Below are 115,343 nucleotides of genomic sequence, written 5' to 3' on the forward strand. Positions count from 1 at the left end.
CATCCCGGTGCCCGTACCGTGGACAACCAGCCAGGAGTTCACCGCGATGTGGTAGATGATGCAGTCGTCGATGAACAATCCGCGGCTGTCCAGAATGGACGCATATGTGGAACGGCCCGGGGCAATTTTCTCGACGTTCCGGGTTGTGACCCGGTCGATCACATAGGCGGCGTCTTCGCCAACCACGTGCACTTTTTTCAGGCCTGAGACATCCATGAGACCGGACTTGGTGCGGATCGCCTCGTAGTCGGCTTTGGCGCGCTCTGGCGTGTGGTCATAGAACCAGGCCGTTCCCATGCCGTTCCAGTCTTCCAGCTCTCCGCCGATTTCGGCGTGACGCTGCGCGAGCGCGGATGTTCTCCACAATATGGCCATGTCTAAGTACCCTGTCATTCTGGTGTGTCTGGAAGGCATTCAGGCCCAATTGGGTCCAAAAATCAACACTGCAATGCAGATTTTTTTCCTGTCAGGCAAAAATACGGCCCTAAAGCGGAAATGCCGTTCAAAAACTGACTAAAAAAAGGGCGGTCCGCCTGGACCGCCCTTCGGCTTTAGATCAACGATTCGCTTACTTGTATTTGGCGTATTTCGCGGATTCTTTTGCCTGACCGAAGGCCAGCGCGCCAATGCAGATCAAGAGGCCGATGACGGCATAGATGCTTGGTGCCGACGTTCCTGCGCCCATGAAGATCGGGCCTGACACATCGGTCCAGCTTGATGTTTCATATGGAAATCCCATGATGTTTCTCCTTCTTATTCTGCTGGGGGTGCCGAGGCGGGAATGCCTTCGGGGTAGGCTTGGGCCGGAACTTTCACGGCATCCAGACCGGCGATTTCCGCCGCTTCGGGGACGCGCAGCATTCCGACCATCTTGAGCACCAGGGATGAGACGTACCCCGTGATCAGACCGATCGCGATGAACACCACAGCGCCCACAAGCTGGCCCATGAGGGAAACCGTGGGTGCGTCGTCGCCCAGAAGCGCCGGGTAGCCGGAGCCGAAGATGCCAAGCATCAACATGCCGTAGATACCGATGGTGCCGTGAACGGTGACCGCGCCAACAGCATCGTCGATGCCGAAGCCCTCAAGGATTTTCGCACAGGGCTTCAGCAGAACACCCGCGCCAAACGCGATGATGAAGCTCATTGCCGGGTAGTAGATATCCAAGCCGGAAGCCGCGGAGATGATCCCCGCCAGCGCGCCGGACATCATCCAGAACGGGTCTTTGGTGAACACCCAGGACCCGATGATCCCGCCAGCCACAGCCATGAGGATGTTGAAGGTCAGAGCACCCAGGTTGGTCGGTGTCCCGTAGATCGTGCTGTAGTTGCTGCCCCAGGACCACGCTTCGCCGCCAACGACGAGGCAGGCCATCAGGAAGCCCCAGAAGCCGACGATGATCAGCATCAGGCCAGTTGCGGTGAAGGGCATGTTGTGGCCCGGAATGTCATTGGCCGACCCATCCGCATTGAACTTGCCGACGCGCGGACCAAGGTTGATCAGAACGCCCAGCGCAAAGAAGGCTGCAACCGCGTGAACAAGACCAGCGGCACCAAAGTCATGCACACCCCAGTTGTTTACCAACCAGCCGTCCGCGTGCCAGCCCCAGGCCGCCGCAAGCGTCCAGGAAAAACCGCCGAGGATAATGGCGAGAATGACAAAGCCCACGGTCTGGATCCGTTCGATCACAGCACCGGACATGATCGAAGCAGTTGTTGCGGCGAAGAGCGTGAACGCCCCCCAGAACACACCATCGATCTGGTCTTCGGTGTTCGGCCCCATGAAGTTGGAACTTTCACCCCAGGCCAGAGCAATCGAGCCAGCGTAACCCGCGCCGGAAATCTCGTTTGGCCCCGCAGAGAGCGAGAACCCTGTCGGGAACGCCCAATATACCCACCATCCGAAGTAGTAGAACGCCGGGATGACGAAGGCGAAGGCGAGAATGTTCTTCACACCCGATGACAGCGCGTTCTTGGCGCGCGAAGCCCCCATCTCATAGGCGAGAAAGCCTGCATGGATGATCACCATGAGCGGGATCGTTAGATAATAATAGGCCTCGGCGAACATTGTATTTGTCATGTTCCCCTTAGCCTCAATTGCCGCCACCTGAGCGGCAAGTTCAGCGAGTTGTTCTTCCACGATATCCTCCGTGATGTCTGTTGCTTTGCGTCTCATCTGTCCTGTCGTGCACGCAGACGCTGGTCCGGAAGGAAGCACGTTATGCCCGGCCCGGCTAGAATTTTTTGCATGTAAAGAAAAAAAGTTTCCTCGCAGTTGAGCCGCCCAAACTTTGGTGCTAGCGTCCGGAAAGGCGCCATTGGTGCGAAACAAAATGGAGAGATCGCTTATGTGCGGGATCGTCGGATTATTTCTGAAGGACAAAGCGTTGGAGCCACAGCTCGGCGCACTGCTGACGGACATGCTGATCACAATGACTGATCGGGGCCCAGACAGCGCGGGAATTGCAATTTATAACGATGAATCAACATCTTATAGCAAGATCACGGTTCAGTCGGACACCCCGGAAACAAGCTTTGCCGGGCTCGCGGAAACCCTGTCCGAAGCACTGGGTGCAGAGGTGGGAATCACCGTCAAGGACACCCATGCGGTTCTGGTTGGACCAGCTGACAAATTGGCTCAAATGCGGTCTGCAATCGAAGCCATGGAAACGCCCATTCGGGTGATGAGCACAGGCGACAGCCTCGAAATCTACAAAGAAGTGGGTTTGCCTAAAAATGTGGCAGAACGCTTCAATGTAAGTGCCATGAACGGGTCCCACGGCATCGGCCATACCCGCATGGCAACCGAATCAGCCGTCACAACCATGGGCGCCCACCCGTTCAACACTGGTCTGGACCAATGCCTCGTTCACAACGGCTCGCTGTCGAATCACAACTCCCTGCGCCGCAGGCTGCGCCGTCAGGGTGTTCACATCGAAACCCAGAACGACAGTGAAGTTGCCGCCGCCTATCTGACCTGGAAAATGCAGAACGGTGCGACACTTGGCGAAGCGCTGGAAAGCTCGCTGGATGATCTCGACGGGTTCTTCACCTTCGTTGTCGGCACCAAGGATGGCTTTGGCGTCGTGCGCGATCCCATCGCATGCAAGCCCGCGGTTATGGCGGAGACCGACCAGTATGTTGCCTTTGGCAGCGAGTACCGCGCGCTCGTGAATCTCCCCGGCATCGAGGACGCCCGCGTCTGGGAGCCGGAACCCGCAACAGTTTACTTCTGGAACCACTAAAATGCAGACATTCGACTTGGCAGCGGAAGGGCTGCGTGAATTGAACTCGACCCTGCATGCGCAGTCCGAGGAGACGAACCAAACCAAATGGGAAGTCGTCAATCCAAGGGGCAGCCATGCCATTGCCGTTGGGCTTGATGCGCCGATCGAGGTGAACATCAAAGGCTCGACCGGCTACTACTGCGGCGGCATGAACAAACAGGCCACCGTGCATGTGCATGGCTCTGCAGGTCCCGGCGTTGCGGAAAACATGATGAGCGGCACGGTCGTCGTTGAAGGCGACGCCAGCCAATACGCCGGAGCCACCGGCAACGGCGGCCTGCTTGTCGTCAAGGGCAACGCCTCTTCGCGCTGCGGCATCTCCATGAAGGGCATCGACATTGTTGTTCATGGCAACATTGGCCACATGTCCGCCTTCATGGCGCAGTCCGGCAACCTCGTGGTTTGCGGTGATGCCGGGGATGCTCTTGGCGATTCGATCTATGAAGCGCGGCTGTTCGTGCGTGGCTCCGTCAAATCCCTGGGAGCGGATTGCATCGAGAAAGAGATGCGCCCGGAACACATCGAGATCCTGACGGATCTTCTGGCGCGCGCCGGCAGCGATGCCAAACCGGAAGAGTTCAAACGCTACGGCTCGGCGCGTCAGCTCTACAACTTCAAAATCGACAATGCTTATTAAGGGGCGGTGACATGAATAACTCCCAAAATGACGGTCCTCCACAGACCCTGCCCGTTCAGTCGGCGACCTTTTCGCAGAATGTGAACTCCGAAATCCGTCGTGCGGCGGCCACGGGGATCTATGACATCAGAGGCGGCGGCGCGAAGCGCAAGGTGCCGCATTTTGATGATCTGCTGTTCCTGGGCGCCTCGATTTCGCGCTACCCGCTGGAAGGCTATCGCGAGAAATGTGAGACCAAGGTGACGCTCGGCACACGGTTCGCCAAGAAGCCGATCGTGATCGACACGCCGATCACCATTGCAGGCATGTCCTTTGGCGCCCTTTCCGGCCCGGCCAAGGAAGCACTGGGGCGCGGCGCCAGCATGGCAGGCACCTCCACCACCACCGGCGACGGCGGCATGACCCCGGAAGAGCGCGGGCACTCCACCAAACTGGTGTACCAGTATCTGCCGTCTCGCTACGGCATGAACCCCGATGACCTGCGCAAGGCGGACGCAATCGAAGTTGTGGTCGGCCAAGGCGCGAAGCCGGGCGGCGGCGGCATGTTGCTGGGTCAGAAGATCAGCGACCGCGTTGCGGAAATGCGCAACCTGCCCAAAGGCATCGACCAGCGCTCCGCCTGTCGTCACCCGGACTGGACCGGCCCGGATGATCTCGAGATCAAGATTCTTGAACTTCGCGAAATCACCAACTGGGAAAAGCCGATCTACATCAAGGTTGGCGGCGCCCGCCCCTACTTTGACACGACGCTCGCGGTGAAAGCTGGTGCAGACGTTGTTGTTCTGGACGGCATGCAAGGCGGCACCGCGGCCACGCAGGATGTGTTCATCGAGCACGTCGGCCAGCCGATCCTTGCCTGTATCCGTGAAGCGGTTCGCGCGTTGCAGGATCAGGGCATGCACCGCGAAGTGCAGCTGATCGTGTCCGGCGGTGTGCGCACCGGCGCGGACGTTGCCAAATGCATGGCGCTTGGCGCGGATGCGGTTGCCATCGGGACCGCGGCCCTGATTGCTCTGGGCGACAACGATCCCCGCTGGGAAGACGAGTATCAGAAGCTCGGCACCACCAACGGCGCGTATGATGACTGGCATGAAGGCCAGGACCCGGCGGGCATCACCACGCAGGATCCTGATCTGATGGCGCGGTTTGATCCGGTAGACGGCGGCCGCCGCCTGCGCAACTACCTCAACGTCATGACTCTTGAGGCGCAAACCATCGCCCGTGCCTGTGGCAAGAACCATCTGCACAATCTTGAGCCGGAAGACCTCTGTGCCATCACGCTGGAAGCCGCAGCCATGGCCAAAGTGCCGCTTGCGGGCACCGATTGGTACCCCGGCAAACCCGGAACCAGCTACTGAGTAAAAGGGCGCAACTTCCTCTCGTTGCGCCCTAAATACTTATAAAAATTCAAAAAACAGGAAGTTCGAAATGACAACTGATCTGGCTGCCTTTGCCAAGGAAAACGACGTAAAGTACTTCATGATCTCGTTCACTGACCTCTTCGGAGGTCAACGCGCAAAACTGGTTCCCGCCCAGGCGATTGCCGACATGCAAGAAGACGGCGCGGGTTTTGCAGGGTTTGCGACCTGGCTTGACCTCACCCCCGCTCACCCGGACATGCTGGCGGTGCCTGACCCGTCCTCGGTCATCCAACTGCCGTGGCAGCGTGATGTCGCATGGGTTGCGGCAGACTGCGTGATGGAAGGTGAAGACGTGGCGCAGGCCCCGCGCAACGTGCTGCGCCGCCTGATTGCGGAAGCCGCCGAAGAAGGCCTGCACGTCAAGACCGGCATCGAAGCCGAGTTCTTTTTGCTGACACCGCAGGGGGATCAGATCAGCGATCCGTTCGATACGGCGGAAAAGCCCTGCTACGATCAGCAGGCGGTCATGCGCCGCTATGACGTGGTGCGCGAAATCTGTGACTACATGCTCGAACTGGGCTGGGGCCCGTATCAGAACGACCACGAAGACGCCAACGGCCAGTTCGAGATGAACTGGGAGTTTGACGACGTTCTCCAGACCGCCGACAAGCACAGCTTCTTCAAGTTCATGACCAAATCGGTGGCGGAAAAGCACGGCTACCGCGCGACCTTCATGCCAAAGCCGATCGAAGGCCTGACGGGCAATGGCTGCCACGCGCACATCTCGGTCTGGGACGCGCCGGGCGCGGAGTCCAAGACAAATGTCTTTGCCGGAGAAGGCGAAGGGCAAACCGGTGAAGTTGGCCTGTCCGAGCGCGGCAAACACTTCCTTGGCGGGATCATGAAGCACGCCTCTGCATTGGCGGCGATCACCAACCCGACCGTGAACAGCTACAAGCGGATCAACGCGCCGCGCACCACCTCCGGCGCCACCTGGGCTCCGAACACGGTGACATGGACCGGCAACAACCGCACCCACATGGTGCGTGTTCCGGGCCCGGGCCGGTTTGAGCTGCGTCTGCCGGACGGGGCCGCAAACCCCTACCTGCTGCAGGCGGTCATCATTGCGGCGGGCCTGTCCGGCATCCGCTCCAAGGCCGACCCCGGCAAACGCCATGACATCGACATGTATGCCGAAGGCTTCAAGATCAAGGGCGCGCCCAAGCTGCCGCTCAACATGCTGGACGCGCTGCGGGCTTATGACCGCGACAAAGGTCTGAAAGAGGCGATGGGCAAGGAGTTCTCCGACGCCTACCTGAAAATGAAGCTGCAGGAATGGAACTCTTTTGTGTCCCATTTCTCGGCCTGGGAGCGCGAGAACACGCTCGATATCTGAGGCAATCCAGCTGCTTCGACGAAGGCCGCGCCGTTTGTTCGGCGCGGTCTTTTGTTTTGTAACTCGCGGTTGTCTTGATTAAGCTGAAGGCGTTGACAGCCGGAGTTTTTCACATGCTCAACCCAGTTCCCGACGGCCGCTTGTCTGCGTCTCACAATGTCAGTGCGACGGTTCAGAAGGTGGTCGATGTGCTGTTCCAGCGCATCCAGTCGGGCGAATACGGGGTGGATCAACGTCTTCCTTCGGAGCGCATGCTTGCATCGGATCTGAGCGTCGCCCGAAACACGGTGCGGGAAGCTCTGGATGTCTTGGAGAAACAAGGGCTTATTCGCCGCAGTCCGGGATCCGGCAGCTTCGTCAATCCCAAGTCCGACCAGGGGCCGCTCACCCATTCCAAGGTTGGCGCGGAAACGTCTCCGCTGAATTTGCAGGTCACCCGAGGGGTACTGGAACCTGAAATCGTGCGTCTGGCGGTGATGAACATGTCGCCCCGGCAGATCGAAGCGCTGGAAGAAACCCTGACAAAAATCGAAGCTGTGCGGACCGATGCAGAGGCCTTTGTACAGCTGGAAGAAGACTTCTACCGCAAGCTGGCCGAAGGCACAGGAAACCCGTTGCTGGCCAGCTGTTACGACATGGTCATCGACTGTTGCCGCCAGAGCTTTCGCGTGGCGCACCTGCGCCGGCACCTGACACCGGCGCGGATCGAAGATTACCAGCGCCGTTACAACAGCCTGTTCAACGCGGTGGCGTCACGGGACATTGAACGGGCCGTGGAGTTCATCCGCCTGCATTTGATCGAAGAACAACGGCTGCTGCTTCAGGATTTCTGACCGCAGCGTGTCTTGCTCAAACACCGCCAGAAGAACCCGATAGGTCAGGCCCCCAGCGTTCGGGGCATCATGGGCCCGGGATCGGCGGAGCGCTGTTGCCACATCTGACCCAAGGACTGCATTTCCGCCTTGAGTTCGGATTCATGTGCCTCGAGCCAGTCGATCACGGAATCGAACCGCATGATGCGGGCCTTGCCGTCCCGGATCTGGACCACCGGCCAGTCTCCGACCAAAGCGTTGTCGATGCCGAAGAACTCGCGCCCCCACCATTTGGCCGCCCCGAAGGCGTGGGTCGCGCGCCCGCCCACCTTCATGGCCGCCAGAACTGACATCGGGGAGACCGTGCTGGCGCGTTGCACCGCAGCGCGCCACAGATCGAGGATCGCCGCGTATTCCCAACTCACCGCGCTCCACTGGTCCGGGAAGCGCTGGTTGTAGTCGTGATAGAAATGACCCGGTTTTTCAAAGAAGGCCCGATCGGCCAGCGCAGGATCATCAAAGTCGGGGAACTGGAAGGTGAATCCTTCCATGAACTCCGGCGATGTGCGCTCTATCAGACGCTTATAGCCATCCGCGGTACAGGAGAGGATGGACCCTTTGAACCCCGCCCTGTAGGCGGCTTCGGTCAGGGCGTGCACCATGCTCGGGTAGCTCGTGCACCAGCACAGCACGTCCGGCTCCAAGGCCATCATCTCGGCGACGATGGAGTCCGCCCGATTCTCGGCATCGCGCGGCTGGTACGTTACCTCGGTACAGAGCGAGACCCCTTCTGCCTTGAAGGCCGCGCGGTAGGCGGCAAGGCTGGGCAGCCCCATGGCGTCGATCTGCGCGCAGAGCGCCACCTTCCTGGGCTTTACCGTGCGGCAGATGTACTGGACGCCAGTGACCACATAAACAGGGTGCGTTTCGCTGGGCGCGATCAAATACGGCGTGTCCGGGGACAGGTCCGATGGCAACAGCGTTGTTGTCAGCACTTTGCGCGCGTTCAGGTAGGGCTGCACCGCACGCAAAGTCGTTCCGCCCAGTGTCATCAGCAGGCAGACCCGGTCCTGATCCACCAGCTTCTGCGCGCCGCGCGCTGTGCGTTCCGGATCATCCTGCGTGTCATAGCTTATGATTTCGACCCGGTGGCGTTGCGTCCCGACCAGCAAGCCGCCTTCGTCATTCAACCGTTCCGCCCAAAGCGTCGTGCCATAGAGTCCCGGCAAGCCCCAGCTTTCGACCGGACCGCTGAGCGGCGCCAGAAACCCAACCTTTACGGCACGCGCAGCGAGCTGGTCCTGCTTGGGCAGTGTTCCCGTGACGGCCAAAAATTGTGCAAGGCTTGGGTCATTCATGGATCAATCCAGTGCCTCAAGGCTCTGACGACCGCAAATGGAAAAATAAAACTTTTCCCTACAGTGAATCTTATTGACAGGTAGTGAATTCTGGTACCCTAATTGGTCCAAACCAAATGAACCAAAAAGTACCAATTGCAACCACCAGGGAGCTTCCCCATGACCAAACGTGTCGCCATTCTCGGAGCCGGACCGTCCGGCCTCGCACAGCTGCGCGCCTTTCAATCCGCAAAAGCCAAAGGCGAGGACATCCCGGAAATCGTCTGCTTCGAGAAGCAGGAAAACTGGGGTGGCCTGTGGAACTACACCTGGCGCACCGGGCTGGATGACAATGGCGAGCCCTGCCACGGTTCGATGTACCGGTACCTGTGGTCCAACGGCCCGAAAGAGGGTCTGGAGTTTGCCGACTATTCTTTCGAGGAGCATTTCGGCAAGCAGATCGCCTCTTATCCGCCGCGCGCCGTCCTGTTCGACTATATCGAAGGCCGCGTGAAAAAGGCCAATGTGCGCGACTGGATCCGCTTCAACTCGGTGATCCGCTGGGTGAACTACAACGAGGACAAAGGCAACTTTACCGTCACCGTCCACGATCACACCAAGGACACCACCTACAGCGAAGATTTCGACCATGTGATCTGCGCAACCGGTCACTTCTCGACGCCAAACGTGCCTTTCTATGAAGGGTTTGACTCGTTTAACGGCCGCATCCTGCACGCCCATGACTTCCGCGACGCGCGCGAGTTCGCAGGTCAGGACATCCTTGTGGTCGGGGCCTCCTACTCCGCCGAGGACATTGGTTCCCAGTGCTGGAAATACGGCGCAAAATCCATCACCTCTTCCTACCGCTCTGCCCCCATGGGCTTTGACTGGCCGGAGAACTGGGAAGAGAAAGTCGGCGTCGAACGGGTTGAGGGCAACACGGTCTACTTCGTCGATGGCTCGGAGAAGAAGATCGACGCGATCATCCTGTGCACCGGGTACAAGCACTTCTTCAACTTCCTGCCCGACGATCTGCGCCTGAAGACCGCGAACCGTTTGGCGGCGGCGGATCTCTACAAGGGCGTCGTTTATGCGCATAACCCGAAGATGTTCTATCTGGGCATGCAGGACCAATGGTTCACCTTCAACATGTTCGACGCGCAGGCCTGGTGGGTCCGGGACGCGATCATGGGCAAGCTCGAGATCCCGGCGGACAAGGAGACCCTGCTGGCCGACGTCAAGGAGCGCGAGGAACGCGAAGAGGCCAGCGATGACGTGAAATACGCCATCAAGTATCAGGCCGCCTATGTCAAAGAACTGGTCGCGGAAACCGACTATCCGAGCTTTGATATCGACGGTGCCTGCCAGGCCTTCTTTGAATGGAAAGGCCACAAGGCCGAGGACATCATGGCGTTCCGCAACAACAGCTATAAATCGGTCATCACCGGCACCATGGCGCCTGTTCACCACACACCGTGGAAAGACGCGCTGGACGATACCCTCGAAGTGTATCTGCAAAACTGATGTGTGCGTGCCCGCCGGGTTTCACCCCGGCGGGCACGCATAACCTTTGAAACCGCCCAACGGCGGTTTTCGCTTTTCTTCAAGTCATGAGATGAAAACGTCGGTGCGCGCGCGTCAGCCGGATGCCACACGCCAATCCGGCACGTCATTGGCCAGCATGTTGGCCGCCCGCGTCAACGTCGCCCTGAGCTTGTCCACCGCAGCGCCCCGAAGAGCGCAGTCTTCGAGAGCCTTGTCAAAAGTATCCAGCCACATCTCGACATCATTCTGACGAATGGGAACATGCGCGTGGATCTCGCGCAGGTTCATGTGGCCAAAGCGTTCGCGGTAATATTGACGCCCCCCGAGAAACCCGCAGAGGAACTCGAACTGCGCTTGACGCGTGTGGTTCAGCCCGTGCCCCCGAAAGTGCAGGCGGTGCAGTTCATGCACCTCCGGATCACTTTCCATGCGGTCATAAAACCGGTTCACGAGCTGATGCAGCACCTCTTCGCCGCCGAGTTCATCTATGAAGGCGCGCATGCCTCAAGACCTCGGCTTGGTCTTTTGCGGATCGTAATGGGCGAAGGGTACGATTGTGGCCGGCAGGCGTTTCTGATGGCCGTCCAGCTTGCCGACTTCCACTTCCGTGCCCACTCCGTGATGGGCAACATCCACCCGCGCCAGCGCGATATTCTTGCCCAGCAAAGGCGAGCGCATGGACGAGGTGATTTCTCCGATCTGCGCACGGCCAATGCGCACGCAATCGCCATGGGCCACCTCGACGTTGCTGTCGATGTCCAGGCCAACCAGTTTGCGCTGCGGGTTCTCCTTGCGCCGGATCAAGGCATCCCGCCCGATGAAGTCGTCGGGCTTGGACTTTAGCGGAACCGTAAAGCCGATCCCGGCCTCAAACGGATCGGTCTGATCGCTGAAATCATAGTCCGCAAAGATCAGGCCCGCTTCGATGCGCACCATGTCCAGCGCCTCCAGCCCCATGGGTTTGATGCCAAACTCCTGACCGGCCTCCCAGATCGCGTCAAAGATTTCTTTGCAGTCTTTCGGGTGACACATGACTTCATAGCCAAGCTCCCCCGTATACCCGGTGCGCGACACGACAAACGGCGTGCCAAGTTCATTGTTGAGGCGTGCCGGTGTGTGGCGGAACCAGGCCAGCTGGTCAAACTCGGGATTGTGCGGCGCGGTCCAGCAGATTTTCCTCAGCAGATCCCGGCTCTTCGGACCCTGAACAGCGACGTTGTGCAGCTGATCCGTGGAAGAGCGGACCAGAACTTTCAGGCCCAGCTTTTCGGCCTGCTCGCGGATCCATTCCCCGCCATAATCGCTGCCACCGATCCAGCGGAAGTTATCCTTGCCCAGACGGAACACTGTGCCGTCATCAATCATGCCGCCGTGCTCGTAACACATGGCCGTGTAGACAACGCCCCCAACGGCAAGCGTTTTCATGTTGCGGGTGAACACGTATTGGCACAGCGCTTCGGCATCGGGGCCGGTGATCTCGAACTTGCGCAATGCCGACAGGTCCATCACCACCACATCGTTGCGGCAGGCGTGGTATTCTTGGATCGGCCCGGCGTCGCCAAAGCAGTTGGCCAGCCAATAGCCGTTGTATTCCACAAAATTTCGCGTGTGCTCTGCAAAACACGCATGGAAACCGGTTTGCTTGGTCATTTTTGGCTCCGAGTCGGGCGTCGCGCGCATTGCAATGGCGCGGCTGAATTTCTCTTCTCCGCTGTAGGTGCGGACGTGGATGTCTGTGGGGTTCCAGCCGTTGGCAGCGGTGGTATCGTCCGGGCAAGCCGAACTGACACAGACAAGATCAGTCAAGGCGCGCAGCAAAACGTAATCACCCGGACGGGACCAAGGTTCATCCGCATACATCACGCCATGATCATCAATGCCGGTGTTGAAGAAGAAGTTGATCGCCATCCAACCCGGACGGCCGGTGATGTCATACTCGGACAAGGCGCGGTTGAAATTGTCCGAACAGTTGACATGGCCCGGATAGCCGATGTCGTCGTAGTATTTCGCGGTGCACGCCAAGGCGAAAGCGTCATGGCGCCCACAGGTGTCCTGCACCACCTCCACCAGCGGCACCATCTCCTGATCATAGTATTTCGCGTGCAGGCCGGGCATTGGATAGGCGTGGCCCATCAAGGTCCGGGTTGTGGTCACATCGAGCGCATGCTCGATCCCCTTGTCCAGTTTACGGGCCGAGAAACACTCGAAATCCGTACATTGGCGGCCGTCCACGTCGATGATCTGGATATAATCCCCGGCTTTGACGAAATAAGCCTCTGCGGTGGCGGAATGCACCCGCACTTCCTGGACCGGCTCCGCCAGCGGATCAGGCAGTTCGAACTTCGCGACCTGTTTGATCACGGCGCGTTTGACCATCACGGTCAAAGGGGTGGCCGTGTCCTGCAATTCGTAATCCATGGCGCCCGAGGCGTTGGGATGGGGCGCTGCAATGATCACCACGCCGTCGCGGCTTGCGGTGAACGTGGCCTCCGTCCCGGCTGGCGTGGTGCTTTCGAACAGATGGATCGCCGACACCGTCGCCAGATCAATGCCGCGCGCGTCCAACCCCATCCGCATGGACCGCAGGGACGCATCGTTTGACACCATGAGGCGCTGCAGACCTGCCGCAGGACCATGGCCGGTTTCGCCCAGCATGCCCGGATCAGACTTGCCACCATCGGTGGTGCAGACCACTTCACACACCTGCCCGCCTTCGGTGTTTTGAACGCTGAGCGTGTCGCCTGTTTCCAGCCGCAGCAAAATCGCGCCGCAGCCTTCGACAACATAGCGTTCCATGCCCGGCGGCATCGAGAACACACGCGGCTCATGAATGCCGCTTGGCCTTGGCGGTCCTTTCACGACCTTCGGATAGAGATCATCCAACACGCACGCCCTCCTTCATGCCTTTCGTCTGACATGGATTTGCATTAGTGGAATAAATATTTAATAAGAAGAATATCACACCTTATCCACACCGCAAGCATAAGGGCGCGCGTGATGATAAAAATTCATACGCTTTCTCAGAAGCTTAATATATGAGCGCGATCCTTTTTGGTTTGGTCGCGGCGCTGTGCTGGGGACTGCATGATTTCTCGATTCGGTATCTGAGCCGCACGGTGCCCATGCTGGCGGCCCTGTTCGTTGCATTGACGGTTGGAGCGCTGTTGCAAGCCGGCATCCTGATGGGTCGCGACGCTCCAATTCAATTGTCGGAGGAGGCCATCTATGCCTGCGCGGTGGCGGGCGTGGCCTTCCTGACGGCCAATCTGGGGCTGTATTTCTCGCTGAAACGCGGGCCTGTGGGACTGGTTGCGCCTCTGGTCGCCACCTTTCCGGTTCTGACCTTGCTGTTCGCCTTCTTCGGCGGAGCCCGTCTGGAACCCGGCCAGATCCTCGGGATCGCCGTGGTGGTGGTGGGCGTCGGGCTTGTGGTGTCTCTGACCAAGGGGGACACCGAAGAGACCCCGGCCAAACTGCCGACCATCCTGCTGGCCCTGCTGTCGTCCTGCGGCTTTGCGCTGACTTTTCACTTTGGCCAGGTCGCGGCGGTCCTGTCGGACGAGTTGCTCTCATCGCTGATGACCCGGTTCACCACGCTTGCCCTGCTGACCGGGGTCATGGCGGTGATCAAGGCGGAATGGCGGTTCGACCCAAAGGCGCTATGGCTGCTCTGCGCAATGGGTTTTCTGGACAGTATCGCCTTGCTGAGCATCATTTCTGCCGCAGAGCTTCCCAATCCTGCGTTCGCCTCGGTTTCTGCGGCAACATTCGGAATTTTCACGATTTTCCTGGCATGGCTCTTTCTGGGGGAGCGGCTGAACAAACTGCAGATCGCGGGCTGCCTGCTCGCCTTCTCGGGCATTGGCTACCTGTCCCTATGAACAAAAAGAGCCCGGGGAGACCCCGGGCTTCAGTCTGTGCCGCCGAAGGGGAACGACGACGAGGAAACTCAGGCCGTCAAACCTTCCGGTTCTGCCAAGCCATTGGCACGGCAGCAGGCCGTTACGGTGTTGGCCAGGAGGCAGGCGATGGTCATGGGACCAACCCCGCCGGGCACCGGTGTAATGGCCCCTGCCCTCTCGGACGCGCTTGCGAAGTCGACGTCGCCGACCAGCTTGTTTTTGCCGTCGCGCTCGATGCGGTTGATACCCACGTCGATCACCGTCGCGCCTTCCTTGATCCAATCTCCCAGCACCATTTCCGGGCGGCCCACGGCGGCCACGACAATGTCAGCGCGGCGCACGACCTCGGGCAGGTCCTTGGTGCGGGAATGGGCGATGGTCACGGTGCAGCTATCCCCCAGCAGAAGCTGGGCCATGGGTTTGCCGACGATGTTGGACCGGCCGATCACAACCGCATCCATCCCCGACAAGGACCCATGGTGGTCACGCAGCATCATGAGACACCCCAGCGGGGTACAGGGCACCATGGATTTCTGACCGGTGCCCAAGAGGCCCACGTTGGAGATGTGAAACCCGTCCACATCCTTGGCCGGATCAATGGAGTTGATGATGAGGTCTTCGTTCAGATGGTCCGGCAGCGGCAGTTGCACGAGAATACCATGCACGTCCGGGTCATTGTTCAACTTGTTTACGACCGCCAGCAGATCCTCTTCGGACGTATCGGCGTCCAGCTTGTGCTCGTAGCTGTTCATGCCGACTTCGACCGTTTGCTTGCCTTTGGAGCGGACATAAACCTGGCTTGCCGGGTCTTCACCGACCAGCACAACCGCAAGCCCCGGCGTCACGTTGTTCTCTTCCTTCAGCCGCGCGACATGGCCTGCGACTTTTTCACGGACGGTTGCGGCAAAGGCTTTGCCGTCGATAATCTGAGCGGTCATCACGTCAGTCCTTATCTTCGAGTATTCACTGTTTGAGGCTGAATTGCGCGGCCCCTGAAGCAAGGACCGCGCATCACTTTCAAAGACTTAGAACAGACCTTCGATCTGACCGTCATCGTTCAGGCAGATCGATTCCGAGGCCGGTTTGCGCGGCAGACCCGGCATGGTCATGATCTCGCCGCAGACAACAACGATGAAGCCCGCACCTGCCGAAAGGCGCACCTCGCGCACCGGCACGGAGTGACCTGTCGGCGCGCCGCGCAGGTTCGGATCGGTGGAGAAGCTGTACTGGGTCTTCGCCATGCAGACCGGCAGGTTGCCGTAACCGGCCTCTTCCCACTCGCGCAGCTGGTTGCGGATTTTCTTGTCTGCCAGAACCTCGTCCGCGCGGTAGATGCGCTTTGCGATGGTCTCGATCTTTTCGAAAAGCGGCATCTCGTCCGGGTAGATCGGCGCAAAGGCCCCGACGCCGGAATCTGCCAGTTCCACAACTTTCTCAGCCAGCGGGGCGGAGCCTTCGGACCCCAGTTCCCAGTGACGGGACAGGATTGCTTCACAGCCGTGGCCAGCCACGTAATCCTTGACCGCCTGCACCTCCTCGTCCGTGTCGGTGACGAAGTGGTTGATCGCAACCACAACAGGCACGCCGAAGGACTTCACGTTCTCGATGTGACGTCCGAGGTTTGCACAGCCGTTCTCAACCGCTTCAACATTCGGCGTCCCAAGGTCCGCTTTTGCAACGCCGCCGTTCATCTTCATGGCGCGCACCGTTGCCACAACCACCACAACGTCGGGTGCGAGGCCGGCCTTGCGGCATTTGATGTTCATGAACTTCTCGGCGCCAAGGTCCGCACCAAAGCCGGCTTCGGTGACAACGTAATCCGCCACCTTCAACGCGGTTTTGGTTGCGATGACGGAGTTACAGCCATGCGCGATGTTGGCGAACGGGCCGCCGTGAACAAACGCCGGGTTGTTTTCCAGTGTTTGCACAAGGTTCGGCTGCATCGCGTCTTTCAGCAGAACGGTCATTGCGCCCTCTGCCTTGATGTCACGGCAGTACACCGGGGATTTATCACGGCGGTAGGCCACGATGATATCGCCCAGACGCTTTTCCAGATCCTTCAGGTCATTCGCCAGGCACAGGATCGCCATGACCTCGGAGGCCACGGTGATGTCAAAGCCGGTTTCACGCGGGAAGCCGTTTGCCACGCCGCCCAAAGACGCCGTGATCTGACGCAGAGCGCGGTCGTTCATGTCAACGACCCGCCGCCAGGCGACACGGCGGATATCGATGTTCTGCTCGTTGCCCCAGTAGATGTGGTTGTCGATCATCGCAGAGAGCAAGGAGTGCGCGGAGGTGATCGCGTGGAAGTCGCCCGTGAAGTGCAGGTTCATTTCTTCCATGGGCACAACCTGCGCCATCCCGCCGCCAGCGGCCCCACCCTTCATGCCGAAGTTCGGGCCGAGGGAGGCTTCGCGGATGCAGATCGTCGCGTTTTTACCAATGCGGTTCAGACCATCGCCCAGACCGACGGTGGTTGTGGTCTTGCCTTCACCCGCCGGGGTTGGGTTGATCGCTGTGACGAGGATCAGCTTGCCGTCTTCCTTGTCCTTGACGGAGTTGATGAACTCCTGGCTGATCTTCGCCTTGTCATGGCCATAGGGCAGCAGGTCGTCATTGGACATGCCAATCTTCGCACCAATCTCCTGGATCGGCTTCTTGTTCGCTTCGCGTGCAATTTCGATGTCGGTTTTAAACGCCATTTCTGGTGGTCCTTGTTGGTATGGATAGAAGGTTATTCAGCCGCTATATCTTGTTGAATTTTTTCGACTTTAACGGCAGAGAACTTGAATTCCGGGATCTTCCCGTAAGGATCAATTGCCGGGTTGGTGAGGATATTTGCCGCCGCCTCGACATAGGCGAAGGGAACAAAGACCATGTCCTCGGCAATGGCGCGATCAGCGCGGGCCATGATGTCGATGCTGCCGCGCCGCGTGGTCAGACGCAGCATCTCGCCCGGCTCAATGCCCAGACGACGCAGGGTTTTGGGGTTCAGCGAACAGTTTGCCTCAGGCTCCACATGGTCCAGCACCAGCGAGCGGCGGGTCATTGACCCGGTGTGCCAATGCTCAAGCTGCCGCCCCGTTGTCATGATCATCGGATAGTCCGCGTCCGGGGCCTCGTCCGGGGCAATCACGCTGGCCGGTGTGAATCGGGCCCGGCCGTCCTCACGCGGGAAGCCATCGCCGAACACAATCGCCTGTCCCGGATCGGTTTCGTGCAAAGACGGATAGGTGATGGTTTCCGTTTCCAGACGCTCCCAGGTGATATTGTCGAGCGACTTCATGTTCAGCTTCATCTCGGCAAAGACCTCGGACACGTCCTTGTAATCCCACGGCAAGCCGATGCGCTGACCCAACTCCACGGTGATTTTCCAGTCTTCCCGCGCCGCGCCCGGAGGCGCCACAGCCGGACGAACCCGCTGCACCTGACGGTTCGTGTTGGAGACGGTTCCGTTCTTTTCGTAAAGCGCAGACGCGGGCAGGATGATGTCGGCGTAATTCGCGGTTTCCGTAAGGAAAATGTCCTGCACGATCAGCAGGTCGAGTTTGGCGAAAGCGTCCCGCGCATGTTCGACATCGGGATCCGACATGGCCGGGTTTTCACCCTGAATGTACATGCCCTTGATGTTGCCCGCATAAACCTCGTCGACGATCTCTGTGACCGTCAGGCCTTTTTCGTCGGAAAAATCATCGCCACCCCAAACATCGGTGAAGGACTTGCGCACCTCATCCGACGTAACCGTCTGGTAATCCGGCAGGAACATCGGGATCAAACCGGCGTCAGAGGCCCCCTGAACGTTGTTCTGCCCTCGGAGCGGGTGCAGGCCCGCCCCCGGTTTGCCAACGTTTCCTGTCATCAGGGCAAGGCTGATCAGGCAGCGGGAGTTGTCTGTTCCGTGGATATGCTGCGAAACCCCCATGCCCCAGAAGATCAGACCGGCCTTGGCCTGCGCAAAGGTCCGCGCGACGCGGCGGATCTGGTCCGGGCTGATGCCGGAAATCTCCTTCATCGCTTCCGGCGAGAAGTCTTTCAGGTGCTCTTTCTCCGCCGCCCAGTTTTCCGTCCAGCGGTGGATATACTGGCTGTCGTACAGCTCTTCCTCGACAATCACATTCATGATCGAGTTCAGCATCGCAACATCCGCGCCGGGTCGGAATTGCAGCATCTCATCGGCAAAACGGCGCAGGCCAACGCCGCGCGGGTCCATCACGATCAGCTTGCCACCGCGCTTGGTGAACTGTTTGAAATAGGTCGCCGCCACCGGGTGATTTTCGATCGGGTTTGCCCCGATCACAATCGCCACATCGGCATTTTCGATCTCGTTGAAGGTCGCCGTGACGGCCCCGGACCCCACGTTTTCAATCAGGGCCGAAACAGACGATGCGTGGCACAGCCGCGTGCAGTGATCGACGTTATTGTGCCGGAACCCCTGCCGGATGAACTTCTGGAAAAGGTAGGCCTCTTCGTTGGTGCATTTGGCAGAGCCGAAACCGGCAACAGTCTTCGGGTTCTCATCGCGCAGACGGATCAAGCCCTGCGCCGCCAGATCCATCGCCTCTTCCCAGCTGGCTTCGCGGAAGTGGGTGCCCAGATTGCCCGGATCCACGTTAAGCCCCTTGGCCGGGGCATCGTCGCGGCGGATCAACGGTTTGGTTAGCCGATGCGGGTGGTGAATGTAGTCAAACCCAAAGCGTCCTTTGACGCAGAGGCGCCCTTCGTTCGCCGGACCGTTGATGCCTTCAACGTATTTGACCTTGCCGTCTTTGACTTTCAGGCTGACCTTGCAGCCCACACCGCAGAACGGGCAGACGCTTTCGGTCTCGGAATCGTAGTCCTTGCTGTCCCCCACCTGCGCGTCATTCATCACGGTTGACGGCATCAGGGCCCCTGTTGGGCAGGCCTGCACACATTCGCCGCACGCCACGCAGGTCGATGCGCCCATGGGGTCGGAAATATCAAAGGTCGGATAGGCGTCATGGCCGCGGCCCGCCATGCCGATCACATCATTGACCTGCACTTCGCGGCAGGCGCGCACGCACAGACCACAGGAAATGCAGGCATCCAGGTTGACCTTCATCGCCACATGGCTGTCGTCCAGAAGCGGGATGCGGCCTTCTTCGAGCTTGGGAAAGCGGCTTTCGGAAACCCCGGCCAGATCCGCCATGTCCCAAAGATGGCTGGACTTGTCACGGCTTTCTTCGCGGGGCGGCTGATCCGCGACCAGCATTTCGACGACCATTTTCCGCGCATTCTCCGCGCGGGCCGAACTGGTGTGCACCACCATGCCTTCACTGGGTTCGCGAATGCAGGACGCGGCCAGCGTGCGCTCGCCTTCGATCTCGACCATACAGGCGCGGCAGTTGCCGTCCGGGCGATAGCCGGGCGCTGGTTTGTGACACAGGTGTGGGATCACCAAACCCCGGCCATTGGCGACTTCCCAGATCGTCTCACCCGCAGCGGCTTCGACGTCCTGCCCATCCATTGTGAATTTGATACGCTCGGACATTAGTTAATCTCCTCGGCAAAATGCTTGATGGTCAGTCGGATCGGGTTCGGCGCGGCCTGTCCGAGACCGCAGATCGAGGCATCCACCATGGTTTGGCTGAGGTCTTCCAGAAGGCCTGTGTCCCACGTGTCCTGGCTCATCAGTTTCACGGCTTTCTCACAGCCCACGCGGCAGGGCGAACACTGGCCGCAGCTCTCATCCTCGAAGAAACGCAGCATGTTCAGCGCCGCTTGCCTGGCGCTGTCCTGGTCAGACAAAACCACCACCGCCGCAGAGCCGATAAACGTGCCATGCGGTTGCAGCGTGTCAAAATCCAGCGAGATGTCATTCATGGAAGCAGGCAACAGACCGGACGAAGGGCCTCCGGGCTGATAGGCCTTGAAGCTGTGACCATCGAGCATGCCACCTGCTGCGTCGATGATGTCGGTGATCGTAGACCCTGCGGGCAACAGGTAGACGCCGGGGGCCTTCACCCGGCCGGACACCGAGTAGGACCGCAGTCCGATGCGGCCGTTTTTCTCAACCGCGTTAAGGCACTCCGGCCCCTCGCGGGAGATCTTGCAGACCCAATAGAGCGTCTCGACGTTGTGCACCAAGGTCGGTCGACCGAAGATGCCGACCTGCGCCACAAACGGCGGACGGTGGCGTGGCTCGCCGCGTTTGCCTTCGATGCTCTCGATCATCGCGCTTTCTTCGCCGCAGATGTAGGCCCCCGCCCCGCGACGCAGGTCGATATAGCCTGCCTCGACAAGACCCGCGTCTTCCAGAGCGGCGATTTCGCGCCGGAGAATGTCCAGCACGGCGGGGTATTCGTCGCGCATGTAGATAAAGGCTTTTTCAGCCTCCACGGCCCAGGCCGCGATCAACATGCCTTCCAGAAAGACATGGGGCGTGCGTTCCAGATAGTAGCGGTCCTTGAAAGTTCCCGGTTCCCCTTCATCGCCGTTCACCGCCAGATAGCGCGGACCTTCGTTGGCGCGGACAAAACCCCATTTGGTGCCCGACGGAAATCCCGCGCCGCCAAGACCGCGCAGCCCCGCCTCTTTCACCTTGGCCTGCACCGCTTCCCAATCACCCCGGGCGCGCAGTTCTTTCAGAACCTCATAGCCGCCCTTGGCGGTGTAATCGGCGTATGTTTCATAGTCAGGCACATGCGCATGGGTGTCGTCTGCGGCAATCGCGCCCTGCACTTTTTCCAAGGTCGCATGGTCGATGTGATTGTGCCCCAGTTCCAGCACAGGAGCCGTATCGCAACGCCCCATGCACGGCGCGCGGACAACACGAACCGCAGACGGGTCCAACCCGTCTTCCAGGGCCTTCTGCAACTGCTGCGATCCAGCCAGTTCGCAGGACAGGCTATCACACACCCGGATGGTCAGCGCCGGGGGCGGGATTTCCCCTTCGCGCACCACGTCAAAATGCGCATAAAACGAAGCAACTTCATAGACTTCCGCCTGACCCGTGCGCATTTCTTCGGCCAAGGCCCGGATATGGGCGGCAGAGAGGTGGCCATAGGTATCCTGAATCTTGTGCAGGTATTCGATCAGCATGTCGCGCGGATGCGGACCCTCGCCAATCAAGGCGCGGACCTGATCAAGCGCGGTATCATCCAGCTGGCGCCCTTTGGGCGTGTGCCGCCCTTTGCCCTTTCCGGACTTCCACACACCTTCGCGAACAGGTTGAGTCATTCGTTTCCCCTATGGCTGACTTTCCTTTTGTTCAACTTTTTTTCCCATCAGTCAACCCGACCGCCCGCGGAAATTTTCATCAAACGGCCCGTTCCATTCGCCCGCTGTTCAGAACGTTGCGCATCGGAAACATGCGTATCTGCGCCCTCCGAGCGGTGGCCCGCGTGCGCGACGTGGAATCATGGATCAATCGGTTGGACGTGGCCGCGCAGACGCCAGCAGGCGGACATCCGTTGGACGGATCCGCCTGCCAATTGATGAAGCAGCGTTGTGTCATGCCGCGCGTTTTGGCGATGAAGCGCCCTGTTTTTTGGTTTTCCGGACGCGCAGCGCGCAGCCCGTGGCCGCGAAATCAGTCCGCGAAGTGCGGCAGAATTTGATCGGCAATCACCCTCAGGGTCTGCTCCAGATCCAGCTGATTGAACCGGAGATTCAGCGCGACATGGTTGATGCCCGCCTCTTCCATGGATTTCAGATGCGTTCTCAGAGCCTGCACCCCGAGGCGATACCCAAGGTGAATGGGGCGCGGCGGGCTCGCATCATCCGGCAGCAGGTCAATATACAACGGCTGCAAGACCGGCTTTGGCGGCTGACCCGCCCGCGTGGCCGCTCCGCGCATCTCTGCGATGGCGATTTGCTGTTCCTCGACGGGGCGCGGATAGACCATCCAGCCGTCGCCATGCCGGGCAAGCCAATCCGGTGATTGCTGACAGGCACCGGTGATCAACAGGGGCAGCTTGCCACCAACCGGCTTGGGCAACATGTCCAGCCCGTTCAGGCTGTCATACAGTCCTTCAAAAGCCGGGCGCTGCTCTCCCATCCGGCGGATATACGCATAGCTTTCGCGGAACTTTTCGCCACGCTCCTGATACGGCAGGTCCATGGCGGGGTATTCTTCCGGACGATCCCCCGATGCGACGCCGAGGATCAGCCGACCATCGGACAGGTCGTCAACGCTGGCGGCAGACTTGGCAACATGCGCGGGATGCCGCAAAGGCAGAACAATACTCCCCACGCCAAGCGCGATGCGGCTGGTCTGCCCGGCCAGAAGTCCAAGATAAACGAAGGGATCATAGATCTGGCCTGCGTCCCCGAAGGAGGGCACGTTGAAAGGCACATCGCGGAGCCAGACAGCCGAAAACCCCAACGCTTCCGCCAGCCGGATGCGCTTGAGCTGGTCCTGCATCATCGGCACCGGCCCCGTTGCATAGGTTTCAAGCGGGACCACAAGCCCGATGCTCAACCGGCCTGCGCGGAAAATCGAGTTGTATCCGCGATTGATGCGCTGGAACGCTTCGATGGGACCTGTCTGGATCATGGTATCGCTTCCCTTTGAGTACCGCACCGATCGCAAAAAACGCTTCAAGCGTGGCCGGTGGATGTCCCTCCGGCCACGGCACGAAGGCATTTGCGCGCCCTGTTGTGCGTATCGTCGCGCTTAGCGCGCAAACCCGTTGAAGGGCTTGTATTCCTTGGTCGAAATCGCAGCGTGGCGGTCTTTGATGTCCTGCGGAATATCGCCAAGGTAGACCATTCGCGTGGCCGGGGCGGCGGCGAGCCAACGCTCTGCGAAATTGTCCCAGTTGCTGATATGCGTATGGGCGGAGTCCGCATTGGCGAACCGCTCGTAGACCAGAACCGCGCCGTCATCCGTGACGTAATACTGATAGTTCAAAGTGCCGCCTTCCGCGCGGGTGGCCGCGACAATCTCTTCGACGATCCCCTTGAATTCGGAGTGCTTTCCGTCCGCGATCTGTGCTTCGACAATCCAACCGATGTTTTCAAACATGTGCCGTTTCCCTTTGGTGTCCTTGTGGTTGCAGCCGCCGCGGGTGCGACAGCCGCACTCTGTTCAAGCCAGGTCGTCCTTGCCTTCGATCAGGAAGTGAAAGCTGTCGGAGCCGGCGGTCCGGGCTTTCAGGTGCGGCGCGTATTCGGCGTCTTTCATGAAATCGAGCGCGGCCTCGCGGCTCGGCCACTCGATAACGATCCGCAGCGCGGCGGGGGCGTCTGCGCCTTCGACCTGCTCGTGGCTCGAGGTGCGGGCAAGGTATTTGCCGCCGTATTGCGCAACCAGTTTGTTGGCCGGGCCGATGTAGTCGGGGATCCAATCCTCGGAAGTGGGCGTGACGGCAAGAACCGAATAGTAGCTCATTTGGTGTTTCCTCATGTGATGTCCTAGGCCCCGCTCCCGGGGTCTGACCGCAACATACCCCTTGCAGATACGATAAAAATGGCAGAATTTTTTCTTCAGAATTCAATTTTGCGATATAATCTGGAAGGAGTGCGCGGATGGATACGCTCAGCCTGCGGCTTTTTGTGTTGGCGGCGGAGCGCCTGAATATCAGCGCCGCCGGGCGCGAGCTGGGCTTTGCACCGGCAGCGTCGAGCGCGCGCTTGGCCAAGCTGGAACATGAGTTTGGGGCGGACCTGCTGCACCGCTCGACCCGCAAAGTGTCTCTGTCCGTTGAGGGCGAAGAATTCCTGCCCTTCGCGCGCGAAATCCTTGCCCAGGAAGACGCGGCCAAGGCGGCGATGGGGCGCGGCAGCGCGCGGCCTCGGGGCACCTTGCGGTTCGCGGCGTCCAGCACCTTTGCCCAGCTCTACATCGCGCCGATCCTGCCCAAGTTTCTGAAACAGTATCCCGATGTTGATCTGGATCTGCGCCTGTCGGATTCGCGCTTTGACCTGATCGAAGGCAGCTTTGATCTTGCGCTGCGCAACACGCCGCTGGATGACACAAGCTTCAAAGGGCGCAAGCTGGCGGATGACACGCGGATCTTATGTGCCGCGCCGGAGTACCTTGAGGCTTTCGGCGTGCCGGAGCAGCCAGAAGACCTGAGCCGCCATCAATTGATCGCCTTTCGGGATCATGGCGCCCGGCCCCTGATGGGCCCCAACGGCGCGCAGGCCAGCTTTGACCCAAAGGCCGGGCGATGCCGCTTGACCGTGGACGATGGCATCAGCCAGAAACTGGCCACGCTGGCCGGAGCGGGGATTTCCTACAATTCGCTTTGGAGCGTGCATCAGGAGTTGCGCGCCGGGACGTTGTGCCGGGTTTTACCGGACTACCGCATCGAAGACGGCTCCATCCTGTGGCTGATCTATCCGAAAACCAACGTGCTTTCGATCAAGGTGCGGGTGTTTCTCGACTTCCTCCTGAGCGAAATCGGGCGCAACCCGCCATGGATACCAAAGGCCCCACAAGGCTGATCCCTTCGCCCCCTGGCACACCTCAGCACGCAAACTCATATTGACGAAACAATATGAACCCCCTTAGGTTGCCGGCAATGTTCGCCCAAATGGCGGCAGGACATGACATAAGGAGGAGGAAAAATGTCTGCCTATTTCGTTTTCAATCACAAGGTTCTCGACTCGGAGACCCTGAATAATGACTACCTGCCCAAGGCTGTTGAATGCCTGAAGGAATTCAATCCGGAGATCCTGGTGGTGCATCAGGGGGTGGACGTCGTGGAGGGCGACACTCCCTACGACCGCCTTGTGATTCTGCGCTTCGAGAGCCGCGAACAGGCACTGAAGTGGTACAACTCGGATGCCTATCAGGCGATCATCAAGCTGCGTACCGATTCCGTCGATGGCGTCGCGATGCTCGCGGATTCCTGGGATCCCAGTGCCGCCTGAGCCACCGGGCCGAACCTTTTGCCAGTGGGTTCGGCCACCACCGGCACAGCAACGGTTGCCGGAGAAATCTCCATAACTATTGACCTTTTGCGAAAATGGGGGTCGGTAATTGCCTATGGAAAAAAGTGACAAAACCACCCCTCCAACCGCGACCCCGAAGCGTCGCCTTGACATGGAGACCTCTGTCCTGACGCAGGTTCACTTCGTCGGAAACAGAATTAACTCCACCGGTTCAGCGGGTTACAGAAAATGGTTCGGAATTGGCATTTCCGAGTTTCGCCTTCTTGTCGTTATCGGGAACGAGCCTGGCTCAACAGGCGCACGCATCAACGAAATCATGGGGCTGGACCTGGGCGCCATCAGCCGAACGTTGCGGCGAATGGAGACCAATGGCCTTGTGCTAAGCGAACCGCACCCCCGACACCCCTCGTATCGTTGCTGGCACCTGACACAGGACGGCGCCGATCTACATGATCGGATCAGCGAAATGACCGACGCGCGCGAGGCGGCCATTCTTGCCGGGTTCAGCAAGGCCGAAGTGTTCCAGCTGCTGTCGCTGCTGCACCGGCTGTCAGAAAACTCCGAAAAGCTTGAAAAGATCGCCAGCGAAGGCTTGAGCGAAGACGGCTAACTGGCTACCGCGTGCGGCAGCCTAAACGCGCGCGGGTTAGTTCGCCTCGGCTCTCCACATTGCCATAGCAATATTCCATATTGACTTAGCAATGTGAATGCTATTTTCTCCCCCCATCACCCCGAACGGGGCGACACGGAAACGCGCACAACCATCATCTCTTGGGAGGAGATACAAATGTCTGAAAAAGAATACGCAGACGACTTCCGCTCCGGCGAACTTGCAACCGAAGGCTTCGACGGCTGGTCCGACGAGATCAAGCAGGAGTTCAAAGACAACGAAATGTCCGGCCGCATCGGCACCAACCTGGTTTTCGAGAATGACAGCGTGCGCGTCTGGCACATGTCGCTGGAGCCGGGTGAGCGTATGCCGGTGCACCGCCATATCCTGACCTACTTCTGGACCGCCCTCACGCCCGGCCGCTTCCTGCAGCGCACCTATGACGGCACGACTTACGAGAGCAATTACGAGGCCGGGCTGACGCATTTTTATGACGTCAAGGAAGGCGAGTTTGCTCTGCACAATCTCGAGAACGTCGGCACCACAACCATGGTTTTCTGCGCCGTCGAGCTCAAGAAGGAAAGCGCGAACGCGCCGCTGCCGGTCGAACTGGGCGTTCAGTTCGGTGGCAAAACCTTCCACACCTGATACAATGACACACGAGGGCGCCGGGAAATCGGCGCCCTTTTTCCGTCCAGCGGACGGGGCCCTTGCAGCGCAGGAAACCGGCGTGCTCGGCCTCCCGGAAGCCTTAGCCTGCTATATGCCGAAGGGTAAGACGACGTTGGCAAAGCGCAACGAGGCCGAGACCGTATCCGCGTTGGGCAAATCGTTACCCTGCGCGCGGTTGACCGCCTGCTCTTGTGTCAGCCCATAAGATAACCACCGGGCAATCAATCGTTTGCGCAAAACTTCTGGGGGAACCTCCAGCGCGATGGTGAAGTCCCAGTACGCCGCCAGATCGCGCCAACCCGGCGCGTCGTGCAGCAGGTAGTTGCCTTCGATGACCACGGTATCGCAAGCGGGGCCGACCAGACCGGCCCCGGCGATGGCCAAATCGCGTGCCCTGTCAAACAGCGGGAAGAAGACCTGCTCTTCCTGCGCGAGCGCGCCGACCAGCCGGGTGAGGCCGGAGACGTCAAACGTCTCGGGCGCGCCTTTTCGCTCCAACATGCCGCGCGCGCTCAGGATGCGGTTGTCGAGATGAAAGCCGTCCATCGGCACCACCTGCGCCTGACAGCCTGCGCGGGTCAGACGCAACGCCAGTTCTTCGGCGAGGGTGGATTTGCCGGAGGCCGGGGGCCCGGCAAGAGCCACCAGCCGCCGTCTGCCCTTGCGAGGCGCTGCCAGGATCTGGTCCTGCAGCGCCGCCGCTTCGGCAATGCCTGCGCCGGTCACGCGGCGTCCTGCGCGGGCGGTTCCTTGGCACCGGTCATGAAAGCGACCGCGTCGGACATGGTGTAATCCTTGGGATCAATGGTGCACAGGCGTTTGCCCAGCCGATGGATGTGGATCCGGTCCGCGACTTCGAAAACATGCGGCATGTTGTGGCTGATCAGGATGATCGGGATGCCACGGGCGCGCACGTCCTGGATCAGCTCCAGCACCTTGCGGCTTTCCTTGACCCCAAGCGCCGCCGTCGGCTCGTCCATGATGATGAACTTTGTGGCAAAGGCGGCGGCACGGGCCACGGCAACGCCCTGACGCTGCCCCCCTGACAACGTTTCAACTGGCTGCTTGATCGACTGCACGGTCATCAGCCCCAGTTCGGTCAGTTTGTCACGGGCGAACTTCTCCATCGCCGGTTTGTCGAGCAGACGCAGGTACTTGCCCATCCAACCGGGTTTGCGCAGCTCGCGTCCGGTGAACATGTTGTCGGCAATCGAAAGCGCGGGGGACAGAGCGAGATTCTGATAGACGATCTCGATCCCCATTTCCCGGGCTTCGATGGGCGAAGTGAAATTCACCGGCTTGCCTTCGATCAGGATCTCGCCCTCGTCCGGGATGGTCGCGCCACAGATCGCCTTGACGATAGAGCTTTTGCCCGCGCCGTTGTCGCCGATCACGGCAAGGATTTCTCCGGGACGCAATTCGAAATCGGACTGGTCGATGGCGGTGACATGGCCATAGCGTTTCACGATGCCTCGGGCCTGTACGACCGGTGTCATGTCGGAACTCATGCGGAAACCCTCCGGATCCATTGGTCAATTGCGACAGCGATGATGATGAGCCAGCCGATGGCAAAGACCTGCCACAGCACGTCAACGCCAGAGAGACGCAGGCCGGAGCGGAACACGCCCACGATCAGAGCGCCAAACAGCGCCCCCATGATCGAGCCGCGTCCGCCGAAAAGCGAGATGCCCCCGATCACCACGGCGGTGATGCTGTCGAGATTGCCTTCGTAAAAACTTTGCGGCGAAATTGAGCCAACCCGGCCAATCGACGCCCAGCCGGCCAGCGCACAGACAAGACCCGACAGACCATAGACCGACATCAGAGTGCGATCCGTGCGGATGCCGGACATTTCGGCGGCGTCCTTGTCATCGCCGATGGCATAGACATGACGGCCCCAGGCGGTTTTGTTCAGCATGTACCACAACACGACAAACACCACGATCATGAGGATGGCGCTGAGCGTGATCCGCGCGCCGCCGATGTTGAAGGCAAAGCCGAAGAATTTCAGAAACGGCGCGTTGGCGTCGATATCCTGACCACGGATCGACTGGGCGCCGGACAGCCAGAGCAGCAGCGCATAGAAAATCGACCAGGTCCCAAGCGTGGTGATGAACGGCGGTAGCTTGATCCGGGTGATCAGCCAGCCATTCATCATGCCGGCGCCGACACCGCCCCCCAATCCGATCAGGATGGCCAGAGGGCTGGGCACCCCGGCAAACACCGCAAGGTTGCCCATGATCACCGACATCAGAACCATGATCGCGGCGACCGAGAGATCAATGCCTGCGGTGATGATGATCAGCGACTGCGCCGCAGCCAGAATGCCGATGATCGACACCTGCTGAAGGATCAAAGACAGGTTGAAGGCCGAGAAGAACCGCCCGCCTGCGATGAGGCCAAAGGCGATCACGCTGATGGCCAGCACGATCACGGGGACAAGGGTCGGGTTGTTGTGAAGCACGTGCTGGATGCGCTCCAGCGGGCTGTGGCGGTCGCGTTTGAAACGGGCGACCTCTTTTGCGCTCTGGTCCAGAGTTCGTTCGAACTCCTGTCCCTTGGCGGATGGCGTATCAGACATGGCGTCCTCCCTGCCGCAACTCTAGGTCGCGGCACCGGTGCAGGTCAAAGGTTTGAGATGGGACGGAAAATGGCCGGGGCGGGTGCCGCCCCGGCCGCAGAAGGCATCAGCCCCAGCACTTCTCCAGCCCTTCGGCGGAGGTGATCGACGGAACCCCGTCCACCGGCGCATCGGTGATCAGCTGCACCCCGGTGTTGTAGAAATCGAGACCGTCGGAATTGACCGGCTTCTCCCCGGTTTCCGCGAAGGTCTTGATCGCTTCGATGCCTTTGGAGGCCATCAGCAGCGGGAACTGCATGGAGGTGGCTCCGATCACACCGGCCCCGATGTCCTTTACCCCCGGGCAGCCGCCATCGACGGAGACGATCAGCACGCCCTCCTCCTTGCCAAAGCTCTTGAGCGCCTCATAAGCCCCGGCGGCGGCAGGTTCGTTGATGGTGTAGACGAGGTTGATGTCCGGATCGATCTGCAACAGGTTCTCCATTGCGCGGCGACCGCCGTCCGGCGAGCCATCCGTCACGTCATGGCCGACGATGCGCGGGTCATCCTCGTCCCCGATGTCTGTCGGATCCTTGATGTCGATTCCAAAGCCATGCAGGAAGCCGCCGTCACGCTGGTAATCGACGGAAACCTCGGAGGCGTTCAGGTCCAGCAGGGCGATCTTGGCATTGGCCGCTTCCGAACCCAGCTTGGCCTTGGCCCATTGGCCGATCAGCACACCCGCCTTGAAGTTGTCGGTGGCAAAGGTTGCGTCTGCCGCGTCTGCCGGTTCGAATTGTGTGTCCAAGGCAATGACCAGCGCCCCGGCCTCGCGGGCCTGGCTGACAACCGGCACCAGCGCGCGGCTGTCGGTTGGGGTAATCAGGATGCCCTTGGCCCCAGAAGCGATGCAGGTTTCGACCGCCGCAACCTGGGTCTCGACGTCGCCGTCATATTTGCCCGCGAAGGTCGCCAGCTCGATGCCGTTGGCTTCGGCCGCAGCCGTCGCGCCTTCCTTCATCTTCACGAAAAACGGGTTCGTGTCCGTCTTGGTGATCAGGCAGGCGTTGGTTTCGGCAAAGGCGGCCCCCGCCATGGCAACCGAGGCCAGAACCGTTGTGGTGAAAAGGGTCTTCATGATGTCCTCCCATGGAAATCGTTTGATTGTCCCGTGGCGGGCTCCTTTCCCGCCGCTCGCCTGCCCGGACAGCCCCGAAACAGGTGATGACGCTTAAAAAGCCTGATTCCATTGGCCCTGTCAATATGTTTGTAAACTTTACTAACTAATAGTTTGACGCTATCTTCCCTTTGACAGGAGGGCGTTTTATGCTTGGCCATATGGATGGGGCAGAGATTACAGAGCGCGGCGCCGGGGTGAACCAGCGCGGGGTGCGCGATCACAACGCGCGGCTGATCCTGTCGCTTCTGGCGCGCAGCCCCGCTGCCGGTGCCGATCTCGCGCGCCTGACCGGGCTTTCGCGCCCCACGGTGTCCACCATCCTCAAACGGCTCGAAGAAGACCGGCTGATCCGCAAGGGTGCGCCCGTGCGTGGCAAGGTGGGCAAGCCGTCTGTCCCGATGGAGCTGAACCCTGACGGGGCGTTTTCCGTCGGGCTGAAAATTGGGCGGCGCAGCGCCGATCTGCTGCTGCTGGATTTCACCGGGACGGTTCGGGAACAGATTCAGACAACCTATGAATATCCCATGCCGGATGCGGTCTTTGGCTTTCTGCGCGACGGGTTGGAAAATCTCGCAGATGGTCTGGATGCGGAGGCACAAAAGCGCGTGTGTGGGATCGGGATCGGGACTCCATTCGAGCTTTGGAAATGGCATGATCTGACAGGGCGCGCAGCAGAACGCTTCCGATCCTGGAAAGACGTGAACTTCGCCGCTGAAGTCGCCCGGTTCAGCACGCTGCCCGTATCCGTGGTCAATGACGCCACCGCCGCGTGCCATGCCGAACAATTGTACGGGCGCGGGAAGGAGTTTCGCGACTACGCTTACTTCTTCATCGGCTCCTTTGTCGGCGGTGGCGTGGCCTTGAACGGCACCGTGTTCGAGGGCAACCAGGGCAATGCCGGGGCGCTTGGTTCCATGCGCACAACCGGCCCATTGGGCGAGAGCCAGCAGCTCATCGACACCGCTTCGCTGCACCTGCTAGAGGCGCGGCTGGTTGACGCCGGGATGGATCCCGAGATCATGTGGCGCAAGCCCCAGGACTGGAGTTCGTTTGCGCGCCATGTGGAGCCGTGGATCGGGACCACCGCACAGGAACTGGCCAAGGCGTCCCTGTCGATCTGCTCGGTGATCGATTTCGAGGCGGTGTTGATCGATGGCGCGTTCCCCGAGGCGGTTCGCAACCAACTGGTCGAACGCATCCGCCGTTACCTCGTCAATCAAGACAAACGCGGGTTGATCGAACCGAAGGTCGAGGCCGGTGCGGTGGGCGAAAACGCCCGGGCCATTGGCGCCGCAAGCAGCCCGATCTTTTCGCAGTTTTTCCTCGATACGAACGCTGGCCTGTCCGGTATTTGATCCATGTAGTTGGCTTGCGCACCACCGGCGGCTCGTTCTCGATCAGATGTGGGCAATGTACTTCGCACGTTCAAAGCCGCTTGGCTAATCGGCGCGTTTACCAAGAGCAATCGCGGAATTCTCCGGAACCGGTGCTCCTTTATTCCTTAGAGCCGTCCGACCACTTGACCGCCTTGCCCGGGCTGATAGCGATGGCCGCGAGATTCGCACTTGGGACGAACGCATTTGACGACAAACCTCCAGGGAAGTTCATTCTTCGATTTCAAGCAAGTGGTTCGCGGCCAGGCTCACCTGTTCTCTCTGTCCCGCCCGTGGATGAGACAAGTCACGCGCCAGACGGTGCGCGCGGATGCCATGGCCGCCCTGACCAATGCTGCAATCGTCATGCCACAAGGCGTCGCCTTTGCCTTGGTGGCTGGCCTTCCGCCGGAGTACGGGCTCTTCACCGCGATGATCACGGCCATCGTCGCCGGGTTCTGGGGATCTTCGATGGTCATGGTGTCCGGGCCGACCACCGCAATTTCCGCGCTGATGTTTGCAACCCTCAGCCCGATTGCACCGCCGGAAAGCCAGCTCTATATCGTGCTCGCTTTAACGCTGACCATCATGATCGGCATGCTACAGGTTGCGGCTGGTGTGGCCCGACTTGGCGGTTTGATTTCATTCATTTCGCACTCGGTCATCGTCGGCTTTACCGCCGCTGCGGCGCTCCTGATCGCCTGCTCACAGCTTGGCCCGGCCCTCGGAGTGGAGGTTGAACGCGGTGGCAGCGTGATCCAACGCCTTCTGCGGATCGGCGAACAGATCGACCACATCAATCCGACCGCTTGCATCATCGCCTTTGTCACTCTTTTCAGCATTGTCCTCTGCCAACGCCTGTCACGACACCTGCCGGCGTATCTCGTGGCACTGGCGGTTGGCGCGGGAGCCGGACACTTGCTGCAGGCCGAAGAGAACGGCATTGCGATGTTCTCCGCCTTGTCGTCTGTTCTGCCATCCTTCCATGTGCCTGCGCCGACCATTGGGCAAATCGTCGAACTCATACCTGGGGCCATCGCCATTGCAGTGGTCGGCTTGCTGGAAGCGATTTCCATTGGTCGCGCCTTCGCAACGCGGCGAGAGGAAAAATACGATTCAAACCAGGAGATCGTTGGCCAGGGCCTTTCGAACACCTTTGGCGGTTTTCTGAGTTGTTATGCGGGGTCGGGCTCTTTCACGCGCTCTGGTCTGAACGCGGAATCCGGGGCGCAAACCCCCATGTCCGCCATTTTTGCCGCAGCATGGTTGTTCCTTCTGCTCCTGCTCCTTGCGCCTCTGGTGGTCTATATTCCGGTTCCCGCGATGGCGGGGATCATCCTCTACGTGGCCTGGCGGCTGATCAAGATTTCCGAGATTGGCCATATCCTGCAAAGCAGCAGCGAAACCGCGATCCTTGTGGCGACCTTCCTCGTCGGCGTCATTGTTGATCTGGAATACGCTATTGTTGTTGGCGTGGTCCTGTCGCTTGTCTTCTTCCTCTACGCCAGCTCTCACCCTTTTGTCGGGGTGACGGCCCCGATGATGGTCAACGGGGTGCAGCGACTGCGCAATGCCGAGCACAACGATCTCCCGCAATGCCCCAGGATTTCGATACGCCGGATTCAAGGGCAGATCTTTTTCGGCTCTGTGGACGAGCTGGAAAGAGACTTCGCCAAAATCAGTCAAGATCGCCCAAGCCGGAATATCTCTGTACTGATCTTACAAGGCATCCAGACCGTGGATCTGGCCGGTGCGGACTTTCTGAACCAACACATTCGGCGCACAAGGCGGCATGGCGGACAGGTTTTCATCGTTGCCTTGTACCCGAGTTTGATTACAGCGCTGGAGCGGTTCGGAACGATGGCGCTTCTTGGAGAAGAAAACCTCTTCCATTCCAAACGGGAAGCGATCTCACATGCGATCGCATCGGTCCCGAACGCGGACTGCGCGGGTTGTTTGAAACGGGTATTCACGGAATGCGCCGACAAACCCGGCGCCGCCTGCGCTGAGCGTCAAACCCCGGCACAAGCGTAGCAAGTGAGGCGCAAAGTCTGCGCCTCACCCAAGGTTTACTTGTTGGAAAAGTGAAACCAGACGCCGACCGCGGCGGCCGCCGCGAGCACAAGAAACGCTTCGGCCCCGTGACTGTGGAAACTGCCATCCGCATGGGCCAACGCAGGTGTGGCTGAGGCGAGTCCAGCAAGAGCAAGAAGGGTGGTTTTCATGTTTCGATCTCCTGTTTGCGGTGTTGAAGAAAGTCGCGGATGTCGAGCATGGATTTCTCGGTCATCGACACGTAGACCAGCGACATGTTGGTACGCTCCTGAACCATCTGGCCGGGAAACGGCAGGTAGCTGAGTTCGGGCGAGCCGAAGGACGGCGAGGCGGTCCCCACCTGCCAGTCCGTTTTCAGCTCCACATCAATCAGCTTCAAAGCCTTTGCGCCGTCCTTGGACGGGCGCTCAAACGGCACACCGGCAAGTTTGAGGTAGCTCGTCTTGTCCGCTGCCTGCAAAAAACCATCGATGAACTGCGTGGCAAGAACCTGCAGATCCGCCGCCTCGTCTTCGTGATGCATGTGGCTGTGCAGATGCTCGCCGTGGGCGTGGTTATGGCCATGCCCGTGGTGGGCATGGTCGTGGTCATGATCGTGGTGGTGATGGTGGGAATGATCGTGCGGCATCAGACGCCCACCTTGTGCGGGCCGTCATTGGACCAGCGTTTGCCTTCGAATGCGCCATGCGGCGTCGCCACCGGTTTGTCGATGAACTTCTTGTGTGCGCCGAGCTTGCCATTGGACACCAGCGCCCCGAGTACATCCACAATCACGCGAGTGCCCATCAGGGCGGTGATATCAGAGGTGTCATAAGGCGGCGAGACCTCGACCAGCTCCATGCCGCAAATCCCTTCGGCGGCAATGCCCGAGGCCAGCGCCAACGCCTCACGCGGCAGGAAGCCACCCGGTTCTGGCCAGCCGGTGCCGGGGACAAACCCGCAGTCGATGCTGTCGATGTCAAAGGACATGTAAACCATGTCCACCCCATCCCAGGCCATCTCCAGCGCCATCTCGATGGTCTTGTCGACGCCCATCTTTTCCATGTCGCCCATGGTGATGATGTTGGTCTCGCGTTCGCGCGCGACCTTCACCGCCTCGCGCGGGACCTGCCAGCCGCCGATGCCGATCTGGACAAGGTTCCTGGCCGGGACATTGGGCAGGTTGGTTGAGTGGAACCACGGCGTGGTGTGCATCCGCTCGTCCAGATCCTTTTCCTGGATGTCTGCGTGGCGGTCAAAATGCACAATGCCGATCTTCTTCGACGTGCATTCAGCAATGCCGCGCACGCAGGGAAAGCCTATGGAGTGATCCCCACCAATCATGATCGGCAGCGAGCCGCTTGAGAAAACGTGAGACACCGCCCGGCTGATCTGATCGAATGACTTTTCGATATTGGCTGGAATGGTGAACACGTCACCTGCATCACACAGCGTCATCTGCTCGCGCAGATCAACACCGATTTCATAGTTATAGGGCGTATAAAGCGCCGAGATCTTGCGCACCCCCTGCGGGCCAAAGCGTGTGCCGGGCCGGTACGTGGTGCCGCCGTCAAAGGGGATGCCCAGCACGGTGGCGTCGTAGTTGGCGACCTCCAGAACATCCTCCGTGTAGGGGGCCTTCAGGAAGGTGTTGATCCCAGCGAAATGCGGCAGCTCCCCACGCGCGAAGGTCGGGATGGACTTGTCCTCGATGCTGTCCGCCCCGGTCAGCCCCATGCGCAGGGCCCAGCGACGTTCTTCGTCCCAGCGACCTTCAGGCAGATCGGCCTCCTTCTGCATGGCTTTCCAGCCAGCCAGTTTGCTCAGATCCGGGTGGTGATTGCGCTTCTCGCGCTGCGCCAGCCGGTCCCGCAGATCCGCAGGATTGTGCGACTGTCTCCGTTTCGGTTCCGTGAACACGGTATTCTCTCCCAATTCAGTATCCCGCTGATTGCGGGGGTCTTCCGAGCTTTGATGACCCTCACCTGCGGAGCCCGGGGGCGCAGGCGAGGTTGGGGTCAGTCCCGCGCAAGCGACGGGTATTGATCGAGGATGTCCTGAAACGGCATGCCCTTGTTTCGCGCATCGAAATCATAGGTGATCGTCGCGCCGTGCAGCCCCGGGTCGTCCGGGTCCCAACGGGGTTTGTCGAAAACCAGAACCCGATCCCCGAGCTTGAAGGCCTCGTCCAGATCATGGGTGACCATGAAAACGGTCATGTTGGTCTCGTCCCGAAGTTCGAGAAGGAAATCATGCATTTGCAGCCGGGTACCTGGGTCCAGAGCGCCGAACGGCTCATCCAGCAGCAAGATGCGCGGCTTGGCCGTCATCGCTTGCCCGATGGCAAGGCGCTGCTGCATGCCGCCCGATAGTGAGGCCGGATACTGGCCGGAGACGTGGTTCAACCCGATCCGCTCCAACGTGGCATCGGCCCGGCTCTCGGCCGCTTTGCGGGCCGCGCCGCGCAGGCGGCCAAACGGCTTTTCAAAGCTTTCCGCCGCGATCAGGTTCTCACGCACGGTGAGGTGCGGGAAGACAGAGTATTTCTGGAACACCACACCGCGCTCCCGGTTCGGCTCCACCGCCGTTTCGCCACCGTCGATGCTGATCGCGCCTTTGTAGGGGCGCTCCTCGGCCAGCAACATCCGCAGGAAGGTGGATTTGCCGCAGCCCGAAGCCCCCACGATCGAGATGAACTCGCCTTCGGCGACGGTGGTGTTCACACGCTCAAGGATTGAACGGTTTCCGTAACGCTGCCAGACGTTTGTGACGCTTACAAAACTCATAGCCCGGCCTCCATCCACGGGAAGGCGCGGCGCGAAAGGCTCTTGAGCAGCCAGTCGATCACAAAGGCCAGAAGCGTGATCCAGATGACGTAGGTCAGGATCACATCCATGGCCAGATACCGGCGCACAAGGAAGATCCGATAACCCAGCCCCACGTCCGAAGCCACCGCCTCCGCAGCGATCAGGAACAGCCAGGCAGAGCCGAGCGACAGGCGAACGTTGGAGATCAGGCGCGGCAGAACCTGCGGCAGCGCAACCCGCTGCGCGATCACCCAGCTGGACGCACCGAGTGTCTGCGCCTTGACGATCTGTTCTTTCGGGATTTCCATGACCCGCTGCGCCAGATCCCGTGTCATGAAGGGCGTGATGCCGATGACGATCAGCACCACCTTGGACACTTCGCCAAGGCCAAACACGATGAACAGGATCGGCAAAAGAGCGAGGGGCGGCACCATGGAGAGGACCGCGATAAAGCCGGAAAACAGCGAGCGCGCGTAGGGCAACAAGCCAATCGCAAGCCCCAGCACAAGCGACAGCGCCGCCGATATGGCCACGCCCCCGCTCAGCCGCGCAAGGCTGGCAAGCGTATCATTCCAAAGCAGAATTTCCTTGGACCGTTTGTCCGGGGTCGTGAACAGCCGCTCGGCCGTCTCCGCTATCGTTGACGGTGCGGGCAGCAACTTGTCCTGCGGGTTCGCAGTCAGCCGGAAGTCGGAAGCCACCGAATAGGCCACGAAAATCAGGACAAAGGGCAGGGCCGCCAGGATGATGGCACCGGGCCGGGCCGGAATGTGGTTGATCAGTCGCATGGCAGAAGCGTCCTCAAACCAAAAGGCGTTTGGCGGCGATGGAACCGCCACCAAACCAATGACTTACAGCGCGCCGTCGGCGGCCATTTGCATGTAGGTGGTGTCAAAGCGGAACTTCACGTTCGCCTCCGAACCGCTGATGGATCCGTCCGGATAGGCAACGCCGACAAAATCCGCGCTGGGCGCGCCTTCGCCAAGGATACCCTTGTCAAAGAGGAACTCGGCCACGCTGGTCATGGTGCCCGGCAGGGCTTCGGAGCTGGCCTGCGCCACCGCGTCGGCGGGGTCAAAGAACATCTCGGTCGCGGCCATCTGGGCCTTGTAGCCAGCCAGATCCGTGCCAGAGGCTTCGGCCATCGCGGTCAGGGCGGCTTCGTCACCGGCGGCCATCAGCCCCATGACCTCGTACCACGCGCCGGCCACCGCCTTGCCAAAGTTCGGGTTGGCCTCCAGCGTTTCGGTGTTCACCACCATCAAATCGAGGATTTCGCCGGGGATTTTCGAGCTGTCAAAGAGGTTCACCGCGTCCGGGTTGGAGCCGAGAATTTCAGACACCAGCGGGTTCCATGTCACCACCGCTTGCACATCATCCGTGGCATAAGCCGCGATCATGTCCGCGTCGGAAGTGTTGATGACGGATTCCAGATCCGCCTCTTCAAGCCCAACCGTATCCAACCCGCGCGCCAGCAGGTAATGCGAGACGGAAAGCTCCACCAGATTGACCGGCTTGCCTTTCAGGTCTTCGAGGCTGCTTGCGCCCTTGGCGATCACCGCATCGTTGCCGTTGGAATAGTCTCCGATGATCAAGGCCGTCGTATCCACGCCGCCTCCAGAGGGGATGGAGAGCGTGTCCATATTGGTGGCCGACACCCCGTCAAAAGCTCCCGCGGTGTATTGGTTGATCGATTCCACGTAGTCATTGAACTGAACAATCTCGACATCGATGCCGTACTTTTCGGCCCATTTGTCCATGATGCCGCTGTCTTCGAGATAGCCCCAGGGCATCCAGCCCACGTAAATGGACCAAGCCAGTTTGAATTCGGTTTTTTCCTGCGCAGCAATAGGTGCGGCAGCCATGGTGAGAACGCCCGCGGCCAGCGCGGTTGCGGACATCAGAGTTTTGAGTTTCATGTCGTTCCCCGTTTTCACGTCCCGCCGAAGTCATGGTCGGTTTTCGGTCCGCTGGCGGAACAATGAGATCGGGCGCGGACAAAACCTGCGCAGTAACCTCCCGGGATTTTGCCCCGCCGTGTGCCTTCCCGGAATTTGCCGGGCCGGTGGCGCTTCTCGGACCAGACCTGCCTTGAAAAGACAACGGAACCCTAAGCACCCTGCCCTTCCAGCAGAGGGGCGAGCCGGTGCATTCAGCAAGGTTTCGATAACCATTTGCCGTCGTGCGGCCGAGCGTGATGGAAAAATGGGCAGAATTTTCGGCAATCGCCCATTTTTCAGCCAGCGCTCAGGTGGCTGACGGCCAAAATCGCCGTCTCGTCGTCGCGACCGAGGTCACAACTCGTGTCCTTACCCAAGGCACCCGGACAGCTGACCCGGCCCAATTTCCAATAGATCGACGCCCAACCGGCCGCACCGCAATCGTTGACAGTCGACGGAGGGCAAGACACAATTGTTGCATGACTGCATCCCAGACAACAAACTCCGCCGCTCAGCAAATCAACCAGCGACGCGCCAAGACCATCACTTCGATTGCCGTGGACGCCATCGAAGACATGATCGTGACTGGAGAGCTGCTCGCAGGTGACCGGATCAACGAAAGCACGCTGGCCGAGAGCCTCGGGATCAGTCGCGGGCCGATCCGCGAGGCATGCCGGAGTCTGGAACAGGCCGGTTTGCTCACCAGCAAGACCAACCGGGGCATGTATGTGCGCGAAGTAACGCTGGACGAAGCGCGTGAACTGTATGAGTTGCGCGGCGCGATTGCCGGACTCGCTGCGGAGTTGATCGTTCGACGCGCAGGAGATGATGAAATTGTTTCTTTGGAACGACTTGTGGATCAGATGCAGGTTGCCGCCGAAGAAAGCTCAACGGCCCAATACTACAAGTTGAACCTTCAGTTCCACGACGATTTGGTACGCGCCGCGCGCAACAATGCGCTGGAAGACACATACCACAAGATCGTCAATCAACTGCACCTGCTGCGGCGGCGCGGGCTTGTTCAGGAGGGCAACCTGCTGATCTCGAATGCCGAACATCGCAGGGTCGTAACAGCGCTTGCGAACCGCGATGCCGCCGCTGCATCGGCTGCCCTGCGCGAGCATGTCGCCAACGGCCTGACCCGGCTCATCGCCTCTCTTTAAAAACATCGAAATCGTCTTCGCCAATTTTTCATTTCTGCAAACTGTTGACAGTTTACAATTAGAATTGCTACCACTCCTTCCCATCGACGAACGGATTCGACCGATTGCTCATGAATGGGAGGACACCATGAAGACTTTTTCGCGTATCGCCGCCGGGGCGATGATTTTGGCCACCGTGGCCACGACATCGATGGCAGAGGACTATCCTTCACAACCCATCGAGGTTGTGACCCACGCTTCTGCCGGAGGGGGCACCGATACCACCGCCCGAACCATGTTGATCCGCGCCCGCCGAGAGCTTGGCGTGGATGCATTCGTGCAGATCAAGAAAGGTGGTGGCGGGGCCGTAGCCATGAGCTACGCATCCGGCAAAGCAGCCGACGGCCACACTCTGATGGCCATCACCCCAACGCATCTGATCACCATGGCCCGGGGCCGTGCGCCCATCGGCATTGATGAAATCAAGGGGATCGCCCGTTCAACCGACGACCCGATCATCATCGTGGTCAACAAAGACACTGGTATCGAAAGCCTCGAACAGCTGATCGAAAGCTCGAAATCGTCGCCCGTCAAATGGGGTGGCACGCAGGCCGGAGGGATCGACCACATCGCCGCTATGACCTTTGCCAACAAGTCCGGTGCCAAGGTGGCCTATGTGCCGTTTGACGGCGGCGGCGCGATCATCACCAACCTGATGGGCGGCAACCTGCAGGCGGCGGGCCTGAACTACGGTGAAGCGGTGGACGGCATCGAGTCAGGGGACTTCGTTCCGCTGGCGATCATGGCTCAGGAACGCCTTGCGATCTTGCCGGACACGCCGACGGTTGGCGAACTTGGCATCGACGGCGTCAATTTCTCGACCGTGCGCGGTGTCATCGTGATGAAGGACGTACCCGCAGACCGCGCTGCCCTGCTCGAAGAAAAGCTGATCAAGGGCATGAGCCACGGCACCTATCAGGCCTACCTGTCGGGCATTGGTCTGGATGCCAGCTCTGTTGCCGGCTCCGAGGTCTGGGACGCCCAGATCCGCGAGATGTACGACAACATCTACACCACGCTCGGAGAGCTCGGCCTGCGCAAGTAAGCCGCCCTGCAAGGGCCGCCCCATATCGTAGGGCGGCCCGTTTTTCTCTTGAAAGGGAATTCCATGAGACTCTCTCGCGACCTTGTCGCCGGTGGGCTGATCCTGCTTTTGTCAGCCTTTCTCTGGTGGGTTACCACCACCTTCGACAGCGACCCGCTCGGCATGGCCCAAGGCATGCCCGCCACGCACATGCCCCGCCTGATCCTTGGCGTCATCGCCGCTCTGACGGTCCTGATGATCCTGCAAAGCCTCTCGAAGGGAGGCGAAGCCCTCGGCGGACTGCCGCCCTGGCAAATGCCCGCAACCGCGGCCGTTCTTGGCCTTGCAGCGCTCCTCTTCACGTCGCTCGGTGTGCCGCTGGTGTTCTTCGGCGTTTGCCTGACGCTGCCCATCATGTGGGGCACCCGCAAATACGCGGCTGTCGCGGCTTTCGCCGTGGGTGTGCCGGTGGCCATCTACATCGTCTTCAAACTGCTCCTCGGCCTGCGCTTGCCGATGGGCCCGCTCGCGGCCCTCGGGCTCTGAAAGGAGAGAACAATGGACGTTCTTGGCGGACTTCTTGAAATTCTGCAGCCGACGACGCTGCTGCTGATCATGGCTGGCACGATTGTTGGCGTTCTGGTCGGCGCGCTTCCCGGGCTGTCCAGTTCCATGGCCGTGGCCCTGCTGCTACCGTTTACCATCTATCTTGAGCCGATCCCGGCGATTGCCATGCTGGCCGCGCTTTATTGCGCCGGGACGTTTGGCGGCTCCATCACCGCAATCCTGATCAACGCACCGGGCGCGCCACCTGCGGCAGCGACGGCCTTTGACGGCTATCCGCTCGCCAAACGCGGCGAAGCGGGCAAAGCGCTTGGCATGGCGGCGGTTTCCAGCGTGGCGGGCGGGATCTTCTCGCTGGTCGTTCTGATCCTCGCCGCCCCGGCACTGGCGACCATCGCCTACCGTTTTGGTCCGCCGGAATACTTTGCCCTGACCGTTTTCGGCCTGTCGATGCTGGCCTCGATCAGCGGCAAGTCGGCGGTCAAGAACCTGATCGGCGGCGCCTTTGGCGTGCTGCTGGCCACCGTTGGCGTAGACCTGACCACCGGCGTCGAACGCTTCACCTTCGGGGTGCCGCAACTCTACGAAGGCATCAGTTTCATTCCGGTTCTGATCGGCCTTTTCGCCATGGCAGAGCTGCTGGACCAGGCGGGACAAAAGGACTCGCCTCTCGAGCGCTTCAACATGTCCGCTCTGAAACTGCCTGGGCTCAACGATTTCAAACGGGTCTGGAAAACCATTCTGCGCAGCTCCGGTATCGGCACGTTCGTGGGCATCCTGCCCGCCGAAGGCTCCACTGTTGCCGCGATGATGGGCTATAACGAAGCCAAGCGCTGGTCGAAGAACAAAGAGAACTTCGGCAAGGGTGAGATTGAAGGCGTGGCAGGCCCGGAAGCGGCCAACAACGCCGCCACAGGCGGGGCCATGGTGCCGACACTGGCGCTCGGCATTCCCGGATCGGCCACCGCTGCGGTGATCCTCGGCGGCCTGCAGATCCACGGATTGCGCCCCGGCCCGTACCTCTTCGAGAACCAGCCGAACCTGCTCTACGCGATCTTCTTCGCCATGCTGATTGCGAACTTCGTGTTCCTCGGCTTTGGCCTGATCGGGGCGAAGCATTTCTCGCGCATCTCGCTGATCCCGCGCCAGTTCCTCTGGCCCACGGTTTTCTGCCTGTGCGTTGTCGGGGCTTACGGCGTGGGCCAGTCGATGAGCGATGTTTACATCATGCTGGTCGCCGGACTGATCGGGTACTTCCTGAACCGCGCCGGTTTCTCACCCGCGCCGATCATCATGGGGCTCGTCCTAGGCCATCTGGTGGAGAACTCGCTGGCACAATCCATGATCCTCTTTGATCAGGATCTGGGTCAGTTCCTCTCGCGCCCGATTGCCCTGTTCTTCTTTGCGCTGGCAATCTTGTCCATCGCGTCCTCGCCTCTCAGCGCATGGCTGAAAGGCCGACGCCGCGCGGATGCACCGGCTTACAAGGATCTGAACGAGTGATCTCTCGGGACCGCGGCATACCCAAGGGCTTTCTGCCGATCCTTCTGCCTGCCTCGCTTGGCGGCGGCCTGTGGGAGGCCCTTGGCCTCCCGCTCGGCTGGCTGATGGGCGCGGCGGTGGTGGCAGGCGGATTTGCCATGGCCAATGTCGCGGTCTCGGTCCCCAAACCGCTCTATTCCGTCTCGCTTTGCGCACTCGGGGCCAGCGTTGGGCTGGCGATTACCCCGGATGTCGCGGCGACGATGGTGCTCTGGGCCCCGGTCATGGGCATCGCTGCCTTTCTTGGCATTGCAGCTGCCGCGCTGATGGCACCGGTTCTGGCCCACTTTGGCCATATGGAACGCAGTACGGCGTTTTTCTCGCTCCTGCCCGGAGGCGTGATCGAGATGGCAAATGTCGGCGAAGCCTACGGCGCAGAACGAACCATTGTCTCCGCGTTGCACGCCATGCGCGTGGCGCTGGTGGTCGGGCTTCTGCCTTTGGCCCTGTTCTCGGTTTTACCTGCTCACGATGCCTCTCCCACCGACGGGCCGCTGCTGGGTTGGTCGGGCCTTGCCATCGCGCTGCTGGTCGGCTTCGCAGGCGGTTGGGCCGCTGACAAAGCCGGTCTGCCCGCTGCATGGTTGCTCGGCGCTCTGATTTCCGTCGGGGCCGTGTCATCCACCGGCGTTTTGTCCGGACGCATCCCGGAAGCACTTCTGGCGATTGTGCAAATCTTCGTCGGCATATCGCTCGGGGCGCGCTTCCAACGTGCCCGTCTCGCGTCAATCCCGCGCGCTCTGACCGTTGGATTGCCTGTGCTGCTCTTCATCATGGGGCTGATGGCCGCCGCGTCGGCGCTTACAAGTCTCGTCACCCCCTTCCCCTTCGCCACGCTTGTCCTGTGCTTCTCGATCGGCGGCATGGCGGAGATGGTTCTCACGTCCAAGGCCCTCGCCCAGAACGTTGCGCTCGTCGCCGCGTTTCAGGCGGTGCGGGCCGTGATCGTCAATGCCTGCGCCGGTGCCGTCTGGCGGCACTGGGCATCACAAACTCACCCGAACAACCCACCGAAAGGATAACCTTCATGTCCGCTGCTCAGAACGCATTCGCAGAAATGCCGCAAGACACCACCATCACCGCCGAGGCCGCCGCCTTTGTCGAAACCGTCACCTACGACGATATTCCCGAAGAGGCGATCCGCATCGGCACCCGTTGCATCGTCGACGGGGTCGGCCTCTACGTGGCTGGCTCGGAAGAGCACACCATCGACATTCTGGTGGACGAGGCGCTGGACTACGGCGGGCGCGAAGACGCGCTGCTGGTGGGACGCCGCGAGAAAGTCCCAGCACCGATGGCGGCGCGCGTTTTGGGCACCGCCGGGCACGCGCATGACTGGGACGACAGCCAGGTCAGCATTGATCCGGCCCATATCTATGGCCTGTTGACCCATCCAACGATCCCGCCGCTGACCGCAGCCATCGTAATGGCCCAAAAGCTGGGCAACATCTCTGGCAAGGATTTCATGCTCGCTTTCCTGACTGGCTTTGAAGTTGAGTCTAAAATTTCCGAATGGATGCTGCCGCGCCACTACATGCAAGGCATGCACTCCAGCGGCACCGTGGGGCATTTCGGCGCTTTTGCAACGGCGGCCAAGCTGCTTGGACTGAAAGGTGAAGCACTGCGCCATGGCTTCGGGATTGCCGCCAGTTTCGCCGCTGGCATCCGCTGCAACTTCGGCACCATGACAAAACCGCTGCACGTGGGCCGGGCGGCCGAGAATGGCATCACGGCAGCGCTTCTCGCCGCCCGAGGCTACACCGCAGATCCGCAAGCGCTTGACGGTCCGTGGGGATTCATGGCGGTTCAGGGCGGCGGTGCCAGCCCGGAGAAACTCGCCCAGGGCTTCGGCAAGACATGGACCATCGCCGAGCCGGGCGTGTCGATCAAACCCTACCCGTGTGGCGTGCTGACCCATCCGACCATTGACCTGATGCTGCGTCTGGTCACGGAAGGTGATGTTCAGCCGGATGACATCGACACCGTGACGGTCCATGCGGGCAGCAACATCCTCAAACCGATCCGCTACCCGATCGCCGCCAACCACCTGCAGGCCAAGTTTTCCCTGCCCGCGGCCCTGTCGATGATCGCGCTGGCGCGGCAGGCGGGCAAGGTCGAGTTTTCCGATGCCTATGTCGGCTCTGATGCGATGCAGGCGATGCAACGCCGCATGCGCACCGAACTGGACCCCGAGATCGAAGCGCAGGGGTTCGACAAGATGCGCTCGCGCATCACGATCCGCCTCAAGGACGGCCGGGACATTGCGGGCTGGGCAGATGAGCGGTATCGCGGCGGCCCGGAAAACCCGCTCACCGATGCCGAGGTTGAGGCCAAGGCGCGCTCCTGCTGCGCCGGTGTTCTGAGCGACGCCGAGCAGGATGCCTTGCTGAAGAAGGCCTGGGGCGTTTTGAGTCTCAAGGACGCAGGCACCGAACTGGCGCAGGCCATGACCGCTCGCGGTTGATCAGGCCCCTGGGACCCGCAGGGCCTCGAAAGAAACCATCGCGTGCTCGGCATAGGCCGGGCGCGCGCACAGCCGATCATAGTAGGCCCGCAAGGCAGGCAGATCGGCGCGGTCGAACGGAACGGTGAAATAGCGGAAAAGATGCGTGCCGAACGCGATATCCGCAAGCGTCATCTCAGCCCCGGCAAGCCAGCCATGCCGGGCAATCTGCGCGTCCGCAATTGTCATCAACTGGTCAAGTTCCGCCGCGCCCTCGGCAAGCAGATCATGGTCACGCTCCGCGGCACTGGTGCGCACAAGTTGCCAGAACACCTTGTAGGTCAGGGACGGATAGAGGTTGACCTTGGCCCACTCCATCCATTGATCCACCGGTGCTCGGACAACCGGATCAGAGGGCCACAGCACTTCGGAGCCGTGCCGCGCTGCGAGATATCGCAAGATCGCCTGGCTTTCGAACAGCGTAACGTCCTCGTCCTCGATCACCGGCACCCTTCCCATCGGGTTCATTGCCAGGAACTCTGCGGTCTGATTGCCGCCGAAGGCACCGCCCACGTCCAGACGTTCATTGGGCAGGCCCAGCTCGCCGACGAGCCACATCACTGCCTGAACATTGCTTGAGGTCGCGCGACCATGGATCCTGAGCATCGCTCAATGCCTCCTACCTGCCCTTCTTTGCCCGAATAGCATCACACCGCGCGCCCTGCGCGCAAGCCCTCAAGAACCGCTTCTTCGGCGGTGCGTGGGGCAATACAGTCCCCGACCAGATGGTGCTCCAACCCCATCCGCCGGACAAGATCTTCGACCGCAGTCGATGGCGTATGCCCCTGACAGAGAACCAGCGTATCGACCTCTTCGCAGATCACCGCCTCGTTGCTCATGAGGTGTTGCAGATAGACGCTGTCCCCGTCAGCTCCGAACAGGCGGACGTAAGGCAGCATCTCCACTCCAAGCTCGTGCAAACGCCCGATGCTCGCATCGCGCACATACATCTGGATGGTCTGGCCGGGCATGTAACCGTTCACCGCCAGACGCACCCGGTGTCCGTTCAGCGCCAGTCGCTCGGCCAGTCCGATCCCGATCCAGTCTGCCCGCCAATCCGCCACAACAACCGATTTACCGGGATTGGCCTGCCCCTGCAGCACCTGCCAGGCATCAACGACATGCGCCTCGTCACGGCCTTCAAAATCCGGCCAACGCGGAGTTGCGCCCGTGGCCACGATCACCGCGTCAGGCGCGATAGTCCTGATGGCATTCTCGGTCACGTCGATCCCCTTGTGAACCTCCACCCCGGCCAGTTCCATCTCACGCGTCAGGTTCGTGATGATCCCGCCAAACTCGGCGCGGTGTGGCAAAAGCTGTGCAAGCCGCGCCTGCCCGCCAAGCTGCGCATCCCGTTCGAACAGGGCCACCTCATGGCCGCGTTCCGCCGCGGCAGCGGCTGCTTTCATACCGCCGGGCCCGCCTCCAACGACCATGATCCTGCGTTTGTCCGAAACCAAAGCGGGCGCACCGAACTGAAGCTCGCGGCCACTGACCGGGTTCTGGATGCAGGAAATCGGATAGCCATCATGAAAATGGCCGATGCAGGCCTGATTGCATCCAATGCAGGCGCGAATATCCTCCGCCCGGCCTGACCGTGCCTTATCGGCCATGTCGGGATCGCAGATCATTGCGCGGGTCATACCGCACAGATCTGCCTGCCCCGAAGCGATCACCTGCTCGGCGTCCTGCGGCTGGTTCAACCGCCCCGTCACGATGGTTGTCACCCCGGTACGGTCCCGAATGGCCTGCCCCAGCGGCGCAGTATAGCCCACCTCTTCGAACATCGGCGGCGCGATATGCACCGACCCTGCCAAGGTCGCCGAAGACCCGGCCGCAACGCTGAAATAGTCTATTACCGCATCCGAAGCGATCCTGTCGCAGGCGCACAGCATCTCCTCCAGATCTACGCCGTCATGGCTCAGCTCATTGCCCGATAGCCGCAGACCGATCACAAAATCCGCCCCGGTCTTGGCCCGGATATCGACGGCGATGTCGCGGATGAAGCGGGTGCGATTGTCGAGCGAGCCGCCGTAGTCATCCTCCCGGTGATTGACCTGAGGATTGAGAAACTGGGCAGGCAAATAACCATGCGAGGCAACAATCTCCACCCCGTCAAGACCCGCTTTTTGCATGCGCACCGCCGCGTCGCCGTAGGCGGCGATGACCTCGGCAATCATCTCGGGCGTCATCGGGCGCGGCATAACATGGAACCGCTCATTCGGGGTTGCCGACGCGCTGTAGGAAACCGGCGCAGTGCCGTCTTCCGAAGCGAGCATCTCGCGCCCTGGATGGAAAAGCTGGGCGATCAGGCCGGTACCATGGCCATGAACCACCTCCGCGAGCCGGGCATAGCCGGGAATGCAGGCGTCCGTGTCCACCCGGATCGGATCGGCCACAAAAACCGCGCTAGAATGCACCAGCGCCACCTCGGTCATGATCAACCCCGCCCCGCCACGGGCGCGCGCCTCGTGATAGGCGATCATCCGGTCCCCAATCTGGCCCTTGTCGTTCAGATGGGTTTCATGTCCGGTCGACACGATCCGGTTGCGCAGGGTCAGCGGGCCGATGGTGATTGGCGAAAACAGGTGCGGGAAGGCGGCTTGGCTCATGCAAAGATGTCCTGGCAGATGGAGGGGTCAGAAACTTGGTGGCGTGATCGCCCAGATCACCACGGTCTCGTCCTGTGTCGGGTTCCGGTAACGGTGGGGGGTGGCGCTGTCGAAGGAGAAACTGTCGCCCTCCCTGAGCTGATAGAGCGTCTCGCCAATCCAGAGATCCAGAGCGCCACGGATGACCACACCCGCCTCTTCCCCTTCGTGGGCGTAGACCTTTTCGACGCCGCTTCCCGGCGGAAAGCGGCAAGACAAAAGCTCAAGCCCGCCGGCAAGGCCCGGCGTCAGAAGCTCGTCCCGAATACCATCATCGTAGTCGATGGAGCGCCGCGCGGCGCGGCGGACGATATGGCTGGCCTCGCCGCTGGCTTCGCGATCCCCTGCGGGAAAAAACCACCCGACGGACACGCCCAGCGCCCGGCTGATTTTGAACAGCGCCGTGACAGACGGCCGGTTCTGGCCGCGTTCAATCTGGCTGATGAACCCGTTTGACAGGCCGGTCATTTGCCCCAGCTGGCCCAGCGTCATCCGCTTGGCCTTGCGCAGCGCCCTGATTTCCTGCCCCAGGTTGGGATCAAAGCGGGAGCTTTCCACACTGTCGATATCCAGCGGCGCTGCGAGCACCTGACCGTCGTAATGATTGGGCATCGATTCTGCTTTGTAAATTTTGACTACTATATTTTTACTTTACTGAATTTTTCAACCTATTCTAACACTCCCCGCCAAACCACCAAAGCCAGACGAGTTTTTCATGCAAAAAGGACCCGGACCGAAGTCGGCCGGGTCCCATGGATTTCCGCGGATCCAGGCGTGCGAAAGCCTGCGGCACAGCGCCGAATGGCCCCGCAGGACTTGTCAGATATGCAAGGCCCGCCCCAGTGCCTTGAGCGCAGTTTCCTGAACGGTCTCGGTCAGTGTCGGATGGGCGTGCACCGTATCTGCGATGTCGGTCAGGGTGGCCGCCATCTCGATGGCGAGGGCAAACTCCCCGGCCATTTCCGAAACCCCGGCCCCAACCGCCTGAATGCCCAGCACGCGCTCGTTCTCCTTCGAAAACACGATCCGGACAAATCCGTCGCTGCGTTCCATCGTCATGGCGCGGCCATTGGCTGCAAAAGGGAACAGAGCTGTATCAGAGCTTTCGACCTCGCCCGGCAGAGCGCCAACCGTCACGATTTCAGGGTCCGTGAAGCAGACCGCCGGAATCGCCTGCTTGTCCCAAATCGCCGGGCGCCCTGCCACGTGTTCCGCCACAACAACGCCCTGCGCCATGGCGCGATGGGCCAGCATGGGATCGCCGGTCACATCCCCGATGGCATAGACGCCTCGCATGGAGGTGGCGCAATAGGCGTCCACCGCAACAAACGCGCCATTCATCGTCAGGCCCAGATCTTCGAGCCCGAAACCGCGGACCGTCGGGGTGCGGCCTACCGTGACCAAAACCTTGTCCGAAGGGATTTCCAGAGAACCGCCTTCGCGATCCACCAGCAAGGCAGCCCCATCGTCAGACAGACCTTTCGCCTTGGCAGAAAGGTGAACCGTGATACCCAAGGCCTTCAGGCGCGCCATGACAGGCTTGGTCAGCTCCGCATCGTATTGCGGCAGAATGCGATCAGCGGCTTCGACAACCGTCACCTTAGCGCCAAGCTTTGCCATGGCCGTGCCGATCTCGAGCCCGATGTAACCGCCTCCAACAACGGTCAACTTTCCGGGCACCTCCGTCAGATCCAGCGCCTCGGTCGAAGAAATGACGGATCCGCCAAACGGCAGAAAGGGCAGCTCAAACGGCTTTGATCCTGTCGCGAGGACAAGATTTTTGCAGCTGATCCGCAAGGGTCCGTCCTGCGTTGCAACCTCGACGGTCTTGCCGTCGACTATTCGCGCCTGCCCGGAAACAAAGCGCGTCTTGGCTTTCTTCAACAGGGTCGAAACGCCGCCTGTCAGCCGTTTGACCACGCCATCTTTCCACGCAATCGTTTTGGCCAGATCGATCTGCGGTGCCGCCGCGGATATGCCCAGATCGTTTGCGCCGGAAAAAGCCTTGGCCCTGGCAAACTCGTCTGCGGCATGGATCAGCGCCTTGGACGGGATACAGCCCACGTTCAGGCAGGTGCCTCCGGGCCGGTCCGCCTCGACAACAATCGTATCGTGCCCCAACTGCCCGGCGCGGATGCCGCAGACGTAACCGCCCGGCCCCGCGCCGATGATCAACAAATCGCAGCTTTCGGTTTTCATCGCTCACACCTCCATAAAGATCAGGGCCGGGGTTTCGAGCAGGGCCTTTATACGCTGCACAAACACCGCCGCGTCCCAGCCGTCGATCACCCGGTGGTCGAAGCTGGCCGAGATGTTCATCATCTTGCGCGGGACAAATTGCGTGCCATCCCACATTGGGCGGGTGGCCATCTTGTTGATGCCCAGAATGGCAACTTCCGGATGATTGATAATCGGTGTTGTGGCCAGCGCCCCCAACGGCCCCAGCGAGGTGATCGTGATGGTCGAGCCGGTCAGTTCCTCGCGTTTCGCCTTGCCGTCTCTGGCCGCTTCGGACAGGCGGGCAATTTCGGCTGCGGTTTCAAACAGGCCGAGCGCTTCGACGTTTCGCAACACGGGCACGACCAGCCCGGCATCGGTCATCGTGGCCATGCCAACATTGACCGCCGCATGGCGCTGGATGATCCCGTCATCATCGAGGTAATGCGCGTTCATTTCCGGGTGATCTGTCACAGCCTTGGCCAGCGCTGCCGCCACGAAAGGCAAGACGGTCAGTTTGGGCTTGTCCCCGCGCCCGGCGTTGAGCTTGGCGCGCAACTCTTCCAGCGCAGTGACGTCGATCTCCTCGACAACGGTGATATGCGGGATGCGCGCGTTGGCCAGCGCCATACGCTCCGCGATCTTGCGGCGCATGCCGATCACCTTGATCTCTTCCGTCCCGCTCCGCGCAGTCTTGCCAGAGGCGCGCGCCCTTCCCGGCTGCTGCAATGGCATTTCAAACACCGCATCCAGATCGTCATGCGTGATGCGCCCTGCCGGGCCGGAACCGGGCACTTGCCGCAGATCAATGCCCGACTCTCGCGCACGGGCACGCACCGAAGGGGACGCCAGAGGCGGCTGGCCTTCCGCGCGAGGAGCGCCCGCAGATGCGGTCACGGGCCTTTGCGCCCTCGGCTGTTCAACCGCCACCTCCGGGCGCGGCGCCGGGTCTTCCAAAGGAGCACCCTCGGGCTCCACATCCGCCACAACGTCCGCCGCCGATCCCTCCGCTTCGGTTTCGATCCGGACAAGATCGGACCCGACAGGAAGAATGTCGCCAATCTCGCCGCCGATCCATGTGACCGTGCCTTCGTAGAGCGACGGGATTTCAACCGTGGCCTTGTCGGTCATAACGGAGGCGACCACGTCATCTTCCTTGATGACATCGCCCACTTTGACGAACCATTCCGCCAGTTCCGCTTCGGTGACGCCCTCACCCACATCGGGCAATTTGACGGGAAGAATGTTCATTCAGTCCTCCATGGCTTTGTGAAGAGCGCGGATCACCCGATCCGGTCCCGGGAAATAGTCCCATTCGGTGGCGTGTGGATAAGGGGCATCCCAGCCTGTCACCCGTTGCAGCGGGGACTTGAGATGCCAGAAGCAGGCTTCCTGCACTTCCGCGATCAGCTCGCCACCAAAGCCGCTGGTCCTTGTGGCTTCGTGAACCACCACACAGCGCCCGGTTTTCTCGACCGAGGCCTTGATCGTCTCAAGATCAAGCGGCAGCAGGCTGCGCAGGTCGATGATCTCAGCGTCGATGCCCGATTGTTCCACCGCAGCCTCGGCTATGTAGACCATGGTTCCATAGGCCAGGATCGTGACGTCTGATCCGGGGCGACGAACATCAGCCTTGCCGATCTCGATAGCGTAATGCCCTTCGGGAACCTCACCGGCCGGATGTTTCGCCCAGCCAACGGACTTGCCGGAGTGATCCCCGTAGAACGGCCCGTTATAGAGCCTTTTCGGCTCGAGGAAAATCACCGGATCGGGATCTTCGATCGCGGCAATCAAAAGGCCCTTCGCATCATAAGGCGTTGACGGGATAACAACTTTCAGCCCCGCCACATGGGTGAAGAGCGCTTCGGGGCTCTGGCTGTGGGTTTGGCCTCCGAAAATGCCGCCCCCGGTGGGCATGCGGACAACCAGCGGACAGGTGAACATCTCATTGGACCGGTGACGCAGCCGTGCGGCCTCCTGCGTGATCTGGTCATAGGCCGGGAAGACATAATCCGCGAACTGAACTTCCACGCAGGGCCGCATCCCCTGCGCCGCCATGCCGACAGCCATCCCGACGATGGCGCTTTCGTTGATGGGCGTGTCGAACACGCGCTCTTCGCCGTGTTTGGCCTGAAGACCGGCGGTGCAGCGGAACACGCCGCCGAAATAGCCGACGTCCTCGCCAAACACCAACACGCTGGGGTCCTGCGCCAGCTTGACGTCCATCGCGTCGCGCAGCGCTTCAATCATGGTCATTCGCGGCATGTCAGAACCCCATTTCCTGGCGCTGGCGGCGCAAGTGCTCCGGCAACTCGGCATATACGCCTTTGAAGATCGTCGAAGGGGAGGTCGGTTTGGGGTTCACAAAGGTGCCGAAGGACTCGACCTCCTTTTGAACTGCCGTAACCTCGTCCAGTATCTCAGCTTCGGCCTGAACATGGCGCGCGTCCGACCACGCGCCCCGCCGGATCAGGTGCGCCTTCAACCGCTCAACAGGATCCCCCAAGGGCCAGGCCCGCGCTTCATCCTTGGGACGATAGGCGGACGGATCGTCTGAGGTGGAATGAGCGGCAACGCGGTAAGTGAACCACTCGATGGCCACCGGGCCATGACCCGCACGCACGCGCGCCACCGCCCATTTCGATACCGCGGCCACGGCCAGATAATCGTTTCCATCAACCCGAAGCGCCGGAATCCCGTACCCCCGTGCCCGCGCGGCATAGGTCCGTGAACCGCCTGTCGCGACACCCGTATAGGTCGAGATGGCCCATTGATTGTTGACGATATTCAGGACCACCGGAGGCCCGTAGACAGACGCGCTGAGCAATGCCGCATGAAAATCGTTCGACGCGGTCGCGCCGTCGCCGATCCAGCCCGCCGCGATCTGGCCGTTGCCGCTCAGTGCATTGGCCATCGCCCAACCCACCGCCTGAACGTACTGCGTGCCGAGATTGCCCGAAATGCTGAAGAACCCGTACTCGCGCGAGGAATGCATGATCGGCAGTTGCCGCCCTTCCAGAGGATCGCATGCGTTGGAATAGATCTGCCCCATCAGATCGCGCAGCGGATAGTCCGCCGCGATCAGCAGGCTTTGCTGCCGATAGGTCGGGAAGTTCATGTCACCCTTGGCCAACTGGCGCTGGAAGCCACAGCCGATGGCCTCTTCGCCAGTGCACTGCAGGTAGAACGAGGTCTTGCCTTGCCGTTGCGCGTTGAGCAGGCGTTTGTCGACCGCGCGAATTTTCAGCATGTCGCGCAAGCCTTGCAGCAGGGCATCGGCGTCCAGATCCGCGATGTACTCCGCCCAGGGACCGACGGCCTGGCCGTCATCATTGAGAACCCGGATCAAGCCATTGGCATAATCGCGTGAATCGGATGCCTCAACGTCCAGCGGCGGAACGTCCAGGGATCCCGCAGGCGGAATGTCGATCGCCGAGAAGTCCGGCGTGTCCTCGGGGCGCGCCGGGGGCTGGGGAAAGGTGAGCTTGACGGTATTGGTCATCTGGCCTGCATCCTTGTTCCGGCATCCAAACGGATGACCTCCCCGTTCAGCATGCTGTTTCCGGCGATGTGGAGCGCGAGATCGGCGAACTCCTCGACCCGGCCAAGCCGTTGCGGGAACTCCGAGGTTTGCGCCAAGGCATCCTGCACCTCCTGCGGGAAACCCGTGACCATGGGCGTGGCAAAAATGCCGGGCGCAATCGCCATGACGCGCACGCCGCTGCGGGCAAGATCGCGTGCCATCGGCAACGTCAAACCGACCACCCCGGCCTTGGACGACGCATAGGCCAGTTGCCCCATCTGCCCCTCAAAAGCGGCGATGGAAGCGGTGTTGATGATCACGCCGCGCTCGCCATCCTCGTTCAACGCGGCCGCTTCGGACATGCCAAGCGCGGATTGAGTGGCGACGTTGAAGGTGCCAATCAGGTTGACGCTGACCACCTTGGCATAGAGCGCGGCATCATGCGAAGCGCCCCGCGAAACGGTCTTGGCCGCCGGGGCGATCCCCGCGCAGTTGACGCAAATCCGCTCCTGCCCTTGCTCGCCTCGCAAGACCGCCAGCGCAGCGGCGACCGCCTCGGCATCGGAGATATCGCATTGCGCGAAACGCGCACCGACGTCCAGGGCGAAAGCCTCTCCCGTCTCCGCGTTCATATCAAGAATGCCAACGGGCACGCCTTGCGCCCGCAACGCTTTGGTCACCGCCGCGCCCAGCCCCGACGCGCCGCCGGTCACGACAGCCGGTGTTGTTTCCCCGATGATCACTGCTGATACCTCCGTTTGAGATCGCGTGAGATGTTGATGCGCTGAACGTCGGATGTGCCCTCGTAGATCTGGCACACGCGCACATCGCGATAGATCCGCTCCAGCGGGAACTCGGACAGGTAGCCGTATCCTCCAAGTGTCTGGATCGCGTCCGAGACAACCCGTTCAGCCATCTGGCTGGCCATCAGTTTTGCGATGGAGGCCTCGCGCAGGCAGGGCTGGCCACAGTCCTTGAGCCGTGCCGCGTTGAGAACCAGCTGGCGCGCACTTTCGATCTGCGCGTCCATGTCGGCCAGCCGGAAGGCCACCGCCTGATGTTCGAAAATCGGCTTTCCAAAAGCCTTGCGATCCAGAGCGTAAGCCACCGCGTATTCCAGCGCCGCCTGCGCCATGCCCACCGATTGGGACGCAATGCCGATGCGACCGGCCTCCAGCGAAGACAGCGCGATCGAAAGGCCCTGCCCTTCTTCCCCGATCAGCGCATCCGCGCCCAGCGCCATGTCGTCAAAGGTCAACGCGCAGGTGTCAGACGCTCTTTGACCCAGTTTCTTTTCCGGTTCCGAGACGACAAACCCCGGTGTGCCTTGCTCAAAGCAAAAAGCCGAAATGCCTTTCTTGCCAGCGTCAGGGTCGGTCACCGCAAACCCGATGGTCGCGCCGCCGATCTTGGCCGAGCTGATGAACTGTTTCGCCCCGTTCAGGACATAACCGTTCCCGCTGCGGGTGGCCTTGGTCGTGATCGCCGCGGCATCCGTGCCGGTGCTGGGTTCGGTCAGCGCAAAACAGCCGATGAATGCCCCCTGCGCCGCCGGTTTCAACCACGCCTCCTGCTGCTCTGGCGAAGCAAACCGCTGCAGGATCGCGCAGAACGGGGCGTTGTGGACCGACATCATGGTTGAGACTGCGCCATCCCCGGCAGCGATCTCCATTAGCGCCAGCGCATAGGACACATAATCCGCCCCAACGCCGCCCATCTCCTGTGGCACCGTCATCCCCAGAAAACCAAGCTGGCCCATTTCCTCGACAATATCGGTTTCGATGATCCCGGCCGCTTCACGGGCAGAGGCACCCGGCGCCAGCCTGTCTTGCGAAAACTGCCGCGCCATATCGCGGATCATGATCTGTTCTTCGGTCAGCGTTTGGGCCATGTCTCCCCCTTCCCTTCGGCAAAGCACAGCAACCGTACGACAAGCCTCGCGCAAAGCGGGCCTTTCTATTGCTGAATTTCGAAATTTTTTGCATACTTCAGCCAGAATTTTTCAATTCTTGGATGAGCCATGCTGGATATTGACGAAACCGATCTGAGAATACTGCGCGCTATGCAGCGAGACGGTTCCATGACGGTCACACAAATCGCCGAACAGGCCGGAATTTCGCAATCACCTTGTTCGCGGCGGATCAGTCAGATGCAAGAGCAAGGGGTGATCGCCGGAAAACATGTGAAGCTGGACCGGCGCAAGCTGGGGTTTCACGCGGTGGTCGACGCGCGCGTCAAGCTGAAGATGCATGACAAGGAGTCGTTGGAGCAGTTCAAGAAAGAGATCCGGAACATCCCCGAGGTGCAATCCGCCGTTCTTCTGCTCGGCGAATATGATTTCCACCTGCGGATCGTTTTACGGGACATCGACCACTACCAGGCCTTGCTTCAGGACAAACTGGTCAGCTTGCCCGGTGTGCAGGAGATGAAAAGCTCGGTCATTCTGGAAGTCGTCAAGAACTCCACCGCCCTGCCTCTGTAGCGGCCTGCTACGCGCGCCCTTCGGACTGTTGGGCGATGTTGGGAGGCAGGGCCCGGACGCAGCCGGACCCTGACCATGATCAGGCCCCTTGGGCGCTCAGAGCCGTTTTCTCGCGGGCGTCTGCCCGCGCGAAGAACAGATAGTAAAGCACGGGCGCCGCCACGAGCGTCAGGATCGACGCAAACGCAAGACCGCCCATGATGGTCACGGCCATCGACTGGAAGAATGCATCCGTCAGCAAGGGTGCCATCCCTAGAATGGTTGTGACCGCCGCAAGGATCACAGGCCGCAGACGCGAGCTGGACGCCTGGGTGATGGCATCGGCAAGCGGCAATGCCGGATCGGCCTTGCGGACCAGATCGATCTCCTCGACCAGAACAATCCCGTTCTTGATGAGCATCCCCGACAAGGACAGCAGCCCCAAAAGCGCTGTGAAGGTAAACGGCAAACCCGATCCCAAAAGCCCAAGGCTCACGCCGTTGACCGACATCGGCACCAAGAGCCAGATGATCAACGGCTGCTTGAGACCGTTGAAGAGCAGAATGGAGATCAGCACCATCACGATCACGCTCAGCGGCAATTGCCCGGCAAGCGACGCCTGCGCATCGGCGGAGCTTTCATACTCCCCGCCCCATTCCAGCGTGTAACCTTCGGGGATTTCCATCGCTTCAACAGCCGCCAGCACCTCCGCCTGAACCGAAGCTGCGGTCATGCCGCGCGGAATGTCTGCGCCGACGGTGATGACGTTTTGACGGTCAATCCGGCGCACGATGGTGTTCTGCGTCTCGAACTTGAACCCGTCGATCACCTGTTCCATCGGAACAAAGCCGCCGCCACTGGCCGAATAGACCAGCGCATCCGTCAGGTTCACCCTGCCTTCCGGATCGTTGTGCGGATTGCGCAGGAGGATCGGAATTTGCCGGTCGCCTTCGCGGTAGACTCCGGCCGTTTGCCCTTCATTCGCATATTGGATCGCGCGGGTGATGTCCGACCGGGAGATGCCAGCCACCTGCGCGCGGTCCTCGGAATAGATCGGCTTGAGAACAAGCTCCTGCTCTGCCCAGTCAAGACGCGGGGCGATGATGTTGGGCGAGGCATCCAGAAGGGTGCGCATGGCCTGTTCGCCAAGCGCCCGCAACACCGCCGGATCCGAGCCGGCAAAGCGCACCTCGATGGGAGAGCCGCCCCCCGGACCAAAGGCCAGCCGCTGGACTCGGGTCCGGCCTTCCGGCGCGTTTTCCTGCGCAAATGCGCTCATGGCGGCCATTTCATCCTCGATCACATCAAGCGATGAGACACGTACGATCAGATGCCCGTATCCGGGATTGGGATCTTCGGACTGGTAGGTCAGCATGAAGCGCGCGGCCCCGCTGCCGGAAAAGGCGGTCACGGAAACCACATCTTCGCGCGTCGCCAGCCAGTCTTCCATGACCCGAAGCGACTGCGAGGTTTGCTGGATCGAAGCGCCCTGCTGCAATTGGTAGTGCACGAAGTAGAGCGGCGTGTTGCTGTCCGGGAAGAACTGCTGCTTGATGCTTCCGAACAGCATGTAGCAGGCCACCGTCGTACCGATCAGAGCCGCCACGACAAGCCAGCGCAGCGTAATCGCCATCCGCAAAAGCGCACGATACCCCCGGAACAAAAGGCCCGAGTAGCTCTCGGTGCCGCCGTTGGGTTCGACCTTGAAGAAATAGTGCCCCAAGAGCGGCGTCACGACGATGGCCAGTACCCACGAGAGCAGAAGCGAAATCCCGATCACCGCGAACAGCGAGAACAGGAATTCGCCTGTCGCATCCGGACTGAGCCCGATCCCGGCAAAAGCCATGATCCCGATCACGGTTGCACCGAGCAAGGGCACCTGCGTCTTGCTGGCCGCTTCCGTGGCCGCATCGCGCGAGGATTTGCCCTGCTTCATCGCGATCTGCATGCCCTCAGCCACAACGATTGCGTTGTCCACCAGCATGCCCATCGCGATGATCAGGGCCCCGAGCGAAATACGTTCCATTTCAATCGAGAAGAAGGCCATGAACAAAAGCGTGCCGACAACCGTCAGCAGCAGCGTTGCCCCCACGACAATCGCGGCCCGCCAACCCATGGCCAGCGCCAGCACGATCACCACGATGCCCACCGACATCGCAAGGTTTACCAAAAAGGCGTTGGAGGCTTCTTCGACGATGGTGTGTTGCTGGTACACCGGATGCAGTTCGACCCCGACCGGCAGCGCGGCTTTCAGCTCTGCCAGCTTGGCATCCACCCGCTTGCCAACTTCGACGATGTTCTCACTGCTCAGGCCAGCGACACCAAGGGTAAAGGACGCCTCGCCATTGTGGCGCACGATCAGATTGGGCGTCTCGCTTTCCCCTCTGGTCACCGTGGCAAAGTCCGACAGTTTGACCACCCGCCCCCCGGCGCCGAGCGTCAGGTTCTTGATGGCGTCCACCGTATCGGAGCCGTCCGGACGCTGCGCCAGCAAGCGACCATCGGAATCCAGGATGGTGCCGCCGTCGACAACCTCGTTGGCCTTGGCAATGGCAGCTTCGATGGATGAGGGCGGAATGCCAAGCGTCGACGTCAGGGCCGGATCCGGCTCGACAAAAATCTGCTCATCTATCAGCCCGGAGACCTGCACATCCGCAACACCGGACACGGTGAGCAGTTCTCGCCGCAGATAAGACGACAGGTCATAGACTTCGGAGTTGTCAAAGCCCGGTGCGGTCACCGCATAATAAATCCCGAACACGTCCCCGAAGGCGTCATTGACGTAAGGGGCCGTCGCGCCGCTGGGCATCTGCGCATCAGCAACGCGGTTGCGCAGCTTGGTCCAGATCGCAGGCAGCTCTGTGCCGTCGTAGTGATCCTGCATGTCCACGGAAATCCACGACAGGCCGGGCTGGTTCATCGTCGAGATTTTCTTGACCTCACCCATTTTCTGAATCTCGGATTCAATGGGTTCGCTCACCTCGCGCGCCACTTCCTGCGCCGTCGCGCCGGGATACTGCGTGACCACAACGGCGGTCTTGATGGTAAACGCCGGATCTTCCAGGCGGCCAAGCGAGGCAAATCCCCAGATCCCGCCAAGCAGGCACCCGAGGATCACGATCCAGGTATAGATCGGGCGATTGATCGAAAAACGTGCGATATCCATGGCGCGTTATTCCCCGAAGCCCTTGAACCGCGTGACGGTTTGACCGTCCAGAAGCTTCGAAGCCCCCGCCGCGATATACTCCTGACCTGCCTCCAGACCGGACAGGACAATGACTTCGCCGGTCTCATTGGGGACGATTTCCACGTTCGTGGCCTTCACCGTACCGGTTGTTTCCGTCTGAGGCTGAAAGCGCATAATCTGCGGTGCACCGTCAGGCGCAAAGACCAGCGCCGAGCGCGGGATGGAGATCTGCTGATCCGGGCTATTGAGCCGCGTTTCGACCACCACGGACGAGCCGGGCAAAATGATGAAGTCCTCCGGCGCGTTCATGCCGAGCGTGATCGTGTAGGTCTGGCCAACGGCGGCGGTCTCTGCATTGAACTCGCGCACTTCGAGCGGAAAGCGCTGTTCCGATGCGGGGAACTTGGCGGACAAGGTCACGTCCGGATCCCGCCCGGCGCGCTGGAAAAGCACCTCCGGGACACTGATTTCAATCCGGATCTCCGACATGTTGTGGAGCCGGACCACCGGGGTTCCGGCCGCCACCGTGGATTGATTGGCCACAAGCCGGGACGAGACGAGCGCGTCAAACGGGGCGGACAGGCGCGCCTGATCCAATGACCGCTGCGCCTGATCCACCTGAACTTTCGCCAAATCGAAACTGGTGCGCGCGTCGTCAACCGAAGCCTGGCTGACCGAACTGCCCTGCAGCTTTTCCATCCGGGCCAGCGTGCGTGACGCCTGATCGAATTGCGCCGTTGCCTGTGCGAGCGCCAGTTCGAAGGGGACAGGATCCAGCCCTGCGATCAAGGTCCCCTTAGGGATCGAAGCCCCTTCCACAATCGGCAGTTCGATGATCTGCCCGCCAACCTGAAAAGCCAGATCCACGGTTTCCAGAGCCACAACACGCCCATAGAATTCCCGGTCCTGACCGGACGCCCGGCTCTCGACCTGCCCGATCTTGGCGACCACGCTTTCCTGTGCTGCAACCGGCGCCGCCAAGACGGAAACGGCTAGGGCGACCACCGCGAAAACGTGCGTGCTGGCGCGGGCGAACGCGGAACGCCATGTGCTGGCATTCGTGCGGTGGAGCGCGCGGGACAGAGCGGCACCTTGAGGAGTTTTGGGAAGCAAGGTCGTCACCTCGGATTATGTTTGCAAATTATAATTATTATTTGTAGTTATAATTCGCAAATGTCAATGAGAGAACCATATGGATTTTGACGACGACATTCCTCCGGCGCTCATGCTGCTTGCCTATTTCAAGCACATGACAGACAGCGTTTTGGCGGATACGGCGCAAGCCAATGAAATGACGACGATAAACCAGATCAAGCTGATCGTTTTCCTGGGCAGTCATCGGGCGATGAAAGAGGTCTCGGACGTGCTTTTGATGCACCCGTCCAATGTCACCGGCCTTGTGAACGTCTGCGAAGAGGCGGGCTGGATCGAACGAATCCCTTCTCAGACGGACAAGCGCGCCAAGCTGCTGGCGCTGACAGAGGCTGGGGTCGCGGTGCGGCAGCACGTCATCAAGGATCTGGTGCGCCAAATGGACATAGATTTCGGCATCAACGACGAGGTCGCGTCCAAGATCATGTCTTTGATCAACCTGCCCGAAACCACCTGCTGATCCCGCCCTGTGACAAGCTCTTGAACTTGGTCACCCTGCCTATACCTTGCGCCGCATGACGGTTCTGAAAAACATGCACGGGCTTGGGCGGCGGATTGTGGCGCTTGGCGCTTTCGTAGCGGCCCTATGGGCCATTCAGGGGATCAACTGGCTGACCGGCTACAGTCTCAATCCGGCCTTTGGACTGATCCCCCGGCATGCCAGCGGGCTGGACGGAATTCTGGCCATGCCGCTGCTGCATGGCAGTTTCGAACACCTGATGGCCAACACCCCGCCGCTTCTCTTGATGGGGGCGTTGCTGGTCACAACCGCGACCCGCGCGCTGTTATCAGTGAACGCGGTTGTGATCGGCCTTGGCGGCGTCCTGCTCTGGCTTTTCGGAGGCACTGCGATCCACATCGGGGCGTCCGGGCTTGTGTTTGGCTGGTTTGGCTTCCTCGTCGCCCGCGGCTTTGTGGACCGGTCGCTGGTCACGCTTGGTGCTGCCGTTCTGGTCGGGTTGATTTACGGGTCGATCATCTGGGGCGTTTTGCCCGGGCAACCCGGCGTATCCTGGGAGGCGCATCTGTTCGGGGCCATCGCCGGGATCGCGGCGGCCCTGCTGATCCGCACCCATGTTCACGCCCCCCGCCTGCGCGCGGTTGATCGCCGTTAAACCTCTCTGTCTGGCACTTGCGCAGACACAAAGGCCCTTAAAATGCAGTCAGCCTTGGAAGCGCGCCTGCGGCACGCCTTTGACGCCGAGACCGGTGATCGCGAACAGGCTGCCCGCTTCGGGTTGGGCCTCGCGCTCCGTCACCGTCAACCCCAGCGACGTGACATAAAGCACATCGAGGTTCCTGCCGCCGAACATCGGTTTCGTGGGTTTTTCCACCGGAAGATCGACAGTCTGGAGCACCTCCCCTTCGGGCGACAGGCGATAGAGACACCATCCATCCATGCCCGCCTGCCAATAGCAGCCATCCGCATCCACCGTGCCGCCATCGGGCCGACCGGCGACCTGCCGGGTGTCAAAGAACGTCTCAAGCGCGCCCGGCGTGCCGGACTTTGCGTCATAGGCGCAAGACCAGATCCGGCGCACCTGCGGATTGCTGTCAGAGACATACATGCGCCCGCCATCAGGGGAAAACGCCAGCCCGTTTGTGGTCCAGATCCCGCCCATCCCTTCGGTGACGGTCAGGTCAGGATCAAGCCGGTAGAAACGGCTGCACGGCTCGGGGTTGCCCATATCCTTCATCGTCCCCGCCCAGAAGCGCCCCTGCGGGTCCGTCCCGCCATCGTTGAACCGGCTTTCAGGCAGATGCGCTTCGGGATCGGCAATATGCTGGCGCTCGCCCGTATCGGGATCAAAGAACCAGAACCCGGATTTCGCCGCTACGACAAGCCCGCCCTTCTCCCGGCGTGCGATGCAACCCACTGGCTCTCCGAATTCGAAGGTTTCGTTGGTGCCGCGCTCCGGGTCATACCGGTGGATCAGGCCGTTCGGGATATCCACCCACCAGAGCCTTTGATCTCCGACATCCCAAACCGCACCTTCGCCTATGCCGGAGCGGGTTGGTGCGACGCATGTGATTTCGATGGGCATGTTCTTGGCTCTTTCGTCTGTTTCGCAATAGGGCATGTTGCCCGGAACTCTAGGCAAACTGCTCCAGCAGATTCAGGCGGATCGGGACAAGCGCGCCCCGGCTTTGCACAACCTGCCCGGCAAGGCGACACCCCTGTTCAATGGCCTCACCCAAAGGCATGTCAGTTGCAAGCCCCGCCAACACTGCGGCATTGAAGCTGTCCCCGGCAGCCGTGGTATCGACGACGGAGGCCAAGGCCTGAACCGGGACAGCCCCGTTCCGCCCGTTTTGACGGTAGTGCACCGAAGCCGCGCCGTTCTTGACGATGACAGTGTCAGCACCAGCCCCCACATAGCGGTCCAGCGTGGCCTCGGCATCCTTGTCCGCAAACCAGCGCGCCTCGTCTTCGAACGACGGCAAAGCGATATTGCAGCACGCGGCGGCCTGCATAATCACCTCCGTCATCTGCCCGGCGCCGTCCCACAGGTGAAGGCGCAGGTTAGGGTCAAAGGCCACGCGCTTGCCCGCACGCCGCGCGCTGCGCATGGCCTCAAGCAGCGTGTTCCTGCCGGGGCCATCGAGAATGGCAAGCGTGATCCCCGAAACATAGACGAGATCAGACTCTGCAATCGCCGCATTGAGCGCCTCGGTGTCCTCAGCCAAAAGCCGGGCCGCCGATTGTTCGCGCCAATAGGAAAAACTCCGTTCGCCCTTGTCCAGCGAGATCATGTAGAGGCCAAGCGCGCGTCCTTTGACCTTGCGGATATGCCGGGTTCCGATCCCGGCCTCGGACATCGCCCGAAGCATGCGCTCCGACAGCGCCTCATCCCCCACAGCCGTGAAGTAGGACACATCTATGTCCGGCGACAGCATGGCGAGATACCAAGCGGTGTTGAACGTATCCCCTGCAAATCCCAGGTGAAAATCGCCAGGTTGCGCCTTTGGGGACAGCTCGGCCATGCATTCTCCAATTGCGAGAACACGCATTGTCAGATCTCCAGTCAGACAGGCAGCCCTTACGAGAAGAGCATCCCGCCATTGATGTCCACATTCGCCCCGGTGATGTAGGCGGCCTCCTCGCTGGCGAGGAACAGCACCAGATTGGCCGTGTCCTCGGGTACGCCCTGCCGCCGCAAGGGCGCGTTCGCCTCCAACCCGCGCCGCCCGGCGTCCGGCGTGTGGATGTTGTGAAAATCCGTGTCGATCATGCCCGGACACAGCGCGTTGACGCGGATCTGAGGGCCAAGCTCCTTGGCCAGCCCGCGCGTCATCGTCATGACTGCGCCCTTCGCCGTGGCATAGGCCACCGCACCCGGCCCGCCGCCATCGCGGCCCGCCTGGCTGGCAAGGTTGATGATCGCGCCGCGGGTCATGTGCGGCAGACAGGCTTTGACCATCAGGAACATGCTGGTCACGTTCAGATCCATCACCGCATGCCAGTGCGCCAGATCCATCTCGGCAATGGTCTTGCGCGCAATCAACCCGCCCGCGTTGTTGACAAGAATGTCCACGGACCCGAAACGCGCAACCGTTTCAGAGACCAGCGCCTCGACGGCGCCTGCGTTGTTCAGATCACCCTGCACCGCGAAAGCCTTGCCGCCGCGTTTTTCGATTTCAGCGACCGTGGCGTCGGCACCGGTGCTGCTGGCAAAGTAGTTGACCGCCACATTGGCCCCTTCGGACGCCAGCCTGATCGCACAGGCCCGCCCGATATCGCGCCCACCGCCGGTAACAATGGCTGTTTTTCCCGCAAGTTTCATCAGTTCACCATCATGTCCTGCGGTGCATCTTCACCGCTGTTCTCAAGTTTCAGAAAGTAGTCAAAAATCTCCGGCACGTTGCCCTCGCCCATGCCAGCGGCCACCGCTGCGGACAGGTTGTGCGCCGTGCCTTCGGCGATTTCCGCGCGCGTCCCAAGCTCTTCGGCCATCTTCAGAAAGTAGCCCAGATCCTTGTTCGCATTGTTGATGGAGAACCCGAGGTCGCTGACCCCGTCCACCGCGTAGTTCTTGCAAAAGCTCATGAATGGCGAGTTCGACGGACCCGTGGACATGATCTCGTAAAGCTGTGCGCGGTCGACACCGGCACGCTCCGCCACGGCAAAGGCCTGGCTCATGGTGCAGACCGTGGTCATGCCCATGAAGTTGTTGATCAGCTTGGTCACATGGCCCGCGCCCAGCGCGCCAAGGTAGAAGATGTTTTCGCCCTGTTCGTCGAGTACCGGCTTGACCTTGTCAAAGATGTCCCGGTCACCCGCAGCCATGATGTTGAGCAAACCGTCCCGCGCGTGCGCGGGCGTTCGGCCCAGCGGGGCGTCAACCATACCGGCCCCTTTCGCCGCCAGATCAGCCCCGATCCGGCGTGTCGAGGCCGGGATCGACGTGCCAAAATCAATCAGAACCGCCCCTTCCCGGATCCCCGCGAGGATGCCGTCTTGGCCATAGACGACCTTTTCGACAACCTCGGATGTGGTCAAACAGAGCATGACGATATCGCAGGCTTCGGCCAAGGCGCGGGGCGATGCCGCTTCGCTGGCCTGACCGCGATCCAGAACCCTTTGCACTGCGTCCTTGTCGAGGTCCATGACAACCAGTTCGAACCCCCTTTTCTGCAGGTTCTCCACCATGTTGCCGCCCATAAGGCCGAGGCCGATGAAACCGATGACGGGTTTGGACATGCTGTGCACTCCCTTCTTGTGTCTTTGCTCGCCTCAGAGGAAATCTTCGCGATGCGGGGTAAACATATCGAGCAGCGTGCCCGCTTCGAGGCAGGTCGCGCCGTGTACGATATTCGGTTGCTTGTAGAGCGAGTCGCCCGCGGCAACGGTGTAGGTCTCTTCGCCGACCTGGAACTCGAACCGGCCGGAAATCACATAGGTGATCTGCTCATGCGGATGACTGTGCAGGGCGGCTACGGTGCCGGTTTCGAACTGCACTTCGACGCACATCAGATTATCGTTATAGGCCCCGACCCGACGGGTCAGACCGCCGCCTGCTTCATGCACGTCGCTACCCTGCGCCGGGAAAAAGTTCTTTATGGTCATGTGCTGTCCTTGGTCTTGCCCGTCTCAGGTCTTTGCAAATTTCTTCATCACAACCCGGAAGGTGTTCTCCTCCGGATCGGTGAAATACAGGTCCGCATCGTAGCCCTGATCGTCCAGGAAATGGAAAAAGCGCTTTGGCGCATCGAGCCTGTAGGGAACCAGCAAGGTCGCAATGCGGTGGCGCGTGGCTTCGGGATAGCGGGCATGCAGGCATGTGCTGACCGGCAGCCCCTCGTAGTCTGCCGGATCGACATCCGGGAAACCCGTTTCCTGCGAGAGGACCGGTTTGCCCGCCTCGGACCAGATGACCTGCCCGTAGAACCCGGCGCGCTCCCCTTCGTAGCGGAACGACGTCTTGCCAAGATCGTATCTGCCATTGGCATGCAGCAGGAAGTCCAGCGAAACCGGAGCTTCGGCATCCACACTGTCCACAATCACGAAGTAGCTGTTGCGGACAAAGTAGATCTCGCGCTCGGCCAGCGTCACCTCGGGCGAAAGCGTGCGATACGCCGCCGTGGCATCCCCCTTGATATAGACGTGATCGTCATGTTCGCTCGCCTCGATGATCCGGCCGGTGGCCGCCATGGCCCTTGCCTTGTCCTTGTCGGCGTATTGGCCCTTGCCGTTGATCAGAATGGCATTCTTGGATCGGGTCTGTCGCCGCCACTGCCGGTGCATGCTCGAATTGAAGGCGACGTAATGGCCTGACTGGATCGCCAGATCCTCTCCAAAGGCCGCCATGCAAAAGGCGTTCTGATCGCCGTGGCTGTGGCTGATCGAACCGAACTTGGAGGACTTGAACACGAACTGGATATGCGCGTCCGGATCGTCCATGGCGTGTTGAACACCAACCCAGCCAATCCCCCGGAAGTGCCGCATCCCTCCCTTCGGCGGCGTGGCCTCAATCGTCGGGAAATCGGTGCGGAAGGCCAGCTCGTCAAACCGCGTATCCCACCAGCCCCAGTTGTAGAACGCCGTTTCCGTGCCGGGGTTCAGTTCCAGGTTCTTGTCGCAATACCACTGATACGCGCCATTCCCAGTGACACCGGCAAACTGGCGCATGTTCAGGCCGGTCTTGATGGCAGGCAGATCGCCCTGGGTGCTGTCATCGCCAAAGGTGGCCCGGCGGGTGTTCGGCGCTTTGCAAAACAGCGGGAAGTCCCCGGTTTTCTGAAAGAACGGGCGTTTGTAGATGTCGATGCCTGCAAAACTTTTCAGACGGTTGGCCGCGTCGATCAGATAGGCAATGCCCATCATCCAGTAATTCGTACCTTCCGCCCAACCGCCATCGCTGTCGCCCCACGGCGTGTAGACGGTGAACAGAAACTCGGTGCAGTAATTCAGCCAATCGCGGGCCTCGTCGTCCTCATCGTCGCCAAGCAGCGCGATACAGGCAGGCACCAGCGTCAGGGAAACAGAGCGCACCGCGTGACTGTCGTAGGGAAAGAGGTGGATCTTGGCGTTGTGGATCGCGTGGTCTGCGATGTCCCGGGTGCGTGTCAGCAAAGCCGCACGCACCATCGCGCGCTCGTCCTCATCCATGTGATCAAAGAGCCAGTCATAACCCCAGGCCAGCGCATTGGTTACGCGGTAGGCCCATTCATCGGTATAGGCGCGAGAGGTGACGCCCATCGGGTCCCAGCTTGCCGCTTCCAGAAGCCACGCCTTGGCGCGCGCCAGCATCGCGTCATCGCCCGTCACCACCCCGCCAATCGCAAGATGCCGGACCGCGTACCAGAACTCCTGAAGGTCAATGTACGTTTGCCGCCAGATTGGCGCCGTGCGGGTGTGATTGGGGTAGCCTGCGGGCTCATTCATCACCTCCCGGTCCATCCACGGCAGGACGGACCCTTCGTAGAAGTTGAACCACGTGCAGTGATCGGGATCCGCTTCGACTGCCTTGCGGAACCCTTCGAGACGGTCCGGCGTCATCCAAAGCCGCGGATGCGCCTGCGTTGCCTTTGCAAACCGATCTTTCCGGGACAGCAGCGGCGTCTCGGGAAGCCCTTCGGCCAGCGTGAAGGCGCGCGGCGTGCTCCAGTTGGTCACAGGCTTTCCCGCCGCGTCACACACGGCATAGCACCAATGGTAAGTGCCCGGTTCAAAGACAGTGTCAGGCGTGAAGAAATTCAGGGGGATATTGGCAAAGACCTGCGTGTCCGACGCCGGAAAATCCGCCTTGCGGGACACGCGCAAAACGTATTGCGCCTCGTCCTCTATCACCGGCAGCCATGTGAACCGGGGCGGGTTTTCCGCCACTTCGGATGTCTCATCCGGCGCGTATTGGATCGTCAGACGGCCCGCCTTGGGTTCGTCGAGCTTCATGAGGGGTGTGGCGAGCATGTCGGGTTCCTGCAAATAGGTCGTGCGTTTCGGATGCGCATGGCCGGAACACCGGCCATGCGCCTTTGGTCAGAAGATCAGCCGTATTGGCGCTTGTAGGCGGCGTTCATCACCTCGAGCACGTCCTGAAGACCCATGTCGTTCAGGGTCTCGACGTAATCGTCCCAATCGGCCTTGATGTCGCCGGAGCCCAGAACCCAGGCCTGCTGGCGCTCCAGCATGTAGGTGCGGATAGAGGGCCAGTGACGGTCATAGATCGCCTGTTCGTCCTTGGTGAAGGCGACGCCAAGGAACTGGTCGACCAGAAGATCGTACTGATCATAAAGCTCGATACCCCGACGCGCGCTGTCACGGGTCCACTGCCACTCATAGCGGTAGTCCTGCGGATAGCCGCGCTGAATTTGCGAGCCTACCGCCCACATCTGCGCATTCACCGGATCGCCGCTCGCCAGAACGCTGTCCTTGTAGACAGGCTCACCATCGACGATTTCGTACTGCTCCCCTTCGATGCCGAAGTTGGCCAACAAGGAACCCTGCTCAGAGAACCAGAAATCCATGTATTTGATCGTCTCAACCGGGTTCTCGTTGGTGTGGCTGATCGCCCAGCCATCCGGCTTGATCGGAATCCGCCGGTGCTCTTCGAGACGGCGGCCGCTGGGGCTTGCCGGGGGCAGGAACGGAATGAAGTTGAAGCCTTCGACCTTGCCTTCGAGCGCCACATTGTAACCGGAGGTAGAGGCGAACCAGTCATGGGTCATGCCGCCAAGGTTTTCCGACAACAGGTATTCGCGCGCCGAAGACCCCCGTGTAAAGACTTCCGGGTCGATCAGCCCCTCTTCGTACCACTGCGCGACGTTGGCCAGCGCATCCCGATAGGCGTCTTCTGCATAGGGGTGCACCACCGCGCCGTCCTTGACATAGAAGTCATGGAACGTATCGGAGCCGGACGAGCGCGCATCCCACAGCGTGACAAGGCGGATCGCCTCTTCCCAGTTTCGGGCAAAGAAGGGCACTTCGTCCTTCATGCCGTTGCCGTTCGGATCATTGTTGCGGAATGCGGTGAGCACCTCGTAGAGCTCATCCACGGTGTCCGGCTGCTCAAGGCCCAGCGCATCCAGCCAATCCTGGCGGATGAAATAGGCGCGGCCGTATTTGCCGTCCGGCAGATAGGGGATGTAGTAATAATTGCCGTCGTAGGCGGCGATGGCTTCTTTCAGACCCGGGTTGTCTTCCCAGAACTTCTTGATGTTCGGGGCGTGTTCATCAACCAGATCGTTCAGCGGCTGGAACGCGCCCTGCGGGCCGAATTCGTTGACCGGCTGCTTGATCAGGTGGCCGCCGACGATGTCCGGCATGTTGCCCGAGGCGATCAGCAGGTTCATCGCTTCGCCCGAGTCCTTGGTGTTCTTGCCAAAGGTCTCGTCGATCAGGTGGATGTTGGTGGCCGCGCGGGCGGCTTCCTCGACCGGGTAGATCTTCGACGTATCCCCGCCGACCCCATAGCCCTGCGCGCGCGGCCAGTGCATGTGGATGCTCAGCTCGAGCGGGGCATCCACGATGGGATAGTCCTGAGCCTGAACCGGTGCGGTCATGGCCGTTGTGGCCAGCATCGCAATGGATAGTGACAGTCTTCGCATGGTTTCCTCCCTTGAATGCGATAAGTGCGTCATTCCTTCACCCCACCCAGCAGGATGCCCTTGCTGAAGTACTTCTGAAGGAACGGGTAGATCAGCAGGATCGGGATGATCGAGCAGACGATGATCGCGGCGCTGACGGTCTCGACCGAATAGGGCGCGTTGATCAGTTCGGCACCGAAGGACTCATCGTCCGTCAGTTCGGTGATGACATGGCGCAGGTAGACCTGCAGCGGGATCTTGTCCTCGTCCTGGAGCAGCACCATGGCCCAGAAGAACCCGTTCCAGCGCGACACGATGCAAAACAGCGCGACGGTGGCGATGGCCGGTTTCGACAGCGGGACATAGACTTTCCACAGGACCTGGAACTCGTTCGCCCCGTCCATCCGCGCCGCCTCTTCAAAGCTCTGCGGGATGCCTTCAAAGAAATTGCGCAGCAGGATGATGTTGAAGCCGTTGACCGCAAATCCGATGATGATGCCGAAGTAACTGTCCAGCAGCCCCAGATCGCGCATGTTCAGGAAGAACGGGATCAGGCCGGCGTTGAACCACATGGTAAAAGCCACCACGAGGTTCCAGAACCGCCGCCCGTAGAGTTGCGGGCGCGACAGCGCGTAGGCACCGGGGATGATGAAGGCGAGACTCATCAGCGTCCCGCCGATCGTGTAGATGAACGTATTGCGGTAGCTGATCCAGAACTGCGGCTCGATCAGAACGCGCTTGTAAGCCTCCAGCGTGAACTCGACCGGCGTCAGCATCACATTGCCGGCCCGCGCCTCAAAGCCTGTGCTCAGGGACAGCGACGTGATGTAGATGAACGGGTAGAGCGTGGAGATCGCGAAAAGCCCGATCAGGATCATGTTGACGATCACGAAGAGCTTGTCGCCACGGGAGTAGAGGTTCATGTTTGCCATCGGTCAGCCCCTCACCAAAGCGATGTGCGCGAGTAGCGCTTGGAGATCGTGTTCGCGGTCATCACGAGGACAAATGCGACCACGGCGTTGAACAGACCGGCGGCGGCGGCAAAGTCGTACTGCCCGCCCTGAAGGCCCTGGCGATAGATGAAGGTGTTCACCACGTCCGCGGTCTCGTAGGTCGCCGGCTGGTAGAGCAGGATGACCATCTCGAAACTGATTTCGAGGATGTTGCCGATACGGATGATCAACATGATGATGATCGTCGGCAGGATTGACGGAATGGTGATCTTCCACATCATCTGCCAGCGGCTGGCCCCATCCACGACCGCTGATTCATAGAGCGTCGGAGACACCCCTGCGATGGCCGCCAGATAGACGATCGACTGGAAACCCGCCTCCTGCCAGATACCCGTTCCGATAAAGATCGGGCGGAACCATTCCGGTTTCGTGAGGAAGTAGACCGGCTCCAGACCGAACCAGCCTAGCGCCGTGTTCACGATCCCCGCCGAGGGCGAGAAGGCCGTCATCACGATCCCCGCAATGATCACCGAAGAGATAAAATGCGGCAGGTAGACAATGGTTTGCGCGGATTTCTTGAACGTCTGGCTCAGTACTTCGTTGAACATCAGCGCCAGAAGGATCGGCACAGGAAAGCCGAACAGCAGACCGTAGGCGCTCATGATGATCGTGTTCTTGAGCGCGCGCAGGAACTGATCGTTGTTGAACAGCGTCTCGAAATGCTCCAGCCCGATCCACGGACTGTTCGCGATGCCCCGGAAAACCGAGTAATCCTTGAAGGCGATCTGCAACCCGTACATCGGCTTGTAGAGAAAGATGACCATCCACAGCACCGTCGGCAGCAGCATCGCGTAGATCTGCCACTCCCGGCGCAGGTGCTCGGTGATACGCTGCAGGCGGCCGGGTTTGCGAACCTCACGCGCCTTTCTGCCGGATCCGGCGGCGCTGGGTGTGTCGGGAAGCCCGGTCATTGGTTCAGCACCTGACCGGGCAAGGCCAAACCGGTCTCACCGTCGAAAACCTTGACCAGATGCGCATCCACCGTGAAGCCGCCAATCCGGCCAAGCGCCTCCATCTGCCCCACCGTATCGGTGCGGATTACGAAAGGAGCGCCTTGCAACGTTGCATGAACCAGCGCTTCGGATCCCAGCGTCTCGATCAGGTCGACCTCGATGGAAACGCGGTCCGGTTGACTGTCATCAACCGCTTTGGCGAACTCCGGACGGATGCCAACGGTGACCGTCTTGCCCACAGCGTTCTGCAGCGATGGCAAGGGTTGCAGCACAATGCGCTGCCCGCCGAACTCCGCAACCGGCCCCTGATCCCCGGCAACAATCTGCGCTGTGATCATGTTCATCGGCGGCGCCCCGAGGAAGCCCGCCACAAAGGTGTTGGCAGGGTTCAGGAACAATTCCATCGGCGTGCCGATCTGCTCGATCCGGCCGTCATGCATGACCACGATGCGATCCGCGAGCGTCATCGCTTCGACCTGATCGTGGGTGACGTAGATCGAGGTCACGCCCAGACGCTTGTGCAGCCGCTTGATCTCGGCGCGCATCTGGGTGCGCAGCTTGGCGTCAAGGTTCGACAAGGGCTCATCGAACAGGAAAACCTTGGGTCGGCGCACAATCGCCCGCCCCATGGCCACGCGCTGACGCTGCCCTCCGGACAGGTCTGCGGGGCGGCGTTCGAGATAGTCGGTCAGGCCAAGAATGCCGCCAACCTCTTGCACCTGCTGCGCAATATCGTCTTTCGGCGTTTTGCGGATGCGCAGGCCAAACGCGATATTCTCCGCCACGTTCAGATGCGGGTAGAGCGCGTAGTTCTGGAACACCATCGCCACATCGCGATCCTTGGGGGCCACACGGTTCACGTGCCGCCCGTCGATGGTCAGATCCCCATCTGAAATCTCTTCCAGTCCGGCAATCATGCGCAGCGTCGTGGACTTGCCGCAGCCGGATGGCCCAACCAGCACGACAAACTCTTTTTCCTGCACGTCGAGGTCAATCCCGTGGACGACCTGAACCGCGCCATACGCCTTGACGAGCCCCTGTAGATTAACGCCGGACATGTCCCCTCCCGTTTTGGCGAACCCCGCCATTCGTTGCGCTCCACTTCGCAACCGATTCGCGATTTCCCGATCTGGTATACTAGTAACTAAACTGGTATACTAGTCTGAAAATGGGTAGGCAAACCCCCGGACCGCGTGTTAAGACAGCTCAAGGGCTCACTCCGAGTTGCCGCATCACGCGCGATGCGGCCCGAGAACAGCCAAAGCAGGAGAGCCAAAAAATGGTGCAGTCAGCGCAGCTTGGGGATCGGCGGACCAGCGTCGATGACGTGTTTGATTTCCTCTTTCAGGAGATCAGTGACCTGCGCCTGCGCCCCGGCGACAAAATCTCCGAAGCGGACATCGCCTCGCGCTTTGGGGTCTCGCGCCAGCCTGTGCGGGACGCCTTCAGCCGTCTGGCAAACCTCGATCTGCTGCTGATCCGCCCGCAACGCGCGACAGAGGTGAAACGCTTCTCCATGCGCGAGATCGAGAAGTCCCGCTTTGTGCGGGCCTCGGTCGAAATGGAAGTCCTGCGCCGCGCGGCGCGGCTCTGCGACGGGGTCAACGCCGCGCAGTTGGACGCTTCCCTGATGCAGCAAAGGGCGGTCATGGAAGCCGGTGATTTCGACGCCTTCGGAGCGCTCGACTATGAGTTTCACAAAACGCTTTGCGCCATTGCGCAGGTCGATTTTGCCTTTGACGTCATCATGGCCGAGAAATCAAAGGTGGACCGTCTTTGCGTTCTCGGGCTGGCCAAGGAATCCCGGATGCCGGAACTGATCGACGATCACCAAGCGATTGCCGAAGCGGTCAAGGCGCACGATCCCGACACCGCCGTCAAAGCCGGGAGCCTGCACCTGTCACGGCTGGATGAGACCATCGAACGCATCTCCCGCGACAACGCCAATTACTTCGAACCAGAAGGCCGCTGAGACGCCGCGTAACGCGGCCTGCGCCTTGAACTGAACGGACAGACTTGTGACACGCGATACACCGTCGGCCATGCAGACCGGCGACCAATGGCCTACGGCGCGAACCGTCCTGTCGCTGGCCTGGCCGATGGCCCTGAAAGCGATCATCCTGCACGGCACCGTGGTGATTGATGCCTATCTTGTGGCCGGGCTGGGCGAGGTCGCGCTCGCTGCAATGGGGCTTGCCGCCGCCATCGCGGGCTTTTGCCTCGGGGCGATCCTCGCGTTTTCGAACGCCATGCAGATCCGCACGGCCCAGGCCGCCGGAACCGGGGATCCTGTGTTCCTGAAATCCGCCTTGGGCTGCGGGTTGGCGATCAACCTCGTGGTTGGCGGCGTCGGCCTTGCCCTTGTCCTGCTTTTCGGCGGGCAAATCACCGCAGCCATGGCCCCGAACGCCGAGGTCGCCACGCTTGCGGCGTCCTATCTCGCGATCTTCTCGCTGGTCTTTCTCGGGGAAGCCCTCGGCCAGTGCCTGTCCAGCTACTTCAACGGATGCGGCCGCACGCGGTTGCCGCTCTACAGTTTCTGCCTGTCACTGCCAGTGAATGTCGGCACAAGCATCGTGCTGATCCACGGATACCTTGGCCTGCCCGCCTGTGGCGTGGCCGGGGCGGCCATGGGCAGCGTCATTGCCGTCATGGTGCAGGTCGGCTTCCTGATTGTCTGCCTGTCTCGGACCGAGCGATCAGTTGTGCGCACCTCAGGCTGGCGACAAGGCCGGTTTGCCCCGACACTCAGGCGGCACCTCGCCTTTGCCCTGCCCATCGCCGCAACCTTCTTCAGCGCGACGTTTGCCATGCAGGTCTGCACGTTGATCTATGCAAGCCTCAGCCTGAACGCCTTTGCCGCCATGACCCTGATCGGACCTTGGATCATGGTCACCGGAACAATCGGGATGCAGTGGGCCCAGGCGACCGGCATCCTCGTCGCCCAACTTCTGGGTCAGCGACAGCCCGAACCCGTGCTGGACGCTTTCCTGTCCAGCGCGTGGCGCGGGGCCTTTGCCGCCGCCGCGCTGGCCTCGCTGCTGCTGGGGTCCGTGTGCCTGTCCGCCAATCTGCTGTATCCGGATCTCAATGCGGAGACCCGCGCCACTCTGCAAAGCTTCCTGCCGATCCTGTTGCTTTTGTCCTTTCCCAAAGGCTCAAACGCGATCTGCGGCAACACCCTGCGCGCCAGCGGCGATACGCTTTACGTGATGCATATCTTCATCTGGTCACAATGGCTGTTCCGGGTTCCGGCAACGGCGCTCGCTGTACTCTACCTGCAGGTTCCGGCGGTTTGGGTCCTGTCTGTGCTGTTGATCGAAGAACTGGTGAAGTTCCCGGCCTTCCACCGGCGGCTTTACAAGGGAGACTGGAAGCGCGCCACGCTGGCCGACTGACGCAAGCCCCTGTGCGCGCGATCAGTAATTCCACATCGTCCCGTCTTCGAGCCTGACCACAGGATGCGAGCCCGGCTCATAGCTGTAGCGCGCAGCTTCGCTCTCGTCGAAGTCCACGCCGAGGCCCGGCGCGTCCGACACATGGACCATCCCCTGCTCCATCCGATGGTCGGAAGGGAACAGCGCATCGCAAGCCGCGGTGCCAAGCACGAGGTATTCCTGAACCCCGAAATTCGGCGCCCAGGCATTCAAATGGTGCTGCGCCGCCATGGAAATCGGCGAATGGCTGGGCGCGCCGTGAAAACCGGTGCGCACATGATGCAGCCCGGCCAGATCGACAATTCGGCGGGCATGGGTAATCCCGCCGCAATAAGCCACGGCGATGCGGATGAAATCGAGCAATTCCTGCTCGATCATCCTGTTGCAATCCCAGATCGTGTTGAACACCTCGCCAATGGCAATCGGGGTCGTGGTGTGTTGGCGGATCAGGCGCAGGGCATCCTGATCTTCGGCGGGCGTCGGGTCTTCCATCCAATATAGGCGGACCGGCTCGACGGCCTTGCCAAACTCGGCGGCCTCGCGCGGGAGCAGACGGTGATGCACATCGTGCAGAATGTGCAGCTCCGGCCCGAACCGATCCCGGATCTCGGCCAAAGCGCCGGGCATGTAGCGGATGTAGCGATCCGAATCCCAGACTTCCTGTTTGGGCCGGATGCCGGTGTAGTCGGTGATGTAGTTTTTCACATCACCCTTCTTTTCGGGCACCGCGTAGCTGGCGGTGGGCATGCCCGGAATGCCGCATTGCACCCGCACGGCCTTGTACCCTTGCTCGACGTAGTAGGCGATGGAGTCCATCAGATCCTCAAGATCGGCCCCGGTCGCGTGGGCATAGACCATTGCGCCGTCCCGGCTCTTGCCGCCCAGCAATTGATAGACCGGCATGTTCGCCAGCTTTCCCTTGATGTCCCAAAGCGCCATGTCGATGGCCCCATAGGCCGCCATGGCAATGGGCCCGCGCCGGAAATAGGCGCCCCGATAGAAGAACTGCCAGATGTCTTCGATATTGCGCGGGTCTTTCCCGATCAGGTTCGGGATCAGGTAGCGTTCCAGATAATGGGCGGGCAGGGTTTCGCGATTGTTCAGTGTCGCGTCACCCAGGCCGTAAATCCCCTGATCGGTCATGATCTTGAGCGTGACGTAGTTCTTCTTCGGCCCGCCAACAAAGACCTTGGCATCAGTGATTTTCATCGCGTGTCTCCCTCGTCCAGTCCCGGAGCATCCGTCCAGCTCGCGCCTGCCCGGATCAGGTCAATGATCCTCTGGTACTGCGCGCCTTCTCGAAACGTCGGATAAGGCGGAACAGGTTCGCCCCGGATATCGCGGACAAAGGCGCGGGCAAGGATGTGCCAGCATTGCTCCGTCTCGCCCGTCACATCGGGCTGCGCTTCGACGATATCTTCCGGAAGCGGCAAGGCGGTCCAGCCGGACGCAGGGCTGTACTGGCTGAGCGGCCCACTGCCGTAGTGACCCTTGAGATGGATCGCACCTTTGGTGCCATAGAACACGATGTGATCATCCTCGAAGCGCGGCACCAATCCGCCATGTTTGAACAGAACAGAGACCGGTTGATCCGCCAGATCACTGCCAATCCGTGCCATCACGGTGTAGGACCATTCAACATTGCTCTCGCCCCATTCCAGCGACGGATCGTCTAGGTCCTTGGGAATATGCTGCCGCCGGGTTGCGAAGTTGTGCACGCCTTCGACAATCGGCGCGCGGCCCAGATCGTCGCGAATGTCGCCTGCGATCCGCAGGATCCTGTCGCCAATCACATCGGTGACGATGGACAGCGTATGCGTGAAATTATTGTTGAGCCGTCCGCCCCCCGCCTCAGCCCGATGTGACCAGCCAAACGGGATGTCGCGCTCAAGGTTGAAGTGCGACATGCACTCCACTTCGGTCGGCGCACCGATACCCCCTTCCGCGACAAGCCGCTTGGCGTGTTGCACGCTGGGCGTATAGCGAAAGCTCGCGGCAAAGGCCGTCTTGACCCCGCGCACCTGCGCCAGATCGCGCAGGGTCAGAGCCGTGGCCCCGGAGGCCGTCATCGGCTTGTCGCAAAAGACATGGCAGCCGCGGTGTATGGCCTGCGTGATCGGCTCGACATGGGCGCCGCCCGGCGTCGCGATGGAGACGATATCCGGCGCGCAGATCTCCAGGGCCTCGGCCCAGTTGGTGCCTGCAAAGGGAATCCCCAGCCGCGCCGCAACCTCCCGCACAACCGGATCTGTCCGTCCGACAAGGCCGACAACCTCTGCCCCTGCCGCGCGAAACGCGGCTGCGTGCCCTTCCCCGGCAAAGCCCGTGCCGTGCACGAGCACTTTCAATACGTCACTCATGAGCCTCTCCCCGCTTCATATTACTAGTATACCAATTATGCCTTGACAATACTAGTATACCAGATGTTAATCAGCGCCGTGACGCGTCAGGAGGAGGCGTCGCGCCAAAATCGCGGGGTGCAAAGGCACCCGCCCGTGGCATCTGCGCGGGTCAGACTTTTCTGGGAGGATCTTATGGATCAGACACTTACCGCATCGTTTGCCGGGGCTCTGGCCGCCGCAACCCTGCTTGGAACCGCCGCCATGGCGGACAACTGGCGTGGCTGGAACATCCACGTCGAAGGCTATCCGAACACCGTCGCCATGGACAAATTTGCCGAGCTGGTCTCGGAAAAGACGGACGGCGAGATCACGCTTCAGATGTTCCACGGCGGCACGCTCGGCAGCCAGCCGGACGCCATCGAACAGGTGCGTCTCGGCGGTCTTGCCATCGGCAATTTCAACCTCGGCCCCATTGGACCGATCGCGGCAGAAGCCAACGTTGTGTCGCTGCCTTTCATCTTCAAGGACGTGCCGCACATGTTCCGCGTTCTGAACGGCGAAGGCGGCGCTCAGATTGCCGCCGGGATGGAAGCCAAAGGGCTGATCCCGCTTGCCTGGTATGACGCCGGGGCACGGTCTTTCTACAACGGCACCAAGCCGATCAACGCGCCGGGCGACGTGGCCGGCATGAAGGTGCGGGTCATGAACAATGATCTTTATTCCGGGATGATCTCGGAACTGGGCGGCAACCCCTCGCCCATGGCCTTTGCCGAGGTTTACCAGTCTCTCAAGACCGGCGTCGTCGACGGGGCCGAAAACAACTGGCCGTCCTACGAATCCACCGGCCACTTCGAGGTCGCGGGGTATTATTCGCTGAGCCAGCACCTGATCATCCCCGAATGCCTGTGCATCAACGCGGATGTCTACAATGGCCTGTCCGAGGACATGCAGTCCGCCGTCAAGGAAGCCGCCATGGAATCGGCCAGCCTGCAGCAGCAGCTCTGGGCCGAGCGTGAAGCTTCGAGCCGCGCGATGGTCGAAAAAGCGGGTGTCGTGACCAACGAGATCGCCGACAAGGACCCGTTCCAGCAAGCCATGGTGCCGGTCTATGAGGCCTACCTGACGGCCAACCCGGACCTGCGTCCGCTGGTTGAACTGATCCAGGCCACCGACTGATCCCGTGTAAAACGCAGCGGCCCTGCCCACTCGGGCGGGGCCGTTTTCATCTTTGGGAGAGGACGCATGACAGGCCCGAACCGCACACGCCCCGCACCGGATTTCATGACACCGATCGACAAGACTCTGGACGCCATCGCTTTGGCCTGCCGTGTCATCACCGGCTGTGCGCTTGTGGTGCTGACAGTGATCTTCGGCTGGCTGGTCTTTGGCCGCTACGTGCTGAACGCCACGCCGACATGGGTCGAACAGGCGGCGCTTCTGCTTGTCATGGTCATCGCCTTTCTCGGCGCAGCCGTTGGCGTGCATGAGAACACACATCTCTCTGTTGCCGCCTTTCGCGGCTTTGCCCCGACCTGGCTGCGCACGCTTTTCGTGATCGTGACGGATGTTTTCATGGCCGGGTTTGGCCTGTTGATGCTGATCTACGGGGCGCAGCTTACGGCGTTCAAATGGGGCTCGAAAATTCCCCTGCTGCAACTGCCCGAGGGCCTGCGCTCTCTGCCGTTGACCATCGGCGGCGCGCTTATCCTCGTCTTTGCACTGGCCCATCTCCTGCGCCTGGCCCTGGGCCGGGATCTGCGCAGCGACATCATTCAATAAGGCACCACCATGGGACTACTCCTTCTGCTCGGCCTCTTCGCGTTCTGCGTTGTTATCGGCGTTCCGGTCGCCTTCGCCCTTGGCATTTCGGCGCTCGCCGGTTTTGCCTTCGAAGGGCTGCCGCTGATGATCGGCTTTCAGCGGATCATCTCAGGCATCAACGTCTTCTCGCTCATGGCGATCCCCTTCTTCATCTTTGCCGGAGAGCTGATGTTCCATGGCGGCATCGCCATGCGCCTCGTCCGGTTTGCCTCTGCCGCAGTTGGCGCGGTGCGCGGCGGGCTGGGGATCGTGAACGTGTTTTCCTCGATGCTGTTCGGCGGGATTTCCGGCTCTGCGGTTGCCGATATTTCGGCTCTCGGGTCCATCCTTGTGCCGGTGATGAAGGAAAAGGGCTATGACGCCGACTATGCGGTCAACGTCACCGTCACCTCCTCCATCGCGGGCATCATCATTCCGCCAAGCCACAACATGATCATCTTTGCCATCGCGGCAGGCGGCGGCATTTCGATCTCGAAACTGTTTCTCGCGGGGGTGGTGCCCGGCATCCTGATGTGCACTTGCCTTGCCATCGCCGCCTATATCGTCGCGGTCAAACGCGGCTATCAGGCCGAGCAGTTCCCCGGCTGGACCGCGCTGATGATCGCCTTCTTTGGCGCGATCCCCGGCCTTCTGACGGCGGTCATCATTGTCGGCGGTGTGCTGTCCGGGGTCTTCACGGTGACGGAATCCGGGGCTTTCGGCGCAATCTACGCCTTCCTTGTGACCCTGCTGGTCTACCGCAGCATCACATGGGAGAACTTCAAGACGGCCGTCGTGCAATCGGTGCGCACCACCTCCATGGTGATGATCCTGATCGCCTGTGCCGGGGCTTTTGCCTATATGCTGACTTTCTACCGGGTGCCGGACAAAACGGTCGATCTGTTGACCGCCATGACCGACAATCCGATCCTGATCCTGCTGATGATCAACCTTGCCCTGCTGGTGCTGGGGATGATCATGGACATGGCAGCCCTGATCCTCATCTGCACCCCGATCTTCCTGCCGGTTGCCAACAGCCTTGGGGTCGATCCGTATCAGTTCGGCATGATCCTTCTGGTCAACCTCGGGCTTGGGCTGTGCACCCCACCGGTGGGATCCTGTCTCTTTGTCGGCTGCGCGGTGGGCAAGCTGCCGATGGAAAAAGCGGTCCGCACCATCTGGCCTTTCTACATCGCCATTCTCATCGCGCTGTTGCTGATCACTTTCGTGCCCGCTGTCTCCCTGACCTTGCCCGGCCTGATCGGCCTGTAAGGTCAGGCCCCGGGATCAGGCCCGGTAGGCGGGCAGCGGCGCGCGGTCCTGCAGCGCAATCATCCTGCGCAGCATGATGTCGGTCAGGTCCCGCCGCGCTGCCTGCCCTTCGGGGTGATCAAAGAGATTGACCGTCTCGCCCGGATCGGCGGCGAGATCGTAAAGCTCATCCCAATCTTCCCCTTCCCGAAGCGACATGCGGTAGCGCTCCGTCACGACGGTGCGCACCCGCTGCGGCCGGTCAAAGCCGGTCATCTGGCGCTGGCTGTCTTCCTCGATGATCACCGCGTCCGGCGGCGCAGAGCCGTGCAGGTCCCTGCCCTGAATACCGTTGTAAGCCTGTATCCCCGCCCGGGCGAGGATTGTCGGAGCGATATCAATCGAAGAGGCGAGGCCGGAGTTCTTCAGGCCCGCCGCCTCCGCCTGCGGGTCATGCCAGAGGAACGGAACGCGGATGATGCTTTGATAATGCAGCAGGAGTTTCAGCATCAATCCGTGATCGCCCATGTAATCGCCATGATCGGAAGTGAAGATCACCACCGTGTCTTCCGCAAGGCCAAGCTCCTCAAGCTGTTTCAGAACCCGCCCGACGGCATCGTCGATCATAGTGATCATGCCGTAGGTCAGGGCGATGATCGCGCGGGCCTCATCCTCGGTCACGGCAAAGGGGCTTTGGTTGTCGCGCGGATCGGAGCCGTCTTCCATCGCCGCTTTCATGGCCCGGATCGGGGGCAGATCCCCCTTGCCGAAGCTATCCGGCAGGTCAATGTCCGCCGGATCGTACATGTCCCAATAGCGGCCCGGCGGGGTGAAGGGATGGTGCGGATCAGGGAAAGACATCTGCAGGAAAAACGGCGCATCTTCCCCGGCCCGTTCGCGCAACCACGCCGCGCTGCGGTCCGCGATCCACGACGTCGAATAAAGCTCTTCCGGCACCGCCGTGCGCCAAGCCTGAGGGGCGTCGATGCGGTTGTCCGGCAAGGCATTCTCCGGCCCTACCAGCTGATCGAAATCAGCCCGTTGCTGCCGCGCCCACAAAAGGTAATCCCCCGAGGCCTTGTCCGCATGATCCGCCGCCACTTCCACGTGCTCAAAGCCGTAGAAATCCCCGTCGATCCGCTCCGCCAGCGGCTGGTCCCATTTCGGCACAACCTCCAGATCGTACTCCGGGGAATGACGGTTGTTCTTGATCGCATCGCGCAGCAGTGGGCTCGGGGTATGCATACCCTCCGCAGGCTCGTAGCGGTTCGTGGCGGGCAGGCCCGTGAAGCTCTGCAAATGCGACTTGCCGATCAGCCCGGTGCGGTATCCCGCATCCCGCAAAAGTTCCACAAAGGTCGTGTGATCCTTGGACAGCGGGATCCCGTTGTGCCGCGCCCCATGGGCCGAACACATGCGCCCGGTCATGATCGACGCGCGGTTCGGCATGCAGATCGGGTTGGCCACATAGAAGCGATCCCACTGCGTCCCCTTCGCCGCGATGCCGTCGATGTTCGGCGTTCGGACAACCGGATTGCCACCGCATCCCAGATGATCGGCGCGGTGCTGATCGGTGATGATGAACAGAAAGTTCGGTCGCTTGGTCATGAGGTTTCCTTCGCAGTCTGCGGCATGTTCCGCGCCGCGCGGATGTCCCAGGCGATCAGAGCCGCGCCGATGGCCACGGCGGGCAGATGGATGGCCAAAGACGGGGCCAGCATGGTGAAGGCAATGGCAAACCGCGCCAGGATCTCCGGTACCGTCAGCTTGCGCCGGTCATAGCCCGACAGGGCCGAGGAGAAGAGCCAGATGCAAAAACAGGTCCGCGCCACGATCCAGAGGAACGGCAGCAGGCTGAATTCCTCGATGATCAGGATTGTCGGGTAGAAGGCAAAGACAAAGGGAATGATGAACTTCGCCATGCCAAGCCGGAACGACATGAAGGCGGTCATCAGAGGGTTTGCCCCGGCGATTGGCGCCGCCGCATAAGCCGCGATGGCCACTGGCGGCGTCAGGGATGAGGCCACGCCATAGTAGAAGACAAACATATGCGCGGTCAGCATCGACACGCCCAGTTGCTGGATCGCGGGGCCCATCACGAGGATGATGATCAGATAGGCCGGGAGCGTCGGCATCCCCATACCCAGCACCAGCGCTCCGATCATCGCCACCAGCAGCGCGGAAAACAGGCTCTCGCCACGGACCGTCGCGATGACATTGGCCAGCTTCAGTCCAAGCCCTGTGGAATCCAGCGCGCCGACCAGAATGCCAATGGCGGCAATTGCGATCAGAAGCGTTGCGCCCGATTGCGATCCTTTGAGGAACGAGCGCCACAGGCGCAAGGGATCAGCCCGCACATCCGGGTTGATCACTGACAGAACCAGCAGCACGATCACCGCGTAAAAGCCCGCCGCAGAGGTCGAGAACCCGGCCACAAGCGATCCGATGATCGTCAGGATAGGCCCGAGGAAGAGCACCGAGTTGACCAGATCAGTCCGGGTGATCCGATCATCAACCGACATCGGCTGCACCTCGATCCCCTGGCGGCGCGCTTCGACCGTCACGGCGGCAAACAGGCTGAAGTAGTAGAACAGCGCCGGGAACAGGGCCGCGACGATGATGTTGAGATAGCCGACCCCGGTCAGGTCCGCCATGACAAGCGCCGCGGCGCCCATGATCGGCGGCATGATCTGCCCGCCCGAGGAGGCTGTGGCCTCGATCCCGGCGGCAAAGGTCGGGGAGAAGCCGCGTTTCTTGATCATCGGGATGGTGAAAGTGCCGGTGCCGACGATATTGGCAACGGTTGAGCCGGACATGGTGCCGAACATGGAGGAGGCCAGAATGGCCGCGTGTGCAGGCCCGCCCCGCGTGCGACGCGTCGCCAGAAAGGCGAATTTCAACAGCGTGTCGCCCGCGCCGGTGCCTTCCAGAAGCACGCCGAAGACGATGAAGATAAACACGGTGGACAGAACGATATTGGTGATCGAGCCAAACACGCCCTTGTTCGTGTTGTACCAGAGCGATTCCGCAACCTCTTTCAACGAAAAGCCGGAATGCGCCATGATCCCCGGCAGGTCCTGACCATAGAGCAGGTAGAGCACGCCAAAGGCCCCGACCCCGAACAGCCCCCAGCCCCAGAGCCTGCGGCACAGTTCGAGAAAGACCACGAGACCGGCCAGTGCGGGCCATGCGTCCGCCTGCGTGACATCGTAGAGCGCCGTCTCCATCTGCGTCTGGACAAAGAAGAATGACCAGATTGCCCAAAGCCCGGCCACCAGCATCACGCCGTCCAGCGCAAGATGCAGGCTTGCCTTTGTGCCGAGGACCGCACCGGACGCCTCGCGCCGGGCGCGCGATGCGGCAATGCCCGCCACCAGCGCCAGCGCAAAGCCCGCCGCGCGGTGGAACTTCGGTTCAACCAGCCCGATGCCGGAGCTGTAGAGGGCGATTATGCCCAGCATGAAACATGCAAGTGCCGAGAACAGCAGGTACAGCCTGCCAATCCCGCCAGACGGGTTTGCCTCTGCGGTCATCACGGTAGCCTTGTTTGACGGTCAGCATGAGGGAGGACAACCGGGGCAGCCCTCCCGCAGGATCGGTTACGGGCGCAGCGCATCGGGGATCGCGATCCCCGCTTCGTCATAATAGCGCACAGCGCCGGGATGGAGCGGCACATTCACCGATGTAAAGGCGCTCTCAGCCGTGACATCCTTGAGGAAAAATGCGGTGGCATGCACCTCGTCGAGATTGTCCCAAAACGCCTTGGTCGCCGCATAGACAACATCCTCATCCACCCCGGTATGGGTGCCGACAAACTGCGTGAAGCCCAGCGCGGTGATCTCTCCCCCGGTCAGCTGCCCCTTGTAGACGCCGCCGTCAAACTGCAGCATGCCGCGCCCCGGACGCCCGAACAGCGCCTGCATCTCTTCCGAGCTGACAACCGCTTCAGGAATGGACAGGATGCGGAACTCGCCCGACAGTCCGAATTGCTCGATCTTGGACGAGCCGATCTCGGCCGGGCGCACCATCATGTCGATTTTCTTGTCCGCAAGCGCGGCGTACCCCTCGCCCCAGCTCAGACGCACGGCCTCGTAATCCTTGCCCGCCTCATAGCCAGTGATGATCTTGATCAGCGCCTCGGAGGTGGCCGAGGCGGACCCGGCAGGAGGGCCGGTGAAGATGGTCTTACCCTTCAGGTCTTCCCAGTTTTCGATGCCGGAACCGGCAAGCGTCACCGGATGATAGGCCCCCGCCTTGAACCCGAGGATCGCGCGCAGCTGACCGGCGGCCTCCGCCGCGTCGCCAACCTTTTCATACATGCGCTTCTGGCCCTTCATCAGGTTGACCAGCGACGGCACCGTCGAGAAAAAGTCAATCTCCTGTCGCCCGCCTTTCAGCATGGATTTCGTCAGCGTCTGACCGGCATTCACCTGGATCTCCACATCCGCCTTGCCGGCCTGATTGGCGAAGGTCACAAACATCGTGTGGACCGGATCGCCCACACCGGCGGTCTCCCCCTTGAAGATTTGCGCCGTTGCCGCAGCCGGGACCAAGGCCGCAGACGCCACCACCGCCGCCGCAGCCGTGATTTTCCTGAAGTTGTACATGGTGTCCTCCCTGACATTTGCAGAGAACATTAGCAGCGGAGTTATATTTATAGTAATCAAACATGCAGGCCATTACATAACGAATTGCTATGAAACTTGACCCAAAGCACCTCGCGCAACTCTCGGTCATCGTGGAGGCCGGATCGTTTCAGACGGCGGCGGATCGCATCGGCCTGACCCAGCCTGCCCTGAGCCGCAACATGAAGGCGCTGGAGGCGCGGCTCGGGGCTACGCTGTTCAACCGCGATGGCCGCAAATCCGTGCCCAACGCGCTCGGCCTGCGCCTTGCCCGCAATGGGCAGGCCATTCGCCTCGCCGAAGAACAGGCCAGCATTCTGGCCGATCAGTCTTCGCAAGGCGCAGTGGGAGAGTTGCGCATCGGCGCGCCGCCCATCGTGGCGGGCCGCTTTCTCAGCACCGCCCTTGCCGGGTTCATCCGCGAGAACCCCAATTGCGTTGTCGAAATGCGCACCGGGCTGGTGCACGAGTTGCGCAGCATGTTGGAGCGCGGGCAGGTCGATGTGGTCCTCGGTCCGCAAAGCCTCGCTGACCCATCCGATGGTCTGGATTTCGAGCCGCTCATTGATGACCGCGTCGGCATCCTGTGCCGCACCGGACACCCGTTGACCACGCGCAAACAGATCATGCCCTCGGACCTTGAGGCGCAGGTCTGGCTGGTGCATTCGCGCGGCAGCCTGCTGCGCCAGCAAACCGAAGCGGCCATGACCGCCTCCGGGATCAAATCCATGCATATCGTCTGCGAGACCGACTCCATTCGCTCCGTGCTGGAAATCGTGGGCGAGACCGATCTGATCACGACCATGCCGCGCGCCACCACCGGCTCATACCTTGAGGACCGGCTGGTCTTTCTCGACTTCGATCACCCGCAGTTCCATCGCCCGCTCGGCGCAATCCGTCCGACAAAATCACCGGCCAATCCGATGGTGAACAGGTTCCTGTCCACGCTGTCGCAGGACCTCTGAGAGCCCGCGCCCCGTCACACGGTCGACTTGGCCACGTCCAGGATCAGCATGGTGGAGGTTTCCGCCACGCTCGGGATCGCCTTCAACTCCTTGAGCACGAAGTCCCGCAGCGCCTCCACATCCCGCGTCTGCACCTTCAGCACGTAGTCGAGATCACCGGTGACCAGCAGGCATTCCGTGATCTGGGGCAGGCGCTGCACGGCGGACATGAAGGCGTCTATGTCTGCGGGTGCCTGCTGGGAAAGGCGGACCTGCACCATGACACTGATGCTCTGCCCCATGGCCGCCGGGTTGATCCGGGCGCCGTAACCCATGATCACCCCCTCTTCCTCCAGCCGTTTCACCCTCCGGCTGCAAGGTGTCGGCGACAAACCGATGCGATCCGCCAGTTCAAGGTTCGATATCCGACCTTCCCTGGCGAGAACCGCGACGATCTTCCTGTCGGTACCATCCAGAACGACGTTAGTCATTTTCCCCACCTTAACTCGAAAAATTAGAGACTCTCATTCAACATTGATCCCCAAACGGATCAGAAAGCAATGTTTCACCCGCAAAAAGACCGTACCCTGCCTCAAGGTCAAACAGGAGGTAGACCATGCTTTTCGATCACCCCGATTTCGACGACCACGAACAGGTCATTTTCTGCAGCGACCCGTCGGTCGGCCTGAAAGCCATCATCGCCGTGCATTCCACCGCGCTCGGGCCAGCGGCGGGTGGTTGCCGGATGCACCCCTATGCCTCCGATGCCGAGGCCCTGACGGATGTGCTGCGCCTGTCGAGAGGCATGACCTACAAAAGCGCGGTCGCGGGCCTGCCTCTGGGCGGCGGGAAATGCGTGATCATTGCCGATCCGACCAATCCCCAAAAGCCGGAGATTCTGCGCGCCTTTGCCGCCCATGTGCAATCATTGGCCGGGCGCTACTGGACGGCGATTGACATCGGTGTTGGCCCCGAAGACGCGGACATTATGGCAGAGCGCTGCGACTACATCTTTTGCCGCGCCTCGCAGTATAAGCCGGGGTTCAACCCCTCCAACTTCACCGCGCTTGGCGGGTTTGTCGGCATCAAGGCCGTGGCCGAAGCCTCGCTTGGCCGGGCTGATCTGCAAGGTCTGCGCGTGGCCGTTCAGGGGCTTGGCGCGACCGGGTTCGCCCTGTCCCGCCACCTGCACGAGGCCGGAGCCAAGCTGGTGGTGGCAGATGTGCGCAGCGATGTTGTGGACCGCGCCGTGGCGGAGTTCGGGGCAACCGCAATGGCACCGGACCGCATCCATTCGGCGGACGTGGATGTGTTTGCCCCCTGCGCGCTCGGGGCCGGGATGAACGATCAGACCATTCCGGAGATCAAGGCCAAGGCCATCTGCGGCTTGGCCAACAACCAACTGGCCGAGAATCGTCACGGCGAGATGCTGCGGCAGGCTGGCATCGCCTATGTGCCAGACTACGTGGTGAACGCAGGCGGGATCATCGGTGCGGCCACGGTGATCTTCTCCGAGCCGTCGCGCGCGGCGTCCGTCAAACAGATCGAAGGTCTCAAGGAGACCATCAAGGACATCCTCAACCGCGCGGCGTTTGAGCAAAAGCCAAGCTCCGAGATCGCCGACGCCATGGCGCTTGAGCGGGTCACGTCATAAGGGAGCAAACCCATGCCGGCCTATGTTGTCTCGATGATGACCATTCACGATGCGGAAACTTACCGGCAATACACGGACCGGACGCCGCCCATCGTCAAAAAATACGGCGGCCGGTTCCTGACCCGGGGCGAGCCCTTCACCTGCGTGGAAGGGCAGCCCTTTGACGGACGTCTGGTGATCCTTGAATTTCCGTCGAAGGCGGATGTCGAGGCCTGGTTCAGGGATCCGGAGTATCAGGAGGCCATGGCCTTTCGCCATGCGGCCTCGACAATGACCCACCTGCTGCTGCAGGAAGGGGGTGACAACACCGAAAACCCGGACCCGAAACTCTGATGGCACAGGCAATTGTACTCCGCACATACGGCAGCTCGGAGGTTCTGACCTGCGAGTCCATCGACGTCGGCACGCCCGAACCCGGCGCGCTGCGCATCCGGCAAACCGGCATTGGCGTCAATTTCCACGACGTCTACGTCCGCTCCGGCCTGTACAAAACGCTTGCCCTGCCCGGCATTCCCGGATGCGAGGCGGTTGGCGTGGTCGAAGCGGTTGGGGATGGCGTCGAGGGGATCGCTGTCGGGGACCGCGTGGCCTATGTCACCGGGCAATACGGCGCCTATGCTTCGCACAGGGTGCTGCCTGCCGCATTGGCCGTACCCCTGCCCGACGCCGTTTCGGACGAGACCGCCGCGTCGAACCTGCTGCGCGCCATGACGGTGGAAATGCTCACCGGGCCGGTTTGCACCATCTCCTCGGGCATGACCGTCCTTGTCCACGCGGCAGCGGGCGGCGTGGGGCGGATGCTGTGTCAGGCTCTGGCAGGTCTCGGCGCGACGGTGATCGGCACCGTCGGCTCGCAGAAAAAGGCCGAAATCGCCAAGGCCAGCGGCTGCGCCCATACGATCCTCTACCGCGAGGTCGATTTCACCAAGGCCGTGTCCAAGATCACCGGCGGGCAAGGCGTGGATGTGGTCTACGATTCCGTGGGCGCGGACACCTTTGCCGGGTCCATCGAGGCGCTGGCGTTTTGCGGACATCTGGTGAACTTCGGCCAGTCCTCCGGCCCGATTGATCCGATCCTGATGAGCACGCTTGCCACCAAGTCCCTGACCATCTCCCGGCCGATCCTCTTCCATTACCTGCGCGATCCCGCTCAGTATCAGGCCATGGCAGGCAAAGCCCTTGCGAAATTCGCCTCCGGTCAGCTTCAGGCCCCCGCCCCTACGCCAATTCCGCTTGAAGAGGCGGCCCGGGCGCATGACATTCTGGAAAGCATGACAGGCGGCGGCTCGCTCATCCTGATCCCCTGATCCTTATGGCTGGGCGGGCCTTTTGAATGGAAAGGAAAAAAGCCCATGTCCGTTGTCCCCCTCGTGACCGATGCCGAAGCCGAGGCAAACCCGGCGATCAAGGCGGTGTTTGACGACATCCGCGAAACCCGCGGCTCCGATTTCGTCAACAACATCTGGCGCGCGCTGGCAGCGGATCCCGCCGGGCTGAAACGCACCTGGGAGAGCGTGAAGTCCCTGATGGCGACCCCCGGCGCGCTCGACCCAAAGACCCGCGAGATGATCTATATCGCTGTCTCCGTCGCCAACAATTGCGAATACTGCGTGCATTCTCACACCGCCGCCGCCCAGGCCAAAGGCATGACGCCCGAGGAACATGGCGAGCTTTTGCAGATCATCGCGCTGGCCGCCAGCACCAACCATCTGGCCACCGCTTTGCAAGTGCCAACAGATCCCGAGTTTCAGGCCGAATAGGCGCGTGCCGCCCATCCCCGGTTTTGCAAATCCCGAAAGGCGTTTTCGAAAAACAGAAATAGCGCTGGAAGCGGTTGCCAACACGGGGATATTTTTCCCCAGTGGAGCGCAGTTGATCCGGAGGCACGCATGAAATCGCGCACAAAAGTCGTTGTCATTGGGGGCGGCATTGCCGGCTGCTCGACGCTCTACCACCTGACCCAGGAAGGCTGGAGCGACGTGGTGCTGATCGAGCGCGATGAGCTTACCTCCGGCACCACGTGGCACTCCGCCGCGCAGGTGACGAACTTTGGCATGAACCAGACCATGGTCGGCCTGAAATCCCACTCCGTGGCGCTCTACAAGAAGCTGCGCGATGACGCGGACTACCCGGTGGGCTATCACCACGGCGACGGCGGCATTCGCCTCGCCAACACCGAAGCACAGATGCAAGGGTACAGGCATTTTGCCTCCATGGCGCGGGGCATGGGGGTGGAGTTCGAGGTGATCGACGCCGAAGAATGCGCCCGCCGCCATCCGCTGATTTCCACCGAGAACCTCGTCGGCGGGCTCTGGGATGGCGAGGATGGCGACATTGACCCGGCGCAGCTTTGCCAGGCCCTCGCCTTCCACGCCCGCAAAGCCGGAGCCGAGGTCTACCGCCACACCCCCGTGACCGCCCTCACACAGCACGCCGATGACACATGGACGGTTGAGACCGCCAAAGGCAGCATCGACGCCGACATTGTGGTCAACGCCTGCGGCTACCGCGTGAACGAGGTGGCGGCGATGATGGGGGTGCACCATCCGGTCGCTTCCATGGAGCACCAGTATTTCGTCACCGAAGACATCCCCGCCATTGCCGACGCTGGCCACCGCATGCCGCTCCTGCGCTGCCCGATCTCGGATTATTACTCGCGGCAGGAAAAGAACGGCCTTCTGGTCGGCTTCTACGAGCAGGGCTGCAAGACATGGGGCATGGACGGGATCAGCCCGAGCTTTGCCAATGACCTGTGCCCGGATGATCTCGACCGGGTCATGGATGTGCTTGAAGGGGCCTTTGAGCGTATGCCCGTGCTGACAGAGGTCGGCATCAAACGAGTGGTCAACGGGCCGATCACCTACACCATCGACGGCGCGCCGCTGGTGGGGCCAATCCCGGGCAAGCGCAACGCCTTTTGCATCATTGGCCTGCGCGCGGGTGTGGGCGAAGGTGGCGGGCATGGCTGGCTTCTGGCGCAACAGATCGTGCACGGCGAGGCCTGCTATGACACATGGTGCCTCGATCCCCGCCGCTTCACCGGCCACGCCAATGTGGAACTGACCGCGCTCAAGGCGATCGAGGATTACCAGAACGAATTCCGCTTCCATTTCCCGCATGAACACCGCCCCGCAGGCCGCTCCGCCAAGACCACGCCGCTGACCCCGGTCATGGCTGCCGAAGGCGCGGAGTTCACCGTGGTGAACGGCTGGGAGCGGGTCGATTACATCAAGCCTGCCGCTGATTTTCACCCCAGCCTGACCTTCGATTTTGACGAGACCTTCGATCTTGTCGGTGCCGAGGTAAGCACCGTGCAAACCCGCGTTGGCCTCGCCGAAGTCAACGGCTTCAACCGCATCGAAATCACCGGCGCGGATCGTCACGCGTTCCTTGACCGGATGATCTGTGGATTTGTGCCAAAACGCGACGGGCGTGTGGGTCTCGGTTATCTCCTGAACCATCACGGCATGATCAAGGCGGAAGCCACCGTTGCCAATCTCCCCGCCTCGGACAAAGGCCCCGCGCGGGTCTGGTTCGGCTCGGCGGCGGCGGCGGAATGGCATGATTTCGACTGGCTGAGCGCCCATCTGCGAGACGGTGAAGACGTTCAGCTTAAAAGCCTGACCAATGATTACACGATCCTGGTTCTGGCAGGCCCCAAGGCGCGCGCGGTCATGCAATCGGTCAGCCGCGAAGACTGGTCCGCGTCCGCCTTCCCGTGGCTGTCGGTGCGCGAGTGTTTCATCGGCTTTGCCCCGGCCACGGTCATGGGGGTCAGCTTCTCCGGCGAACTGGCCTACGAGATCCACGTCCCCAACGCCTCGCTCTACGCCGCCTACCTTGCCCTGCGCGAAGCAGGCAAAGAGCATGGGCTGGGCCTCTTTGGCGCGCGGGCGGTGGAGTCCATGCGGATGGAGAAGGGCTTTTTGCACTGGAAAGCCGATCTGATCACCGAGTTTGACCCCTATGAGACCGGGCTCGACCGCTTCGTGCGCATGGACAAGGGCGATTTCATCGGCAAGGCGGCGCTGTCCCGCCGTCGCGGTGAAGGCGCACGCAAACAGCTTGTCACCCTGGAGTTCGACAGCACCACCGCGCCCGCCCACGGCGGTGCCTCACTGATGGCAGATGGCAAAGTGGTTGGCACCGTGACGTCCGGCGGCTGGGGGTACCGCGTGGGCAAGAACCTTGCTTATGCCTTTGTCGATCCTTCCTTTGCGCCCATTGGCTCCACGGCGGATCTGGACCTCTGCGGCGTGATGATCCCGGCCACGGTGATCGCGCCGTCGCCCTACGATCCGGACCACCAGCTCATGCAGAGCTAGCCTCAGAACATCCCGTTGTCGTTTTCGCTGTGATCCGGCAGCACCTGCAACACGTCCCAATGCTCGACAACCTTGCCCGCCTCATCGAGACGAAAGATGTCCATGCCCGCATATTCCAGCCCCTCGGGCCAGATCTGGTGGCAGTGCAGGATCACGTGATCCCCTTCGGCAAAGGCACGCTTTATTTCCACGCGCTTGCCCGGATACTCCGCCGCCATGCGCTCGAAATAGGCGACAAACGCCGCCTTGCCGTCGCCCACATGCGGGTTGTGCTGGCGATAGCTGTCCCCGGCATAGGTCTCGATGGCCTCCGCCGGTTTGCACGCGTTGAACATCATCTCGTAGAAGGCGATGACATTGCGTTTGTTCTCTTCTAGGCTTGGCATTCATACCTCCAGGGGCCGTTTTCAGGGCAATGCCGCCAGCTTCGCCCCAAGAGCGGGCCTCTGGCAAGGCAGCAAAGCAAGACATTCGGCCGGGCCCGCCCACACCCGCACGCATCTGCCGTCAGGTCAGACGCCGCGCCAGTTCCGCGATATGCGCCGGGCCAACCTCGCAGCATCCGCCGATGATCGTGGCCCCTTTGTGCGCCCAGTCTTCGGCGAAGGCCGCATACGCCTGAGGCGTCAGATCCTTGCGCGCCGAGAGTTCCTTGACCGTCGCGCCCGCCTGCACAAAGCGCGGATTGATCCCGGTAAAGCCGTTTGCATAGGCCCCAAACGGCAGATCCACCCCTTTGATCATGTCCACAGCCGTGCTGACCGCTTCGGGTGTGGCGCAGTTGATCAGCAGCGCATCCGCCCCGTCACAACAGCCCATCACCGCCTCCAGCGGCTCGCCGGAACGGAGCTTTGTCCCGTCCTGGTCATCCACGGAAACCGCCAGCCAGACCGGCTTGCCCTGCCCCTTGGCACCGGCCAGCGTGGCACGGACCTGTTCAAGCGTCGAGGCCGTCTCGATCAGGAACAGATCGACAAGCGGTGCCTGCACCCCGCACACTTCGGCAAACCGTTCGACCGCGTCCTCCGGCAATGGATCAGACCGATAAGAGCCGACCAATGGCCCGATGGCCCCGGCAACCTGACCACCACCCGCCGCATCGCGTGCCGCGCAGGCAATCTCGCAGGCGGCGCGGTGCAGGCTTTCGAACTGATCGTCGATCCCGGCGCGGATCAGCCGGTCATGGTGAATGGCATAGCTGTTGGTTGTCGCCACCGTGGCCCCGGCGGCGAAGAAATCGTCATGCACCGCGCGCACCAGATGCGGCTCATCCAGCAGCACCTTGGTGGACCACAGCGCCGTCGGCTCTGCCGCGCTCCGCGCGATCAGCTCCTGCCCCATGCCGCCATCGAGAATCGTGATCATCGGATATCTCCCATCCCTGTCGCTCGCACATGGCGCGCGCGCAGGCACAGGTCAAATGATTTCCGATGAGCCCGGATCAGGCCCCTTTCGGCAGCGCCTCCAGGAAACGGATCGGCTGGCCTATGCCCGGCGTCACCAATTCGCCCTGCCACATCACGGTCTGGCCCCTCACCACGGTGCCCACGGGCCAACCCGTCACCTTGACCCCATTATAGGGCGTCCATCCGGCGCGGCTTTCGATCCAGTCGTTGGTGATGGTTTCCTGCCGCTTGAGATCGACAATCGTCAGGTCCGCGTCATAGCCCACGGCGATGCGGCCCTTGTTGGCAATACCAAACAGGCGGTTGGGGCCATGGCTCGTCATGTCGACAAAACGCTCAAGGCTCAGCTTGCCCGCGTTCACATGGTCGAGCATCGTCGGCACCAGAGTCTGCACGCCGGTCATGCCGGAATGGCTCTTGGGATAGGGCACATCCTTTTCCTCGCGCACGTGCGGCGCGTGGTCGGAGCCGAGAATATCGGCAACACCGCTCGACACCCCGGCCCAGATCCCGGCGCGATGCGCCTTGTCCCGCACCGGCGGGTTCATCTGCACATAGGTGCCAAGCCGGTCATAGGCCGTCTCGTCCAGCGTCAGGTGATGCGGCGTGACCTCAACACTTGCGACGTCCTTGTGCTCCGCGAGATAGACAATCTCTTCGGCGGTCGAGATATGCAGCACGTGGATGCGCTTGCCGGTCTTGCGCGCCAGTCCAACAAGACGCTTGGTGCAGTTCAAAGCGACCTCGGGCGAACGCCACACGGGGTGGCTCGACGGATCGCCTTCGACGCGCAGGTCCTTGCGCTCTTCAAGCATGTATTCGTCTTCGCTGTGGAAGGCCGCGCGGCGGCTGATCGCGCTCAGGATGGCCTCCACACCGCTGTCGTCCTGCACCAGCAGAGAGCCGGTGGAGGACCCCATGAACACCTTCACCCCGGCACAGCCCGGCAGGCGCTCCAGCTCCGGCAGGTCCGCAACATTCTCATGGGTGCCGCCGATGTAGAAGGCAAAGTCGCAGTGCATCCGGTTGGTCCCGGCGGCAATCTTCGCCTCGAACGTCTCGCGGGTAGTGGTCAGCGGGTTGGTGTTCGGCATCTCGAAAACGCCGGTCACACCGCCCATCACGGCCCCGCGCGAGCCGGATTCAAGGTCTTCCTTGTGGGTCAGCCCCGGCTCGCGGAAATGCACCTGGCTGTCGATCACGCCGGGCAGGATGTGCAGGCCTTTGCAGTCCACCACCTTCTCTGCGCTGGCATCCCCAAGATCGCCAATCGCCACGATGCGCCCGCCTTGCACGGCGACATCGGCCTCCCCGGTGCCATCTTGGTTAACCACGGTGCCATTGCGGAAGATCGTGTCGAACTGTGTCATGTCTCTCGGTCGCTTGTCGTTGTATCAGGGCCCATCTGCGCCAAGCCCTGCGGGCCAGCGCACTCCCTGCACGTCAATCACATGACGCTTCGGTTTGAAACCCGTTTCTTGAATCTCGCCAGTCAGGACACCCCGGTTTCCCTTTACATCAGGGCGCGACTCGGCCAAGAGCGAAACGTTATGATATAACATCTCGAAAGGGAGAGCCCATGAGCACAGTCCAATTCCTTGAACGGACATCCGTGGAACAGGTCGAAGAAGGGACAGACTTCGCGCCGAAATTCGGGCCCGATGGGCTGCTGCCCTGCATCACCACCGATGCGGCCTCCGGCGACGTGCTGATGCTTGGCTGGATGAACGAAGAGGCCCTGCGTCTGACCATCGAGACAGGCGAAGCCCATTACTTCAGCCGCGCGCGGCAAGTGCTGTGGCACAAGGGGGCGACTTCCGGCCTCGTTCAAAAGGTGGTCGAAGCACGGATTGACGACGATCAGGACGCCATCTGGCTGCGGGTTGCGGTCACGGGCTCCGGCGCCTCCTGCCACGTCGGCTACCGGTCCTGTTTCTACCGTGCCGTCCCAACGGCGGAAGACGCGGGCAGCCCGCTGACCTTTCTCGAGGACGACAAGACCTTCGATCCGGTGGCTGTCTATGGCGACGTCCCAAACCCCACCCAGCTCTGATCCTTCGGATCCCGATCAGCACTGGATGCAGCGCGCGCTGACGCTGGCCGAAGGCGCGCGCGGGCTTGTCTGGCCAAACCCTCCGGTGGGCTGCGTGGTGGTCAAGCATGGCACGGTTCTGGCCGAGGCGGCGACCCATCCCGGCGGCCGTCCTCACGCGGAGCGCAAGGCTCTGGAAACGGCGGGCACTTCAGCCAAAGGCGCAACGCTCTACGTCACGCTGGAGCCTTGCTGTCACTGGGGCAAGACCCCGCCCTGCACGGACATCATCATCGAGACCGGGGTCGCGCGGGTCGTCTGCTGCCTTCAGGATCCCGATCCGCGCGTGAACGGCGGCGGGTTTGCGGCGTTGAAACAGGCCGGTATCGCGGTGTCACTCGGCCTCTGCGCGGATCAGGCGAAACGCATCATGTCCGGCTTCCTCCACCGCGTCCGCACTGGCCTGCCGGAGCTTGTGGCCCTGAGCAAGGCGGTCACGGAGATCCCGACCGGCTTGGATGCGCTGCTGACCAGCACGGATCAGGGCGCACGGCTGGCCATGCGTTCGGGCAAGATTGACCTGCCGCCACAACCCATGCCGCAGCTACTGCGCCGCATGGGCGACATTGGCCTCACCTCCGTGGCAATCCCGAAAAGCGATCCGCTGTGGCGGCAGATGCCAGCCTTGCGTGAAACCCGGAAACGCGTTTCGAAACCAAGCACACCCAACCCATTTGTGCCATTGAGTCCGCCGCTGCTCGGTCAGTCACCGGGTCAGCAGGCGCAAACCCTTTTCCACATTCAGCGGATCAAAGGGCTGGTTCGCGAGCAGCTCGGCGCGGGGCCAAAAGGGCTTGTCTCCCTGCGCGAGACGCTCTGCACGGACCCCGCCTGCCCCGGCATCGCGACGGAGATCAGGATTATCTCCCCCGGCTTCGAGGAACGGCGCGGGCTTGTGCACAAACCTTTGTCCGAGGTGGAACCCTCGGACATCGCGCTGGTCATCTGACCCCGGTCACGGGACTACCCCGCCGCCGCCACAGGTTTGGCCATCATGAGCGCTGCCATGTCGTCGATGTCCGCCGCGCTCACCGGGCAGGCCGCGTTTTGTGCCATGCCGAGGTTCGCCGCGTTCTTCATCTCCGCTGCCAGCGCCTGCGCCGTCACACCTGCGCATTCCGCAGGCAGCGCCTCGGAAATCTGGCAGGCGCGCATCAGCGCAGACAAGGCACCGGGCAGCGCCTCCGCCCTCTCCGCGCCGCCCAGCGCCTTGGCCGCGCTGGCATAGTTGGCCGCCCCGTCGGGCCGCTGCACGAGCCACGGCAGACTGGCCTCTAGGCCCAGCCCCGTCGCCAGACCGTGATGCACCCGCACCAGCGAGCCCAGCGCATGGCTGATGTTATGGCCCATATGCGTGTTGCAATTGTGCAGGGCGAGACCCGCAACGGTGCTTGCCCAAAGCACACGGCCCCGCGCTTCGATGTCCGCGCCGTCAGCCACCGCTTTCGGCAAAGCCTCTGTGAGAATGCGCAGCGCCTCCAATCCATAGAGTTGCCCCGCCGGGCTGGTGTTGCGCGCGGTTGCGCCTTCCAGCGCATGGGCAACCGCGTCGATCCCGGTCCAGGCCGTCAGATGCGGCGGCAGGCTGACGGTCAGCTCCGGGTCCAGCACGGCCTGATCGAACATCAGCTCCTCCCCCCAGAACCAGATCTTCCAGCCATCCGCTTTCGAGATCACGGAGGTCCGCGTGACCTCCGATCCGGTCCCCGCCGTGGTCGGGATCGCGATGGCCGGAAGGCCGTTGTCCGGCAAGGGATTGGCCGCAAGCGCGAAGTCTTCCGAAGGCCGCCCTGAAGGCGCGATGGCCGCAACCAGCTTCGCCGCATCCATGGCCGCGCCGCCGCCGATGCCGATCACCAACCGCGCGCTTGCGGCGCGGGCGCGGGCGCAGAGCGCATCCACCAAGGCCTGCTTCGGCTCGCCGGACACCTCTGCTGCCAGTTCGGACGCAATGCCTTCCGCGGCAAGGCCCGCAATCAGCCGATCGGTGACACCCAGCTCGGCCAGGATGGCGTCGGAGACGATCAACACCGGGCCGCCCCCCATGGCACTCACGATCTGCGGCACTTTCGCCATCCGCCCCGCACCAAATGTAACTGGCGGCACACGGCCCATGTTGAATGGCTGCATTCGCGCCTCCTCCCGTTTGTTCATTCCGCAACATTCACCGGAACCCGCTGGTCTGAACAGAGAAAAACGACACGGCCCGGTCTGAATCGAACTTTTTCTTTCGATACCCGGATCTTGCCGCGCCAAGGGCAAACCGGCGGCCCGGCTGCGGCTGCCGGTTTCAATGCTGTCTCAAGGGGAAGCGACGCGCCCGCCGCCGATCAATCCACCGGCAAGCCGCTCGGCACCGTGTCGGGACGCCCCATGGGGCGCTGCAGCGCCGTCTCGCCGGTCAGCCCGTGCAGGAATGCCACGATATCCGCAACCTCCGCATCACTCAAAACCGGCAGATCAATGTCGATCTTTGCCCGTATCCGCCCGGTTTCCGCGGCGTTCGCCAGCAGCATGAAATCCTCTTCCTCAAGCCAGGACACCGGCGGCAGGCTGGCCATCTCTTCGCGCCAGGCGGCATTGCTCTGCTCCGGATCAAGGTGATGGCGCACCATCGCCTCCAGCGTCGGCATCGCGCCATTGTGCCCGTAGGGCGCGGTCAGCGCGACATTGCGCAGGAACGGCACGCGGAAGCGGTAGGCGTCCTCGGGATCGTCCGAAACTGTCATCCGCCCCACATCGCGGGCAATCGGATCATTCAACGTGGTGATCCCCGGCCCAAAGGGCGGCAGGCCCAGCGCCTGAAAGCTTTGGTTCGACATCAGCGGGCCGGAATGGCAGGTGGCGCAGCCAACCTCGCCATAAAACAGCGCCATGCCGCGCTTTTGCGCGTCGCTCAGCGCATCCTCTTCCCCGTTCAGATATTGGTCAAACGGGCTGTCGAAGTTGCGGAACTCCGTCCCTTCAAAGGCCGCGATGGCGTTGACTATCTCAACGATGGTGATGTCTTCCGCCGTCTCCACATGGTCAAAAGCGTCCATGAACAAAGGCAGATAGCCGTCAATCGCCCGCACGCGCTCCTCGACCAGAGGCCAGACATAATGCGGCGCGTCATAGGCGGCCCCGCCGATCGGGTTTTCTTCGGGTTGTCCCGCCATTTCGATCTCGGACGTCATAGGAAACAGCGCCTGCGCCGCGAGCAGCGAGTTCAGCCCCTGCGGCAGGAAAATCCACGCCGGAGAGCGAAACCCATTGCCGAAATCGTCGGACACCGACACGCGCCCGTCATGGAACAGAACCTCTACATCCTTATGGCCGAGGTTCCACAGGCCCGGCGCATTGCGCGGCACCCGCTCGATGATCTGATCCGCGCCCGCCCCGGCGCTGCGCCGCATCCCAAGCCCGGCACCACCTTCGCCAATGCCGAGACTGACACCATCGGCGCTGTTCAGATCGTGGTGGTGACAGGTCGCGCAGGCGATATTCTGGTTGCCAGACAACACTTTGTCATAAAACAAGAGCTGCCCGAGCTCTACCTGCGCCTGATCGAACTGGATGAAATCCTCCAGCTTCAAAGGCTCCGGCAGGTCCATCGCCAAAGCTGGCGCGGCAAAAATGGCCGCAAGGCAGGACGTTACAATCGGTTTGGTCATCAATGTCATTGGGCTTGTCCTTTTGCGAATGCCCCGGTCTCAAAAACAACACATAGCGTTACTCACGCACAATACGATAGCGCGCGCCAGCCGCCAAGGGACCGGCAATCTCGGTACGCCCGCCATCGGCCCAGACCACGGTCAATGCGGTGATCTCCTGCGCCGCGCCAAGCCCGAAATGGGCGACGGGCGCGTCAAAAGACATGAACCCGCCCCCGGACTGAATCTCACGCATCATCTTCGTGCCATCCGGCAAGATCACTTCGATCCGCGCGCCAATGCCAAAACGGTTGCCATGCGCATCATTGAGATCCACCGCCAGTGCGTTGCCCGTCTGCGCGCCATTGCGATAGAGCATCACCGGCCCGTTCACCGGCTGCGTGATGATGTCCAGATCGCCGTCATTGTCCATGTCGAACCGCACCGCGGCAGAGGTCATCAGGTAATCGGTCAGGCCAAAATCAATCGCCGACTCTTCAAACGAGCCGTCCCCCATGTTGCGGTAAAACAGGTTCGACGGGCTGACTTCGTTCGGCACCCATGTGCCATTGACGATGAACACATCCTGCCAGCCGTCATTGTCGAAATCCGCGATCTTCGTGTCCCAGGACCAGCCGCCTATCTCAAGCCCAGCGTCAATCGCCGTATCGACATAGCGATCCTCTTCCCATGTCAGCAGCACGTTGGTGCGCATGATCTGGCGCAGCGTGGTGTCAAAAACCTCCATCAGCGGCGAGGTGAACGGCTTGAAATGCACCTCACAGAAGTCCCTGGCCAGCTTCTGATCGTCCGCGATCAGCGCGCAGAGCGAAGGGTCTTTCTTCTGGATTGCCAAGTCCTTGACCGACATCGCAAGGCATTCGGACTTCAACGGATCGTCCAGCGCCTGACACCGATCCGCATAGCGCGGATCAAAACGATTGCCGGACTTGTACCAGGTCTTGATCTCCATGTTCCGCGCGCAGAGCGCCTTGGTCTCGGCGTGCGCAATGCTCTCGCAATACTGTGTCAAAGGCTGCATCCTGAGCCTGTCCGACACGCGCGACGAGCGCCCGGCAATCTGCGCGTAGTAAATCTCCGGCGAGCCGTCGTTATAAAGATCCGCCGTCTTGATCGCCATCGTGGTGTTGGTGGTGTGCGGGATCAGCCCCTCTTCGCGGGTGACGGCCGTGAACCCGCCCTGCCCGTCGCCGTGATAGACGTAATCGGGCAGTTCGAAGTCATTGCCAAAGAGCAGATCGGTGTTTCCATCCAGATCAATATCGCTGAACAGCGTGACAAGCGTCTCGCCCGGCAGCCCCGGCAGTTCCTTGTACGCGCTGCCATCCATCACGCCATTTTCATTGAAAACCAACCGGTTGCGCGACTCTTCACCCGGAATGCGCCGATACCATCCGGCGGCCCAATTGCCCAAGGCCACGTCCAGATCACCATCCCGATCCGCATCGGCAAAGCTGAGCGAGATCGTCAGCATCGCGTCATCCCGGTTGCTCACCGATTGCGGGCTGGCCATGTCAAACCGGCCCCCCTCATTGCGAATGACAAAGTTGCCATCCACGTAAGTCGCCGCAAAAATGTCCAGCCAGCCATCGTTGTCGATATCCACCAGGGCGGCGTTGAAGATATCAAGGCCCGCCACCGGCCCCAGATCCCCGTCCATGCGAGAAAACTGGCCGGAGCCGTCATTGAGATAGATGTAAAGCCCGGCATCCGTGGAGGCGATCACCAGATCAAGATCGTCGTCGTTGTCGATGTCCCCGGTGGTCAGGCTCCGCCCTTCCCAGAACGGCGGCCACATGTCCTTCATCGAGAATTCCAGCGGCTTGTCGATGCCGTGCTCGCGCGCCTCGACGCCCTGAAACACCGTCTCATAACCCGGCGAGCGCGGCGCAAACGGATGTGCGCTGATCGTCACGGGCCGGTCCGAGGACACGACCTCTGCGGCCTGCGCGGGGGTCAGGCTCAGCGGCAGGGCCATGGCAGCCACAAAAGAGAGGCTCAAAGAGCGCAGAGAAGGCACGGTCATCGGGTCTGGTCCTGCTGAAACGATTTGGCTGGTAACGCCGCAATCATTGGCCAAAAGCGCTGGAAACTCAACAGGCTCGCCGATCACAAAAAACCGCGCCCGAGTTGCCCCGGGCGCGGTTGTCATCTGCCTTGCGAATTTGGCTTACGCCAGATCGAAGCGATCCGCGTCCATCACCTTGACCCAGGCCGCCACGAAGTCGCGCGCGAACTTCTCGCCCGCATCGTCCTGCGCATAGACCTCGGAAATCGCCCGCAGCTGCGAGTTCGAGCCGAAGACCAGATCGCTGCGCGTGCCGGTGCAGGTCACCTCGCCACTGGCGCGGTCATGGCCGTTGTAAAGGCCACCGCCCGCCGGTTTCCACTCTGTCTTCATGTCCATCAGGTTCACGAAGAAGTCGTTGGAAAGCGTGCCCTTGCGGTCCGTCAGAACCCCGTGCGCGGCATCACCGTGGTTCGCGCCCAGCACCCGCAGGCCACCAACCAGAACGGTCATTTCCGGCGCGGTGAGCGTCAGAAGCTGCGCCCGGTCGAGCAGCAGCTCTTCGGCGGCCACGGAGTATTCCCCGGCGAGGAAGTTGCGGAACCCGTCTGCCTTCGGTTCCAGCGGCTCGAAGCTCTCGGCATCGGTCTGCTCGGCGCTGGCATCCATACGGCCCGGCGTGAACGGCACTTCGATGTCATGCCCACCGGCTTTGGCCGCCTGTTCCACGGCAGCAGAGCCACCCAGAACAATCAGGTCCGCGAGAGAGACTTTCTTGCCGCCTGAGGCCGCGCCGTTGAACGCTGCCTGTACGCCTTCCAGAGCCGCAAGCACCCCGGCCAGCATCTCCGGCTCGTTGACCTCCCAGTCCTTTTGCGGTGCCAGACGAATGCGTGCGCCATTCGCACCACCCCGGCGGTCAGAGCCGCGGAAGGTGGAGGCAGAGGCCCAGGCTGTCTTGATCAGATCCGCGCTCGAAACACCGGACGCAAGGATTTTCGCTTTGAGATCAGCCACATCCGCAGCGTCAACCAGAGCGTGGTCCACTGCCGGGATCGGATCCTGCCAGATCAGCTCCTCCGCCGGAACCTCCTTGCCCAGATAACAGGCTTTCGGCCCCATGTCGCGGTGGGTCAGCTTGAACCACGCACGGGCAAAGGCCTCGGCGAACTCCTCGGGGTTCTCGTGGAAGCGCTTGGAAATCTTGCCGTATTCCGGGTCCATGCGCATCGCCATATCGGCGGTGGTCATCATCGGCGTGACCTTCTCACCCGAACCATCCACCTGCGGTGCATGGTCTTCAGCTTTCAGGTCCTTCGGATGCCACTGCCACGCGCCCGCCGGGGATTTGACCAACTCCCACTCATAGCCGAACAGCAGGTCGAAATAGCCGTTGTCCCACTGGATCGGGTTCGCGGTCCACGGCCCTTCGATGCCGGAGGTGATGGCGTGCACGCCCTTGCCGGACTGGTAATCGCTGGTCCAGCCAAAGCCCATCGCTTCCATGGCCCCGGCTTCCGGCTCCGCGCCAACATGGCCCGCGTCACCGGCACCATGCGCCTTTCCAAAGGTATGACCCCCGGCGGTCAGTGCGACGGTTTCCTCGTCGTTCATCGCCATCCGGGCAAAGGTTTCGCGAATGTCCCTAGCCGAGAGCAGCGGATCAGGGTTCGCATCCGGCCCTTCAGGGTTCACATAGATCAGGCCCATCTGCACGGCGGCCAGCGGGTTTTCCAGCTCGCGCTCACCGCTGTAGCGGCTATTCTCCGCATCAGAGCCTGCCAGCCATTCGGCCTCGGACCCCCAGTAGACGTCCTCTTCCGGCTCGAAGATATCGGCACGGCCGCCGCCAAAGCCAAAGGTGCGGCCACCCATGCTCTCGATCGCGCAGTTGCCCGCGAGAATATAGAGGTCGGCCCAGCTCAGCGCATTGCCGTACTTCTGCTTGACCGGCCACAAGAGGCGACGCGCCTTGTCGAGGTTGCCGTTGTCCGGCCAGGAATTCAGCGGCGCAAACCGCTGGTTGCCGGTGTTGCCACCGCCGCGCCCGTCGGCGGTCCGGTAGGTGCCTGCCGCGTGCCACGCCATGCGGATGAAAAACGGGCCATAGTGCCCATAATCCGCCGGCCACCAATCCTTGCTGTCGGTCATCAGAGCATACAGATCGGCCTTCACCGCATCCAGATCGAGCCCCTTGAAAGCCTCGGCATAATCAAACGATTCGCCAAGCGGGGTGGTCGCCGGGCTGTTCTGTGCCAGGATTTTGAGGTTCAGCTGGTTCGGCCACCAGTCCTTGTTCCCGCGCACACCGAAATTGGTGGCAAGCGGTTTTCCATGCATGACCGGGCATTTACCGACGTCATTTCCATCCATGTCTCTCTCCTATCCTCGCTGTTGATGGGCCTTTTGGCCTTGGCTGCAGGCGAATCCTCGCTTGGATTCACCAATGGCACCGATCAGGGGCAACGCTTTGAAAACTATGAATTTCAACAGAGCATCGCCTCCCGAACGAATCTCCTCTTTAGAACGTATCAAAGTTATACGATCAGAGGAAATTGCATTATCGGATCGTTAGGATAAGAATTTCTTATTGAAAGAGAGGGCGCTTCACACGCGAAAGGTGATCTCGAAAACCGCGCCTGTCCCGGACGGGCAAAGCGCGATATCCGCCCCGTGGGCCCGGAGCAGCGTTTGCACGATAAAAAGCCCCATCCCCGTCCCGTCCGCCTCGCGCCGCGTGGTAAAGAACGGCTCGAAAATGCGCGCGCGGTTGCCGTCCGAAATGCCCGGCCCGTCGTCCGTCACACGCAGCACCCGCGCGCCCGCCCGCTCCATCACCGACAGCGTCACCTGCCCTGCCCCTTGCGCCCGCGCGTTGCCGATCAGCTGCTCCAGCACCACGCGCAGCCCCGGCAAGGACAGGGGCAATTCCGCGCTCCGATCCGCCTCGGAAACCTCGGCAGAAAGCTCTGCCGCCTCCAGCGCCGCCCCCACGGAGGACACCCCGACATACCGCACCTCGCGCGCCCGCGCCGCCTGCCGCAAAGCGTCAAGCTGGCCTTCGATCTGCCGCCCCGCGCCGCTGATCTGATCCACCAGCGCGCGATCCTCTGCCGCCAGCGCTCCACCGTCTTCGAGCAGTTCCACCGCCGCGCGGATGCCCGCAACCGGCGTCTTGATCTCATGGGTCACGTGATCGGAATAGCTGCGCAGGCTTTGCTCGCGATCCCGCAGAACGCCCGCCATCTCCATCACGCTTTGCGCCGTGGCGTGCAGTTCATGCGTGCCGAAATGACCCGGCGGCGGCGTGTCAGCCTGCGGGTCCGCCTGCACCTGCGCCGCGTAGCTCTGCAGCGCATGAATAGGCCGCAAGAGCAGCCGCACCAGAAGCCAGCCAAGAAACGCTGTCGCCGCCGCGATGATCAGCCCGAGCAAAATCGCCGCGTTCTGATAGCCAATCGCCGGGCCGAGATAGCGGAACACCACCAGCCCGGCGAGCGAGAGCACCAGCGTGCCCGCCAGCCCGCCGCCCAACACCAACCCCAGCGACGGCCGCCAGCGCCGCGCGTTCATAACCCGCCCAGCCGCATGCCCACGCCGTGCACCGTCTCCAGTGCCTCGGGCGCGCCAGCTTCGCTCAGCTTGCGCCGCAGGTTGCGCAAATGGCTATCAAGCGTGCGATCCGAAACCGGGCTACGCGCGCCCCAATGCGCTTCGATCAATTGCCTGCGCGAGCGCACCTGCCCCGGATGCCGCACCAGGTGGTCCAGCAGCGTAAACTCCGTCGAAGTGAGCGCAATCTCCGCCTCGCCAACCCAGACCCGATGCGCCGCCCGGTCAAGGCGCAGGTCGCCATGCCGCGCCTCGCTGCCCTGCCCCCGGCCATGGGTGCGCTTGAGGATCGCCCGCACCCGCGCCACCAACTCGCGCGGGCTGAAGGGTTTGGTCACATAGTCGTCCGCGCCAAGTTCCAGCCCAACAATCCGGTCTATTTCATCGTCGCGGGCGGTCAGGAAGAGGATAGGCACCTCGGAACTGGCCCTGATCCGGCGGCAGACCTCGAACCCGTCCATCTCCGGCAGTCCAATGTCGAGCACGATCAGATCCGGCGCGTCCCGGCCCGCCTGGGTGAGCGCGCTCTGCCCGTCTGCGGCGGTGATCACCGTGTAATCCGCCCGCTCCAGCGCCATGCGCACCAGCTCTCGCAGGCGGGGGTCGTCATCGACCAGAAGGATTTTCATCATCTCTACGCCTCCCCGCTTGTTATCGCGCAACCCGCCACGCGCGGAAAGTCCAATCCCACCAGCCGTCCCACGCAGGCGCGTATTCGGCGCGGCAATGGCGATAGGAAACCGCCCGCGCGATGTCCTCGTTGCCTTCCATGGCCTTGGTCAGCGCATCGTTTGCCATCGGCCCGAGGTTGCAGACGTAAGAGATATCCAGTTCTTCCACCGAGGCCACCGGCCGCGACAATTGCTGCTCTGCGACGATCTCCGCGAAGTTGATGAAACAGGCCGCATAGACCGTCATCAAGCCCAGTCCCAGGAGCCGCAGCGACAACCAGCCGTTGTCGCGCTGCCCCATGATCTGCCAGCCGATCAGCCCCAGACCCGCCGCAACTAGCGCCATCCAGACAAAGGCATGCAGCCGCAGATAGGTCAGCCCGTAGGCCTCCACATAAAGCTCCAGCCGCAACGCCGAGGAGGCGCACAGCGCGACGTTCTGCGCGAGCCAGAGCATCAGCAGCGGCATCAGGGCGCTGTTTTCATGGGCAAAAGGGCGCGCCATCAGGGCGAACACCCCGGCCAGCATCGCCGTCGCCACCAGCGGATAGGCCCCGCGGTGCGCATATTCGGCATAGCTCATGCCATCCGGCAATCCCGCGCCGCCGACAAAGATCGTCAGGTCCATCAGCGTCTGCACGCCAAGGATCCCGTTGAACACCCAGAGCGCCCGCAAGACAGAGCCAGCGTTGACCCCAAGCCCCGCCGACCCGGCGGGCACTTTCGGCATGGAAAGCGTCGCCGGGCTGGCGGTGAGCAACGGCCAAAGCAGCAGCCCCAATCCGGTCCAGAAAACCGCGCGCCCGATCAGATCGCCGGAGACATCAAACGTTGTGATCTGGGTCAGGCGCAGTTCCAGCACAGGGTTCGCCTCGACCATCAGGCTCAACAGGATCAACCCGCCGCCCACGGGCATGGCCCAGTTGCGCAAAGCCGCGCGCATCACGCCCGCTTCGGGTTTTGGCAGCAGACCCGCCTCGCTCTGCCCGGCCCGCGCCACGGCCTTCAAACCTGCCACCAGCGGGGCAAATGGCGCGCCGAAAAGGCTCAGGAACAGCCGGAGCGCCTGTCCGCCCACCGCGCCGGGCGCGGTTCCTTCGGGCCAACGCAGCAAGGCCAGAGCCGTCAGAAGCCCGGCCATCAGGAACAGAACCGACAGGAATTGCACATGGGCGATCACCGGCAGGCTCCCCATCGCACAGATCAGCACCGGCAATTTCCAATCCCGCCGCGCCTTGTCCAGACCGAGGAACCCCGCCAGCACAGCCCAGGCATAGAGCGCCAGCGACAGCCCCGCGTCCCTTTCCCAGAACAGCAGGTCCGCCAGCAGAACAAGCGCCAGCAGCACCAGCAAGAGCCGCTGTGGCAGGCGCTCCAAGAGGGATTTTCCCGAGGCCTGAGCCGGGGCCGCGCCGTCCGGCACGCCCGCCCCCTCTTCGCTCATCAGCCACCATCCGTCACGCGCCAAGGCACGCGGCACGCCGCGCAGGGTCAAACTGTCCATGAGGGTCCCTCGTCTTTTTGGTTTTCCTATGAGGCGACCCTCGCAGGAAAACCGGTCAGACAGGGTGCATGACCTGTGCAGAAAATGTGCAGGCGGGCAAAGCCTTACCGAATGACAAACACCGACTGGTTGGCATGGCGCACCACCCGCGCCGCGTTCGGGCCAACAAGGTAATCACGCAACTCAGGACGGTGCGCGCCCACCACGATGGCATCCGCGCCAATCTCATTCGCGGTGCGAATGATCGTGTCGTAGATGTTGCCCTTGGCCACGTGCAGATCCGCCGCCGCGCCGTCTGGCAGGTTCTCGGCGGCCCAGCTTTTCAGTTGCGCCTCCGCCTCGTCCAGGATCTTCTGCGCAAGCTCCGGCCCCAGCGCCGCGCCGACCATGGCCATGCCACTGTCCGGCACCACGTTGAGCACATGCAGTTCCGCGTTGTTGACCTGCGCCAGCTGGCACGCCGCATCAAGCGTGCGGCGTTTGCCCTTGGACTGGTTCAGATCGACGGCGAGCAGGATTTTCTCAAACATCAGGCACTCCTCCTCAGAAAGCCGGTTGCGTGGCGCGGCGGCGCTGGATCAGGACAATCCCGGCCAGAAGCAGCAGCGCGGGCAGGAAGAAGATCTCCTTCGGCATACGCTCGTTCTCGATCTCCGCCCGCTCCACATGCACCGGGGTGTCGCCGTAGTAGTCATACTCCAGCCCCAGCGTCTCAAACAGCGGCGTGCCCGGGAACGGCTCGTCGAGCAGCAGCTTGCCGTCTTCCTCGATCACCGAAAGCCCCTGCGCGGTCAGCGCAGCCTCGCCATCTCCGGCAACGCTCGGCACCACCACCGTGGTGCTGCGCGGCTCACCGGTGTCAAAGTCCGGCCCGGTCACGATAAGCCTAACCGGCGCATCGTCCTCCGCAACACCGCTCATGGCTTCGATCACTGCAGAGCCCTCAGCCACCTGGTACTTGTCCGTCACCTGATCAAGCCAGAAGCCCGGCCGGAACAGGGTGAAGGCAATCACCAGAAGCACAACCGTCTCCCAGACCTTCGATTTCGCGATGAAATAGCCTTGCGTCGCTGCCGCAAAGAGCAGCATCGCCAAGAGCGCCACAAAGAAGACCATCACCGCCTTCATCGGCCCCACGTCGATCAGCAACAAATCGGTGTTGAAGATGAACAGGAACGGCAGCAGCGCGGTGCGGATGTCATAGGCAAAGCCCTGAATACCGGTCTTGATCGGATCCCCGCGCGAAATCGCCGCCGCCGCATAGGCCGCAAGGCCCACGGGTGGCGTGTCATCCGCCAAAATCCCGAAGTAGAACACGAACATATGCACCGCGATCAGCGGCACGATCAGCCCCGCCTGCGCGCCCACGGAGATGATCACCGGGGCCATCAGGGACGAAACCACGATGTAGTTCGCCGTGGTCGGCAGGCCCATCCCGAGGATCAGAGAGAGCACCGCCACGAGGATCAGCAGGATGATCAGGTTGCCACCGGAGATCACCTCGATCACCTGACCGATGACCTGATGCGCGCCGGTCAGCGAGATCGTCCCGACGATGATGCCCGCAGCACCGGTCGCAACGCCGATCCCGATCATGTTGCGCGCGCCAAGGATCAGCCCTTCGACAAAATCCCCCCAGCCCGCGCGCGCCTCTGCGCCCACGTTCTCACCCCGGAACATCGCTTTCAGCGGGCGGTGGGTGAGAGAGATGATGATCATGAAGATCGTTGCCCAGAAGGCAGACAAAGCAGGCGACAGACGGTCAAGGTTTTCCGTCCGCACCATCAGATTCCACACAAGGATGAAGATCGGCAGCGAGAAGTAGAGCCCGCCAATCAGCGTCGGCGTCAGACGCGGCGCTTTCGGCGGAGCGTTGGGATCATCGTCCACTTCCACCTCCGGCAGACCCGCCGCGATTTTCAGAAGGACGAGGTAGAGCACCGCCACCACGGCGACCGCCGCATAGATGCTGTCGCCCATGACCGGATCAAGCACCGCGCGCAGGCCAACCATCAGGAAAGCACAGATCGCCAGTGTCAGGAAGCCGGACAGGAAGAGGATCAGGATCATCAGAACGCCGATCTTCCGCCCCGGTTTCTCCAGCCCCTTGAGGCCCATCTTCAGGCTCTCAAGGTGCACGATATAGAGCAGCGCGATGTAGGAAATCACGGCAGGCAGGAAGGCGTGTTTGACCACGTCGATGTAGGGAATGTTGACGTATTCCACCATCAGGAAGGCCGCAGCCCCCATCACCGGCGGGGTCAGCTGGCCGTTGGTCGACGAGGCCACCTCAACCGCGCCCGCCTTCTCTGCAGGAAAGCCGATACGCTTCATCAGCGGGATGGTGAAGGTGCCGGTTGTCACCGTGTTGGCGATGGAAGAGCCCGAGATCATGCCGGTCATCATCGAGCTGAGAACGGAGGCCTTCGCCGGCCCGCCCCTGAGCGCGCCAAGCAAAGCGATGGCGACCTGAATGAACCAGTTGCCGCCCCCGGCCCGGTCCAGCAAAGCCCCGAACAGAACAAACAAGAAGATCATCGAGGTCGAAACCCCCAATGCCACGCCAAAGACCCCTTCGGTCTGCATCCAGTAGTGGCCCAGCGCCTTTGACAGCGAAGAACCGCCATAGTTGGTGATGTTCCGCGCCCACTCCGAATAGCCGCCGAAAAAGGCGAAAGCGATGAAGATCGACGCGATAATCACCAGCGGCAGACCGAGCGAGCGGTAGACCGAAATCATCAGAACGACCATGCCGGTGGCCGACATGACAATATCCGTCGTGCTCCACAATCCGGGCCTGTCCGCAATCGAAAAGCGGAAGACCACCAGATAAAGACAGGCCGCCACGCCCAGCCCGGCGATCACCCAGTCATAGGCTGGAATGCGGTCCTTCGGCGCGCTGGAGGTCAGCGGAAAGGCCAGCGTTGCCAAGAGGATAGCAAAGGCGAGGTGCACAAACCGGGCCTGCGCCACGATGTTGGCGAAAATGCTCATGCCGGTGGTCTCGGCCACCATGCCGGGAATGCGGCTGGCGATGTAGAGCTGGAAGAGCGACCAGGCGATACAGGTGCCTACGATCAGTTTGGCCTGCCAGGCTGCGGCCGGATTGCGCGCGCCGGTGTCCGCCTCGGCCACCATATCGTCGGCAGATTTTTCCATATCGGCTGTTTGTGTCATGTCATACCCCCTGTCGCGCGCTCAACCCGGCCTGACCGGAGCGCCCAAAACTCGCCTGCGAGTTTTGCAAATGTTTTCAAAAACATTTGGCCTCAAAACCAAAACGCGGCGGCAAGTTTCCATGCCGCCGCGCCAAACCTGATCAGTCCATCAGGCCCAGTTCTTTATACGCCTTCTCTGCGCCCGGGTGCAGCGGGGCGGACAGGCCGTCCTTGACCATCTGCGCCGGGTCGAGGTTGGCGAACGCCGGGTGCAGCTGCTTGAAGTCGTCGATGTTTTCCATCACGCCTTTGGCCACCACGTAAACCACGTCGTCAGACAGCGTCGCCGTGGTCACGAAGGTCGCGCCCACACCGAAGGTGGTCACATCGTCCGGGTTGCCGTCATACATGCCGCCCGGGATCGTCGCCACGCGGTAGTAGGGGTTGTCCGCCACCAGCTTTTCAACCGGCGCGCCGACCACGTCCACGAGCTTCACGTCACAGGTGGTGGAGGCTTCCTTGATCGCCGCCGCCGGGTGACCGATGGTGTAGATCATCGCGTCAATGTTGCCGTCGCAGAGCTGCGTCGCCATTTCCGAGCCTTTGTACTCGGTCGCCAGGGCGAAATCGTCCATGCCGATGCCGTAGGCGTCCATGACCACTTCCATGGTCGCGCGCTGACCGGACCCGGCGTTGCCGACGTTCACGCGCTTGCCCTTGAGGTCTTCGAACTTGGCCACGTCGCTGTCAGAGCGCACGATCAGCGTAAACGGCTCCGCGTGTACGGAGAATACCGCGCGCAGATCCGGGAACGCCGCATCGCCTTCGAATTTCGAGGTGCCGTTGTAGGCGTGGTACTGCCAGTCGGACTGTGCCACACCAAATTCCAGCTCACCGGCCTTGATGGTGTTGATGTTGTAGACAGACCCACCGGTGGATTCGACCGCGCAGCGGATGCCGTGCTCCTTGCGCGACTTGTTGACAAGACGGCAGATCGCACCACCTGTAGGGTAGTACACGCCGGTCACGCCGCCGGTGCCGATGGAGATGAACTCCTGGGCGGAGGCCGCGCCGCCAAATGCCATGCTGGCCGCAGCCGCGGCGCCGAGTACGAAATGTTTCATGATTTACTCCCTAGTGTTCACTCTTTTTTCGTTCGCGTCGTTTTCGACGTTGAGAGTCGGTTTTCGCAGTAGAACCGGGATTCGAACCTGTGGCAACCTTGGTTCAGAAGATTCTCCCCTGAAAAGAAGTTGACGTAATGTCCACCAGCTCCTCACACGTCTTTCCGCGCAATTCCAAGGCCCCGCCGCCCATGGTCTCTCATGGCGATGGCCCTTATCTTGTTGACAAAAATGGCAAAAAATACTTCGATGGCTCCGGCGGTGCGGCGGTATCCTGCCTTGGACATTCCGATGAGGCGGTGACGGCGGCGATCCGGAGCCAGCTCGACACGCTCGCCTTTGCCCATACCGGCTTTTTCACATCCGAACCGGCCGAGGCGCTGGCGGACAAGCTGATCGCCCATGCCCCCGCCGGTCTGGACCGCGTCTACTTTGTCTCCGGCGGCTCGGAAGCGATGGAAGCGGCGCTCAAACTGGCCCGCCAATACGTGATCGAGATCGGCCAGCCCGAACGCACCCGCATCATCGCCCGCAAGCAGAGCTACCACGGCAACACGCTCGGCGCTCTGGCCACGGGCGGCAATGCCTGGCGGCGCGCGCCCTTTGCACCCTTGCTGATCGACGTCAGCCATGTCTCCCCCTGCTACGCCTATCGCGGGCAGGCGGCAGGCGAGAGCGAAGCGCAATACTGTGACCGGCTGATCGCCGAACTGGAGGATGAAATCGCCCGGCACGGCGCGGAAACCATCCTCGCCTTCGTGGCCGAACCTGTGGTCGGCGCAACCATGGGCGCGGTGCCGCCGGTCTCGGGCTATTACAAGCGCATCCGCGAGCTGTGCACCCGCCACGGCATCCTTCTGATCCTCGACGAGGTGATGTGTGGCATGGGTCGCACCGGCACGCTCTTTGCCTGCGATCAGGACGGCGTCGCGCCGGACATCTGCGCCGTGGCCAAGGGGCTTGGCGCGGGCTACCAGCCGCTGGGCGCGATGCTCTGCTCCAAGACCATCCACGACGCCATCGAACAGGGTTCCGGCTTTTTCCAGCATGGCCACACTTACATCGGCCACCCCACCGCCTGCGCCGCCGGGCTTGCGGTCCTGCAACGGCTGGTCGATGACGATCTCGTCTCCCGCGTAAACCCGATGGGCGCGGGCCTGTGCGAACGGCTCACCGCGCGGTTTGGGCAGCACCCGAACGTTGGCGACATTCGCGGGCGCGGACTGTTCCTCGGGCTGGAGCTTGTGGCGGACCGCGAGACCAAGGCCCCTCTGGACCCGTCCCTCAAAACCCACGCCAAACTGAAGAAAGCCGCCTTCGAGGCCGGTCTGATCTGCTACCCGATGGGCGGCACCATCGACGGCAAATCCGGCGACCACATTCTGCTCGCCCCGCCGTTCATCATGACAGAGAGCCACGCGGATGAGATCACCGAAAAGCTGGGCGCGGCCTTTGAGGCGGTCGGGCTCTAGGCACGGCCTCTATAGAAAAAAGGGCCGCGCAGCATAGCTGCGCGGCCACCGGTCGGATCGCATTTGAGATCCGAAACCCTCAGAGAGAGCGCGTCTCGCGGATGATCTTCAGAATATCTTGCGCCGCGTCCGGGATGTTGGTCCCCGGGCCAAAGATCGCCTTCACCCCGGCGTTGTAGAGGAACTCATAGTCCTGCTGCGGGATCACCCCACCGCAGATCACGATGATATCCCCCGCGCCTTGCGCTTTCAGTTCCTCAACCAGCTGCGGTGCGAGTGTCTTGTGGCCCGCCGCCTGCGAGGAAATGCCGATCACGTGCACGTCGTTGTCGATCGCGTCCTGCGCGGCTTCGGCCGGGGTCTGGAACAGCGGACCGACGTCCACGTCAAAACCGATGTCGGCAAAGGCCGTTGCGATCACCTTCGCGCCGCGGTCATGGCCGTCCTGGCCCATCTTGACCACAAGCATACGCGGGCGGCGGCCTTCGTCCTCGGCGAAGTCTTCAACCGCCTTCTGGATCGCGGCAAAGCCTTCGTCGCCCTCATAGGCCGCACCATAGACGCCTGCCAAAGTCTTGACCTCGGCGCGGTGACGCCCGAATTCCTTTTCCATCGCCATGCTGATTTCTCCAACAGAGGCCCGGGCCCGCGCTGCCTCCACAGCCGCCTCGAGCAGGTTCCCTCCCTCATTCGCGCGCCGGGACAGTTCGTCAAGCGCCGCCTGACAAACAGCCTCATCCCGTTCGGCGCGGATCTTTGCCAGACGTGCCACCTGCGCATCACGCACCTTGGCGTTGTCGATGTCCAGAATGTCCAGCTCGTCCTCTTTCTCGAGCTTGTACTTGTTGACCCCGACGATCACGTCTTCGGCGCGGTCAATCTCGGCCTGACGACGCGCAGCGGTTTCTTCAATGCGCAGCTTCGGCATGCCGCTCTCGACCGCCTTGGTCATGCCGCCCATCTCGTCGACCTCTTCGATGATCTTCCACGCCGCCTCGGCCAGATCATGGGTCAGTTTTTCGACGTAGTATGAGCCCGCCAGCGGATCGACCACCTTGGTCACGCCGGTCTCTTCCTGCAGGATCAGCTGCGTGTTCCGGGCGATACGCGCCGAAAATTCCGTCGGCAAGGCAATGGCTTCGTCCAGAGCGTTGGTGTGCAGCGACTGCGTGCCGCCCAGAACTGCGCTCATCGCCTCGTAAGCGGTGCGGATCACGTTGTTATACGGGTCCTGCTCCGTCAGGGACACGCCGGACGTCTGACAGTGCGTGCGCAGCATCTTCGAGCGGTCGCTCTTCGCGCCCAGCTCGGTCATGATCCGGTGCCAGAGCATCCGCGCCGCGCGCAGCTTCGCCGCTTCCATGAAGAAGTTCTTGCCGATGGCGAAGAAGAAGCTCAGACGGCCCGCGAATTTATCCACGTCCATACCCGCCGCCATGGCGGTTTTGACGTATTCCTTGCCGTCCGCCAGCGTGAACGCCAGTTCCTGCACGAGGTTCGCACCCGCTTCCTGCATGTGATAGCCGGAGATCGAGATCGAGTTGAACTTCGGCATCTCGTTCGAGGTGTACTCAATGATGTCCGCGATGATCTTCATCGAAGGGGTCGGCGGGTAAATGTAGGTGTTGCGCACCATGAACTCTTTCAGAATATCATTCTGAATGGTGCCCGAGAGCACCGAGCGGTCATGGCCTTGCTCTTCGCCGGTGACGATGAAGTTCGCCAAAACCGGGATCACCGCGCCGTTCATCGTCATGGACACGGAAACCTTGTCGAGCGGGATGCCGTCAAAGAGGATCTTCATGTCTTCGACGCTGTCAATCGCAACGCCAGCCTTGCCCACATCGCCCACAACGCGCGGGTGATCGCTGTCATAACCGCGGTGCGTGGCCAGATCGAACGCAACCGAAACACCCTGCTGACCGGCGGCCAGAGCCTTGCGATAAAACGCGTTGGATTCCTCCGCCGTCGAGAAACCGGCGTACTGACGGATCGTCCAGGGACGGCCCGCATACATCGTCGCCTTCACACCGCGCGTGAAGGGGCCAAAGCCCGGCAGCTCGCCAATCTGTGGCAGGCCTTCGATATCCTCGGCGGTGTAGAGCGGCTTGACCGGCAGGCCTTCCAGCGTGTCCCAGGTCAGGTCGTCCAGCGGACGCCCCCGCAGTTCCTTTTCAGCGAGTTGGCGCCAGTTTTCGGGCAGCTCTGTCATGTCGATATCCTCTCTTATCAAGCCCGGCGATCAGCGTTTTCGCCGTTTTCGCGGGCTCTGGGTCCTCTGTCAGTCGGGCAAGACCATCCGCCCCGGCACGCAGCCAGAACAGATCGTCCGCATAAGCCTCGCGCAGCCGCGCGGCCTCATCTTCGGTAAACGGGTGCCAGCGGCCGGTGCCCATGGGCAGACGCCCCGGATCCTCGCCGCGTTCTTCCAGCATGCGCCGCAGGTGCGGCAGGGTCGGACGGGCGTTCAGGCGCAGGTCTTCCACAGGGCGGGAGAGCGGCCAGTTTGAGCCCGTCACCTCCCGAAACATCAGGTCCGGACGGCCACTGTTGCGCTCGAAAGGCGAGACCACGATCTCCGTCTCCGGGCAGGCACAGCCCAGCTCGGTGATCACATGCCGCCATGTCCGTGCGCCACCCGCAATGGCCTTGAGCCGGGACGGATCGGGCAGGCTTGCGCCGCGCGGGATCAGGAACGCCATGACCGAGGCCCACCATTGATCAAGGCTGCGCACCCGCAGAACCACGCGCCGCACCGGCGCAAAGGCCGCGTTCAGCCGGGCGATGCGCATACCGGCATCGGGATAGAGCTCTTCCGCCCGCAGACAACAGCGCGGCGTGCCGAGCATATTCTCATCCGACACGATCAGTGTCTCGACCCCGCGCCCCGCTGTGCTTTGCAGGTTCAAGCGCACACGTCCGTTTCCGCGCCGC

101 protein-coding genes and 1 riboswitch (2 of these 102 running past the window's edge) are annotated in these 115,343 nt (G+C 61.5%); of the genes, 36 read left to right on the forward strand and 65 right to left on the reverse strand.

From position 1 onward, the window contains the following. The 3 genes from E4662_RS07450 to E4662_RS07455 all read right to left on the reverse strand — a co-directional run. On the reverse strand, positions 1-375 hold the 5' end (the start) of the coding sequence (locus E4662_RS07450) for an aminomethyl transferase family protein (protein WP_136440905.1). It extends 777 nt beyond the left edge of the window; 375 of the gene's 1,152 nt are visible here — the first part of the coding sequence; the start codon lies at positions 373-375; its stop codon lies beyond the left edge, outside the window. Positions 376-568: 193 nt separating this feature from the next. Continuing rightward, positions 569-739, reverse strand: a complete 171-nt coding sequence (locus tag E4662_RS24025) for a hypothetical protein (RefSeq protein WP_168797921.1) — start codon at positions 737-739, stop codon at positions 569-571. Positions 740-753: 14 nt separating this feature from the next. Continuing rightward, on the reverse strand, positions 754-2,139 hold the full coding sequence (locus E4662_RS07455; RefSeq protein WP_136441046.1) for an ammonium transporter: 1,386 nt from the start codon (positions 2,137-2,139) through the stop codon (positions 754-756). Positions 2,140-2,347: 208 nt separating this feature from the next. Here E4662_RS07455 and E4662_RS07460 point away from each other — a divergent pair, with 208 nt between their 5' ends. The 5 genes from E4662_RS07460 to E4662_RS07480 all read left to right on the forward strand — a co-directional run bounded on the left by E4662_RS07460 (position 2,348) and on the right by E4662_RS07480 (position 7,513). Next, positions 2,348-3,244, forward strand: coding sequence for a class II glutamine amidotransferase (locus tag E4662_RS07460; RefSeq protein ID WP_136441047.1), 897 nt, complete (start codon positions 2,348-2,350; stop codon positions 3,242-3,244). A 1-nt stretch (position 3,245) separates the two neighbouring features. Then, positions 3,246-3,923, forward strand: a complete 678-nt coding sequence (locus tag E4662_RS07465; protein WP_136440906.1) for a GltB/FmdC/FwdC-like GXGXG domain-containing protein — start codon at positions 3,246-3,248, stop codon at positions 3,921-3,923. An 11-nt stretch (positions 3,924-3,934) separates the two neighbouring features. Then, positions 3,935-5,281, forward strand: coding sequence for an FMN-binding glutamate synthase family protein (locus E4662_RS07470; RefSeq protein ID WP_136440907.1), 1,347 nt, complete (start codon positions 3,935-3,937; stop codon positions 5,279-5,281). 70 nt (positions 5,282-5,351) lie between these two features. Then, positions 5,352-6,680 (forward strand): type III glutamate--ammonia ligase, encoded by a 1,329-nt coding sequence (gene glnT, locus E4662_RS07475; RefSeq protein WP_136440908.1) that lies wholly within the window; start codon positions 5,352-5,354, stop codon positions 6,678-6,680. Between the two features lie 113 nt (positions 6,681-6,793). After that, positions 6,794-7,513 carry a FadR/GntR family transcriptional regulator gene (locus E4662_RS07480; protein ID WP_136440909.1) on the forward strand — a complete coding sequence of 240 codons (720 nt, stop codon included), beginning with the start codon at positions 6,794-6,796 and terminating at the stop codon, positions 7,511-7,513. Between the two features lie 44 nt (positions 7,514-7,557). Here the strand turns inward: E4662_RS07480 and E4662_RS07485 are convergent, their stop codons facing one another. After that, positions 7,558-8,850: an ABC transporter substrate-binding protein gene (locus E4662_RS07485; RefSeq protein WP_136440910.1), complete on the reverse strand. Its 1,293-nt coding sequence runs from the start codon at positions 8,848-8,850 to the stop codon at positions 7,558-7,560. 159 nt (positions 8,851-9,009) lie between these two features. On the opposite strand from E4662_RS07485, the gene E4662_RS07490 reads away from it, so the two are divergent. Then, positions 9,010-10,353, forward strand: coding sequence for an NAD(P)-binding domain-containing protein (locus E4662_RS07490; protein ID WP_136440911.1), 1,344 nt, complete (start codon positions 9,010-9,012; stop codon positions 10,351-10,353). 114 nt (positions 10,354-10,467) lie between these two features. On the opposite strand, the gene E4662_RS07495 is transcribed toward E4662_RS07490, so the two are convergent. Then, positions 10,468-10,875 (reverse strand): group II truncated hemoglobin, encoded by a 408-nt coding sequence (locus E4662_RS07495; protein ID WP_136440912.1) that lies wholly within the window; start codon positions 10,873-10,875, stop codon positions 10,468-10,470. Positions 10,876-10,878: 3 nt separating this feature from the next. Next, positions 10,879-13,260: a trimethylamine N-oxide demethylase gene (locus tag E4662_RS07500; protein WP_136440913.1), complete on the reverse strand. Its 2,382-nt coding sequence runs from the start codon at positions 13,258-13,260 to the stop codon at positions 10,879-10,881. A 149-nt stretch (positions 13,261-13,409) separates the two neighbouring features. Here E4662_RS07500 and E4662_RS07505 point away from each other — a divergent pair, with 149 nt between their 5' ends. Beyond that, positions 13,410-14,255 (forward strand): DMT family transporter, encoded by an 846-nt coding sequence (locus tag E4662_RS07505; RefSeq protein ID WP_136440914.1) that lies wholly within the window; start codon positions 13,410-13,412, stop codon positions 14,253-14,255. 68 nt (positions 14,256-14,323) lie between these two features. On the opposite strand, the gene folD is transcribed toward E4662_RS07505, so the two are convergent. The 7 genes from folD to E4662_RS07545 all read right to left on the reverse strand — a co-directional run bounded on the left by folD (position 14,324) and on the right by E4662_RS07545 (position 23,628). Beyond that, complete coding sequence (gene folD, locus E4662_RS07510) at positions 14,324-15,214, reverse strand: bifunctional methylenetetrahydrofolate dehydrogenase/methenyltetrahydrofolate cyclohydrolase FolD (protein ID WP_136440915.1); 891 nt, start codon at positions 15,212-15,214, stop codon at positions 14,324-14,326. 87 nt (positions 15,215-15,301) lie between these two features. Beyond that, positions 15,302-16,978, reverse strand: a complete 1,677-nt coding sequence (locus tag E4662_RS07515) for a formate--tetrahydrofolate ligase (RefSeq protein WP_136440916.1) — start codon at positions 16,976-16,978, stop codon at positions 15,302-15,304. Positions 16,979-17,010: 32 nt separating this feature from the next. Next, positions 17,011-19,785, reverse strand: a complete 2,775-nt coding sequence (gene fdhF / locus E4662_RS07520; RefSeq protein WP_136440917.1) for a formate dehydrogenase subunit alpha — start codon at positions 19,783-19,785, stop codon at positions 17,011-17,013. After that, the gene (locus E4662_RS07525) at positions 19,785-21,473 is read right to left on the reverse strand and encodes an NAD(P)H-dependent oxidoreductase subunit E (RefSeq protein ID WP_136440918.1); all 1,689 of its coding nucleotides are present in this window, start codon (positions 21,471-21,473) and stop codon (positions 19,785-19,787) included. The genes fdhF and E4662_RS07525 overlap by 1 nt, the downstream gene beginning before the upstream one ends. Before the next feature lie 352 nt (positions 21,474-21,825). Beyond that, positions 21,826-22,791, reverse strand: coding sequence for an LLM class oxidoreductase (locus E4662_RS07535; protein ID WP_206080266.1), 966 nt, complete (start codon positions 22,789-22,791; stop codon positions 21,826-21,828). A gap of 120 nt (positions 22,792-22,911) precedes the next feature. Further along, on the reverse strand, positions 22,912-23,262 hold the full coding sequence (locus E4662_RS07540; RefSeq protein ID WP_136440920.1) for a putative quinol monooxygenase: 351 nt from the start codon (positions 23,260-23,262) through the stop codon (positions 22,912-22,914). A gap of 63 nt (positions 23,263-23,325) precedes the next feature. After that, a complete protein-coding gene (locus E4662_RS07545; protein WP_136440921.1) occupies positions 23,326-23,628 on the reverse strand; it encodes a DUF1330 domain-containing protein in 303 nt (100 codons plus the stop codon). Positions 23,629-23,765: 137 nt separating this feature from the next. Here E4662_RS07545 and E4662_RS07550 point away from each other — a divergent pair, with 137 nt between their 5' ends. The 4 genes from E4662_RS07550 to E4662_RS07565 all read left to right on the forward strand — a co-directional run bounded on the left by E4662_RS07550 (position 23,766) and on the right by E4662_RS07565 (position 26,394). Further along, positions 23,766-24,686: a LysR family transcriptional regulator gene (locus E4662_RS07550; RefSeq protein ID WP_136440922.1), complete on the forward strand. Its 921-nt coding sequence runs from the start codon at positions 23,766-23,768 to the stop codon at positions 24,684-24,686. A gap of 123 nt (positions 24,687-24,809) precedes the next feature. Next, positions 24,810-25,115 (forward strand): DUF1330 domain-containing protein, encoded by a 306-nt coding sequence (locus E4662_RS07555; RefSeq protein WP_136440923.1) that lies wholly within the window; start codon positions 24,810-24,812, stop codon positions 25,113-25,115. 115 nt (positions 25,116-25,230) lie between these two features. Beyond that, positions 25,231-25,746, forward strand: coding sequence for a MarR family winged helix-turn-helix transcriptional regulator (locus E4662_RS07560; protein ID WP_136440924.1), 516 nt, complete (start codon positions 25,231-25,233; stop codon positions 25,744-25,746). Positions 25,747-25,923: 177 nt separating this feature from the next. Beyond that, a complete protein-coding gene (locus E4662_RS07565; protein WP_136440925.1) occupies positions 25,924-26,394 on the forward strand; it encodes a cupin domain-containing protein in 471 nt (156 codons plus the stop codon). A 111-nt stretch (positions 26,395-26,505) separates the two neighbouring features. On the opposite strand, the gene E4662_RS07570 is transcribed toward E4662_RS07565, so the two are convergent. The 4 genes from E4662_RS07570 to E4662_RS07585 all read right to left on the reverse strand — a co-directional run bounded on the left by E4662_RS07570 (position 26,506) and on the right by E4662_RS07585 (position 30,116). Next, positions 26,506-27,144, reverse strand: coding sequence for a nucleoside/nucleotide kinase family protein (locus E4662_RS07570; protein ID WP_240705141.1), 639 nt, complete (start codon positions 27,142-27,144; stop codon positions 26,506-26,508). Then, positions 27,141-27,947: an ATP-binding cassette domain-containing protein gene (locus tag E4662_RS07575; RefSeq protein ID WP_206080267.1), complete on the reverse strand. Its 807-nt coding sequence runs from the start codon at positions 27,945-27,947 to the stop codon at positions 27,141-27,143. The genes E4662_RS07570 and E4662_RS07575 overlap by 4 nt, the downstream gene beginning before the upstream one ends. After that, the gene (locus E4662_RS07580; protein WP_136440926.1) at positions 27,923-28,999 is read right to left on the reverse strand and encodes an ABC transporter permease; all 1,077 of its coding nucleotides are present in this window, start codon (positions 28,997-28,999) and stop codon (positions 27,923-27,925) included. Before E4662_RS07580 ends, E4662_RS07575 begins: the two co-directional genes overlap by 25 nt. Positions 29,000-29,105: 106 nt before the next feature. Further along, a complete protein-coding gene (locus E4662_RS07585; RefSeq protein WP_206080268.1) occupies positions 29,106-30,116 on the reverse strand; it encodes a substrate-binding domain-containing protein in 1,011 nt (336 codons plus the stop codon). Between the two features lie 200 nt (positions 30,117-30,316). Between E4662_RS07585 and E4662_RS07590 the strand changes: the two genes are divergently transcribed. Both E4662_RS07590 and E4662_RS07595 read left to right on the forward strand, forming a co-directional pair. Continuing rightward, on the forward strand, positions 30,317-31,513 hold the full coding sequence (locus E4662_RS07590; RefSeq protein ID WP_136441051.1) for an ROK family transcriptional regulator: 1,197 nt from the start codon (positions 30,317-30,319) through the stop codon (positions 31,511-31,513). A 315-nt stretch (positions 31,514-31,828) separates the two neighbouring features. Then, on the forward strand, positions 31,829-33,565 hold the full coding sequence (locus E4662_RS07595; RefSeq protein WP_136440928.1) for a SulP family inorganic anion transporter: 1,737 nt from the start codon (positions 31,829-31,831) through the stop codon (positions 33,563-33,565). Positions 33,566-33,600: 35 nt separating this feature from the next. Here E4662_RS07595 and E4662_RS24030 read toward each other — a convergent pair whose 3' ends face one another. The 6 genes from E4662_RS24030 to E4662_RS07620 form a co-directional block, all read right to left on the reverse strand. Then, the gene (locus E4662_RS24030; protein ID WP_168797922.1) at positions 33,601-33,756 is read right to left on the reverse strand and encodes a hypothetical protein; all 156 of its coding nucleotides are present in this window, start codon (positions 33,754-33,756) and stop codon (positions 33,601-33,603) included. After that, positions 33,753-34,214, reverse strand: coding sequence for a hypothetical protein (locus E4662_RS07600; protein ID WP_136440929.1), 462 nt, complete (start codon positions 34,212-34,214; stop codon positions 33,753-33,755). Before E4662_RS07600 ends, E4662_RS24030 begins: the two co-directional genes overlap by 4 nt. Beyond that, on the reverse strand, positions 34,214-35,485 hold the full coding sequence (locus tag E4662_RS07605; RefSeq protein ID WP_206080269.1) for an agmatinase family protein: 1,272 nt from the start codon (positions 35,483-35,485) through the stop codon (positions 34,214-34,216). Before E4662_RS07605 ends, E4662_RS07600 begins: the two co-directional genes overlap by 1 nt. Before the next feature lie 98 nt (positions 35,486-35,583). Beyond that, positions 35,584-36,351 (reverse strand): ABC transporter ATP-binding protein, encoded by a 768-nt coding sequence (locus tag E4662_RS07610; RefSeq protein WP_136440930.1) that lies wholly within the window; start codon positions 36,349-36,351, stop codon positions 35,584-35,586. After that, a complete protein-coding gene (locus E4662_RS07615) occupies positions 36,348-37,160 on the reverse strand; it encodes an ABC transporter permease (RefSeq protein ID WP_136440931.1) in 813 nt (270 codons plus the stop codon). The genes E4662_RS07610 and E4662_RS07615 overlap by 4 nt, the downstream gene beginning before the upstream one ends. 63 nt (positions 37,161-37,223) lie before the next feature. Beyond that, positions 37,224-38,291 (reverse strand): putative urea ABC transporter substrate-binding protein, encoded by a 1,068-nt coding sequence (locus tag E4662_RS07620; protein ID WP_136440932.1) that lies wholly within the window; start codon positions 38,289-38,291, stop codon positions 37,224-37,226. A gap of 95 nt (positions 38,292-38,386) precedes the next feature. After that, positions 38,387-38,497: riboswitch (guanidine-I (ykkC/yxkD leader) on the reverse strand. Between the two features lie 294 nt (positions 38,498-38,791). Here E4662_RS07620 and E4662_RS07625 point away from each other — a divergent pair. From E4662_RS07625 to E4662_RS07650, 6 genes are all read left to right on the forward strand, one after another. Then, the gene (locus tag E4662_RS07625) at positions 38,792-39,475 is read left to right on the forward strand and encodes an FCD domain-containing protein (protein WP_168797923.1); all 684 of its coding nucleotides are present in this window, start codon (positions 38,792-38,794) and stop codon (positions 39,473-39,475) included. Positions 39,476-39,602: 127 nt separating this feature from the next. Further along, the gene (locus tag E4662_RS07630; RefSeq protein WP_136440934.1) at positions 39,603-40,559 is read left to right on the forward strand and encodes a Bug family tripartite tricarboxylate transporter substrate binding protein; all 957 of its coding nucleotides are present in this window, start codon (positions 39,603-39,605) and stop codon (positions 40,557-40,559) included. 63 nt (positions 40,560-40,622) lie between these two features. Further along, positions 40,623-41,084: a tripartite tricarboxylate transporter TctB family protein gene (locus E4662_RS07635; protein ID WP_136440935.1), complete on the forward strand. Its 462-nt coding sequence runs from the start codon at positions 40,623-40,625 to the stop codon at positions 41,082-41,084. Between the two features lie 12 nt (positions 41,085-41,096). Then, positions 41,097-42,605: a tripartite tricarboxylate transporter permease gene (locus tag E4662_RS07640; protein WP_136440936.1), complete on the forward strand. Its 1,509-nt coding sequence runs from the start codon at positions 41,097-41,099 to the stop codon at positions 42,603-42,605. Further along, the gene (locus tag E4662_RS07645) at positions 42,602-43,666 is read left to right on the forward strand and encodes an AbrB family transcriptional regulator (protein WP_168797924.1); all 1,065 of its coding nucleotides are present in this window, start codon (positions 42,602-42,604) and stop codon (positions 43,664-43,666) included. Before E4662_RS07640 ends, E4662_RS07645 begins: the two co-directional genes overlap by 4 nt. A gap of 5 nt (positions 43,667-43,671) precedes the next feature. Then, positions 43,672-45,108: an MmgE/PrpD family protein gene (locus tag E4662_RS07650; RefSeq protein ID WP_136440938.1), complete on the forward strand. Its 1,437-nt coding sequence runs from the start codon at positions 43,672-43,674 to the stop codon at positions 45,106-45,108. Here the strand turns inward: E4662_RS07650 and E4662_RS07655 are convergent, their stop codons facing one another. The 9 genes from E4662_RS07655 to E4662_RS07695 form a co-directional block, all read right to left on the reverse strand. Continuing rightward, the gene (locus E4662_RS07655) at positions 45,109-45,753 is read right to left on the reverse strand and encodes a glutathione S-transferase family protein (RefSeq protein WP_136440939.1); all 645 of its coding nucleotides are present in this window, start codon (positions 45,751-45,753) and stop codon (positions 45,109-45,111) included. 41 nt (positions 45,754-45,794) lie between these two features. Beyond that, the gene (locus E4662_RS07660) at positions 45,795-47,759 is read right to left on the reverse strand and encodes an oxidoreductase (RefSeq protein ID WP_136440940.1); all 1,965 of its coding nucleotides are present in this window, start codon (positions 47,757-47,759) and stop codon (positions 45,795-45,797) included. A 27-nt stretch (positions 47,760-47,786) separates the two neighbouring features. Further along, positions 47,787-48,410: a helix-turn-helix domain-containing protein gene (locus E4662_RS07665; protein WP_136440941.1), complete on the reverse strand. Its 624-nt coding sequence runs from the start codon at positions 48,408-48,410 to the stop codon at positions 47,787-47,789. A gap of 207 nt (positions 48,411-48,617) precedes the next feature. After that, entirely contained in the window at positions 48,618-49,997 is a 1,380-nt protein-coding gene (gene lpdA / locus E4662_RS07670) for a dihydrolipoyl dehydrogenase (protein WP_136440942.1), read from the reverse strand. A gap of 3 nt (positions 49,998-50,000) precedes the next feature. After that, entirely contained in the window at positions 50,001-51,266 is a 1,266-nt protein-coding gene (locus E4662_RS07675; protein WP_136440943.1) for a dihydrolipoamide acetyltransferase family protein, read from the reverse strand. Beyond that, positions 51,267-52,280: an alpha-ketoacid dehydrogenase subunit beta gene (locus E4662_RS07680; protein WP_136440944.1), complete on the reverse strand. Its 1,014-nt coding sequence runs from the start codon at positions 52,278-52,280 to the stop codon at positions 51,267-51,269. A 1-nt stretch (position 52,281) separates the two neighbouring features. Then, complete coding sequence (locus E4662_RS07685; protein WP_136440945.1) at positions 52,282-53,517, reverse strand: thiamine pyrophosphate-dependent dehydrogenase E1 component subunit alpha; 1,236 nt, start codon at positions 53,515-53,517, stop codon at positions 52,282-52,284. After that, complete coding sequence (locus tag E4662_RS07690; RefSeq protein WP_136440946.1) at positions 53,514-54,281, reverse strand: SDR family NAD(P)-dependent oxidoreductase; 768 nt, start codon at positions 54,279-54,281, stop codon at positions 53,514-53,516. Before E4662_RS07690 ends, E4662_RS07685 begins: the two co-directional genes overlap by 4 nt. After that, positions 54,278-55,429, reverse strand: a complete 1,152-nt coding sequence (locus E4662_RS07695) for an acyl-CoA dehydrogenase family protein (protein WP_136440947.1) — start codon at positions 55,427-55,429, stop codon at positions 54,278-54,280. Before E4662_RS07695 ends, E4662_RS07690 begins: the two co-directional genes overlap by 4 nt. 129 nt (positions 55,430-55,558) lie before the next feature. On the opposite strand from E4662_RS07695, the gene E4662_RS07700 reads away from it, so the two are divergent. Next, positions 55,559-56,020: an Lrp/AsnC family transcriptional regulator gene (locus E4662_RS07700; protein ID WP_136440948.1), complete on the forward strand. Its 462-nt coding sequence runs from the start codon at positions 55,559-55,561 to the stop codon at positions 56,018-56,020. A 79-nt stretch (positions 56,021-56,099) separates the two neighbouring features. Here E4662_RS07700 and E4662_RS07705 read toward each other — a convergent pair whose 3' ends face one another. Together E4662_RS07705 and E4662_RS07710 are read right to left on the reverse strand one after the other, a co-directional pair. Then, complete coding sequence (locus E4662_RS07705; RefSeq protein WP_136440949.1) at positions 56,100-59,165, reverse strand: efflux RND transporter permease subunit; 3,066 nt, start codon at positions 59,163-59,165, stop codon at positions 56,100-56,102. A 6-nt stretch (positions 59,166-59,171) separates the two neighbouring features. Then, on the reverse strand, positions 59,172-60,299 hold the full coding sequence (locus E4662_RS07710; protein WP_240705143.1) for an efflux RND transporter periplasmic adaptor subunit: 1,128 nt from the start codon (positions 60,297-60,299) through the stop codon (positions 59,172-59,174). Positions 60,300-60,378: 79 nt separating this feature from the next. On the opposite strand from E4662_RS07710, the gene E4662_RS07715 reads away from it, so the two are divergent. Together E4662_RS07715 and E4662_RS07720 are read left to right on the forward strand one after the other, a co-directional pair. After that, positions 60,379-60,798 carry a MarR family winged helix-turn-helix transcriptional regulator gene (locus tag E4662_RS07715; protein WP_136440950.1) on the forward strand — a complete coding sequence of 140 codons (420 nt, stop codon included), beginning with the start codon at positions 60,379-60,381 and terminating at the stop codon, positions 60,796-60,798. Between the two features lie 55 nt (positions 60,799-60,853). After that, positions 60,854-61,453 (forward strand): rhomboid family intramembrane serine protease, encoded by a 600-nt coding sequence (locus E4662_RS07720; RefSeq protein ID WP_240705144.1) that lies wholly within the window; start codon positions 60,854-60,856, stop codon positions 61,451-61,453. A 48-nt stretch (positions 61,454-61,501) separates the two neighbouring features. On the opposite strand, the gene E4662_RS07725 is transcribed toward E4662_RS07720, so the two are convergent. The 10 genes from E4662_RS07725 to E4662_RS07770 form a co-directional block, all read right to left on the reverse strand. Continuing rightward, positions 61,502-62,383 (reverse strand): SMP-30/gluconolactonase/LRE family protein, encoded by an 882-nt coding sequence (locus E4662_RS07725; RefSeq protein ID WP_136440951.1) that lies wholly within the window; start codon positions 62,381-62,383, stop codon positions 61,502-61,504. A gap of 49 nt (positions 62,384-62,432) precedes the next feature. Continuing rightward, positions 62,433-63,350 carry a sugar kinase gene (locus E4662_RS07730; protein ID WP_136440952.1) on the reverse strand — a complete coding sequence of 306 codons (918 nt, stop codon included), beginning with the start codon at positions 63,348-63,350 and terminating at the stop codon, positions 62,433-62,435. 29 nt (positions 63,351-63,379) lie between these two features. Next, positions 63,380-64,123, reverse strand: coding sequence for a 3-oxoacyl-ACP reductase family protein (locus tag E4662_RS07735; protein WP_136440953.1), 744 nt, complete (start codon positions 64,121-64,123; stop codon positions 63,380-63,382). Beyond that, positions 64,123-65,040 (reverse strand): NAD(P)-dependent oxidoreductase, encoded by a 918-nt coding sequence (locus tag E4662_RS07740; protein WP_136440954.1) that lies wholly within the window; start codon positions 65,038-65,040, stop codon positions 64,123-64,125. Before E4662_RS07740 ends, E4662_RS07735 begins: the two co-directional genes overlap by 1 nt. 33 nt (positions 65,041-65,073) lie before the next feature. Beyond that, positions 65,074-65,406, reverse strand: coding sequence for a cupin domain-containing protein (locus E4662_RS07745; RefSeq protein ID WP_136440955.1), 333 nt, complete (start codon positions 65,404-65,406; stop codon positions 65,074-65,076). 24 nt (positions 65,407-65,430) lie between these two features. Continuing rightward, entirely contained in the window at positions 65,431-67,749 is a 2,319-nt protein-coding gene (locus E4662_RS07750; RefSeq protein WP_136440956.1) for a DUF4962 domain-containing protein, read from the reverse strand. Between the two features lie 77 nt (positions 67,750-67,826). Further along, positions 67,827-69,386 carry an extracellular solute-binding protein gene (locus E4662_RS07755; RefSeq protein WP_240705145.1) on the reverse strand — a complete coding sequence of 520 codons (1,560 nt, stop codon included), beginning with the start codon at positions 69,384-69,386 and terminating at the stop codon, positions 67,827-67,829. A 29-nt stretch (positions 69,387-69,415) separates the two neighbouring features. Then, positions 69,416-70,297 (reverse strand): carbohydrate ABC transporter permease, encoded by an 882-nt coding sequence (locus tag E4662_RS07760; protein ID WP_136440957.1) that lies wholly within the window; start codon positions 70,295-70,297, stop codon positions 69,416-69,418. A gap of 11 nt (positions 70,298-70,308) precedes the next feature. Further along, a complete protein-coding gene (locus E4662_RS07765) occupies positions 70,309-71,289 on the reverse strand; it encodes an ABC transporter permease (protein ID WP_136440958.1) in 981 nt (326 codons plus the stop codon). Further along, positions 71,286-72,389 (reverse strand): ABC transporter ATP-binding protein, encoded by a 1,104-nt coding sequence (locus tag E4662_RS07770; RefSeq protein ID WP_136440959.1) that lies wholly within the window; start codon positions 72,387-72,389, stop codon positions 71,286-71,288. Before E4662_RS07770 ends, E4662_RS07765 begins: the two co-directional genes overlap by 4 nt. Before the next feature lie 221 nt (positions 72,390-72,610). On the opposite strand from E4662_RS07770, the gene E4662_RS07775 reads away from it, so the two are divergent. Beyond that, positions 72,611-73,303 (forward strand): GntR family transcriptional regulator, encoded by a 693-nt coding sequence (locus E4662_RS07775; RefSeq protein WP_136440960.1) that lies wholly within the window; start codon positions 72,611-72,613, stop codon positions 73,301-73,303. Positions 73,304-73,349: 46 nt separating this feature from the next. After that, positions 73,350-74,729 (forward strand): MATE family efflux transporter, encoded by a 1,380-nt coding sequence (locus E4662_RS07780; protein ID WP_136440961.1) that lies wholly within the window; start codon positions 73,350-73,352, stop codon positions 74,727-74,729. A gap of 21 nt (positions 74,730-74,750) precedes the next feature. Here the strand turns inward: E4662_RS07780 and manD are convergent, their stop codons facing one another. Beyond that, entirely contained in the window at positions 74,751-75,977 is a 1,227-nt protein-coding gene (gene manD / locus E4662_RS07785) for a D-mannonate dehydratase ManD (protein WP_136440962.1), read from the reverse strand. Then, the gene (locus tag E4662_RS07790) at positions 75,974-77,128 is read right to left on the reverse strand and encodes a Gfo/Idh/MocA family protein (protein ID WP_136440963.1); all 1,155 of its coding nucleotides are present in this window, start codon (positions 77,126-77,128) and stop codon (positions 75,974-75,976) included. Before E4662_RS07790 ends, manD begins: the two co-directional genes overlap by 4 nt. A gap of 174 nt (positions 77,129-77,302) precedes the next feature. On the opposite strand from E4662_RS07790, the gene E4662_RS07795 reads away from it, so the two are divergent. From E4662_RS07795 to E4662_RS07805, 3 genes are all read left to right on the forward strand, one after another. Further along, positions 77,303-78,286, forward strand: coding sequence for a TRAP transporter substrate-binding protein (locus E4662_RS07795; RefSeq protein ID WP_136440964.1), 984 nt, complete (start codon positions 77,303-77,305; stop codon positions 78,284-78,286). 66 nt (positions 78,287-78,352) lie between these two features. Continuing rightward, positions 78,353-78,889, forward strand: coding sequence for a TRAP transporter small permease (locus tag E4662_RS07800; protein ID WP_240705146.1), 537 nt, complete (start codon positions 78,353-78,355; stop codon positions 78,887-78,889). Positions 78,890-78,898: 9 nt separating this feature from the next. Beyond that, on the forward strand, positions 78,899-80,182 hold the full coding sequence (locus E4662_RS07805; RefSeq protein WP_136440965.1) for a TRAP transporter large permease: 1,284 nt from the start codon (positions 78,899-78,901) through the stop codon (positions 80,180-80,182). A 15-nt stretch (positions 80,183-80,197) separates the two neighbouring features. On the opposite strand, the gene E4662_RS07810 is transcribed toward E4662_RS07805, so the two are convergent. The 3 genes from E4662_RS07810 to E4662_RS07820 all read right to left on the reverse strand — a co-directional run bounded on the left by E4662_RS07810 (position 80,198) and on the right by E4662_RS07820 (position 84,768). Next, positions 80,198-81,769 carry a sulfatase family protein gene (locus E4662_RS07810; RefSeq protein WP_136440966.1) on the reverse strand — a complete coding sequence of 524 codons (1,572 nt, stop codon included), beginning with the start codon at positions 81,767-81,769 and terminating at the stop codon, positions 80,198-80,200. Next, positions 81,766-83,694, reverse strand: a complete 1,929-nt coding sequence (locus tag E4662_RS07815; protein ID WP_136440967.1) for a TRAP transporter permease — start codon at positions 83,692-83,694, stop codon at positions 81,766-81,768. The genes E4662_RS07810 and E4662_RS07815 overlap by 4 nt, the downstream gene beginning before the upstream one ends. 66 nt (positions 83,695-83,760) lie before the next feature. After that, positions 83,761-84,768, reverse strand: a complete 1,008-nt coding sequence (locus tag E4662_RS07820; protein WP_168797925.1) for a TAXI family TRAP transporter solute-binding subunit — start codon at positions 84,766-84,768, stop codon at positions 83,761-83,763. Between the two features lie 89 nt (positions 84,769-84,857). Between E4662_RS07820 and E4662_RS07825 the strand changes: the two genes are divergently transcribed. Beyond that, the gene (locus E4662_RS07825; protein ID WP_136440969.1) at positions 84,858-85,751 is read left to right on the forward strand and encodes a LysR family transcriptional regulator; all 894 of its coding nucleotides are present in this window, start codon (positions 84,858-84,860) and stop codon (positions 85,749-85,751) included. A 14-nt stretch (positions 85,752-85,765) separates the two neighbouring features. Here E4662_RS07825 and E4662_RS07830 read toward each other — a convergent pair whose 3' ends face one another. After that, positions 85,766-86,221, reverse strand: a complete 456-nt coding sequence (locus tag E4662_RS07830; protein ID WP_136440970.1) for an Lrp/AsnC family transcriptional regulator — start codon at positions 86,219-86,221, stop codon at positions 85,766-85,768. Between the two features lie 125 nt (positions 86,222-86,346). On the opposite strand from E4662_RS07830, the gene E4662_RS07835 reads away from it, so the two are divergent. From E4662_RS07835 to E4662_RS07855, 5 genes are all read left to right on the forward strand, one after another. After that, positions 86,347-87,384: a Leu/Phe/Val dehydrogenase gene (locus E4662_RS07835; protein WP_136440971.1), complete on the forward strand. Its 1,038-nt coding sequence runs from the start codon at positions 86,347-86,349 to the stop codon at positions 87,382-87,384. A gap of 12 nt (positions 87,385-87,396) precedes the next feature. Then, positions 87,397-87,717 (forward strand): DUF1330 domain-containing protein, encoded by a 321-nt coding sequence (locus E4662_RS07840; protein ID WP_136440972.1) that lies wholly within the window; start codon positions 87,397-87,399, stop codon positions 87,715-87,717. Further along, positions 87,717-88,691 carry a quinone oxidoreductase family protein gene (locus E4662_RS07845; protein ID WP_136440973.1) on the forward strand — a complete coding sequence of 325 codons (975 nt, stop codon included), beginning with the start codon at positions 87,717-87,719 and terminating at the stop codon, positions 88,689-88,691. Before E4662_RS07840 ends, E4662_RS07845 begins: the two co-directional genes overlap by 1 nt. A 45-nt stretch (positions 88,692-88,736) precedes the next feature. Next, the gene (locus E4662_RS07850; protein ID WP_136440974.1) at positions 88,737-89,144 is read left to right on the forward strand and encodes a carboxymuconolactone decarboxylase family protein; all 408 of its coding nucleotides are present in this window, start codon (positions 88,737-88,739) and stop codon (positions 89,142-89,144) included. Positions 89,145-89,273: 129 nt separating this feature from the next. After that, on the forward strand, positions 89,274-91,709 hold the full coding sequence (locus E4662_RS07855) for a GcvT family protein (RefSeq protein WP_136440975.1): 2,436 nt from the start codon (positions 89,274-89,276) through the stop codon (positions 91,707-91,709). 2 nt (positions 91,710-91,711) lie between these two features. On the opposite strand, the gene E4662_RS07860 is transcribed toward E4662_RS07855, so the two are convergent. From E4662_RS07860 to E4662_RS07870, 3 genes are all read right to left on the reverse strand, one after another. Then, positions 91,712-92,095 carry a nuclear transport factor 2 family protein gene (locus E4662_RS07860; protein WP_136440976.1) on the reverse strand — a complete coding sequence of 128 codons (384 nt, stop codon included), beginning with the start codon at positions 92,093-92,095 and terminating at the stop codon, positions 91,712-91,714. Positions 92,096-92,216: 121 nt separating this feature from the next. Continuing rightward, positions 92,217-93,074, reverse strand: coding sequence for a homocysteine S-methyltransferase family protein (locus E4662_RS07865; protein ID WP_136440977.1), 858 nt, complete (start codon positions 93,072-93,074; stop codon positions 92,217-92,219). A gap of 76 nt (positions 93,075-93,150) precedes the next feature. Continuing rightward, positions 93,151-94,485 carry a dihydroorotase gene (locus E4662_RS07870; RefSeq protein WP_136440978.1) on the reverse strand — a complete coding sequence of 445 codons (1,335 nt, stop codon included), beginning with the start codon at positions 94,483-94,485 and terminating at the stop codon, positions 93,151-93,153. Positions 94,486-94,694: 209 nt separating this feature from the next. Here E4662_RS07870 and hisI point away from each other — a divergent pair, with 209 nt between their 5' ends. Together hisI and ribD are read left to right on the forward strand one after the other, a co-directional pair. After that, a complete protein-coding gene (gene hisI, locus E4662_RS07875; protein WP_136440979.1) occupies positions 94,695-95,168 on the forward strand; it encodes a phosphoribosyl-AMP cyclohydrolase in 474 nt (157 codons plus the stop codon). Then, complete coding sequence (ribD, locus tag E4662_RS07880; RefSeq protein ID WP_136440980.1) at positions 95,137-96,156, forward strand: bifunctional diaminohydroxyphosphoribosylaminopyrimidine deaminase/5-amino-6-(5-phosphoribosylamino)uracil reductase RibD; 1,020 nt, start codon at positions 95,137-95,139, stop codon at positions 96,154-96,156. The genes hisI and ribD overlap by 32 nt, the downstream gene beginning before the upstream one ends. 14 nt (positions 96,157-96,170) lie before the next feature. On the opposite strand, the gene E4662_RS07885 is transcribed toward ribD, so the two are convergent. The 10 genes from E4662_RS07885 to E4662_RS07930 all read right to left on the reverse strand — a co-directional run bounded on the left by E4662_RS07885 (position 96,171) and on the right by E4662_RS07930 (position 110,937). After that, on the reverse strand, positions 96,171-97,337 hold the full coding sequence (locus E4662_RS07885; RefSeq protein ID WP_168797926.1) for an iron-containing alcohol dehydrogenase: 1,167 nt from the start codon (positions 97,335-97,337) through the stop codon (positions 96,171-96,173). Between the two features lie 200 nt (positions 97,338-97,537). After that, complete coding sequence (locus tag E4662_RS07890; RefSeq protein ID WP_240705147.1) at positions 97,538-98,869, reverse strand: cytochrome-c peroxidase; 1,332 nt, start codon at positions 98,867-98,869, stop codon at positions 97,538-97,540. A gap of 49 nt (positions 98,870-98,918) precedes the next feature. Then, positions 98,919-100,886, reverse strand: coding sequence for a CRTAC1 family protein (locus E4662_RS07895; RefSeq protein ID WP_168797927.1), 1,968 nt, complete (start codon positions 100,884-100,886; stop codon positions 98,919-98,921). 144 nt (positions 100,887-101,030) lie between these two features. After that, positions 101,031-103,241, reverse strand: coding sequence for a catalase/peroxidase HPI (gene katG / locus E4662_RS07900; RefSeq protein ID WP_136440983.1), 2,211 nt, complete (start codon positions 103,239-103,241; stop codon positions 101,031-101,033). Between the two features lie 234 nt (positions 103,242-103,475). After that, a complete protein-coding gene (locus E4662_RS07905; protein ID WP_136440984.1) occupies positions 103,476-104,441 on the reverse strand; it encodes a sensor histidine kinase in 966 nt (321 codons plus the stop codon). Further along, a complete protein-coding gene (locus E4662_RS07910) occupies positions 104,438-105,109 on the reverse strand; it encodes a response regulator transcription factor (RefSeq protein ID WP_136441058.1) in 672 nt (223 codons plus the stop codon). The genes E4662_RS07905 and E4662_RS07910 overlap by 4 nt, the downstream gene beginning before the upstream one ends. A gap of 22 nt (positions 105,110-105,131) precedes the next feature. Continuing rightward, positions 105,132-106,655 (reverse strand): DUF4153 domain-containing protein, encoded by a 1,524-nt coding sequence (locus tag E4662_RS07915; RefSeq protein WP_136440985.1) that lies wholly within the window; start codon positions 106,653-106,655, stop codon positions 105,132-105,134. Between the two features lie 104 nt (positions 106,656-106,759). Further along, positions 106,760-107,185, reverse strand: coding sequence for a universal stress protein (locus E4662_RS07920; RefSeq protein WP_136440986.1), 426 nt, complete (start codon positions 107,183-107,185; stop codon positions 106,760-106,762). Between the two features lie 13 nt (positions 107,186-107,198). After that, positions 107,199-109,832 carry a TRAP transporter permease gene (locus E4662_RS07925; RefSeq protein WP_136440987.1) on the reverse strand — a complete coding sequence of 878 codons (2,634 nt, stop codon included), beginning with the start codon at positions 109,830-109,832 and terminating at the stop codon, positions 107,199-107,201. Positions 109,833-109,974: 142 nt separating this feature from the next. After that, positions 109,975-110,937 (reverse strand): TAXI family TRAP transporter solute-binding subunit, encoded by a 963-nt coding sequence (locus tag E4662_RS07930; RefSeq protein WP_136440988.1) that lies wholly within the window; start codon positions 110,935-110,937, stop codon positions 109,975-109,977. A gap of 137 nt (positions 110,938-111,074) precedes the next feature. Here E4662_RS07930 and E4662_RS07935 point away from each other — a divergent pair, with 137 nt between their 5' ends. Then, on the forward strand, positions 111,075-112,409 hold the full coding sequence (locus tag E4662_RS07935; protein WP_136440989.1) for an aspartate aminotransferase family protein: 1,335 nt from the start codon (positions 111,075-111,077) through the stop codon (positions 112,407-112,409). 79 nt (positions 112,410-112,488) lie between these two features. Here E4662_RS07935 and scpA read toward each other — a convergent pair whose 3' ends face one another. Both scpA and E4662_RS07945 read right to left on the reverse strand, forming a co-directional pair. Further along, positions 112,489-114,621, reverse strand: a complete 2,133-nt coding sequence (scpA, locus tag E4662_RS07940; RefSeq protein ID WP_136440990.1) for a methylmalonyl-CoA mutase — start codon at positions 114,619-114,621, stop codon at positions 112,489-112,491. Next, positions 114,584-115,343, reverse strand: the 3' portion of a protein-coding gene (locus tag E4662_RS07945) for a hypothetical protein (protein WP_136440991.1). 176 nt of this gene lie beyond the right edge of the window; only the last 760 of its 936 coding nucleotides appear in the window; its start codon lies beyond the right edge, outside the window — the gene reads right to left on this strand; the stop codon is at positions 114,584-114,586. Before E4662_RS07945 ends, scpA begins: the two co-directional genes overlap by 38 nt.

The sequence above is a fragment of the Pacificoceanicola onchidii genome (assembly GCF_004804335.1).
GTDB lineage: Bacteria > Pseudomonadota > Alphaproteobacteria > Rhodobacterales > Rhodobacteraceae > Pacificoceanicola > Pacificoceanicola onchidii.

Excerpts from the sequence above, each read along its gene's own strand:
- ribD (WP_136440980.1), top strand. The coding sequence starts at position 95,137 with ATGGCGACGTCCCAAACCCCACCCAGCTCTGATCCTTCGGATCCCGAT.
- E4662_RS07735 (WP_136440953.1), bottom strand. The coding sequence starts at position 64,123 with ATGAAACTTGCGGGAAAAACAGCCATTGTTACCGGCGGTGGGCGCGAT.
- E4662_RS07745 (WP_136440955.1), bottom strand. The coding sequence starts at position 65,406 with ATGACCATAAAGAACTTTTTCCCGGCGCAGGGTAGCGACGTGCATGAA.
- E4662_RS07635 (WP_136440935.1), top strand. The coding sequence starts at position 40,623 with ATGAGACTCTCTCGCGACCTTGTCGCCGGTGGGCTGATCCTGCTTTTG.
- E4662_RS07695 (WP_136440947.1), bottom strand. The coding sequence starts at position 55,429 with ATGGCCCAAACGCTGACCGAAGAACAGATCATGATCCGCGATATGGCG.
- E4662_RS07580 (WP_136440926.1), bottom strand. The coding sequence starts at position 28,999 with ATGTCTGATACGCCATCCGCCAAGGGACAGGAGTTCGAACGAACTCTG.
- E4662_RS07485 (WP_136440910.1), bottom strand. The coding sequence starts at position 8,850 with ATGAATGACCCAAGCCTTGCACAATTTTTGGCCGTCACGGGAACACTG.
- E4662_RS07660 (WP_136440940.1), bottom strand. The coding sequence starts at position 47,759 with ATGAGCCAAGCCGCCTTCCCGCACCTGTTTTCGCCAATCACCATCGGC.
- E4662_RS07615 (WP_136440931.1), bottom strand. The coding sequence starts at position 37,160 with ATGCGACTGATCAACCACATTCCGGCCCGGCCCGGTGCCATCATCCTG.
- scpA (WP_136440990.1), bottom strand. The coding sequence starts at position 114,621 with ATGACAGAGCTGCCCGAAAACTGGCGCCAACTCGCTGAAAAGGAACTG.
- E4662_RS07825 (WP_136440969.1), top strand. The coding sequence starts at position 84,858 with ATGAAACTTGACCCAAAGCACCTCGCGCAACTCTCGGTCATCGTGGAG.
- E4662_RS07905 (WP_136440984.1), bottom strand. The coding sequence starts at position 104,441 with ATGAACGCGCGGCGCTGGCGGCCGTCGCTGGGGTTGGTGTTGGGCGGC.
- E4662_RS07540 (WP_136440920.1), bottom strand. The coding sequence starts at position 23,262 with ATGTTTGAAAACATCGGTTGGATTGTCGAAGCACAGATCGCGGACGGA.
- E4662_RS07800 (WP_240705146.1), top strand. The coding sequence starts at position 78,353 with ATGACAGGCCCGAACCGCACACGCCCCGCACCGGATTTCATGACACCG.
- E4662_RS07925 (WP_136440987.1), bottom strand. The coding sequence starts at position 109,832 with ATGACACAAACAGCCGATATGGAAAAATCTGCCGACGATATGGTGGCC.
- E4662_RS07915 (WP_136440985.1), bottom strand. The coding sequence starts at position 106,655 with ATGGACAGTTTGACCCTGCGCGGCGTGCCGCGTGCCTTGGCGCGTGAC.
- E4662_RS07715 (WP_136440950.1), top strand. The coding sequence starts at position 60,379 with ATGGATTTTGACGACGACATTCCTCCGGCGCTCATGCTGCTTGCCTAT.
- E4662_RS07755 (WP_240705145.1), bottom strand. The coding sequence starts at position 69,386 with ATGCGAAGACTGTCACTATCCATTGCGATGCTGGCCACAACGGCCATG.
- E4662_RS07935 (WP_136440989.1), top strand. The coding sequence starts at position 111,075 with ATGTCCACCAGCTCCTCACACGTCTTTCCGCGCAATTCCAAGGCCCCG.
- E4662_RS07815 (WP_136440967.1), bottom strand. The coding sequence starts at position 83,694 with ATGACCGCAGAGGCAAACCCGTCTGGCGGGATTGGCAGGCTGTACCTG.
- E4662_RS24025 (WP_168797921.1), bottom strand. The coding sequence starts at position 739 with ATGGGATTTCCATATGAAACATCAAGCTGGACCGATGTGTCAGGCCCG.
- E4662_RS07685 (WP_136440945.1), bottom strand. The coding sequence starts at position 53,517 with ATGACCAATACCGTCAAGCTCACCTTTCCCCAGCCCCCGGCGCGCCCC.
- E4662_RS07775 (WP_136440960.1), top strand. The coding sequence starts at position 72,611 with ATGGTGCAGTCAGCGCAGCTTGGGGATCGGCGGACCAGCGTCGATGAC.
- E4662_RS07810 (WP_136440966.1), bottom strand. The coding sequence starts at position 81,769 with ATGACCAAGCGACCGAACTTTCTGTTCATCATCACCGATCAGCACCGC.
- manD (WP_136440962.1), bottom strand. The coding sequence starts at position 75,977 with ATGAAAATCACTGATGCCAAGGTCTTTGTTGGCGGGCCGAAGAAGAAC.
- E4662_RS07505 (WP_136440914.1), top strand. The coding sequence starts at position 13,410 with ATGAGCGCGATCCTTTTTGGTTTGGTCGCGGCGCTGTGCTGGGGACTG.
- E4662_RS07795 (WP_136440964.1), top strand. The coding sequence starts at position 77,303 with ATGGATCAGACACTTACCGCATCGTTTGCCGGGGCTCTGGCCGCCGCA.
- E4662_RS07850 (WP_136440974.1), top strand. The coding sequence starts at position 88,737 with ATGTCCGTTGTCCCCCTCGTGACCGATGCCGAAGCCGAGGCAAACCCG.
- E4662_RS07490 (WP_136440911.1), top strand. The coding sequence starts at position 9,010 with ATGACCAAACGTGTCGCCATTCTCGGAGCCGGACCGTCCGGCCTCGCA.
- E4662_RS07860 (WP_136440976.1), bottom strand. The coding sequence starts at position 92,095 with ATGCCAAGCCTAGAAGAGAACAAACGCAATGTCATCGCCTTCTACGAG.
- E4662_RS07565 (WP_136440925.1), top strand. The coding sequence starts at position 25,924 with ATGTCTGAAAAAGAATACGCAGACGACTTCCGCTCCGGCGAACTTGCA.
- E4662_RS07865 (WP_136440977.1), bottom strand. The coding sequence starts at position 93,074 with ATGATCACGATTCTCGATGGCGGCATGGGGCAGGAGCTGATCGCGCGG.
- E4662_RS07680 (WP_136440944.1), bottom strand. The coding sequence starts at position 52,280 with ATGCCGCGAATGACCATGATTGAAGCGCTGCGCGACGCGATGGACGTC.
- E4662_RS07560 (WP_136440924.1), top strand. The coding sequence starts at position 25,231 with ATGGAAAAAAGTGACAAAACCACCCCTCCAACCGCGACCCCGAAGCGT.
- E4662_RS07790 (WP_136440963.1), bottom strand. The coding sequence starts at position 77,128 with ATGAGTGACGTATTGAAAGTGCTCGTGCACGGCACGGGCTTTGCCGGG.
- E4662_RS07465 (WP_136440906.1), top strand. The coding sequence starts at position 3,246 with ATGCAGACATTCGACTTGGCAGCGGAAGGGCTGCGTGAATTGAACTCG.
- E4662_RS07495 (WP_136440912.1), bottom strand. The coding sequence starts at position 10,875 with ATGCGCGCCTTCATAGATGAACTCGGCGGCGAAGAGGTGCTGCATCAG.
- E4662_RS07620 (WP_136440932.1), bottom strand. The coding sequence starts at position 38,291 with ATGAAACTCAAAACTCTGATGTCCGCAACCGCGCTGGCCGCGGGCGTT.
- E4662_RS07705 (WP_136440949.1), bottom strand. The coding sequence starts at position 59,165 with ATGGATATCGCACGTTTTTCGATCAATCGCCCGATCTATACCTGGATC.
- E4662_RS07700 (WP_136440948.1), top strand. The coding sequence starts at position 55,559 with ATGCTGGATATTGACGAAACCGATCTGAGAATACTGCGCGCTATGCAG.
- E4662_RS07895 (WP_168797927.1), bottom strand. The coding sequence starts at position 100,886 with ATGACCGTGCCTTCTCTGCGCTCTTTGAGCCTCTCTTTTGTGGCTGCC.
- E4662_RS07550 (WP_136440922.1), top strand. The coding sequence starts at position 23,766 with ATGGATACGCTCAGCCTGCGGCTTTTTGTGTTGGCGGCGGAGCGCCTG.
- katG (WP_136440983.1), bottom strand. The coding sequence starts at position 103,241 with ATGGATGGAAATGACGTCGGTAAATGCCCGGTCATGCATGGAAAACCG.
- E4662_RS07610 (WP_136440930.1), bottom strand. The coding sequence starts at position 36,351 with ATGAGTTTTGTAAGCGTCACAAACGTCTGGCAGCGTTACGGAAACCGT.
- hisI (WP_136440979.1), top strand. The coding sequence starts at position 94,695 with ATGAGCACAGTCCAATTCCTTGAACGGACATCCGTGGAACAGGTCGAA.
- E4662_RS07575 (WP_206080267.1), bottom strand. The coding sequence starts at position 27,947 with ATGGATCCGGAGGGTTTCCGCATGAGTTCCGACATGACACCGGTCGTA.
- E4662_RS07585 (WP_206080268.1), bottom strand. The coding sequence starts at position 30,116 with ATGAAGACCCTTTTCACCACAACGGTTCTGGCCTCGGTTGCCATGGCG.
- folD (WP_136440915.1), bottom strand. The coding sequence starts at position 15,214 with ATGACCGCTCAGATTATCGACGGCAAAGCCTTTGCCGCAACCGTCCGT.
- E4662_RS07920 (WP_136440986.1), bottom strand. The coding sequence starts at position 107,185 with ATGTTTGAGAAAATCCTGCTCGCCGTCGATCTGAACCAGTCCAAGGGC.
- glnT (WP_136440908.1), top strand. The coding sequence starts at position 5,352 with ATGACAACTGATCTGGCTGCCTTTGCCAAGGAAAACGACGTAAAGTAC.
- E4662_RS07470 (WP_136440907.1), top strand. The coding sequence starts at position 3,935 with ATGAATAACTCCCAAAATGACGGTCCTCCACAGACCCTGCCCGTTCAG.
- E4662_RS07855 (WP_136440975.1), top strand. The coding sequence starts at position 89,274 with ATGAAATCGCGCACAAAAGTCGTTGTCATTGGGGGCGGCATTGCCGGC.
- E4662_RS24030 (WP_168797922.1), bottom strand. The coding sequence starts at position 33,756 with ATGAAAACCACCCTTCTTGCTCTTGCTGGACTCGCCTCAGCCACACCT.
- E4662_RS07460 (WP_136441047.1), top strand. The coding sequence starts at position 2,348 with ATGTGCGGGATCGTCGGATTATTTCTGAAGGACAAAGCGTTGGAGCCA.
- E4662_RS07805 (WP_136440965.1), top strand. The coding sequence starts at position 78,899 with ATGGGACTACTCCTTCTGCTCGGCCTCTTCGCGTTCTGCGTTGTTATC.
- E4662_RS07830 (WP_136440970.1), bottom strand. The coding sequence starts at position 86,221 with ATGACTAACGTCGTTCTGGATGGTACCGACAGGAAGATCGTCGCGGTT.
- E4662_RS07650 (WP_136440938.1), top strand. The coding sequence starts at position 43,672 with ATGTCCGCTGCTCAGAACGCATTCGCAGAAATGCCGCAAGACACCACC.
- E4662_RS07655 (WP_136440939.1), bottom strand. The coding sequence starts at position 45,753 with ATGCTCAGGATCCATGGTCGCGCGACCTCAAGCAATGTTCAGGCAGTG.
- E4662_RS07590 (WP_136441051.1), top strand. The coding sequence starts at position 30,317 with ATGGATGGGGCAGAGATTACAGAGCGCGGCGCCGGGGTGAACCAGCGC.
- E4662_RS07535 (WP_206080266.1), bottom strand. The coding sequence starts at position 22,791 with ATGATCCAGACAGGTCCCATCGAAGCGTTCCAGCGCATCAATCGCGGA.
- E4662_RS07930 (WP_136440988.1), bottom strand. The coding sequence starts at position 110,937 with ATGAAACATTTCGTACTCGGCGCCGCGGCTGCGGCCAGCATGGCATTT.
- E4662_RS07730 (WP_136440952.1), bottom strand. The coding sequence starts at position 63,350 with ATGCGTGTTCTCGCAATTGGAGAATGCATGGCCGAGCTGTCCCCAAAG.
- E4662_RS07675 (WP_136440943.1), bottom strand. The coding sequence starts at position 51,266 with ATGAACATTCTTCCCGTCAAATTGCCCGATGTGGGTGAGGGCGTCACC.
- E4662_RS07835 (WP_136440971.1), top strand. The coding sequence starts at position 86,347 with ATGCTTTTCGATCACCCCGATTTCGACGACCACGAACAGGTCATTTTC.
- E4662_RS07545 (WP_136440921.1), bottom strand. The coding sequence starts at position 23,628 with ATGAGCTACTATTCGGTTCTTGCCGTCACGCCCACTTCCGAGGATTGG.
- E4662_RS07625 (WP_168797923.1), top strand. The coding sequence starts at position 38,792 with ATGACTGCATCCCAGACAACAAACTCCGCCGCTCAGCAAATCAACCAG.
- lpdA (WP_136440942.1), bottom strand. The coding sequence starts at position 49,997 with ATGAAAACCGAAAGCTGCGATTTGTTGATCATCGGCGCGGGGCCGGGC.
- E4662_RS07480 (WP_136440909.1), top strand. The coding sequence starts at position 6,794 with ATGCTCAACCCAGTTCCCGACGGCCGCTTGTCTGCGTCTCACAATGTC.
- E4662_RS07525 (WP_136440918.1), bottom strand. The coding sequence starts at position 21,473 with ATGACTCAACCTGTTCGCGAAGGTGTGTGGAAGTCCGGAAAGGGCAAA.
- fdhF (WP_136440917.1), bottom strand. The coding sequence starts at position 19,785 with ATGTCCGAGCGTATCAAATTCACAATGGATGGGCAGGACGTCGAAGCC.
- E4662_RS07845 (WP_136440973.1), top strand. The coding sequence starts at position 87,717 with ATGGCACAGGCAATTGTACTCCGCACATACGGCAGCTCGGAGGTTCTG.
- E4662_RS07820 (WP_168797925.1), bottom strand. The coding sequence starts at position 84,768 with ATGTACAACTTCAGGAAAATCACGGCTGCGGCGGCGGTGGTGGCGTCT.
- E4662_RS07725 (WP_136440951.1), bottom strand. The coding sequence starts at position 62,383 with ATGCCCATCGAAATCACATGCGTCGCACCAACCCGCTCCGGCATAGGC.
- E4662_RS07665 (WP_136440941.1), bottom strand. The coding sequence starts at position 48,410 with ATGCCCAATCATTACGACGGTCAGGTGCTCGCAGCGCCGCTGGATATC.
- E4662_RS07890 (WP_240705147.1), bottom strand. The coding sequence starts at position 98,869 with ATGACATTGATGACCAAACCGATTGTAACGTCCTGCCTTGCGGCCATT.
- E4662_RS07770 (WP_136440959.1), bottom strand. The coding sequence starts at position 72,389 with ATGTCCGGCGTTAATCTACAGGGGCTCGTCAAGGCGTATGGCGCGGTT.
- E4662_RS07765 (WP_136440958.1), bottom strand. The coding sequence starts at position 71,289 with ATGACCGGGCTTCCCGACACACCCAGCGCCGCCGGATCCGGCAGAAAG.
- E4662_RS07595 (WP_136440928.1), top strand. The coding sequence starts at position 31,829 with ATGAGACAAGTCACGCGCCAGACGGTGCGCGCGGATGCCATGGCCGCC.
- E4662_RS07840 (WP_136440972.1), top strand. The coding sequence starts at position 87,397 with ATGCCGGCCTATGTTGTCTCGATGATGACCATTCACGATGCGGAAACT.
- E4662_RS07600 (WP_136440929.1), bottom strand. The coding sequence starts at position 34,214 with ATGCCGCACGATCATTCCCACCATCACCACCACGATCATGACCACGAC.
- E4662_RS07750 (WP_136440956.1), bottom strand. The coding sequence starts at position 67,749 with ATGCTCGCCACACCCCTCATGAAGCTCGACGAACCCAAGGCGGGCCGT.
- E4662_RS07720 (WP_240705144.1), top strand. The coding sequence starts at position 60,854 with ATGACGGTTCTGAAAAACATGCACGGGCTTGGGCGGCGGATTGTGGCG.
- E4662_RS07630 (WP_136440934.1), top strand. The coding sequence starts at position 39,603 with ATGAAGACTTTTTCGCGTATCGCCGCCGGGGCGATGATTTTGGCCACC.
- E4662_RS07910 (WP_136441058.1), bottom strand. The coding sequence starts at position 105,109 with ATGAAAATCCTTCTGGTCGATGACGACCCCCGCCTGCGAGAGCTGGTG.
- E4662_RS07640 (WP_136440936.1), top strand. The coding sequence starts at position 41,097 with ATGGACGTTCTTGGCGGACTTCTTGAAATTCTGCAGCCGACGACGCTG.
- E4662_RS07760 (WP_136440957.1), bottom strand. The coding sequence starts at position 70,297 with ATGGCAAACATGAACCTCTACTCCCGTGGCGACAAGCTCTTCGTGATC.
- E4662_RS07555 (WP_136440923.1), top strand. The coding sequence starts at position 24,810 with ATGTCTGCCTATTTCGTTTTCAATCACAAGGTTCTCGACTCGGAGACC.
- E4662_RS07870 (WP_136440978.1), bottom strand. The coding sequence starts at position 94,485 with ATGACACAGTTCGACACGATCTTCCGCAATGGCACCGTGGTTAACCAA.
- E4662_RS07515 (WP_136440916.1), bottom strand. The coding sequence starts at position 16,978 with ATGGCGTTTAAAACCGACATCGAAATTGCACGCGAAGCGAACAAGAAG.
- E4662_RS07885 (WP_168797926.1), bottom strand. The coding sequence starts at position 97,337 with ATGCAGCCATTCAACATGGGCCGTGTGCCGCCAGTTACATTTGGTGCG.
- E4662_RS07740 (WP_136440954.1), bottom strand. The coding sequence starts at position 65,040 with ATGTCCAAACCCGTCATCGGTTTCATCGGCCTCGGCCTTATGGGCGGC.